The 115,343-nt window shown below is 51.4% G+C and carries 115 protein-coding genes (1 of these 115 cut by a window edge); 53 read left to right on the top strand and 62 right to left on the bottom strand.

The annotated features are described in order from the left end of the window. On the top strand, positions 1–408 hold the 3' end of the coding sequence (locus QW772_08105; protein MEM0038872.1) for an NDP-sugar synthase. Its footprint begins 699 nt before the window's first position; only the last 408 of its 1,107 coding nucleotides appear in the window; its start codon lies beyond the left edge, outside the window; it ends in the stop codon at positions 406–408. Between the two features lie 49 nt (positions 409–457). Here the strand turns inward: QW772_08105 and QW772_08100 are convergent, their stop codons facing one another. Together QW772_08100 and QW772_08095 are read right to left on the bottom strand one after the other, a co-directional pair. After that, on the bottom strand, positions 458–1,498 hold the full coding sequence (locus tag QW772_08100; protein ID MEM0038871.1) for a radical SAM protein: 1,041 nt from the start codon (positions 1,496–1,498) through the stop codon (positions 458–460). 24 nt (positions 1,499–1,522) lie between these two features. Next, the gene (locus tag QW772_08095) at positions 1,523–3,967 is read right to left on the bottom strand and encodes a valine--tRNA ligase (protein ID MEM0038870.1); all 2,445 of its coding nucleotides are present in this window, start codon (positions 3,965–3,967) and stop codon (positions 1,523–1,525) included. A gap of 129 nt (positions 3,968–4,096) precedes the next feature. Between QW772_08095 and QW772_08090 the strand changes: the two genes are divergently transcribed. Together QW772_08090 and QW772_08085 are read left to right on the top strand one after the other, a co-directional pair. Next, positions 4,097–5,239: a myo-inositol-1-phosphate synthase gene (locus QW772_08090; protein ID MEM0038869.1), complete on the top strand. Its 1,143-nt coding sequence runs from the start codon at positions 4,097–4,099 to the stop codon at positions 5,237–5,239. A 51-nt stretch (positions 5,240–5,290) separates the two neighbouring features. Then, positions 5,291–6,226 (top strand): isoaspartyl peptidase/L-asparaginase, encoded by a 936-nt coding sequence (locus QW772_08085; protein MEM0038868.1) that lies wholly within the window; start codon positions 5,291–5,293, stop codon positions 6,224–6,226. Here the strand turns inward: QW772_08085 and folE are convergent. The 3 genes from folE to QW772_08070 form a co-directional block, all read right to left on the bottom strand. Further along, positions 6,212–6,838, bottom strand: coding sequence for a GTP cyclohydrolase I (folE, locus tag QW772_08080; protein ID MEM0038867.1), 627 nt, complete (start codon positions 6,836–6,838; stop codon positions 6,212–6,214). The genes QW772_08085 and folE overlap by 15 nt on opposite strands. A gap of 3 nt (positions 6,839–6,841) precedes the next feature. Next, positions 6,842–7,675 (bottom strand): cation transporter, encoded by an 834-nt coding sequence (locus QW772_08075; protein MEM0038866.1) that lies wholly within the window; start codon positions 7,673–7,675, stop codon positions 6,842–6,844. Between the two features lie 116 nt (positions 7,676–7,791). Next, a complete protein-coding gene (locus tag QW772_08070; GenBank protein ID MEM0038865.1) occupies positions 7,792–10,449 on the bottom strand; it encodes a cation-translocating P-type ATPase in 2,658 nt (885 codons plus the stop codon). 90 nt (positions 10,450–10,539) lie between these two features. On the opposite strand from QW772_08070, the gene QW772_08065 reads away from it, so the two are divergent. Continuing rightward, positions 10,540–11,364, top strand: a complete 825-nt coding sequence (locus tag QW772_08065; GenBank protein ID MEM0038864.1) for an inositol monophosphatase family protein — start codon at positions 10,540–10,542, stop codon at positions 11,362–11,364. Between the two features lie 71 nt (positions 11,365–11,435). Here the strand turns inward: QW772_08065 and QW772_08060 are convergent, their stop codons facing one another. The 18 genes from QW772_08060 to QW772_07975 form a co-directional block, all read right to left on the bottom strand. Continuing rightward, positions 11,436–11,927: a 4Fe-4S dicluster domain-containing protein gene (locus tag QW772_08060; protein ID MEM0038863.1), complete on the bottom strand. Its 492-nt coding sequence runs from the start codon at positions 11,925–11,927 to the stop codon at positions 11,436–11,438. A gap of 1 nt (position 11,928) precedes the next feature. After that, positions 11,929–12,987 carry an FAD-dependent oxidoreductase gene (locus tag QW772_08055; protein MEM0038862.1) on the bottom strand — a complete coding sequence of 353 codons (1,059 nt, stop codon included), beginning with the start codon at positions 12,985–12,987 and terminating at the stop codon, positions 11,929–11,931. Continuing rightward, positions 12,984–13,265: a hypothetical protein gene (locus QW772_08050; GenBank protein MEM0038861.1), complete on the bottom strand. Its 282-nt coding sequence runs from the start codon at positions 13,263–13,265 to the stop codon at positions 12,984–12,986. Before QW772_08050 ends, QW772_08055 begins: the two co-directional genes overlap by 4 nt. Next, positions 13,255–13,788, bottom strand: coding sequence for an NADH:ubiquinone oxidoreductase (locus tag QW772_08045; protein MEM0038860.1), 534 nt, complete (start codon positions 13,786–13,788; stop codon positions 13,255–13,257). The genes QW772_08050 and QW772_08045 overlap by 11 nt, the downstream gene beginning before the upstream one ends. Continuing rightward, a complete protein-coding gene (locus tag QW772_08040) occupies positions 13,772–14,290 on the bottom strand; it encodes a 4Fe-4S dicluster domain-containing protein (protein ID MEM0038859.1) in 519 nt (172 codons plus the stop codon). The genes QW772_08045 and QW772_08040 overlap by 17 nt, the downstream gene beginning before the upstream one ends. After that, a complete protein-coding gene (locus QW772_08035; GenBank protein ID MEM0038858.1) occupies positions 14,283–15,995 on the bottom strand; it encodes an NADH-quinone oxidoreductase subunit C in 1,713 nt (570 codons plus the stop codon). Before QW772_08035 ends, QW772_08040 begins: the two co-directional genes overlap by 8 nt. 33 nt (positions 15,996–16,028) lie before the next feature. Further along, positions 16,029–16,937 (bottom strand): NADH-quinone oxidoreductase subunit H, encoded by a 909-nt coding sequence (locus QW772_08030; GenBank protein ID MEM0038857.1) that lies wholly within the window; start codon positions 16,935–16,937, stop codon positions 16,029–16,031. Continuing rightward, complete coding sequence (locus QW772_08025; GenBank protein ID MEM0038856.1) at positions 16,913–17,275, bottom strand: hypothetical protein; 363 nt, start codon at positions 17,273–17,275, stop codon at positions 16,913–16,915. The genes QW772_08030 and QW772_08025 overlap by 25 nt, the downstream gene beginning before the upstream one ends. Continuing rightward, a complete protein-coding gene (locus QW772_08020; GenBank protein MEM0038855.1) occupies positions 17,272–18,804 on the bottom strand; it encodes a complex I subunit 5 family protein in 1,533 nt (510 codons plus the stop codon). Before QW772_08020 ends, QW772_08025 begins: the two co-directional genes overlap by 4 nt. A 99-nt stretch (positions 18,805–18,903) precedes the next feature. After that, entirely contained in the window at positions 18,904–20,565 is a 1,662-nt protein-coding gene (locus tag QW772_08015; GenBank protein ID MEM0038854.1) for a proton-conducting transporter membrane subunit, read from the bottom strand. 10 nt (positions 20,566–20,575) lie between these two features. Further along, positions 20,576–21,082, bottom strand: a complete 507-nt coding sequence (locus QW772_08010; protein MEM0038853.1) for a Na+/H+ antiporter subunit E — start codon at positions 21,080–21,082, stop codon at positions 20,576–20,578. Further along, positions 21,066–21,506 carry a sodium:proton antiporter gene (locus QW772_08005; GenBank protein MEM0038852.1) on the bottom strand — a complete coding sequence of 147 codons (441 nt, stop codon included), beginning with the start codon at positions 21,504–21,506 and terminating at the stop codon, positions 21,066–21,068. Before QW772_08005 ends, QW772_08010 begins: the two co-directional genes overlap by 17 nt. Further along, positions 21,487–22,299, bottom strand: a complete 813-nt coding sequence (locus QW772_08000) for a Na(+)/H(+) antiporter subunit B (GenBank protein ID MEM0038851.1) — start codon at positions 22,297–22,299, stop codon at positions 21,487–21,489. Before QW772_08000 ends, QW772_08005 begins: the two co-directional genes overlap by 20 nt. Continuing rightward, a complete protein-coding gene (locus tag QW772_07995) occupies positions 22,300–22,563 on the bottom strand; it encodes a DUF4040 domain-containing protein (protein ID MEM0038850.1) in 264 nt (87 codons plus the stop codon). Beyond that, positions 22,563–22,955: a monovalent cation/H(+) antiporter subunit G gene (gene mnhG / locus QW772_07990; protein MEM0038849.1), complete on the bottom strand. Its 393-nt coding sequence runs from the start codon at positions 22,953–22,955 to the stop codon at positions 22,563–22,565. The genes QW772_07995 and mnhG (QW772_07990) overlap by 1 nt, the downstream gene beginning before the upstream one ends. After that, on the bottom strand, positions 22,948–23,250 hold the full coding sequence (locus QW772_07985; GenBank protein MEM0038848.1) for a monovalent cation/H+ antiporter complex subunit F: 303 nt from the start codon (positions 23,248–23,250) through the stop codon (positions 22,948–22,950). The genes mnhG (QW772_07990) and QW772_07985 overlap by 8 nt, the downstream gene beginning before the upstream one ends. Before the next feature lie 178 nt (positions 23,251–23,428). Then, positions 23,429–24,136, bottom strand: coding sequence for a nucleotidyltransferase domain-containing protein (locus QW772_07980; protein MEM0038847.1), 708 nt, complete (start codon positions 24,134–24,136; stop codon positions 23,429–23,431). Between the two features lie 3 nt (positions 24,137–24,139). Beyond that, on the bottom strand, positions 24,140–25,522 hold the full coding sequence (locus QW772_07975; protein MEM0038846.1) for an RsmB/NOP family class I SAM-dependent RNA methyltransferase: 1,383 nt from the start codon (positions 25,520–25,522) through the stop codon (positions 24,140–24,142). 56 nt (positions 25,523–25,578) lie between these two features. Here QW772_07975 and QW772_07970 point away from each other — a divergent pair, with 56 nt between their 5' ends. Then, entirely contained in the window at positions 25,579–25,722 is a 144-nt protein-coding gene (locus QW772_07970) for a hypothetical protein (GenBank protein MEM0038845.1), read from the top strand. A 5-nt stretch (positions 25,723–25,727) separates the two neighbouring features. On the opposite strand, the gene QW772_07965 is transcribed toward QW772_07970, so the two are convergent. Both QW772_07965 and QW772_07960 read right to left on the bottom strand, forming a co-directional pair. Beyond that, positions 25,728–26,762 (bottom strand): ATP-binding protein, encoded by a 1,035-nt coding sequence (locus QW772_07965; protein MEM0038844.1) that lies wholly within the window; start codon positions 26,760–26,762, stop codon positions 25,728–25,730. 262 nt (positions 26,763–27,024) lie between these two features. Beyond that, positions 27,025–28,068: a substrate-binding domain-containing protein gene (locus tag QW772_07960; GenBank protein MEM0038843.1), complete on the bottom strand. Its 1,044-nt coding sequence runs from the start codon at positions 28,066–28,068 to the stop codon at positions 27,025–27,027. Positions 28,069–28,175: 107 nt separating this feature from the next. Here QW772_07960 and QW772_07955 point away from each other — a divergent pair, with 107 nt between their 5' ends. The 3 genes from QW772_07955 to QW772_07945 are packed head-to-tail and all read left to right on the top strand — an operon-like array spanning position 28,176 to position 30,395. Further along, positions 28,176–29,081 (top strand): substrate-binding domain-containing protein, encoded by a 906-nt coding sequence (locus QW772_07955; protein MEM0038842.1) that lies wholly within the window; start codon positions 28,176–28,178, stop codon positions 29,079–29,081. A gap of 4 nt (positions 29,082–29,085) precedes the next feature. Beyond that, positions 29,086–29,730, top strand: a complete 645-nt coding sequence (locus tag QW772_07950; GenBank protein MEM0038841.1) for an ABC transporter permease — start codon at positions 29,086–29,088, stop codon at positions 29,728–29,730. Next, the gene (locus QW772_07945) at positions 29,724–30,395 is read left to right on the top strand and encodes an ABC transporter ATP-binding protein (protein MEM0038840.1); all 672 of its coding nucleotides are present in this window, start codon (positions 29,724–29,726) and stop codon (positions 30,393–30,395) included. The genes QW772_07950 and QW772_07945 overlap by 7 nt, the downstream gene beginning before the upstream one ends. A 100-nt stretch (positions 30,396–30,495) precedes the next feature. Here the strand turns inward: QW772_07945 and QW772_07940 are convergent, their stop codons facing one another. The 4 genes from QW772_07940 to QW772_07925 all read right to left on the bottom strand — a co-directional run bounded on the left by QW772_07940 (position 30,496) and on the right by QW772_07925 (position 34,065). Then, positions 30,496–30,702, bottom strand: a complete 207-nt coding sequence (locus QW772_07940; GenBank protein ID MEM0038839.1) for a hypothetical protein — start codon at positions 30,700–30,702, stop codon at positions 30,496–30,498. Then, positions 30,699–32,192, bottom strand: a complete 1,494-nt coding sequence (locus tag QW772_07935) for a carboxypeptidase M32 (GenBank protein MEM0038838.1) — start codon at positions 32,190–32,192, stop codon at positions 30,699–30,701. Before QW772_07935 ends, QW772_07940 begins: the two co-directional genes overlap by 4 nt. A 175-nt stretch (positions 32,193–32,367) precedes the next feature. Further along, entirely contained in the window at positions 32,368–33,651 is a 1,284-nt protein-coding gene (locus tag QW772_07930) for an MATE family efflux transporter (GenBank protein ID MEM0038837.1), read from the bottom strand. Between the two features lie 96 nt (positions 33,652–33,747). Further along, the gene (locus tag QW772_07925) at positions 33,748–34,065 is read right to left on the bottom strand and encodes a hypothetical protein (protein ID MEM0038836.1); all 318 of its coding nucleotides are present in this window, start codon (positions 34,063–34,065) and stop codon (positions 33,748–33,750) included. 144 nt (positions 34,066–34,209) lie between these two features. On the opposite strand from QW772_07925, the gene QW772_07920 reads away from it, so the two are divergent. Together QW772_07920 and QW772_07915 are read left to right on the top strand one after the other, a co-directional pair. Further along, positions 34,210–36,093, top strand: coding sequence for a subtype B tannase (locus QW772_07920; GenBank protein MEM0038835.1), 1,884 nt, complete (start codon positions 34,210–34,212; stop codon positions 36,091–36,093). A gap of 257 nt (positions 36,094–36,350) precedes the next feature. After that, on the top strand, positions 36,351–37,466 hold the full coding sequence (locus QW772_07915) for a M42 family metallopeptidase (GenBank protein MEM0038834.1): 1,116 nt from the start codon (positions 36,351–36,353) through the stop codon (positions 37,464–37,466). Positions 37,467–37,503: 37 nt separating this feature from the next. On the opposite strand, the gene QW772_07910 is transcribed toward QW772_07915, so the two are convergent. Continuing rightward, positions 37,504–38,286, bottom strand: a complete 783-nt coding sequence (locus QW772_07910; protein ID MEM0038833.1) for an aldolase/citrate lyase family protein — start codon at positions 38,284–38,286, stop codon at positions 37,504–37,506. A gap of 154 nt (positions 38,287–38,440) precedes the next feature. Between QW772_07910 and QW772_07905 the strand changes: the two genes are divergently transcribed. From QW772_07905 to QW772_07890, 4 genes are all read left to right on the top strand, one after another. Then, positions 38,441–39,013, top strand: coding sequence for a THUMP domain-containing protein (locus tag QW772_07905; protein MEM0038832.1), 573 nt, complete (start codon positions 38,441–38,443; stop codon positions 39,011–39,013). Continuing rightward, positions 38,988–40,412 (top strand): phosphopentomutase/phosphoglucosamine mutase, encoded by a 1,425-nt coding sequence (locus QW772_07900; protein ID MEM0038831.1) that lies wholly within the window; start codon positions 38,988–38,990, stop codon positions 40,410–40,412. The genes QW772_07905 and QW772_07900 overlap by 26 nt, the downstream gene beginning before the upstream one ends. Before the next feature lie 71 nt (positions 40,413–40,483). Continuing rightward, entirely contained in the window at positions 40,484–41,542 is a 1,059-nt protein-coding gene (gene hypE, locus QW772_07895) for a hydrogenase expression/formation protein HypE (GenBank protein MEM0038830.1), read from the top strand. Between the two features lie 10 nt (positions 41,543–41,552). Further along, a complete protein-coding gene (locus QW772_07890) occupies positions 41,553–41,786 on the top strand; it encodes a HypC/HybG/HupF family hydrogenase formation chaperone (protein MEM0038829.1) in 234 nt (77 codons plus the stop codon). A gap of 10 nt (positions 41,787–41,796) precedes the next feature. Here the strand turns inward: QW772_07890 and QW772_07885 are convergent, their stop codons facing one another. After that, a complete protein-coding gene (locus QW772_07885) occupies positions 41,797–42,588 on the bottom strand; it encodes an SDR family oxidoreductase (GenBank protein MEM0038828.1) in 792 nt (263 codons plus the stop codon). Positions 42,589–42,675: 87 nt separating this feature from the next. Between QW772_07885 and QW772_07880 the strand changes: the two genes are divergently transcribed. Further along, on the top strand, positions 42,676–44,025 hold the full coding sequence (locus QW772_07880) for a rhomboid family intramembrane serine protease (GenBank protein MEM0038827.1): 1,350 nt from the start codon (positions 42,676–42,678) through the stop codon (positions 44,023–44,025). Positions 44,026–44,087: 62 nt separating this feature from the next. Here QW772_07880 and QW772_07875 read toward each other — a convergent pair whose 3' ends face one another. The 4 genes from QW772_07875 to QW772_07860 form a co-directional block, all read right to left on the bottom strand. Continuing rightward, positions 44,088–45,008, bottom strand: coding sequence for a DMT family transporter (locus tag QW772_07875; protein MEM0038826.1), 921 nt, complete (start codon positions 45,006–45,008; stop codon positions 44,088–44,090). Positions 45,009–45,327: 319 nt separating this feature from the next. Further along, a complete protein-coding gene (locus QW772_07870; protein MEM0038825.1) occupies positions 45,328–46,488 on the bottom strand; it encodes a DUF763 domain-containing protein in 1,161 nt (386 codons plus the stop codon). A 43-nt stretch (positions 46,489–46,531) separates the two neighbouring features. Then, positions 46,532–47,905 carry an NfeD family protein gene (locus tag QW772_07865; GenBank protein ID MEM0038824.1) on the bottom strand — a complete coding sequence of 458 codons (1,374 nt, stop codon included), beginning with the start codon at positions 47,903–47,905 and terminating at the stop codon, positions 46,532–46,534. 7 nt (positions 47,906–47,912) lie between these two features. Beyond that, positions 47,913–48,695 (bottom strand): slipin family protein, encoded by a 783-nt coding sequence (locus QW772_07860; GenBank protein ID MEM0038823.1) that lies wholly within the window; start codon positions 48,693–48,695, stop codon positions 47,913–47,915. 74 nt (positions 48,696–48,769) lie between these two features. Between QW772_07860 and hjc the strand changes: the two genes are divergently transcribed. From hjc to QW772_07775, 17 genes are all read left to right on the top strand, one after another. Next, positions 48,770–49,246, top strand: coding sequence for a Holliday junction resolvase Hjc (hjc, locus tag QW772_07855; protein MEM0038822.1), 477 nt, complete (start codon positions 48,770–48,772; stop codon positions 49,244–49,246). Between the two features lie 48 nt (positions 49,247–49,294). Then, on the top strand, positions 49,295–49,792 hold the full coding sequence (locus tag QW772_07850; protein MEM0038821.1) for a small multi-drug export protein: 498 nt from the start codon (positions 49,295–49,297) through the stop codon (positions 49,790–49,792). A 92-nt stretch (positions 49,793–49,884) separates the two neighbouring features. Next, positions 49,885–51,471 carry a radical SAM protein gene (locus tag QW772_07845; protein ID MEM0038820.1) on the top strand — a complete coding sequence of 529 codons (1,587 nt, stop codon included), beginning with the start codon at positions 49,885–49,887 and terminating at the stop codon, positions 51,469–51,471. Positions 51,472–51,607: 136 nt separating this feature from the next. Further along, positions 51,608–53,944, top strand: coding sequence for a carbamoyltransferase HypF (gene hypF, locus QW772_07840; GenBank protein MEM0038819.1), 2,337 nt, complete (start codon positions 51,608–51,610; stop codon positions 53,942–53,944). 79 nt (positions 53,945–54,023) lie between these two features. Next, entirely contained in the window at positions 54,024–54,467 is a 444-nt protein-coding gene (locus QW772_07835) for an NADH-quinone oxidoreductase subunit B family protein (protein MEM0038818.1), read from the top strand. Next, on the top strand, positions 54,448–54,894 hold the full coding sequence (locus QW772_07830; GenBank protein ID MEM0038817.1) for an NADH-quinone oxidoreductase subunit C: 447 nt from the start codon (positions 54,448–54,450) through the stop codon (positions 54,892–54,894). The genes QW772_07835 and QW772_07830 overlap by 20 nt, the downstream gene beginning before the upstream one ends. Before the next feature lies 1 nt (position 54,895). Further along, entirely contained in the window at positions 54,896–56,089 is a 1,194-nt protein-coding gene (locus QW772_07825; GenBank protein MEM0038816.1) for a nickel-dependent hydrogenase large subunit, read from the top strand. Next, positions 56,086–56,484, top strand: coding sequence for a 4Fe-4S binding protein (locus QW772_07820; protein MEM0038815.1), 399 nt, complete (start codon positions 56,086–56,088; stop codon positions 56,482–56,484). Before QW772_07825 ends, QW772_07820 begins: the two co-directional genes overlap by 4 nt. Continuing rightward, the gene (locus QW772_07815; GenBank protein MEM0038814.1) at positions 56,484–56,765 is read left to right on the top strand and encodes a monovalent cation/H+ antiporter complex subunit F; all 282 of its coding nucleotides are present in this window, start codon (positions 56,484–56,486) and stop codon (positions 56,763–56,765) included. Before QW772_07820 ends, QW772_07815 begins: the two co-directional genes overlap by 1 nt. Positions 56,766–56,767: 2 nt before the next feature. Further along, complete coding sequence (mnhG, locus tag QW772_07810) at positions 56,768–57,157, top strand: monovalent cation/H(+) antiporter subunit G (GenBank protein MEM0038813.1); 390 nt, start codon at positions 56,768–56,770, stop codon at positions 57,155–57,157. Continuing rightward, positions 57,154–57,423, top strand: coding sequence for a hydrogenase subunit MbhD domain-containing protein (locus tag QW772_07805; protein ID MEM0038812.1), 270 nt, complete (start codon positions 57,154–57,156; stop codon positions 57,421–57,423). The genes mnhG (QW772_07810) and QW772_07805 overlap by 4 nt, the downstream gene beginning before the upstream one ends. Beyond that, complete coding sequence (locus QW772_07800) at positions 57,420–58,259, top strand: Na(+)/H(+) antiporter subunit B (protein ID MEM0038811.1); 840 nt, start codon at positions 57,420–57,422, stop codon at positions 58,257–58,259. Before QW772_07805 ends, QW772_07800 begins: the two co-directional genes overlap by 4 nt. Beyond that, entirely contained in the window at positions 58,252–58,659 is a 408-nt protein-coding gene (locus tag QW772_07795) for a sodium:proton antiporter (GenBank protein ID MEM0038810.1), read from the top strand. Before QW772_07800 ends, QW772_07795 begins: the two co-directional genes overlap by 8 nt. A 5-nt stretch (positions 58,660–58,664) precedes the next feature. Then, complete coding sequence (locus QW772_07790; GenBank protein MEM0038809.1) at positions 58,665–59,171, top strand: Na+/H+ antiporter subunit E; 507 nt, start codon at positions 58,665–58,667, stop codon at positions 59,169–59,171. Positions 59,172–59,182: 11 nt separating this feature from the next. Then, positions 59,183–60,778, top strand: coding sequence for a proton-conducting transporter membrane subunit (locus tag QW772_07785; protein ID MEM0038808.1), 1,596 nt, complete (start codon positions 59,183–59,185; stop codon positions 60,776–60,778). 6 nt (positions 60,779–60,784) lie between these two features. After that, a complete protein-coding gene (locus tag QW772_07780) occupies positions 60,785–61,141 on the top strand; it encodes a hypothetical protein (protein MEM0038807.1) in 357 nt (118 codons plus the stop codon). A gap of 6 nt (positions 61,142–61,147) precedes the next feature. Next, positions 61,148–62,152, top strand: a complete 1,005-nt coding sequence (locus tag QW772_07775; GenBank protein ID MEM0038806.1) for a complex I subunit 1 family protein — start codon at positions 61,148–61,150, stop codon at positions 62,150–62,152. Here QW772_07775 and QW772_07770 read toward each other — a convergent pair. After that, the gene (locus QW772_07770; protein MEM0038805.1) at positions 62,144–62,686 is read right to left on the bottom strand and encodes a hydrogenase maturation protease; all 543 of its coding nucleotides are present in this window, start codon (positions 62,684–62,686) and stop codon (positions 62,144–62,146) included. The genes QW772_07775 and QW772_07770 overlap by 9 nt on opposite strands. A 251-nt stretch (positions 62,687–62,937) precedes the next feature. Between QW772_07770 and QW772_07765 the strand changes: the two genes are divergently transcribed. Continuing rightward, positions 62,938–63,660, top strand: a complete 723-nt coding sequence (locus tag QW772_07765) for an ATP-binding cassette domain-containing protein (protein MEM0038804.1) — start codon at positions 62,938–62,940, stop codon at positions 63,658–63,660. A 1-nt stretch (position 63,661) separates the two neighbouring features. Beyond that, positions 63,662–63,913 carry a hypothetical protein gene (locus QW772_07760; protein ID MEM0038803.1) on the top strand — a complete coding sequence of 84 codons (252 nt, stop codon included), beginning with the start codon at positions 63,662–63,664 and terminating at the stop codon, positions 63,911–63,913. 130 nt (positions 63,914–64,043) lie between these two features. On the opposite strand, the gene QW772_07755 is transcribed toward QW772_07760, so the two are convergent. The 4 genes from QW772_07755 to hypD all read right to left on the bottom strand — a co-directional run bounded on the left by QW772_07755 (position 64,044) and on the right by hypD (position 67,737). Next, a complete protein-coding gene (locus QW772_07755) occupies positions 64,044–64,808 on the bottom strand; it encodes an Mrp/NBP35 family ATP-binding protein (GenBank protein ID MEM0038802.1) in 765 nt (254 codons plus the stop codon). Next, the gene (hypA, locus tag QW772_07750; GenBank protein ID MEM0038801.1) at positions 64,805–65,203 is read right to left on the bottom strand and encodes a hydrogenase nickel incorporation protein HypA; all 399 of its coding nucleotides are present in this window, start codon (positions 65,201–65,203) and stop codon (positions 64,805–64,807) included. Before hypA ends, QW772_07755 begins: the two co-directional genes overlap by 4 nt. Before the next feature lie 70 nt (positions 65,204–65,273). Then, positions 65,274–66,578 (bottom strand): MATE family efflux transporter, encoded by a 1,305-nt coding sequence (locus QW772_07745; protein MEM0038800.1) that lies wholly within the window; start codon positions 66,576–66,578, stop codon positions 65,274–65,276. A 22-nt stretch (positions 66,579–66,600) separates the two neighbouring features. Continuing rightward, entirely contained in the window at positions 66,601–67,737 is a 1,137-nt protein-coding gene (gene hypD / locus QW772_07740; protein ID MEM0038799.1) for a hydrogenase formation protein HypD, read from the bottom strand. An 85-nt stretch (positions 67,738–67,822) separates the two neighbouring features. On the opposite strand from hypD, the gene QW772_07735 reads away from it, so the two are divergent. Then, positions 67,823–68,386, top strand: coding sequence for a hypothetical protein (locus QW772_07735; GenBank protein ID MEM0038798.1), 564 nt, complete (start codon positions 67,823–67,825; stop codon positions 68,384–68,386). Then, positions 68,379–69,647 (top strand): SufS family cysteine desulfurase, encoded by a 1,269-nt coding sequence (locus QW772_07730; protein ID MEM0038797.1) that lies wholly within the window; start codon positions 68,379–68,381, stop codon positions 69,645–69,647. Before QW772_07735 ends, QW772_07730 begins: the two co-directional genes overlap by 8 nt. Positions 69,648–70,083: 436 nt before the next feature. Here the strand turns inward: QW772_07730 and QW772_07725 are convergent, their stop codons facing one another. Further along, entirely contained in the window at positions 70,084–70,518 is a 435-nt protein-coding gene (locus QW772_07725) for a hypothetical protein (protein ID MEM0038796.1), read from the bottom strand. A 16-nt stretch (positions 70,519–70,534) separates the two neighbouring features. Beyond that, entirely contained in the window at positions 70,535–71,485 is a 951-nt protein-coding gene (locus QW772_07720; protein MEM0038795.1) for an ATPase domain-containing protein, read from the bottom strand. Between the two features lie 203 nt (positions 71,486–71,688). Here QW772_07720 and thiM point away from each other — a divergent pair, with 203 nt between their 5' ends. The 5 genes from thiM (at position 71,689) to lysA (ending at position 76,145) form a co-directional block, all read left to right on the top strand. Then, positions 71,689–72,507 (top strand): hydroxyethylthiazole kinase, encoded by an 819-nt coding sequence (gene thiM / locus QW772_07715; GenBank protein ID MEM0038794.1) that lies wholly within the window; start codon positions 71,689–71,691, stop codon positions 72,505–72,507. After that, positions 72,497–73,126, top strand: a complete 630-nt coding sequence (thiE, locus tag QW772_07710) for a thiamine phosphate synthase (GenBank protein ID MEM0038793.1) — start codon at positions 72,497–72,499, stop codon at positions 73,124–73,126. Before thiM ends, thiE begins: the two co-directional genes overlap by 11 nt. 36 nt (positions 73,127–73,162) lie before the next feature. Next, complete coding sequence (locus tag QW772_07705) at positions 73,163–74,134, top strand: AIR synthase related protein (protein ID MEM0038792.1); 972 nt, start codon at positions 73,163–73,165, stop codon at positions 74,132–74,134. A 73-nt stretch (positions 74,135–74,207) separates the two neighbouring features. Beyond that, positions 74,208–74,825 (top strand): type 1 glutamine amidotransferase domain-containing protein, encoded by a 618-nt coding sequence (locus tag QW772_07700; protein MEM0038791.1) that lies wholly within the window; start codon positions 74,208–74,210, stop codon positions 74,823–74,825. Between the two features lie 57 nt (positions 74,826–74,882). Further along, positions 74,883–76,145: a diaminopimelate decarboxylase gene (gene lysA / locus QW772_07695; protein ID MEM0038790.1), complete on the top strand. Its 1,263-nt coding sequence runs from the start codon at positions 74,883–74,885 to the stop codon at positions 76,143–76,145. Here lysA and QW772_07690 read toward each other — a convergent pair. The 5 genes from QW772_07690 to QW772_07670 form a co-directional block, all read right to left on the bottom strand. Next, a complete protein-coding gene (locus QW772_07690) occupies positions 76,137–77,519 on the bottom strand; it encodes an FAD-binding oxidoreductase (GenBank protein ID MEM0038789.1) in 1,383 nt (460 codons plus the stop codon). The genes lysA and QW772_07690 overlap by 9 nt on opposite strands. Before the next feature lie 11 nt (positions 77,520–77,530). Then, positions 77,531–78,523, bottom strand: a complete 993-nt coding sequence (locus tag QW772_07685; GenBank protein ID MEM0038788.1) for an electron transfer flavoprotein subunit alpha/FixB family protein — start codon at positions 78,521–78,523, stop codon at positions 77,531–77,533. Between the two features lie 2 nt (positions 78,524–78,525). After that, complete coding sequence (locus QW772_07680; GenBank protein MEM0038787.1) at positions 78,526–79,323, bottom strand: electron transfer flavoprotein subunit beta/FixA family protein; 798 nt, start codon at positions 79,321–79,323, stop codon at positions 78,526–78,528. A gap of 218 nt (positions 79,324–79,541) precedes the next feature. Continuing rightward, positions 79,542–81,008 carry an ATPase domain-containing protein gene (locus tag QW772_07675; protein ID MEM0038786.1) on the bottom strand — a complete coding sequence of 489 codons (1,467 nt, stop codon included), beginning with the start codon at positions 81,006–81,008 and terminating at the stop codon, positions 79,542–79,544. Between the two features lie 266 nt (positions 81,009–81,274). Further along, entirely contained in the window at positions 81,275–83,053 is a 1,779-nt protein-coding gene (locus QW772_07670) for an ASKHA domain-containing protein (protein MEM0038785.1), read from the bottom strand. A 182-nt stretch (positions 83,054–83,235) separates the two neighbouring features. On the opposite strand from QW772_07670, the gene QW772_07665 reads away from it, so the two are divergent. Both QW772_07665 and QW772_07660 read left to right on the top strand, forming a co-directional pair. Continuing rightward, complete coding sequence (locus tag QW772_07665; protein MEM0038784.1) at positions 83,236–83,886, top strand: cobalamin-dependent protein; 651 nt, start codon at positions 83,236–83,238, stop codon at positions 83,884–83,886. Next, positions 83,886–85,319 carry a trimethylamine methyltransferase family protein gene (locus tag QW772_07660; protein ID MEM0038783.1) on the top strand — a complete coding sequence of 478 codons (1,434 nt, stop codon included), beginning with the start codon at positions 83,886–83,888 and terminating at the stop codon, positions 85,317–85,319. Before QW772_07665 ends, QW772_07660 begins: the two co-directional genes overlap by 1 nt. Here the strand turns inward: QW772_07660 and QW772_07655 are convergent. The 7 genes from QW772_07655 to QW772_07625 all read right to left on the bottom strand — a co-directional run bounded on the left by QW772_07655 (position 85,299) and on the right by QW772_07625 (position 95,671). After that, positions 85,299–86,294 carry a methionine synthase gene (locus QW772_07655; GenBank protein ID MEM0038782.1) on the bottom strand — a complete coding sequence of 332 codons (996 nt, stop codon included), beginning with the start codon at positions 86,292–86,294 and terminating at the stop codon, positions 85,299–85,301. The genes QW772_07660 and QW772_07655 overlap by 21 nt on opposite strands. Positions 86,295–86,389: 95 nt before the next feature. Further along, positions 86,390–87,322, bottom strand: a complete 933-nt coding sequence (locus QW772_07650) for a hypothetical protein (GenBank protein ID MEM0038781.1) — start codon at positions 87,320–87,322, stop codon at positions 86,390–86,392. 149 nt (positions 87,323–87,471) lie between these two features. Next, positions 87,472–89,853, bottom strand: coding sequence for an AAA family ATPase (locus QW772_07645; protein MEM0038780.1), 2,382 nt, complete (start codon positions 89,851–89,853; stop codon positions 87,472–87,474). Then, positions 89,850–91,874: a DUF87 domain-containing protein gene (locus tag QW772_07640; GenBank protein ID MEM0038779.1), complete on the bottom strand. Its 2,025-nt coding sequence runs from the start codon at positions 91,872–91,874 to the stop codon at positions 89,850–89,852. The genes QW772_07645 and QW772_07640 overlap by 4 nt, the downstream gene beginning before the upstream one ends. After that, a complete protein-coding gene (locus QW772_07635; protein ID MEM0038778.1) occupies positions 91,862–93,169 on the bottom strand; it encodes a hypothetical protein in 1,308 nt (435 codons plus the stop codon). Before QW772_07635 ends, QW772_07640 begins: the two co-directional genes overlap by 13 nt. Continuing rightward, positions 93,166–94,422 (bottom strand): DNA repair exonuclease, encoded by a 1,257-nt coding sequence (locus QW772_07630; GenBank protein ID MEM0038777.1) that lies wholly within the window; start codon positions 94,420–94,422, stop codon positions 93,166–93,168. Before QW772_07630 ends, QW772_07635 begins: the two co-directional genes overlap by 4 nt. Before the next feature lie 304 nt (positions 94,423–94,726). Next, a complete protein-coding gene (locus tag QW772_07625) occupies positions 94,727–95,671 on the bottom strand; it encodes a dihydrodipicolinate synthase family protein (GenBank protein MEM0038776.1) in 945 nt (314 codons plus the stop codon). Positions 95,672–95,728: 57 nt separating this feature from the next. On the opposite strand from QW772_07625, the gene QW772_07620 reads away from it, so the two are divergent. Then, a complete protein-coding gene (locus tag QW772_07620; GenBank protein MEM0038775.1) occupies positions 95,729–96,688 on the top strand; it encodes a threonine/serine dehydratase in 960 nt (319 codons plus the stop codon). A gap of 148 nt (positions 96,689–96,836) precedes the next feature. Here the strand turns inward: QW772_07620 and QW772_07615 are convergent, their stop codons facing one another. Further along, entirely contained in the window at positions 96,837–97,673 is an 837-nt protein-coding gene (locus QW772_07615; GenBank protein MEM0038774.1) for a BtpA/SgcQ family protein, read from the bottom strand. A 157-nt stretch (positions 97,674–97,830) separates the two neighbouring features. After that, a complete protein-coding gene (locus QW772_07610; GenBank protein MEM0038773.1) occupies positions 97,831–98,613 on the bottom strand; it encodes a molybdopterin-guanine dinucleotide biosynthesis protein MobB in 783 nt (260 codons plus the stop codon). Positions 98,614–98,927: 314 nt separating this feature from the next. Here QW772_07610 and QW772_07605 point away from each other — a divergent pair, with 314 nt between their 5' ends. Together QW772_07605 and QW772_07600 are read left to right on the top strand one after the other, a co-directional pair. After that, complete coding sequence (locus QW772_07605) at positions 98,928–99,689, top strand: ABC transporter ATP-binding protein (protein ID MEM0038772.1); 762 nt, start codon at positions 98,928–98,930, stop codon at positions 99,687–99,689. Continuing rightward, complete coding sequence (locus tag QW772_07600; protein MEM0038771.1) at positions 99,664–101,292, top strand: hypothetical protein; 1,629 nt, start codon at positions 99,664–99,666, stop codon at positions 101,290–101,292. Before QW772_07605 ends, QW772_07600 begins: the two co-directional genes overlap by 26 nt. A gap of 71 nt (positions 101,293–101,363) precedes the next feature. Here the strand turns inward: QW772_07600 and QW772_07595 are convergent, their stop codons facing one another. Beyond that, complete coding sequence (locus tag QW772_07595) at positions 101,364–101,789, bottom strand: DUF973 family protein (GenBank protein MEM0038770.1); 426 nt, start codon at positions 101,787–101,789, stop codon at positions 101,364–101,366. A gap of 336 nt (positions 101,790–102,125) precedes the next feature. Here QW772_07595 and QW772_07590 point away from each other — a divergent pair, with 336 nt between their 5' ends. Genes QW772_07590 through QW772_07580 form a run of 3 tightly spaced genes read left to right on the top strand, consistent with a single transcriptional unit; the run spans position 102,126 to position 105,029 of the window. After that, positions 102,126–103,277: an ABC transporter substrate-binding protein gene (locus QW772_07590; GenBank protein ID MEM0038769.1), complete on the top strand. Its 1,152-nt coding sequence runs from the start codon at positions 102,126–102,128 to the stop codon at positions 103,275–103,277. Beyond that, positions 103,265–104,251, top strand: a complete 987-nt coding sequence (locus QW772_07585) for an iron ABC transporter permease (protein ID MEM0038768.1) — start codon at positions 103,265–103,267, stop codon at positions 104,249–104,251. The genes QW772_07590 and QW772_07585 overlap by 13 nt, the downstream gene beginning before the upstream one ends. After that, positions 104,244–105,029 carry an ABC transporter ATP-binding protein gene (locus QW772_07580; GenBank protein MEM0038767.1) on the top strand — a complete coding sequence of 262 codons (786 nt, stop codon included), beginning with the start codon at positions 104,244–104,246 and terminating at the stop codon, positions 105,027–105,029. The genes QW772_07585 and QW772_07580 overlap by 8 nt, the downstream gene beginning before the upstream one ends. Positions 105,030–105,169: 140 nt before the next feature. Here QW772_07580 and QW772_07575 read toward each other — a convergent pair whose 3' ends face one another. Further along, on the bottom strand, positions 105,170–105,916 hold the full coding sequence (locus QW772_07575) for an HAD-IIB family hydrolase (GenBank protein ID MEM0038766.1): 747 nt from the start codon (positions 105,914–105,916) through the stop codon (positions 105,170–105,172). 408 nt (positions 105,917–106,324) lie between these two features. On the opposite strand from QW772_07575, the gene QW772_07570 reads away from it, so the two are divergent. From QW772_07570 to QW772_07560, 3 genes are all read left to right on the top strand, one after another. After that, positions 106,325–107,884 carry a sodium-dependent transporter gene (locus QW772_07570; protein ID MEM0038765.1) on the top strand — a complete coding sequence of 520 codons (1,560 nt, stop codon included), beginning with the start codon at positions 106,325–106,327 and terminating at the stop codon, positions 107,882–107,884. Positions 107,885–108,166: 282 nt separating this feature from the next. Then, positions 108,167–108,790, top strand: a complete 624-nt coding sequence (locus QW772_07565) for an alpha-glucosidase (protein ID MEM0038764.1) — start codon at positions 108,167–108,169, stop codon at positions 108,788–108,790. 380 nt (positions 108,791–109,170) lie between these two features. Continuing rightward, positions 109,171–109,722, top strand: a complete 552-nt coding sequence (locus QW772_07560) for a hypothetical protein (GenBank protein MEM0038763.1) — start codon at positions 109,171–109,173, stop codon at positions 109,720–109,722. A 26-nt stretch (positions 109,723–109,748) separates the two neighbouring features. Here QW772_07560 and QW772_07555 read toward each other — a convergent pair whose 3' ends face one another. The 4 genes from QW772_07555 to QW772_07540 form a co-directional block, all read right to left on the bottom strand. After that, a complete protein-coding gene (locus QW772_07555) occupies positions 109,749–111,107 on the bottom strand; it encodes an amidohydrolase family protein (protein ID MEM0038762.1) in 1,359 nt (452 codons plus the stop codon). 162 nt (positions 111,108–111,269) lie between these two features. Next, positions 111,270–111,713, bottom strand: a complete 444-nt coding sequence (gene pyrI / locus QW772_07550) for an aspartate carbamoyltransferase regulatory subunit (protein MEM0038761.1) — start codon at positions 111,711–111,713, stop codon at positions 111,270–111,272. Continuing rightward, the gene (gene pyrB, locus QW772_07545; protein ID MEM0038760.1) at positions 111,710–112,642 is read right to left on the bottom strand and encodes an aspartate carbamoyltransferase; all 933 of its coding nucleotides are present in this window, start codon (positions 112,640–112,642) and stop codon (positions 111,710–111,712) included. Before pyrB ends, pyrI begins: the two co-directional genes overlap by 4 nt. A gap of 68 nt (positions 112,643–112,710) precedes the next feature. After that, positions 112,711–113,382 carry a hypothetical protein gene (locus QW772_07540; GenBank protein MEM0038759.1) on the bottom strand — a complete coding sequence of 224 codons (672 nt, stop codon included), beginning with the start codon at positions 113,380–113,382 and terminating at the stop codon, positions 112,711–112,713. A 485-nt stretch (positions 113,383–113,867) separates the two neighbouring features. Between QW772_07540 and QW772_07535 the strand changes: the two genes are divergently transcribed. Continuing rightward, positions 113,868–115,163 carry a sodium ion-translocating decarboxylase subunit beta gene (locus QW772_07535; GenBank protein MEM0038758.1) on the top strand — a complete coding sequence of 432 codons (1,296 nt, stop codon included), beginning with the start codon at positions 113,868–113,870 and terminating at the stop codon, positions 115,161–115,163. Positions 115,164–115,343: the final 180 nt, after the last annotated feature.

The following is a 115,343-nucleotide window of genomic DNA, read 5'->3' as shown; positions in this document are numbered from 1 at the left end:
GCGTTGAAATATCTCATGCCAGAGGGCTTCATATCACCTACAGCTGAGATAGACCAGGATGTCGAAGTGATTCAGCCAGTCTTCATAGATGAGTTTGTCAGACTTGAGACAGGGTCGGTGATAGGTCCTTACACGCTAATAGGGAGGAACTCCATAGTAGGTAGTAGTAGCCGCATAGCCGACTCACTGCTCCTGGATAACGTGGTCATCGGGTCGGCTTCACATATGAAGGGAGTTATAGTCGGTGCTGGATCCCACATAGGTAGGTGGGCCCGGATATCGTCGGGCGTTGTCTTAGGCGATGAGGTTAGGGTATACGATGAGGTCTTCATAACCAGGGACGTTACGATCCTACCGCATAAGGAGTTAAATGAAGACATCGAAGAAGAGGGGAAGGTGATCCTCTGAACACTTCACTAAACCTCTAAGCAAGAACTTCTCCATAGTTAAGGTTACGTTATATCTCGCACGTGTTGAGGATTCTCCTGGGTGTTGTTGGATAAGCCTCAACGACCCTGCAATTGTTAGGCAGGTTTGCACGCCAGTACTTGGTAGCTTTAACACTTGCGTAGACTGTGTTTCCTCGCCGGACCGCAAGTCCTGAGAGGATGAGCCTTCTGAGGGACTCGCTCTCGCTATAGGGTACCTCAACCCATTTGACGGTACCCTCTATGCTGAGGGTTTCGTAAGGCATCCTGACCGCCCTGAATCTTCTAATCAACCTTCTTCTGAACTGGTACATGTCTTTAAACCTCGCCGGACAATAGTGTATGTTTACTGGCACGCCTTCCTCCAATACCCAAGCCATAACACGTAATGCCGTCTCCCTTGACCCGGCCACCGTTAGGCCATCACTGTTCACCCTTAAACCTTTACTCATAATCCCTAAGTAGTTTGACTCGCTTACCTCCATCTCGTTCAAATTTATGAAGTCCACACCGAATTTAACGCCTTCACTAATCATGTTTTTGAGTCCCTCGAAATCTGGGACGGCCGGATTCTCTATTCCAACATCTAGGTTGTGGTCTAGTGCAATCCTTAAGGCCTCCCAGGAGTGTGTTCCAGTAACGTGGATTCTGAGCTCGTCGAGTCCTACGTTAACTAACGTGTTCATAACTTTTTCGTCGAGATGCTTCCCCGTAGTGTATAGATGTACATGGAACCTTCGACCTAGGTTATCCTTTAACAGTCTAATGACTTCAGCAACGTAGTCAGCCACTATGAGTGGATCGCCACCCGTTACCCCTACGCCTTTGGAGCTCGACGCCAGTATCTCCAGCAGTATGTCTCGTTCATCTCTCACCAAAGACTCGTTAATGTAATTCCTCGCGCTACCTTTTCTATGACTTGAGAGTGGACAATAAAAACATCTCTCACCACATATACCGGTGGCGAAGAAGACGCTCTTCAAACCTTTAATGCATTGAGCGCATCCCTTAGGGAGTTTACCGACCCAGCACCCTACTTCATCACAGTTGCTTGGGGTTTGTTTTTGCATGTTTCTCCTGCCGTTCGTACGTCATCACATTTGCATGAGGAAAATCCCCTCGTCCAGCTTAATCGCTTTGGAGACGTCCTTAGGAAGACCCACCACTACAGTTCTGACTTTATGTAGGTCTCTGATTTCATCGGCTATTTTCTCGCATTCCTGCGGGAGATATAGGGCGGCCTCCAGTGGTTCGGCAAACGATATGTTGTTCTCCTTCTTATACTTCCATATCGCCGAGTTAACTTTTATTAAGTTCTCTATCAGTACCTCGTCACCGCCTAATACGCTTAAGTCCTCATCTGTGATCGTGACGTTCCTCAATCCTTTAGGAGAATACATGCATCTCCATAGGTAGTCAGTCACGAAGGGCATGATTGGATGTAGGGCCTTGAGTATGAGTTTAAAGACTCTGTGAAGGGTGTACCTAGCGCCGTTCACGTACCTCTCGTCATAGTTGCCCATCCCGTAGGCCCTCATCTTAGCGATCTCCAAGTAGTTGGATGCGAAAACATCCCACGCTAATGTGTAAAGCTCGTTTATAGGTCTGAACACGTCAAGCTCTCTGTAGTGGTCGAGAACCCTCTTGACTGTGGAGACCGCATATTTAATCATAGCTCTATCCACCTCCTTCAGCACTGAATCCTCCAGCGGGGGTTCATCGAAGAATGAAATGAACCTGCCTATGTTGACTAACTTTGTTGCAAACGCTTGACCACTCCTAACTAGACCTTCTGACCATCTGTAGTCACTACCAAGCATTCCGGACGCAGCCGCCCAATACCTGAATGCGTCAGCACCATACTTCTCTATGTAGGGCATCGGTGGCACTATATTCCCTAACGACTTATGCATGGCTCTCCCCTTAGGATCTAAGCCCATCCCGGATATCCTGACCCACTTGAAGGGGGGTTTCCCCGCCAGTAGCCACACTCTTAACGTGGAGTAGTAAAGCCATGTCCTTATTATGTCGTATCCCTGCGGCCTCAGCGAGTGATCCAAGGCTTTAAGAGCGGCCTCCTTATTGTTGAGCCACCTGGTTACATAGAGCACGCTGACGGACGAGTCGAACCAAGTGTCAAAGGTTCTGGTCTCACCTAGTAGGTGTTCCTTAGAGGCCCCGCAGTTAGGACATTTATCGTGCGGCGGCGGATCGATCCAAGGTCTCACATACTCTCCATACCTTCCGAGGAGTATGTGACCGCATTTGCTACATCTCCATATAGGTATTTCAGTTCCGTAGAACCTGGTCCTTGAGATAGGCCAATCCATCTTGAGCGAGTTGACCCAGTTGTCGAACTTGATCTTATGCTCTGGAGGTTTGAAAGACATCATGTTGCCTATCTTAAGGATCTCATCCTTGAAGTCGATCTGCCTCAGGAAGAACTCTTTAACGTGGATGTACTCTACTGGTGTTTTGCATCTCCAACATACCGGGATCTCATGTTTTAGGAACTCCTCCTTCAGGAGATGGTCCTTCTTCTTGAGCTCATCCGCTATGACATCCCGAGCCTTCCTGATTGTCAACCCCTTGAGAAAGCCCGATTTTTCGTTCATAGTCCCGTCCGGGTTAATTAGTATTCTCGGCGCGATCTCTTGTTCTTTAAAGAACCATATATCTCTAGTGTCACCGTAGGAACACATCATAGCCAAGCCCGTGCCGAAGTCAGGGTTGGCGTACGTGCTCGCAATTATAGGCACTTCGTTATCATAGAGGGGCACCACCGCGTGTTTTCCTTCAAGGTGTTTATATCTGGAGTCGTCCGGATGGAATATCACAGCACCGCACCCGTTAAGCAACTCAGGTCTGGTCGTCGCTATAACTATATCCTCCCCTGTTTCAGCAACTCTGAACTTTATGTGGTAGAGCTTCCCCTCCTCCTCCCTAAACTCTATCTCCGCCTCAGCCAGGGAGGTCCTGCACCTAGGGCACCACATGACAGGCCTCTCGGCCTCATATATGAGGCCCTTACTCCACATATCCATGAACGTTGCCTGCGTCAACCTCCTGTAGTTAGGTGAATCCGTGCCTTCAGTCCAGTACTGATACGAACACCCCAATCTCCTCCAAGTCCTTACTAGGGTGGACTCGTACTCGTCCAGCACGCTGCTGACCATCTCAAGGAACTTAAGTCTGCCTTCAGATGTGTTTGCAATCTCATGTGCCGAGATCCCGTATTTCCTCTCAACAACTACCTCTGCCGGTAGTCCGTTTCGATCCGCGTAAAAAGGTAGCAAGACTTTATGGCCAAGGATTCTCAGAGCCCGAGCAACCATGTCTATTTGCGCGTAATGGGCTGCTTGACCAACACCCCACTCGCCTGAAGGATACGGTGGTGGGGTGTCTATAACCACGTAGCTATCGTCACTGATGAAGTCTATTTCAGGCTCCTTAACCTCCTCCTCAATCCATTTCCTAAGCAGCTCCTCCTCTACAGAGGGTTCCCATCTCTTAATCCTAACCTTCGGCTCCAGCGTCACTTAATCACCTATAACAGAACAAACGTAGAACTTTATTAACTTTGCTATCGAAGTCGCAGTGGATGAGCTACAGGTACATGCGGTTCCGAAAGATTTAATTTCTCTGAAACTATATTTGTGGGGATAAATATGGCAATTAGAGCAGTGTTGCTAGGTTCTGGGTATGTCGCCGCTCACCTAGCGACAGGCTTGACAAGACTGAAGAAAGGCCTTATTAAACCCTATGGCATACCTCTAGCCAAGCACAAACTGCCCTATAACGTGGAGGACATAGAGATCGTAGGAGTTTACGATGTTGACAACTCTAAAGTTGGTAAGACTTTATATGATGTGGCTAGGGAGGTTATGGGAGATGAGTACCCAGTCCCTGAAGAACTCAAGACCGTAGTTGTTAGAAGGGGGTTAAGGAGGAATTCAACAGATGGACTAGATGTTGAGGCCCAAGGACTCGACGACATCATGGGCTACGCTAACGGCGTGAGAACATTACTTGAAGAGTGGATGGGTCTGGGTCCCGATGTAATAGTAAACATAATATCGACGGAGTACGGTGAGGAGTACGATGATGAGACAACAGCGCTTAAGAGGCTTGAGGCAGGCGATGTGCCGGCCACACACTCATACGCCTACGTGACTGCACTATACGCTAAACGCAGGGGAAGGGCCGCTTTCGTGAACGTGATACCAACACCTGTAGCCAATAATCCAGGACTCCTTAAGATCCTAGAGGACTCAGGAGTTACCGTGTTCGGCGATGACGGAGCCACCGGCGCCACCCCTCTGACGGCGGATCTAATCGAGCATCTGGCGCAGAGGAACAGACTCGTTGAGTTCATAGTTCAGTTCAACATAGGCGGTAACACGGACTTCTACGCGTTAACTAGGGAGGACAGGAACCGCATGAAGGAACTAACTAAGTCCAGCATGGTTAAGGACATACTAGGATATGAAGTGCCTACATACATTAGACCCACTGGCTACCTAGAGCCTTTAGGAGATAAGAAGTATGTTGCAATGCACATAGAATACTTAAGCTTCAACGACTTCAGGGACTCCATATACGTTAATGCGAGGATAAACGACTCACCCGCATTGGCAGGAATATTATGCGACCTAATTAGACTCGGAAAGATCTCAGTGGATAGGGGCTGGAGAGGCACTGTCTATGAGGTCAACGCATTCTACATGAAGAGACCTGGACCGCGCGGCGCGCCCAACATATGTAAAACCAGGGCTTACTATGAGTTGCTCAACAAGTTTGACCTTGAATGACCCCCGCAGAGCTTATTACCACAAGGATTGTCTTTCTTTCGGGACCAACACATGAGGGGAGTGGTGGTTGTTCACGCCGGAGCCGGTACGTGGAGATATCTCGACGAGGCCCTGGTTAAGAAAGTGGTTACGGACGCTTTAACGTCTGGCGCGGAAGTGTTGGAGAGGGGCGGATCAGCCCTCGAGTCTGCCGTTGAAGCCACAGTAAAGCTGGAGGATTCAGGCGTCCTTAACGCGGGATTGGGTTCAGTCCTCGATATAAGGGGGGACATCTCGATGGATGCAGGAGTCATGGATGGATGGAGCGGAAAGGCTGGGGCGGTCGCCGCTGTTAAGTACCCTAAGAACCCGGTAGTACTTGCCCGTAAGGTTCTTGAGCTGACAGATCACATTCTACTTGCTGGAAGCGCTGCCGACGAGCTAGCCGCACGACTAGAGCTACCTCAACACCCAGGTCCCTCTGAGAGAGCTAGAAGGCGATACGAGGAGGCTCTAAGCAGGATTAAATCGGGTGATCTCATCTTCAAAAAGAGTCTTGAATTAGCTCGCGAGCTAGGCTACGTCGACACTGTAGGCGCGATTGCGCTAGATAGTGAGGGTAGGCTGGCTGCGGCAGTATCAACAGGTGGCGTGATCCTCAAGTTCCCAGGACGCGTTGGTGACTCAGCCATTCCCGGCGCCGGGTTCTTCGCTAACAGGTACGGCGCTGCAGTAGCTACGGGTATAGGGGAGACCATAATGATGAGCATGTTGTCGTATAGGGCGGTAAAGTTGATTAACGAGGGGTACCTAGCGGATACTGCAGCCGGTATGGCAATCCAATATCACACGTCACTCTACGGCAGAGACACAGCCGGCCTGATAGTGCTTGACTGTAACGGAAACCCGTATGGGGCATACAACACGCAGGCTATGCCGTGGGGTTATATTAAGGTCGAGTCAAAGGAATTGATGCTGACCGGGTTCAAACGATCAGGAAGCCTGTAACCCTTTAGGAGGCATCCTCCTAGAGTTTATTAACTCAATGGCTTCCTCACGCAGCTCTCTATCGGTGGTCAGCTCGCCCCTCGTCGAGGAAGTAATCATGCTTAATGGTTCCTCAATCCCTCTGACTAAGGCGCACGTGTGCATCGCCTCGATAATCACCAGAAGTCCTCTGGTCTTGAGCTTCCTGTTCAGGTAGTCGGCTATCTCCTCCGTGAGTCTCTCCTGAAGCTGAAGCCTTCTAGCAAACACGTTAACTATCCGCGCGAATTTACTCAAACCCACAACCTCGCTACCCGGGATGTACGCAATGTGGGCGTATCCGTAAAACGGCAGCAGGTGGTGCTCACAAACAGATCTAACCGGTATGTTCATCACGGCAATCAGTCGGCTGGCGCTCACATAATCGACAGAGTTGACGTAGAAATATTTAAGGTATTCATCTGGGTCTTGACCATATCCGGAAGCCAGTTCTTCAAGCCACATCCTAGCTACCCTCTCAGGAGTTTCCATTAGTTCCGGGCGCTCAGGATCGTCTCCGATGAGCTTAATAAAGTCTCTTATGACTCTCTTTAACGCATCACGTCTTGAGTTCAGATCTTCATTTACTCCCATAAGTCACTCACCCGACTCCCGCCCTAATGCCTCCGGCTTAATCTCAACAACTAGCTCGATACCACGACGTCCTAACAACTTCTTGACGTTGTCAACTCTGCTACTTACGAGCGATATATCATCCTCAGACTCCACCACCACAGATGCGGTACCTTGATAATGCTTGCCGTCCACACTCCTAAGGCGCAATTCACTCAGGTGGAGACCGTTCGTCACGAACTCCTTCCTCACTAGATCCATTAATTCTGCTGAAGGCGCTATGTCGCTGATGTAACCTAAAACTTCGTTAAAAACCCCCTTCAGCTCGTGGAGTATGTAGATTGTAAGCACTACCGCACCGCCGTAGTCTATCAGGTAGCTCAGGATTGCGCCCCCCAGCGAGGACAGAATCACCACTGCACCCTCTATTAACTCGCTGACAGTGAATGCTGAGTAGTGAACGAATATGCTGCCGAATCTCTTCGAAACCAGTACGGAAATAGTGTAGCAAAGAACACCCAGTAAAGCCATTAGCGGAGCACCCAGCGAGACGGAATATCTTCCAACGTCTAGCAACTTGAAAGTGGCTATGCCCGCGACGAATGAATAAACCATCAGAGTTGATATAGTGCCGCCGAAGGCTAGCTTGTAGTGCCCGAAATGATGATCCTCATCTGGAGGCTCTAAGCTACTTCTCCAGAACCTAATTGATAGTAGTAGAGCTATTAAGTTGGCTATAGAGGTTAAAGCATCGACGAAGACCGCCCTCGAGCCGTAGAGCAGACCTCCTAGGATCTTGAACAGTCCCCCTAGAGTCGAGAACGTCAAGATTAGACCTAGTACGTCGTTGCTCCTCAAAGCCCACCTACCCTAAAATATAAGGAAATTAACTATACCTTTAAGCTTGAAGTACTGACCATGTATACACTACATTTTAACCGCAATTGAGTTTACCACCAAGCAGTTAAAGCGAGTTAGATCCTCTTCCTCAACTCCTTCCTCAGCTCATCTATGATTAGTATTGGCAACGATGTTACGCTGGCGAGAACTAGTAACTCTACCGACAGACCGACTGTTTTGAAGATTGAGGAGAGTGCCGGGATGTATATCGTCGAAGCAAGCAACACTAGCGACAGAGTGATGGCCGGTATTAACCACTTGTTATGGGGCCTAAACCAGAAGTGTCTGGTCTCTGACCTGGAGACCAGTGCTCGTCCAAATTCGCTCATCCCGATCGCTAGGTAGGTCGAAGTCCTTGCCAGCGATATGTCTAGATAGGATGTAAGGACATATCGGTATATCAGCAAGTTGGTGATTCCTATTAGGGCACCTAATAGTGTGAAGTAAGCAATCTTCCTGTTGGTTAGGAACGCCTCATGCATTCTTCTAGGCGGTCTGTCCATTATATCCGGCTCTGGTGGTTCAGCGCTGAGCGCTAGTGCCGGTAACGCGTCCGTAGTCACGTTTATCCAGAGTAGTTGAGCTGGAGTTAACGGTGACGGCAGGGCAGATAATTCAGCGGCTAAAATGGTGGCTATCTCGCCCAGGTTTGCCGGCAGGAGGTAGTTTATAGGCTTCTTGAGATTCTCAAATATTATTCTTCCCTCCTTAACAGCAACAGATATAGTGACGAAGTTATCGTCCTTAATGATGAGTTTAGAGACCTCCTTAGCGACGTCGGTTCCTTTAATCCCCATAGCTATACCCAGGTTCGCCTCCTTCAACGCCAGCGCGTCATTAACGCCGTCACCGGTCATGGCGACCACATGCCCCCTCGCTTGAAGCGCCTTGACGACCCTCCTCTTATGCTCAGGAGTTACTCTGGCCAGAATCACCACATCATCAATGATTCTCTCCAACTCTTCATCACTCATAGAATCGAGTTCCTTACCCTCAAGCATGAGGCCTTTATCAAGCCCTATTAACCGACCTACCGCCTCCGCTGTAAGTTTATGATCTCCAGTAATCATGATGGTCTTTATGCCAGCCCGACGCAACTCCTCAACGGCTTCCCTCACCCCCTCCCTAGGAGGGTCTATAATCCCCATAACGGCAAAGAAAACAAGGTCGTTCTCAATGACCTCCGCCCCTGCGTCGAGCGTCCTGGAGTCTATAACTCTATAAGCGATGCCATAGGTCCTGAAACCCTGGGAAGCTATAGTCTCTATATACCTGCTTACCTCACCCCTGAGCTGGGCGTCGAGTTCGGCGACGTTACCCTCAACCCTCAGATATCTTGACAAACTTAGGAGGACCTCCGGAGCACCCGAAGATATGGCAAGGAACTCTCCTCCATCAAGTCTGTGAATAGTCGTTTTCCTCTTTCGGAACCTGTCGAAGGGCATTGTCTTAACTGTTTCTAAGTTTTTCCCGAGCTCGTCACTCGCCTTATGTCCAAGCACTTTATAAGCGAAGACTAGTGCTGCACCCTCGGTTGGTGAGCCCTTAATCTTCCAAGTATCCCCTTCGCGGAATACACTCGCATCCTCGCCAACGTGCGCGACGACGTAATTAGCCAATATCTCGACTTCTTTAGTTAATGAGCGATTGAACTCTCTAGGCAGCAATACCTCACCTTCAGGTTTGAAGCCCTGACCACTCACGCCGAGTTCCGTTCTGCTCAGCCACACCTTCTTAACAGTCATCTCACCCGTGGTTATCGTCCCCGTTTTATCTGAAGCTACGACATCACACGCACCTAAGGTTTCTATGGCCCCTAACTCCCTCACTATGATTTTTTGTTCAGACATTCTGTAGGCACCTAGTGCAAGGACGGATGTCGCTATAGCCGGCAGACCCTCCGGTATGGCGGCCACAGCTAATGCGACCGCTAGGAGCATTGATTCAATCACAGGTTCCTTGACAATTAGGTAAGATATAACGAATACCAAAACACTTATGCAGAGAATCACAGCGCCGAGTCTTCTTCCAAGCCTGTCCAACTCCACCTCAAGTAAGGTTCTCTTCTCCTTGATCTCGCCCAGCTTAACAGCTATCTTGCCTAACTCCGTTTTAGAGCCTGTGGCGACAACGACCCCTCTACATTTACCTGAATATATGTACGTGCCCATGAAGAGCATGTTAGTCCTTGAGGGTAGTTCCGTATTCGGAGGGAGCGGCGTCGTGTGTTCCTTCGGAACCGGCTCAGACTCACCTGTCAGAGGTGACTCATCCACTCTTAACTCAATTGACTCTATGAGCCTGACGTCGGCGGGCACCTTATCGCCTTCGCCGAGGAGGATCACGTCGCCGGGCACCAACTCCGTTGATGGAATGACCTTGATTTCACCGTCTCTGACGACCTTGACTTCAGACACTACCAACTTCTTCAACGCTTCGATAGCCTTCTCCGCTCTGAACTCCTGTATAAAGCCTGAGAAACCCATCACAAGCACTATAGTCAGGATTGCCAGAGCATCTATGACCTCCCCTAAAAAGATTGAGACTAGCGTGGCTGCTAAGAGAACCAATATTAGGAAGTTGGTGAACTGTTTCAGGAATATAGAGATGGAGGATCTAGGTTTGCTAATGAGCTCGTTACGTCCGTGAATTGAGAGTCTTCTAGCAGCCTCCGTCGATGTGAGGCCCTCATAGCCGCTACCTAACTCCTTCAGAACCTCCGCAACCTCCATCGCATGCCAGCTCAACCGTAACGCCCTAATCTACTGCGGAGCTAACGCTTAAAAGAGTCTTGAAGGGTATAGTTAATTGAGTGTAAGGAGTTGCTGGAGATATTAAAAGCTGCTGCCAGAAGGGTTGGGGACTACCTGACTGAGATCCGCCGATCATCAATCACTGTTGGCGTGAATGCTTCCGGTGATACTTCGAAGGAATTCGATGTAGTGTCTGAGAGATTAATATTTGAGGAACTGAGGAAGGGCGTTGAGGACTGTTTCATATTTGTCAGTGAAGAATCCGGCGTTCAAAGGTTCTGCGAGGAACCTAAATGGGTCATTGTAGTGGATCCTGTGGATGGTTCCATCAACTATGAGGCATCCATACCATGGGTCTCGGTTTCGATTGCTGCAGCTCCGTTAGCGGAGGACGTGAGTGTAGGCGACATAGAATATGCCGTGGTGTACGATATCTACCGCAAGATCAACTACAGCTTCGGGTTTGACGAGGGAGTGCTGGTGAGCGGAGCCCCCGCGTCCCGAAGACCTAAACCGCCGGAGGTGGTTCTAGGATACTTCGAAGTCCCTAGAGCCTACAGGATAATCCCTGAATACTGGGTTAAGAGAGGTTCGCGCGCTAGTCTAAGGTCGTTGGGCAGCGCTGCATTAGATATAATTCATGTTGGCTTAGGCAACGCGGAAGCATTCATCGACACCAGGGCTAAGTTAAGAAACGTGGACGTAGCTGCCGCACTGAGGATAGCCTTAGCCCTTGGTGCTAAGGCCAGAGTCTGTGAAGGTTCCGACGCTCTCTCAATACACTTAAATAGCGTTAGGAAGGTGGAGTGCATACTGGTGGGGTTTAACGAGCATTACTTAGAGAGACTAAGTGAAGCATACGTCGAGAGCGAGAGGGTTGAGGGGAAGTCTTAGAGATCAATAATCCTTGACGAAATTTCGTCTATCGAGATTGTGCGATGGTTTAAAGACGGTCGCGGTTCACTTCAAAGTGGTTTATATACGAGCTTCTTGAGGGCTCTTACCCTCAACTCCTCTGCAACTTTAGTAGTGCCGCCCCAGAGTATTGCTTTAGTAGGACACATCGCCACGCACCCGGGGGTCAGTCCCTCCTTTCTCAGAGGAAGGCATAGATCGCATTTAGTTGCGAATCCCGGCGGCACTATCTCGGGGATGCCGAAGGGGCAAGCAGCAACGCAGGCTGAGCATCCTATACACTTAGATATGTCAACTAGGACAGCACCGTCCTTATCTCTATGCATAGCCTTAGTCGGGCATGCAATGACGCAAGGTGCTTTCACACAGTGAAAGCATGATATCGGCTTGTTGAGTCCTCCCCCTATGTCATAAAGTATGATGTAGCCTGTGCCCTCGTGCACGAACTTACACACTTCCTCACATGTGAAGCAACCTATACATACGTCGTAATTTATCACTCTCACCATACCGCCATATTTGCTTACTACCTCTTGATTCAATTCACACCACCTTCCTGGATCTTAAGAAAGCATCTATTTGTGCTGCGACCCTCAGTCCGCTGCCCACAGCCTTACCGACCATGGAGGGACCTGTTACCACATCACCTGCGGCAAAGACCTTCTCCACTCCTGTTTGCATCTTGCTGTTCACTACGACCGTCCTCTTTCTAGGGTCTACTTTGATACCGTCACATTCGGTGTTTAGCGGGGGTGTGGGGATTTCACCTACGGCTGCTAAAACCGTGTCAGCTTCAATGATGTGTTCCGACCCAGGTATTGGGATCGGCCTAGGTCTGCCCGTCTCATCCGGCTCTCCTAACTTCATCTTAATGAACTCCACACCAACGACTTTGCCGTTGTCCACGATCACCCTCGTAGGCTGGGCTAGCTCAACCCAGTTAACGCCTTCAGAAGCCACTCTACTCACTTCATATTCCCCCGCTGGAGCTTCTTTGATCGTCCTCCTGTAGGTCAGGTAGACCTCTTTAGCCCCCTTTCTGAGGGCCGTCTCCGCAGCGTCGATGGCGCTGTAGCCTCCGCCCACCACAACCACCTTACTCCCTATTGAGGGTTTATGACTGGTAAGGCCGAGCTCGTAGACCCATAAGCTGAACAGGTACTCGAGCGCAGTGTAGACGTTCTTAGCGTCGTCACCTGGCACCCCTAGCTTCCTGGAGGACCAGATACCAGTGGTTATTAACACTGCATCATAGTCCGCCATCAGCTTACTCAATTCCACAGTTCTCTCAACGAACTCATCCCCCTCGTCATGCCTCACGTTATCGCCGCAGAAGACTTTGGTCTTGTAGTTGAACTTAACTCCGAAGTTGCCTTCAAGGTCGTCCACGCCCTCCGTTATATTCTCCCTGGGAATTCTAGTAGGCGGTATTGCGAACATCATCATACCTCCTGCTAAAGGCAACTTATCGAATAGATCGACTTCATACCCTTGACATACTAAGTAGCCTGCGGCGGTTAAGCCGGCGGGACCGCCCCCTACAACCGCTACCCTCCCTCTGCCTCCTCCCCTGCCGCCCTTACACATGAAGGCGAACTTCATCCCTTAACATCACCTCCTAGATGTTCTGAAACAATAATTAATTTAACGTACGAGTTCTCCACTTTCCTTCCAGAGAGACCCTCAACCAGGTCCGGATCACTAATCATGAGTTCCCCTCGCCTGACAAGCGTCTCTATGGTCTTGCCCGGCAGGGAACTCCTCAACTCCTGTAACTCAACCTCACTAATATCTTCGCATATTGAGTATGAGGGTACGTGATGTCTCGGGATTATAGCGCCTGAACCATGTTCAATGCAGTGATATATCCTAACCTTCAACAGCCACCATCCTCCTGTGCGTTACTTTGGGTTGAAGGAGTCCCAGCAGGACAGCAGCGCCATAAATTATGGCTTCAGGTCTCACCGGGCATCCCGGAACGTAGACGACTTTATCAACCTCTACCCCGACCTTTTTAAGCACTTCCTCCAGTTTTGGATATCCGCCGAGCGTTGAGTACGTGTTAAACCATATCCCGCCACCGACTGCGCAAGAACCTAACGCTAGGATTAGTCTCGGTCTAGGCATCGCCTTAATTGCTTTAATCACTTTGCTGAGGGTCTTGATAGTTACAGGGCCTGTGAGTAGTATCAGGTCGGCATGTCTGGGAGACCCCACCAACTTAATGCCGAATCTCTCCACATCGAAGTACGGGGTAAGTACGTCAAGAACCTCTATATCACAGCCATTACAACTGCCTGTATTCAAGTGGAAAACCCACACGCTTCTCTTAAGCCTCTTAAATGCTTCCTCCAGCGGGCCGTTGGTTAGACCATCTAAACCATCGCTACTCAACGCTGACACCCGTTACACCACTCCCTACCCTACGAGCAGTGAGTTTTCTCCTACACTCAGGGCATGTGTTAAATAGCGGGCTCATGTCGCCGCCGTCAATTCTTTTCTCAACCTCCTTGACTAACTTAACGGTTGTGAACGGCTTCCCGCAGACGTTGCATTTAACTGCGGTGTGAACCACCTCGTCATAGAGATCGTTTAACTCAGGAGTCGCTAATTCAAATTCCTTGGTAATCGTTATTGCGTCCTGGGGACACACGTAGGCACACATGCCGCAGAAGATACACCGGCCTATGAAGTACTTAAGAACTACCTCATCGCTCTCGTAATTTAATGTGAGGGCGCTTGGGGGGCATATCCTCACACAGGCTCCGCAACCCACGCATTTGGCTGGATCTATATCTACTCTACCTCTGAATTCTGGAGTCACTAATGACGACTCAAACGGATATTTCCTTGTGGCAGTTCCTTCACGAGCCGATATAGCGAGCATCCTCAAGAACTTAACCACGACCTGAACCCCTCCTGGAAATAATCTCGATGGGCACGGTCTTAACGCTTCCCGATCTCAGGTTGATTATTGTAGCTCTATCAGTGCATGAGAAGCACGGGTCTATGCTCGCTATGGTCAGTGGTGCGTCAGCTAAGTCAACGCCCTTTAGCATGATCGGCACTGCCTGGAGGTTCTGATAGGTAGGAGCTCTGACCCTCCACCTGTAGGGACTGTAATGCCCGGTCACGACGACGTGAATGACCTCACCTCTCGGAGCCTCTACAGAGCCTATACCGAGTTTCATTGGTTGTGTTTCCCAACTCTCAACCATTATAGGTCCGCTAGGTAGCATATCTATCAGCTGTTCTAAAATACTTATGCTCTCGAACACCTCGTCAACCCTAACCAGCGTCCTAGCTAGGTTATCGCCCTCTGTGTAGACGGGAACATTGAAGCTTACGTAGTGATACGCCGCGTACGTGTAATCTTTCCTCACATCTCTAGCCAGACCCGAGCCGCGGACTGTGGGACCCACTAGTGAGTAGGCCCTCGCCTCACCCCTGGGCAGTATCCCGGTCCCAGTTAGCCTAGCTCTAACTTGCGGCACGCTGGTCGCGACGTCTACGAACTCCCTATACTCCCTCTTTAACCGGTCTAAAGTCTCCTTAACTTTAGATACAGTATCTTGAGCGATGTCTTTTTTAACCCCGCCTACGAGAGCTATGCCATACGTCTTCCTACTGCCTGTGAGCAGTTCGGCAAGCACCATAATCTTCTCTCTAATCCTCCATGCATGCATGAAGCCCGTGTCGTATCCGAGGAGGTGGAGGGCCACCCCAAGCCACAGAAGATGACTGTGAAGCCGCTCAACCTCAAGCACTATGGACCTTATGAATTCCGCCCTTTCAGGAACCTCTATGTTTAGAGCGTCTTCCACCGCCTGCACGTAGCTCGTCGAGTGTACAAAGCCGCATATGCCGCAGATGCGTTCAGCTAGAAAAGGTACCTGATCATACTTCATGCTCTCGGCCAACTTCTCAATACCCCTATGAACCATGAAGCCAATATATCTAGCGTCAACCACCTTCTCTCCCCTAACGTACAACTCAAAATACTCAGGCTCGTGGAGGGCTGGGTGGTAGGGTCCTATAGGGATCCTAACCACCTCCTCCACACCTAGTTCAGTAACCACCCTAGAGATCATCTGCGGTTGATAGAGCTCTCTAAGCTCCTCAACACTAACGTCCTTCCTCAGTGGATGGAGATCTTCAGGCCAGTCCTCAGGCAAGACCAGCCTCCTCAGAGTCCTGCCGTTGAACCTAATCCCAAAAAGATCGTGGGCTTCCAATTCATACCAGTCGGAGGCTCTGAAGAGGTCGCTGGCCGTGTAAATCTCCACGGCCTCTGGGACAGGTACCTCAATAACTAAATTCGTTCCCTCACTATCTATACCTAGAACGTAGTAGAGCTTGTAAACACCCTCCTCACGTCTCTCATCAGATGCAGTCAGAGTTCTGAAATACAGGTCATGCTCACTGTAAATAGTCTCAAGGGCCTTACGAAGGCATCCGGCCTTGAGGGTAATCCTAATCGTGATGCCGTCTCGGGTCACATCCAGTATTGAGTCTCCGCAAACGTCCGCTAACTTATTCAGTATTGCAAGACTTCGAGGCCCGCGGGCTATACTGTCCATAGGTCTGAGGCGCTCAAGATCACTGAACATCATCCTCACCCATTATTACATTGTTATTTACGATTAAATACGTATCCAAGTAAAAATCACCAAAGCAATTAAAACAACTGCGTAGTACGTAAGCAGTGACTTAATACCTATGTCAACACGGGTTCTTCCAAGGAGCGCTGCAGTCACGCCGTACAGCACGTAGAGCAACAGTGAGGTCACAACCGTCGCGGAAAGAAGTATGAGTATGCTACTCGATGACGTGAAAGGAGTTATAAGTGCTACCGATACGAGCAACGATAGAACATACCTTGTTAGTAGATGCACGTATATATACAGTGCAAGCAACTTACCACTGAACTCTATGAGAACCCCGGATGCCAGCTCCGGTTCCGCTTCATGTATGTCAAAGGGTAACCTGCCCCCGCCGACGTATGATGCCACCAGAAGGATGGAGAGACTCAAAAGATATACAACAAGATTGGATAGCGTGTAGTTGGTGGCAAGTCCAAATCCTGTGTAGATAGCTAAAATGCTGCCTGAAATAATGCCGAATTCGTTGAGCAGTGCCAGAAACACGCCCCTGTAACTACCTATTACCGCGAACGGATTCGACGTAGTTGCTGATGCCATGAGCGTTAAGCTATGCGATGCTGTTATCAAGATTAGAAGAGATGCGAGAGTGATTGGACTCAATGACGAAGGCAGCAAGATGGCTGAGTACATCACAAGATATAACGCTGTAATGGATGCTATGAGAGAGAGCGAAGTCAGCAGGATTGAGGGCTCGCCGCTTGCCGGGATCTTCAACTCCTTGACGCATAGTTTTATCAGGTCGTACCACGTCTGAAGGAGCGTGGGCGGACCAATTCTGCTCTGAATCTTAGCTCTCACCTTCCTCTCCACACTGTCAAGGAGAGGTGGAAGGAAGAGCAGTACGCCTGTCGTCAGTAGCGAGGTTACGGAAGCTGCTGAGGTCTCCATGCCCAGAACACCATAAGTAACATTGCGAAAACGACTAGAAGGTTCATGTATAGTGAGGTAAACGATAGTGCATCCTCCACTGCGGACGTAACGTTTATGAGGTCCTTGACGAAAGTAGTGTAGTGCTTGTAGAGGGATCTCTCACTCACGCTGAACATCTTGTACAAACGGCTGGCAGCGTCAAGCACGTAATACGCGAGAGTTCTTTCACCGCCTTCGAAGTTCTGACCTATATCGTAGTAGAAGCTCATTTTAACCGAGCTAGGGATGAGCTTCCTTAAGTACTTACGTATTAAGTCTTCCAACCTAGCCATAATAGAGGCCGATTCAGAACTCAAGGCAGGGCGCCCCCTAACCAGGATTCCTCCCTGGCACTCCTCCTAATATAGGAGTAGATGTAGTATATAAGTGATAGCATCATTATTGTGGCCAGGCTCATAGGCACTATGTACAGGAGATCCAATACTAGAAAGCCTGATAAGACTAGAACTGCATAGAGTGGGAGCGTCGTCAAGAGATTAAGAAGAGAGAGACTTAATTCAGGTAGTTCGGTGCCTGGGTTAGGTCTTGATTTCACCAGCTCTTTAGGTAATGCGGATCCCCAGTAAACCGTTATGTATCTTAAGCCGTAGGCAACCGCTAGTGCAGCCCCTAAAGCAGCCACAACCACCAGCACCACGGCTGCGGTCATTGACACCTGATATATTGAGACCAATCCAGCGAGAAGTAATATCTTGCCCAGAAAACCCAGCATAGGTGGGGCGCCAATGAGGGAGAGGACGGAGAGCAACGTTGTAAGGGCTGGTCTGCTTGACACCCTGGCCAGATAGCCCAGCTTACTTATGTCTCTTGTATGGGTTATTATCTCAACAGTGCCTGAGTTCATGAACAAGGACGCTTTGAATAAGCCGTGGGCTAGTGAATACACGACTGCCGCGGTGAGGAGTAGATTCACGTTGAAGCACTTGTAGGACACTGCCGCCAAGGTTATTAATCCAGTATTTTCGATAGTGCTGTAGGCCAGAATCCTCTTTATATCTGCTTGAATTAGGGCTTGAAGCCCTCCATAAACAACGGTCAGAGACGCGAGAGTCAGTAGGGTGTAATGCACGTAAGGAGAATCCACTGCTGGAATTATCAGCAACAGGCCGTAGACACCCATCTTGACCATGGCTCCAGACAAGATAGCTGAACCAGGTGCAGGTGCCAGTGAGTGCGCGTCAGGCAACCAGAAGTGTAGAGGTGCTACAGCAGCTTTCGCAAGAAATCCGAGAGCTATTATCAAGTGTAACGCCGGATTTAAACCCTGCAAAGGAGTAGCTATGTCGTTAATCGGCATTTGAAGTGCTTGAGCGAACCCGTACTTGATCGCCGATACTCCAAGTATGCTCAACAAAGCCACGTCTGCTGGAACCATAGACACTATTAAGTATCTAAGACCCGCTATCAAAGTCCTCCTCTCAACCTCGAAGACTATAGTGAAAAAGCCCACGATCTCGGCGAAGAGCCAGAACATTATGAACGTCAGCAAAGTCTCGGAGACGAAGACCATGTAGATACTTAAAACAAACATGTCTACTATGATGGAGAGATTCCTTCCAGGATACTTGTGCCGTTCGTAACCGTTTGTGTACGGTATTACAAAGACAGCTATCAATGCGGTGAGGAGGGCAAGCGTGCCTCGAATCAGACCAAGAGGGCTACTCGCTATAAACAGGGAGTAGAGCGTCAGTAATGTGGCTGAGGACTCCCTTAAAATGAGGGAGATCAGAGATGCTTTACTTCTGAGCACATTGCCCAGTATGCATAAGGAAAACGATGTAAACGCCATCACATACAAAATCATCCAGTCCTCAATCAACTCCAACAGATCATTACCTCCCGCTTAACTCATGTTTACTAAGTTTAAAAGTATTTAAATATGTTTCCTCATATATAAGGTATGGATCGATAAACTTAAACATATTTAAGCGCCCCTCAAAAACCAGCTTAACTTGCTTACTTCGTTGACGTACTTAATTACGCTCTCAACACTTGTTAGGCTTGCTATTTGATTCATGAATGTAGTGATCAGTACCCCCTGAGCAAGGAAGATGCCTAAAACTACTAACGCTACCGCTAGGACCGCAGTCACTGCGGTCGGGACGTAGAGTCGTGCCTCCTTAACAGCGTTCTCCCTCCTCTTACCTATTATCAAGGCGTAGATGACTTTGAAGTAGCCGAGGGCTGAAATGCCTGAAATAAGCACTATTGAGATGGCATGCACGGTAAGACCCGCCTCCATTAAGGCTGTGAACATTATGTACTTACTGAAGAACCCTGCGAGGGGCATCACCCCAAGCAAGCTTAAGAATCCTACGATTATGGAGGCTGTGAGCGCGGGGTGCCGGGCCCCTATACCGTACATTCTACTAAGGTTGGTTGATCCAGTCATTATGGATAGAGTGCCAAGACCTATGAAGAGTAGAAACTCTCCAAGCGCGTGCGTGATCATGTGGAGTATCACCCCAGCAAGCGCCTCCGCCGACGTGGTGGGACTTACGTGTGAGAGGAAGGCACCGAATGCGGTGAATATTATTCCTATGTGGCTTATCGTTGAGTATGTTAGTAATCTCTTAACGTTCATCTGAGGAAACATTAGCAGAGCGCCCAGGTACCCAGTTATTAAGCCCAGAGTACTGAGAGCCACTAGTATGAGGTCCCTGAACACGAAGCCTCCTACAGAGAACATCAGTGTGGAGCCATACCCTGTAAACACTGTTAGGAAGAGTCTTAAGACGCCGTAGGTGCCTACCTTGTCCACTATGCCCGCGAAGAGGGCTGAAGCGGGGGTCGGCGACTCAGTGTAGGCGCTGGGCATCCAATAATTGTTCGGGAATATGCCTGCCTCGAAGTTCAGGGCCCAGAGCATGAAAGCAACGGCCAGTGCTGAACTTATGAACACGTTCCCATAGCACCAGCTCCCAGCGCACGTGCCGGACCAAGTCTCTAAGGAGTTCGTGTCTAAGCCCGACAGTCCATGCGCCTTGATAATTAGGTCAGCTATGTTGACGGTGCCGAATGATGCGTATATAAATATCACACCGAAGAAGAACAGCATGGTCGCTAAGGCCCCTATGAAGCTGTAAGCCATTGCCGCCTCGACAGCCCATCTCCTCCTCCTGAAGAAAGTCACTAGAGCATAGGAGGATATGCTGAGAACCTCAAGCATCACGAAGAAATTGAAAAGGTCACCAGTGTATAGACATCCCATCACGCCAGTCAGTAGTATGAGGGTCAGTGTTGAGAGCCACTCATGCCCAGATTCTAATACATTGAAATACCAGAACATGTAGATGGAGGCAAGCAGGAATAAAGTTGCTGCTAGAAAGCCCAGCGTTCCGTTGAGGAAATCCACTACGTAAACAATCCCCAATGGGGGTGGCCATCCACCGAACGCGTATGTAAGCACCTCACCTCTCACTGTGCTCATTAGGCAGAGGAGCGTTAAGAGCCACACGGATGATGTGGTCATAACGGTTAAGGTGGCGTAGAGAGCGCGTGACCTGAACTTAAGCGTTAAGAGAGGCGTAATGAAAGCAACTACCGTCGGTAGCATAGTGGTTAGACCGACTGCCAGATCGTTCATACCTCATCACCTACCCGAAAATCCTCAGTGCGTACTTGTCAAATACCTCACTGACTTCCCGGTATGACTCCTCAGGCTCAGTGGTCGTGGCGTATATCCAGTGAACGTATATGTTTCCCTTCTCCTTGCTTAGATCGACCACAACGGTTCCTGGGGTGTTGGTTATGGAGAGGGAGACCAGGGTTATACCGTAGTCGTTTCTGGACTTTATAGGCATCCTAATTATGGCGGGTCTCAGGTCGAGCTTAGGCCTCAGCCCTAATTTTATGACAAGCAGGTGCGCTTTGACCTCATCCACCAACAAGTATCTCACTGCAAACCTGAGCAGGTGTATAAACCTCCTCACGTCTAACGCCTTCTTCCAGTCCTCTACTAGAAGACCTGAAGTGAGGGATCCAACTATCACTGCAACCAACAATCCCGTGACTATGTCATACAGCCTGAGAGACCCGGTATATACTATGTATATGGTAAACGAAAGCAGGATGGGAACTACGGCTTTACACAGCCTCTTCATGTATGTACCCCCTCTTCAACCTTCCTATTTCATCTACGTTTACAGTTTTGAAGTGGCGGCTTACATGAAGCACTATAGTGGTTAGGAAGAGCGTCACCGCGAGACCTATAACTACAGCCGTTAAAACGAATGCTTGAGGAAGCGGATCCACAGATCTCGTAACGAACTCCTTAATGACCTCCGGCGTGGGGTTTAGGTCTATCACTACTGGCGGCTGAAGAGTTAACCCTGGTCGCAATAGCCTATAACCAACTAATACTGTGAATATGTTGATGGTGTCCTGAAGGATTGTCAGCGCTATGAGCTTCTTCACTAAATTTACCTTCGCTACAACACCGTAGAGTGAGATCGCAAAGTTGAAATAGAGCGACATCACTGTAAGCATGAACATAAATATAACTAGCTCAATATCCATGATCCTCACCTTCAAATTCCTTGCTCAATATCTCCTCACTACTTAGAAGTATTGTGAACACCAATGTGAAGCCGCTAGTCACTGCAAGGAACTCAAATAGGTTAAGGAAGAATATAGTGCCTCCAAGTGGTACGTCAAGTATGTGCGAAGGATAGGAGAGTGGGGACGTTGCTTTAGCCTGATTCTGGAATATGTACCCTGACGCGTTGATGAGCAGGCCGTAGAGCAAAATAGTCAGGGTGGAGATGCCGAGCAGAGATAAGGATATGTTCCTAAGTGTGAGTAGCTTGCCGTAAGTTATTCTATTATCGGTGAAGAACCTCCTGCCGAAGACCACTAGAAGTAATAAAGGGGCTATTGATGCTATAGCACCACCCTGGAAGCCTCCGCCGGGCGTCAGGTGGCCGTGGAGAGCCGTGGACGTTGCGACTGTTAATATCGCCAATGTGACGAGGGCTGTACTTCTCTTCACAACTAGGCTTAGTCCTGCACTGCCTGCAGTATCAGGCAGTTTCGCCACACCTCTAAAGACGGTTAAAGCAGCAAGTATTGCCCCGTAAAACACTGCCGTCTCAAAGAGCGTGTCAAGTCCTCTATAGTCCCAGACGATAGCGCTTACCGCTTCCGGCGAGGCAGTCCATAACCAGTAGGCATCGCGATTGTAGGTCAGGTTTAGATAGTTCTTGGCTATCAACCTAATGTCTTGCGGCGGCAGGTCGCCAAGGCCTCCTGAGTATGTTAGGTAGGTAAGAGCTATGATGACTATGATTAGCAACGTGGTGAATACCGCGTCTCTCAACATTTAGCCCGTCACCTCTAATCTGCCGACCTTCTTTATGAGGAGTATGAGGATAAGCGGGTATATCCCTACAGAGACGGCTATGTATACTAAGACTATGTCAGGAGCCATTAACAAGAAATAAATCAGGGCGTATGCTATGCTTTGGACGGACGAGAATATAACGGCGTTCATTAAGTCCCTGGTCCTAATGGCCAGGAATGTAAATGCGACGGAAAGAAGTGCCACAGAACCCATCAGCACGAAGGCCAGGTCCACGTAGTCCATCATACCTCACCTCTGCTTCTGTCCTCCTCTAGCTGATCCACGATAACCGGCATTACGGGTGCTGCCTTGGCTCTGTGGGTTGCCCTGGCAAGAGCATGACTGCCTGCTCCGGCAAGCAGTAGTTCAACAAAGGCGATTACTAAGGAGGCGCCGCATAAAAACCACCTATAAACACCCAGGAACTCAGAGCCTGCAGCAACTAAGGCAACCCCAATTATAGGCACGAAAGCACCTCCTATACTCCCCACTGTGGCGGCATGCAGTCTGGTGTAGAAGTTAGGAAATCTTATCATGGATATTGAGGCAACGAGATCGCAGAAAACACCTACAGTTATCAGGACTTGACCCGCTATAACTAACAACCAGTCAACGGGCGAGGCCAAGTCAACCACCCAATTCCTTTGCCTCAAGATATTTAGCGACGTATATGTCAAGTGAGAAGATCCACAGAATCAGAACAACGCTACACACTATGATTATAGGGGACTTCAGAAGGATCGTGAGAACCGTCATGAAGGCGGCCAAGTCATAACCTAGGGCATCGACCGCCAACACCCTGTCCGATAGTGTAGGACCCTTAAGTATCCTAACCATATAAAGGAGGAAAGCTACAAAGTAGGGGATCATTAGCAGAGTAAGGCATGATTCCACCCACCACTCTAAATCAATCATTAACATCCGACCCATACTTTCTAGAACAGGCGGCTTTATAAGGTTTTAACTAGGGATGACATCACATTCTTGAAAGAAGCGGGAACCCCTTAAAAAGTCTAGTGAATCTATGATTCAACGTATTTCGTTGCCTACAGTCCCTTACCTGTACATAGTGAAAAGTGTAATCCCTCTAAGGGGGGCCGGAACAGTGTTAGAGGGTTAGCTTACCTTCCTTCTTTAACTTCGTGAGCGCCTCTTCAAAACTTTCGTTCGTTTTAAGAACGTATGTGAGGTAGGTCCCCGTCCTTCCAAGCCTATCCCTTCTGGTCAGTAGCCTGACCCTCTCGTGAACCACGTTAATAGATACCCCGAGTATGGATGCTACGTATGCTTCGTAGTCTATGACCGGTGCTTCGATGTGCCCCCTATCCGTGGGAATTATGAGAACCAGGTTCTTATTGACGCCTGGAACTCTTACGCCGCTTCTTAACTCATGTAGGGCGACTGTACCGCCAAATCTATAGAATTCCCACTCTGTGTTAGTAGTTTCTTGAAGCGGGAACGAAACCACTTCCTTGCCGTCCGCATCGAGCTCCATATATGCCTTAGGCGTAGCGGCCGGCGTAGCCTTGACCACATATTGCTTGTAGATGGTGAATCCTGAATCCTCAAGGCAGAGGACAGCTCTGTAGGGTTGTATCAAGTATGTGATTACCACATCCACATCGCTTGATGGAGTGACATCCCCTCTGGCAAGGGATCCATGCACTATCGCGTTGAAACCACAGCCATTTAGCGCCTCGACTATCTTTATCGCCTTAACCCTCAATCTCCTCAACAGCTCCCATGTAGCGGGGCCGTAAATCACTTCCCTGAATTCAGGCGCTCTCTGCACTTTGTGCCGCGGTACTGGACTCAAGAGTTATCCCTCCTTAATAAGGAGAGCGTAGAAGAAGCCTGTTGTGCCGTGTTTCTGAGGCCATGCCCTCATAGTGCCCTCAATAAAGCCCTCGTCATAGGGTCCCTTAAGAGGAATTAACCTTACGTCCCTCCTCTTCTTAAGGGCACGAAGCACCACATCTTCATTCTCCTCCCTTAATAAGGAGCAAGTTGAGTAGAGTAGACGCCCACCTCGCTTAAGTAACCTGAGCCCAGCTAGCAACAACTCATACTGGAGCTGTGCGAGCTTAGGCACCTCATCCTCGACAAGCCTCCACCTCAGGTCATGATTTTTCATAAGAGTCCCGTCCGAACTGCATGGAGGGTCCACGAGAACCTTATCTGCAATGTCCTCCCCGAGTAAGTTGGGAGCATCTCTACCGTCCCTCCTATATATCCTCACTATAGTGACGCCCGTTCCTTTGAGTAATCTTCTCATCTTACTGATACGTGGTTGATCCACGTCGAAGGCGTAGATAATTCCTTCATCCCTCATTAGCTCACCAATGAATTGAGTCTTGCCACCGGGGGCGGCCGCTATGTCGACCACCACCTCACCCGGCTTAGGATCTAGAAGGATTGCCGCTAGGGCGGCAGCCTCATCCTGAACCACTATCTTTCCCTCTCTAACCAGGTTTGACCTATCAAAGTTGAAGGGCCCTTTAAACTTGATTACAGTAGGTACAATACGAGACACTTCAAGTTCCTTAACGCCACATTCCTGGAAGGCCTTAAATACTTCCTCGACGGAGGACTTCAATGTATTAACTCTGATGGCTATCTTAGGAACCCTGAGGAATGCCTTGAAAAGCTCCTCTGCATGCTCCTCACCTATCAGGTTCTGGATTTTCCTAACATACCAGGTGGGAAGCAAGTACTTAGCCACTAACTCATCCTCAGGCGTCCGCGGTTTATACTCGTATTTCATCAAGGTCTCAACGACATCCCAGAACCACATGCCTGAGTACGGGTGGCTGTTCTCTGACAGGTATTGCGAGACCCTGTTCTTGATCATGTTGAAGTCTTGAAACTTGACCCTATCCCGGCAGAAGACCCCTAAACCTATGAAGACTCTCAAAACCGCTCTTAAGGTCGCGTCCAGGAGCAGAGGGTTCACGACCCCCGTGATGTCCCTAACAATGCAGTCAATTAACCCCAGCCTCAACATTATGCTGTGGAAGATTGCAGTGAGTGGTGGGTCACGTCTGGTGCCTAAAATGTTGAATCTCCTAAAGGCATCCCTCTTCGCTTGTTGTGCAGGCTTGACCCTCTCAGCTAGCTTGACCGCCTCAATTAACGCGATCACGTCAACGTGCTCGAACTCATAAGGCCCTTTAACACCCATTATGTTCGAAGACCTCGCCATTTATGGTTGGGATGAGGCTTTTAAATTTAATTTCAAGATAGCCCTACAAGAAGATCATGAGGATACTCCACCACAAAGAGAGCTTAACTAGCGAGGACTTCTACGTGGACCTCTTCATCAGACATATGGAGATCTCCAGCGGATCTTATGTCCACCATATCACCGATCACGTGTGTCTTGATTATCGATTAGGGCTCTGATGCCCTCAAATTCTAAGAGCTGCTTCCCTATATATGGGGTCTAAGAACCTGTAATTATGGACTATGCTCATGTCTTCTAAGTTTTTCACTACGTTGTACAGTATGCTCGACGATATCGTGGTCCCCTCCTTTTCTTCAACGTATCTTCTCAAGCCGTTCCAGGTACCACGCCCTTCCGCTATTCCTCTAAGAACTAATGCGTACCTCCTACCTCTCTCTTTAACGATGTTTTGGAGTTCCCCAATAGCTATATCTATAGCTAGCTCCTTTATCCTAGATATGTTCTTATTACCTCTTGAGTACTCGTTACCAAAGAGTGTCAACCAACCAGGTATACCATCGAACTCCTCTACAGCCATTTCCAGAACTTCGCTTTCCACATACATACCTAATTCCTTGAATCCTGCTCTCAGGAATTCGAGTGAAGCGCTCTCATCGAATCTCTCAAGCCCGAGGTTAAGACAGTACCTTCCGTATAATGATGAGTCCGACCTATCAATTCCTAGAAACCCGTAGAGTAGACCGACCTCCGAACCAGTCAGTATGAACGTTACATTCCTATCGTAGTCATACGCGTGCGCAAGCGCGTTAAGGAATTCCTGAGAACGGGGACCTCTGAGCTTCTGAGCCTCGTCGAAAGCTACTATCACCCTCTTCCTGTTAAGAGCATCAAAGAGCGAGGAAAGCGTGAGCGAACCTCTACCCTTCCACCTAATCTCTACCTCAATACCATTAATCCTTACACCTGATATGGACCTAAGAACATCATAGAGCTTCTCGAACCTTGATGAAAAGGCCCTAGAGAGCAGACTGTATAGATCCCGCAGACCGTAGTTAGTACGCAGACCTCTTAGATCAACCATAATGCTCGGAATACTCACCTCATTAAGAAATACACTTAAAAGAGAGGTTTTCCCAACCCTCCTAACACCAGTAATGATCGTAATGGGCACATCAACGTTGGCGTGAAGTGATTCAAGCTCGCGATCCCTTCCGAAAAGCTCACCCCTATTAGTCTTAGGCCTCGGGTCGAACAGCAATTGTTCTCCCCCAGAACTATAGTTCTACGGGAGAACTTATAAGCCTTAGGTATGAGGACAACTTTCCGGCCGTAGATTGTATCCATAGTGCAATTACTACGGCGTTTTGAAGTTGGTTAGCATACCACCGTGACTCCTCAGTAGGATAATTATGACGCTTTACGTGTTTTAAGCATGTAGCACGGGATCCAGTAGTTCTACAGGATATCTCTCGATCTCCTCGTCCCTTAGGCTGTGCCTATCAGTTACCGAAGGTAGGGTCTTAGGATATTGAGGTCTTGTATCCGGGTAAGGTACTCAATAAGTTCTTAAGTGACTCGGAGTTCATAACATCCCTCATCTTCGCTATACCAGGGCTGGAAACCCTGTCCTTCAAGGCGTAACACTCATATGGTTCCCACGTTACATGGATCCACTCTAGGTCGTGGTTCTCGGCTGTGTAGCGTAGCGTTAGTCCTACGTCGGCCTTACCGGTCGCTATTGAGTTGGCTACTTCCTCATGCGTTTGGAGTTCTGTTCCAATACCTTGAACCATGCTTAAGTCGCGTTTGAACTCATCAGCTTTCTTCTTCAGAATGTGCTCTAGGTATTCCTTAGTGCCTGAGCCCCTGTTCCTAAACGCTACCCTCACTTCGCCGTTGAGGATCCTCAGTAGCGCGTCATCGAGGTCCTCAAATTCTAGCTCCCTCCTATAAGCCAGGACTAGCTCTCTAGCATAGCTACCTATTAAAACAGTATTGTCCCCTAGCCAAAACCTCTCCATGAATGGCTTATTGTAAAGCCCCGTATGTGGGTCGTAGAGGTGAATACAGGCAACGTCAGCACTTCCTAATGAGAGCATAGCTAGTGAGAGTCCGGACCCAACGCAGAAGCTATTCACGTTAACACCGTTCCTAGAGAGCATCGATATAATAGAAGCCAATACCGGGTCATGACTGTGGGCCACAGTCAAGTCGGGCTTGGAAGGGGTACTGTGCGACGGTCCAATGAGACCAAGACCCTCCAGTCTGGACTTAGCAATGTCGTAGAGGGTCAGGAGTTCCTCGCCAAACCTCGTTAGCCTGACACCTCCTCCGCCCTTACCACCTCGCCTCCCTTCAACGATCCTCCTGCCTGCAGCGCGTTCAATCTTGTTCATTGTCTCCCAGACCCTTGAGTATGGTATTCCCAAAATCCTTGAGGTCGCTAGAATAGATCCTGTCTCCCTCAAAGTCCTGAGGATCTTAGCCGCGCCATCGTCGATAACGCGCTCGCCACGTGACTCTATGACCACACTGTAACGAATTATTAAATCCTTCACGCTCATTAACGTTGACCGATAGAATACATGATCTGAACTAATATAAGCGTTATTGGTATCTCAATAACGAAATATTTTAGAAATATCTTAATCACGTTAATTGGTGTGACCTGATGCCTAGAAATGCAGTCAGGATTGCCTTAGTGCTTACAGTCATCGCGTTCACGCTTCTCATAACATACTATGTTGCTCACCAACAACGAGTTTTGAGGATCAGAATATCAACGACCACCTCACTCCACGCTACTGGGCTGCTTGACTACATAGCTGAGGAATTCACGGGGGCGAACCCCGGTGTCAGGGTTGAATTCATCGCTGTAGGGACGGGCGCGGCCCTAAGAATGGCTGAGCGTGGTGATGTCTGCGCAGTACTTACTCATGACCCGGGTTTGGAGAAGCAGTACCTGGAGAACGGCGTTATAGGTGAGGGAAGGATTTTCGCTTATAGCTACTTCATCCTGGTGGGTCCGGCCGATGATCCGGCCAACGCCTCCAGAGTTACCAGCATAATTATGGCGTTCAAGATGATATTTAAATCCGGCGAGGCAGGTCGTGCATCCTTCGTGAGTAGGGGCGACGGCTCTGGGACTCATGCCAGAGAGCTGAGGCTCTGGAGTGAAACCGGTCTGAATCTAGAAGGCGCGACGTGGTATAAGGACTGTGGTTGCGGTATGAGTGAGGCGTTGATTATAGCTGATGAGCTGGGCTCCTACACGTTGAGTGACCTAGGAACATATCTAACACTCACTAAAGCTGGGAGGCTACAGAAGCTTAAGATTCTCTACTTAAATGAGAGTGACCCAATGCTCATCAACATATACAGCGTGTACGTGGCTAATAGGTGCCATGATAATGAGAGAAAGTACGCTGAGTACTTCGTGGATTTCCTATCCTCTAATCAGGAGGAACTGCTTCGAACATTTAATACGAAGAAGTACGGCACTACTGTGTTCCTTCCGGCTAGCGAGAAAGAGAAGGAGCTTAAGGAGTTATGGACGTCGCTGGCTTCCCAGGGGTGAGGGCTTGCTGAGTAGTGAGACCGCGGACATAGTCTTGAGATCACTCTACATCTCTGGTGTGGCAACCCTGATTTCACTAAGCTGGAGCGTCCCGGCCTCGTACGCCTTAGCGCTCAAGCGGAGTGCGGGGTTTATTGAGGCGTTAATGGAGACCCTAGTAGGCATGCCAACAGTTCTACTTGGGCTCCTACTCTACTTCCTCTTCAGTTCTTCCGGCCCCCTCGCGTCGCTACGGCTACTCTACACTCCTCAAGCCATGATAATCGGGGAAGCGATACTCGTGACCCCTTTGATAGTATCGACCAGCTACAGGATGTTGAGGAACTCGGTCACATCATATTTCGAACTGGCTCTCAGCCTAGGGGCCAGCAGGCCTCAGATGATGGGTCTCGTTCTGAGGGAAACCGCACCGGGAATCCTGGCGTCAGCCATAATGGGTTTCTCAAGAGCGGTGGGTGAATTAGGTGTTGCTATGATGGTAGGCGGCAACATAAGTGGGTACACACGCGTAGCCACGACTACCATAGCCCTTGGCGTCTCGAGAGGGGAATTCGAAGAAGCAGTAGTGTTAGGTATCATCCTACTGACCATCATGATAGTCGTAGCAATGATATTGAAGTACTTGAGTAAGGTGTATGAGGGATGGTAGACGTAGAGCTCAGGGACGTGTGGTTCCAGTATCCCAATTCAAGCGAATGGGTTCTTAAAGGAGTCTCACTGCAAGTTGAAAGCGGGAGGTTCGTTGTAATCACTGGGCATAACGGGAGTGGTAAGACCACGTTGCTCAAGATAGTGGCAACGATGTACAGACCGACCAAGGGAGACATCGTCGTAGACGGGGTCAGCGTCTGGAGGCTAAGTGATGAAGAGAGAACCCTCCTACGAAGGAGAGTAACTTACGTCCATGAAAGACCGATAATGCTGAGAGGCTCAGTACTGTATAACGTCATGTACGGATTGTCATTAAGGGGGATAGCCAGCGACGAGGCGTTCAAGGCTGCGAGGGAAGTTCTTGAGGAGTTAGGGATCTGGGAACATCGGTCAGTGAACGCACGTAAACTCTCGGCCGGTCAAGCACAACTAGTGGCTCTGGCTCGTGCCCTTGCCTTGAACCCAGAGGCCCTAGTACTCGATGAACCTCTAGCGCACTTGGACAGCGTGAAGAGGGAAACACTTATGAACTCGTTAGTTAGAAGGCTTAAATCTAACACAACCGTAATCATGTCATCGCATCAAGTTAACTATCTAAGGAGATTCAACACAGCAAGGGTAATCACGTTGGAGGGCGGGACCTTCACCGCGACAGACTATTGAAACTCCGTCCACAGGCGAAGAACGCTGTAGTCCCCCTCAGTTCCTTGCTTAACTCACTTGGTTAGTGGATCTTAGTTAGACGCGTTGCCCATGGCCTCTCCTAAGTACATGTCGGCAGTCCGACTGAACCAACGCATCCTTCCAGCGGCTCATTAGCTGACACCAACCTGGAGATCGCTTTGACCCCTATTACGTGGATGTTGCCTCTGATCCTTAGGGGGTGCCTTAAGCCATCCAGGACTATGTTGACAACGTGGCTACGCAGATCGACAGCCTTGGGAGCAATTCCTCTCCAGGATCTGATCACTTCAGGTACTTGTTTTCTAAGTACTCGACAAAGTAGGTAGGGTCGTGGGTCGTGCTGAAGGCTTTCTGGAGTAGCTCTTTCGGTGGATACGTTGCCCCCCACCTGTGTATTTTCTGCCTTAGGTACTCCTTAATGCGCTGGAACTCCTTATTAAGTATTAACACCTGTAGATCCCCGAGATCCCTGCTCATGTAGTGAGATATCTGGGCCGAGAGTATCGTGCCTAGGGAATAGGTGGGGAAGTAGCCTATAGAACCCATGCTCCAGTGGATATCCTGCAGGACCCCCTCGGAATAGTTCTTAGGTCTCACGCCGAGGAGCTTCTCCATTTCATAGTCCCACAGCTCCGGGAGCTCAGACACCTTCACCTCGCCCGTGATCAATAACTTCTCCAGCTTAAACCTCAATGCTATGTGAAGGTTGTAGGTGACCTCATCCGCGTCCACGCGAATCAGCGATGGTTTCACTGTGTTGAAGTACCTGTATATGTCCTCAGCGTCCCGGCCCTTAGCAGGACCTACAGATGCGATCCCATCTATGAACGACTCGACGAAGGCTCTGGACCTACCTACTATGTTTTCCCAGAACCTGCTCTGGGACTCATGAATACCGAGTGACACACCGCTACCGATCGGCGTGTATCTAAGTTCCTCATCCACCTGCAATTCGTAGAGAGCGTGACCGAACTCATGAATAACGCTGAAGAGGGTTCTCTTGAAGTCAACGCCTTCATATCTAGTGGTTATCCTAACGTCCCTCACACCCATGTTGATTGTGAACGGGTGTGCTGACACATCCAGTCTGGCTCTGCTCCCAAGCGGGAACCCGAACGCCTCAAGAACCATAAAGTTAAGCCTCTCCGCCTCCTCCCTTAAGTACCTCTCCTTCTCTAGCGGATGTTCGGCTGGATACCTACCCTCACTCATAACTCTCTCCAAGACCTTCTTGACGTTAGGCTCTAAGTACGTGAACATCGCTTCAACATCCCTGACAGTCATGCCCTCCTCGTAAAGATCGAGCAAAGCGTCGTACGGGTGCTCCTTAAACCCCAGGTAGTTGGCTTTCTCTCTAGTTAACTCGACGATCTTCTCCAGGTACGGTTTGAACGTGGTGAAGTCGTTCTTTTCCCTAGCGGCCTTCCATGCCATCCTACCCTCCTGAGTCACCCTGGCCAACTCCTCAACAAGTTTCGGAGGCAATGCCTTGGCGATCCTGACCTCCCTCCCGAGAACCCTCACTACTCCCCTTTCATAATCGTTTAAGGACTCCTGCTTTGAAGCCCTTTCAAGAGCTTCAAGGAACTCCCTGCGAAGTAGAGACTCTTGAACCATGAGGCTTAACTCGGCATGGGCGACGCTCCTCTCTTCAATGCCCTCGGCAGGCATGTACGTCTCTAAGTCCCATCCCATAACGGACATTGCATGCGATAAGGCCCACACCCTCCTGTAAAGCTTCAGGAGTTCCTTAACAGCCTCGTTTACGAAATACATTGAAATCACCCAGTAGAAATCGGGGTACGTGATTATAAACGCGTTTAGGTGAGACCACACGCAAGCAGTACATTATGGCATCGAAACCCCGTTACCGCTCATGTCTTTATCACAGGTTTCAGCCAGCTACCCCTCAACACCCACACCAGCGCTAGCATGCCCGTTATTACGTTGCTCACGGACATGCCAATCCACAGGCCCTTGACGCCGATCCCAAACGGACCCGGGCCGAAGAGGTAGCCAACACGTTCCTCAGGACCCATAGTCTGAAGAGGCTTAAGAACATCACAGGCTTTGTGTGACCTGAACCGCTGGCTACGGCGAACGCGACCCTTAAAATTACGAAGAAAACTATGGAGGGCCCCATATACAGTAGGAAGTCGGCGGCGTACCGAATCACCTCCGGGTCTGAGGGAGTGAAGAACGACACGATGTCGTATCTCACTAGTATGAAGGCACTGATGCCCGCGGCGACCATCGCCACACTGTAGAGGACAGATTTAAGAGCAGTCTCTTTAGCCCTGTCGTACATCCCGGCCCCTAAGCTCTGGCCGACTATAGTAGTGGTTGCACCCAGAAGGCTAGCCACAAATATGTCGAGGAGTCCCACAGGCCTGTCCCCAACACCCCATGACGCCAGCGCGGCACTACCCATCATACTTATTATGGCCGTTAGCAGTGCAAACCCTCCCGCCTCACCCATTGAAGAGATGGAGAGCGGGAGTCCTATCTTAACTAGCTTGCTCAGCAAGCCTGGGCGCGGTCTTAAATGAAGGGGTCTAAGCCTCTCCCCCCTGACCCCCTTAACCAGGACATGGAGTGCCAGCAGTGCCGCAACTAGGTCGCTTGCTAAGGTGGCTATAGCAGCCCCAGCAATCCCGAGCGGTGGTATCAACCCTACACCGAAAATCAGCACGGGATCCAGGATCACGTTAAGAAGCACCCCGAAGAGCCTGATCTTCATCGGCGCTAAAGTGTCGCCTGCAGCGCTGAATATCGATACCGTGGCGTCCATTAAGCCGAACACCGTGAGACCCAGTGTGAAGATCCTCCCATACGTCACAGCCCCAGGAATCACGTCCTGAGGAACCCCCATCAGCTGCAGGAGCGGAGGCAACGCGGCGTAAGCCGCCAGACTGACCGGCGGCCCCGCTAGCAAAACCAGCAGGAGCACCTGCCCTGCCGCCCTCATGGAGGATTCATAGTCCTTGGCCCCCCAGTATTGGGACACTAGGGAAATGCCAGCCTGGAGCACGCCAGCGAGCCCGGCCACAACCAAGAAGACCACGGGCCAGGTGGCGTTGATCGCTGCTAACGCCTCCCTCCCAAGCCTCCCCAACCAAAACATATCCGTCAGATTGTAGATGACGTTTAGAGCCTGCATGACGCCTATAGGAAGCCCCAGCTTGATCATCACCTTGACTATCGAGCTCTTCAGCACCCAGTCCTTATCGTCCACCCGCAACACCTAAAGCATTATACGATTGCTCACTAAGATAAGCAGTGTAATAGCTAGGTGGTCAATCCGTGCACAACTCCGACACGGAATCCCCTCCTAAATGACCTGCGCGTTAGTAACCTCATCAACAACGGAGACTTCCTCGAATAAACCTCTTCCCAGGAGAGAGTCCCGAATCTCCCTAGCTATGGTGGTCCACAGGGCGTGACTTATGAACATGCAGAACGGACACTTAGGATCGCTCCGTTTGAAATCCAAGTAAACCACCAGCCTCCTCCCATCCTTAGATATTCTCAACCTAGTCACAACCCCCGACGTAATAACGTCCACATCAAATCCAGGGACAACTACTCTCTTCAGAACCTGCTCGGCATCTCTAAGTCTCTCAGCAATTACAACTTCCTCCACATACATCGCCTAAAGGTGTGTTACTTTCTCGTTAATAACTTCACCCTCAAGGTACGTATTCCGTTCACAGTAGAAATCTTTATATGCTTTGAAAAATATAAAACCACGGTGTAATCTGCGAAACAGACTACTACCTTATATATCTACAGCATGGTATTTGCACTAATCTTATCGGCATTCACCACGATGACGTCAGCAAGTGTAATCAGTGCATCAACGAACGAGTCTAGCAACGTCGATCCTCTACGGTTCCCCGTTAATGATTACACCCTACACACTATAAAGGTAATCACTCCCTTCTCTGAGACCACTGTAGTGTTTAAGCGCTACCACCACATACCCTACGTCGCTAAGCCAGTGAATCCCAATTACCAGAGTATGGACGTCGTAGTTCCGATAAAAGTTAACAACACCTATATTGACGTTTCGAACGCCCCTATAATACTTGTAATCAATGTTGGGGGTTACTTCTCTGTATCGAACATACTAGGCGGTGAAAACGGGATACCATTAAATGATGTAGTAATACGGGTTGACAACGTCACAGGTTTCGCGACCAGGGTCACAGGAGCTGAACGTGTAGCACTTGCACTAGCAGCGGGTTACGTAGTCGCCGTACCAGGAGTGCGCGGGTGGGACTGCAGATTCTCAAACGGCACGTGGTACGGCAAAGCACCTGCGGCCATCGTGGATCTGAAGGCAGTAATCAGGTACATGCGCTATAACAGCGACACATTCCCAGGTAATGAGGAGTGGATTATCCCAATCGGTACTAGTGCTGGTGGCGCCCTCTCTGCACTTTTAGCGGCTTCGGGCGACAGCCCGCTTTACGAACCGTATTTACAACAGCTCGGGGCTGCAGAAGCTAGCGATCGTGTTTTTGCTGCTGCTCCCTACTGCCCAATAACCGATTTAGAGCATGCCGACATGATGTACGAGTGGGAATTCGGACTTAAACCATTACCAACAGGCAGTCTGGTTAACCAGACCATATCTCAGATGCTGAGGTCGCTCTGGCCGGAATATCTCAGAGAGTTAAACCTACTGGACAGAAACGGTGAACTGCTTGCAACTCCAGAGGCTTATGAGAAATACATAGTGAAGAACTATCTAATCCCTGCAGCAATCAAATACATAAAAGCTTTGCCAGAGCCGCACCGTGCGCAGTACCTACAGCGGAATAGCTGGATCATGTGGGATCCAGTCACCCAAACAGCTTCATTCACGTGGAACGAATACCTTGAGTACGGCATATCCAGGATGAAGGGCTGTCCAGCGTTCGATGTACTTCACATACCTGAGAATCTGACTCTACCGGAGAAACTAACCTTCGGAGATGTCTTCGCCCTCGGGCTTACGCCAGAGGTTCTCCTCTTCGGAAACGAAACAGTTCCAGCACGACACTTCACGGACTTCTGCGTTAAATGGGATACCGGCGACCCGAGCGCCTGCATCGACCCCGAGCTAAGACAGATCATAAATATGATGAACCCAATGTACTTTATAAAGCAGGACTGGCCTCACATATCGCAGTATTGGTGGATCCGCACAGGTTCTAAAGACAATCATGCCGCGATAACTATGTGGACCAACCTAGCCATAGCTCTAGAGAATGCTGGCAAGAGCGTCAACTTCGAAATTTACTGGGAGGGCGAGCACGGAGCCGATTACGAACCGTGGACCTTCATAGAATGGGTTGCCCAGATCACGGGCTATAAACCAAAGATCGTTGGGACTGAGCCCACGCCAACCCTCACGACTACAATAATTCAACCAGTTACGCTTACGGTGACACAGTCGGTAACACAGCCGGTAACGCGCACTACGACCTCCGTCCACACACAAATACAGTCACTCACTACCACAGTAACACAGCCAGTTACCCATACAACCACTACAATCCTTACACGGACTCAGCAAATCACCGCAACCATTACAGTAACGCAACCCAGCATGACTGACACGCTAATACCCGTAGTAGTTGTGTTGGCAGTAGTAGCGATACTTGCACTCTTCTTTATAAGGAGGAAGTAAATAGTGCATCTTATTACATTGTATTTTTAAAGATCGGTAAGGTTTGGCTTTCACGACTTCAACACCACATTATACTTCTTCACGGGTTATCCCAGCTTCAAACGACGTCCATCCCAACTATCTTACAAGTCTACGACATGTTGTAGTGGCTGTTACGTGGGTTCAAAGGGATTAACCGCTGAGAGCTCTGTATACCTGCTTGCTATAATGCAGGATTTATATTTGAACATGCATGACTTAATATTATGGTGTTCCACATGAACGTATGGCCTGGCCCTTCTAAGGATGAAGTTTTTGAGTTACTTAAATCCCTCTCGGAAGTGATAGGACCTTCAGGCAACGAAGCCAGTATTAGAAATCTAGTTGTTGACCGGTTGAAGAGTGTGGCGGATAAGCTGTGGATTGACACGCTAGGCAACGTGATTGCCGTTAAGAAGGGTTCAAGGGGGAATGGCAGGTTTATGATGGCCGCGCACATGGACGAAATAGGGCTGTTCGTCTCACACGTAGATGATAAGGGGTTCCTCAGAGCACTCCCGATAGGCGGGCTCACTGAGAGATCCCTAGTATATCAAAGAGTGGTCGTTAGGACTAGAGACGGAAGAACCTACAGAGGCGTCATCGGCATGAAACCACCTCATGTGATTAAGCCTGAGGAGGCTAGGCAGATCCCGGAGTTAAAGGAGTTATTCCTTGATATAGGAGCATCCTCAAGAGATGAGGTCCTTAAACTTGGTGTGAAGGTTGGCGACATTGTCGTTTTCGATAGGGAGCTAAGCATCCTGTCAGGCGACAGAGTCACAGGAAAGGCAATAGACGACAGGGTTGGTTTAGCCGCTATGATTAAAGCGTTCGAATATATTGAAGCGCCTGAGCTTGACGTGTATGCCGTGGCGACGGTTCAGGAGGAGGTAGGGCTTAAGGGGGCTGAGGTTGCTGCGTATTCGATAACCCCTGACTTGGCCCTAGCGCTGGACGTGACTGTAGCCAGTGACTTTCCCGGTGTGTCTGAGCACGAGTGGTGTACACAGCTGGGGAGGGGGCCTGCTATTAAGATAGCTGACGGCCGGTCTGCATCAGGACTCATAGCCCATCCGGAGGTCGTAGACGTCCTGCTGAAAACCGCTGAAGAGTTGGGCATACCGTATCAAGTTGAGGTACTTGCAGGAGGCACTACCGACGCCTCGGTGATTGCCCTCAATAAAGAGGGCGTTCCTGCGGGGGTGGTCTCAATACCGTCGCGTTACATACATTCGCCGGTGGAGGTGGTGGATCTCAAGGACGTCGTCAACACCGTCAGGCTTACCAGAGCCTTCGCCCAACGAGTGAGCTATGAGTGGGTAAGCTCGTTGAAGGAACGCAGGCTGAAATAACCTGAGTTACTGGCTCTTGCGAAGAATGGGATCCCGGCTAATGCTGTTGAACTGCTTTCAGATACAGCTCAGCCCCCCTGATCAGGTACCTCGTATCATGGGATAACGATATGAAGTTGTAGCCCATATCAACAACTCTCTTAGCGAAGTCCGGCGTCGTCGCCATTATACCCACGATCTTTCCAGCATGCCTTCTAGCCCGCTCAACTATGTCCTCAAGCACCCTCGTAAACTCCTGAGAGTCCACCCTGCCGAAGTACCCTAGCGAGGCTGAGAGGTCAGAGGGCCCTACGAAAACCCCTGACACCCCCTCAGTCGATAATATCTCATCAAGGTTCTCATACGCTATCTTGGTCTCTATCTGAACTATGAGCGTGGCTAGCTCATTCCATCTCTGGAAGTACTCCGTCACGTTCTGGATGCCGTAGCTAACGCACCTCCGCGGTCCCACACCCCTGATGCCGGCAGGAGGGTAGCGGACAGCCCTCACAGCACGTTCTGCCTCCTCCTTGCTGTTCACCCATGGAACGAGAACCCCGGCAACTCCTAGATCTAAAGCAAGCTTAATGAGGACTGGATCGTTCCACGCAACCCTCACAAACGGTATTATGTCCGTTCCCTTAAGAGGCATCAACAACGTCTCAACATCCCTCACCGTGAGGGGGGCATGCTCCATGTCAAACATGAACCAGTCGAAGGGCATGTTCGAGAGTATGTCAACGATCTCAGGATGTGAGATAGTTATCCAGGCACCCAGGAGAGGTCTCCCGGAACTCAGCTTGCTCATTATTTTCTCACGCCACATAACGTACTGACGCATAGGAATGACCTAAATTGACATTGGAGGGAGCGTTAATAAGCGTTGTTTATTAATGATGCCATCTCATAATAGTATGGTTGATCTGCTTTGAGTATAGTGACGGTAGTGGGCCAGGAGGCTTTCGACCGATCGCGGGTCGTTAGGGGTGGTATAAGTGTTTAACCTGATAGTCATTCATGAGCCAGGCACTGACAACTGGAGGTGGGCCAGGAATCAACTGAGGGAAGTGTTAGGCACGTCAGGGAGGATCATCACTTCCTACCAATCGGTTATGCTGTATCATGTGGAGGGCGACCCGCATCAAGTTGCCGAGGGCTTGAGGGCAGCCCTTAAGGGTAGCGGCACACCAATCATAAGAATCATTCCAGTAGATCATGTGGTGGAGCCCTACGTCGACGAAGTAGCTGACGTAGTTAAGGAAATAGCGACCCAAATACCTGAAGGAAGCAGTTTCAGGATAACGCTTCAAGGACATCTAATTAGCGTCTGTCCTGACGGCAGGAGGAGGTTCATGCACTCCATAGACTCGATTAGAGAGATAGCTAAGTACGTCGAAAGACCTGTAAACCTCGAGAACCCTGATTGGGTTATCCTCATCAAGGTTGTTAAAGTCTCAAGAGGGAGGAGGGCGGCGGCAGTCGCTCTATTAAAGCCCGCTGAATTGGTTAATCTGAGGGACTATCCTCAAGCGGGGTCGGTGGGTGAGGAGTTGGGTGAGCAGATGTAGGAAGATCTTCGGAACCGCCGGCGTTAGAGGTAGGTACTTAGCCGACGTAAATCCGGAGATGTTTCTCGGTCTGGGGGCATCCCTAGCGACGTACCTCAAAGCACGCAGGAGCGTCGTCGGCGGCGACGGGAGGTTGACAACCCCTGTTCTGAAGGGCTCAGTGGTTGTGGGTCTTCTAGCGGCCGGCTGTGACGTGGTAGACGTCGGTCTGGTCCCACTGCCCGTTCTCGCATGGAGTGCTAGACATCTCGCAAGCGATCTAGGAGTCTACGTGACGGCCTCGCACAACCCACCGCACGATAATGGGCTTAAGGCGTTTTACGGCAATGGAATGGAGTTGCTGGAGGAAGACGAGATAAGAGTTGAGGAGCTATTCCTTAATAGAGGATGGAGGCATGCCGATTGGTGTGACGTGGGTACGCTTACATCGACTGGTCGTGTGATAGATGATTACATAGCTGAGTTGCTAGGTAGGATGGAGCCCCTCCGTGAAGGGAGCAGACCTAAGGTGCTCGTCGATACTGCGAACGGCGGTGCCTCCCTAGCGACTCCGAGGATTCTAGTGAGCATGGGTGCCCGTGTATTCACCCTAAACTCGAACATAGACGGGAGATTCCCCGGCAGGCATCCAGAGCCCAGGCCGGATGTTCTAGAGCCTCTGATGCCTGTGGCCAGATCGCTCAACGTCGACATCTTTCTGGCTCACGATGGGGACGGCGATAGACTGGCGGTATTGAGCCCTAGATCAGGTTTTGTGAAGCAGGACAGGATCATCGCCCTCCTCGCTAAGCACATCCTCAGCATGAAGAAGGGGACCGTAGTCGTCTCTATAGATGTTGGTAACTCGGTAAGAGATGTTGTGGAGTCCGCCGGCGGCAAACTTGATATTACTAAGTTGGGGGCAACACACACAGGACTGCTCAGACACTCAGATGTTGTGATGACTGCCGAGCCTTGGAAGTTCATAGATCCTGAATGGGGTCCCTGGGTTGACGGTATATATCAGGCAGCCCTCCTAGTTAAGCTCATGATAGATGAGGGTAAGAACATAGATGAGCTCCTGAGTGAGGTACCGGATTATCCACAAGCCAGGGTATCCATCGAGGTTCCAAAGGGACTTAGAGACGAAGTTTACGAGAGGTTGTCCGCTAAGCTCATGGAGTGGAGAACCCCGGAGGCCGAGGTGTTTACCCTTGACGGGGTCAGAGTTAATTACGAGGACAAATCCTGGATCTTAGTAAGGAAGTCCGGCACCGAGCCTAAGGTAAGGATTTACGGCGAGTCGCTGGAGTACAGGGCTCTTAAAGACAGGGTTGACGCGCTACTCAAGGAGGTCAGTACAACGCTAAAGAAACACGGAATCAATGAACTAAGGGTTGACGGGAAAATCATCCCATGAACAGTCAGTAAAGGCTCTTCAAGAGTTGTTGACTTCCTCCTGTAACAGTAATAAGCATTGTTAGTGTTCTTATGTTGGTGTTGAGGGTGACTTCAGGAACGATTACACTGGCCCACGGAGCCGGTGCTCTAGAGACTTGGAGGTTGGTGAGGGAATTAATAGTGAATAAGATCCCAGACAGGCTACGCAGGGCTATGGACGGTTACGGATTGGACGTTCTCGACGATGCTGCAGCACTGAAGATTGGTGAGAACCTATACTTAGTTGTCACAGTCGATACGTATACCGTCAGCCCTTACAGATTCCCCGGCGGTGATATAGGCTCCTTGACAGCCAATGGGGTGATTAACGATTTAGTGGTATCAGGTGCTAAACCCCTCGCATTCATGGACACTGTGGTCGTTGAGGAAGGATTCCCCGAAAGCGAGTTGAGGGGCATTATAGACTCTCTGATAGGATCGCTGATGAGTGAGGGCGTTGCCCTGATAGGCGGCGACTTCAAGGTGATGCCTAAGGGATCTCTCGACAAGGTCCTGATAACAGGGGTTGGTTTAGGACTTACTGAGAGGCCTATTCCCGACAACGAGTTGAGAGTAGGCGATAAGATAATAGTCACCGGTGACGTCGCAGAACATGGAGCGACCATACTTGCTGCTCAGCTGGGGCTCCTGAGCAAAGCGTCAGGTCTCAGAAGCGATACGAGACCGTTGAGTAGAACACTCCTTAAGGTGGTGAGGGAGTTCAGGAATCACATACACGCCGCGAGGGACCCCACCAGGGGAGGGCTTGCAGCAGTCCTCAGTGAATGGGCATCAGCTAATAACCTTGCAATAATGTTGCACAGGGGCAAAGTCCCCATCAGGGAGGAGGTCAGAGCGTTTCTTGAGGCGATGGGGGTTGATCACCTCTCCATGGCCTCCGAGGGAATTGCAGTCCTGGCTGTAGAAGGTAGCGTCGTCGAGGAGGTACTGGCCATGCTCAGGGATGTGGGCGAGCGTAGAGCGGAGGTGGTGGGTGAAGTGATTGAACCACCAACCAAGTTCTTGACCGGCAGGGTGATTGGAGTGACTGAAGTCGGTGGCAAAGTCTTAATAGAGCCTAAATCCCTCAACTTACCAAGGATATGCTAGGGTGGTAAGTTTGTGTCTAGGGGTTCCCGCGAAGGTCTTAAGCAAACGGTTTACAGGCGGTCTAACGTATGCCGATGTCGACTTAGGAGGGGTTGTGCAGGAAGTGATAGTAGCGATAGACGAAGATGTCAAGGAGGGTGACTACGTCATAGTCCATGCTGGCATAGTCATCTCAAAGATAAATGAAGACGAGCTTGAGGAAACCCTTAGGCTTTACAGGGAGATAGGACTTTGGACCTTTTAATCTGCTACGGTCAGAAGTGAGAGCGCAGACGTCCCCCATCTACAGGTATTGAAGCGCCATGAATGTATGAGGCGTATCTGCTCAGCAAGAATGCAGCGAGCCACCCTACCTCCTCAGGCCTCCCTACCCTCCTGAGAGGAATGTTCTGTGCGTACTCCCTATACACTTCCTCATAGGTCTTGCCCTCCCTTAGGGCCCTATTCTTGAACACGCTCCTAAGCCGGTCGGTCTCAATGAAGCCTGGTATTATTGCATTGACCCTGATGCTCTCCGGGCCCAGCTCCCTGACTAGGGTCTTCATCAATCCGTGGACGCTTATCCTCAGGACGTTTGAGAGTACTAAATCAGGTTCTGGTTCCCTCACCGTCGTACTAGTTAGGAAAAGGATGGATGGATTAGTAGACCTTCTGAGGTGTGTCAGAGCCTTATTGACTAGCCAAACGGCGTTCAGTATTAGAAGCTTAACTCCGTTCTCCCAATCATCGTCAGTAAGATCCTTAAACATTCCTGGCCTGGGAGGTCCAGTTACATAAACTAGTGAATCAAGCCCGCCCATCAGAGCAACCGCTTCGTCGACCAGCCTCTCCACATCAGCCTTAACAGTTAGGTCGGCAACGACCCCGTGAATTCTCCCATCGAACCTGCCCCTCAACTTGCTGAGGACCTCATTAACTGCGGACTCTTCCCTTCCGTTGATGACTACGTGAGCCCCCTGCTCCAGGAGAACCTCCGCAATGCCGCGTCCAATACCCTTAGTTGAGGCCGTTACTAGGACCTTAAGTCCCTCAACAAGGTTGTTCATGAAACACCACCTAATCTATAACCAGCCCAACAATTTATATTTGAGTGCCTCGGTAATAGAACATGAGCAGTATGGCGTGGTGTGTGAATGAGATACAGCATCGGGTTTCCATTAGGCGACACGTACTACAGGAGGAGGCCTAAGGTCACCTTAGGATTGATCATAGCTAACGTTATCATCTATTTAATCACTTCATATAGTAATTTCTTCATAGAGATTGACGACTATTGGGTTAACGCGGGAGCATTCGTTCCAGCACTTCTCGAGGATCCGACGCAGTGGTATAGGATATTTACTTCGATGTTCATGCACGGTGACATATTTCATATATTCTTCAACATGTATTTTCTTTACATATTCGGGAGGGCTGCTGAAGATGTGTTAGGCGGCCCTAGATATTTGACACTCTACCTGACCTCAGGGGTGGCTGCATCACTGTTCCACGTAGCATTCAGTTTCCTAGGCGGTCTGACGTCCTACGTCATCCCTGCTATAGGGGCTTCAGGAGCTATCAGTGGCGTTTTAGGTGCTTACTTAATCTTTTACCCAGGCACGTCTCTCACAGCCTGCTGGATATTCTTCATATTCCCTGCCTGCTTTTCCCTGAGGGCGTCACTTTACCTAATATTCTGGTTCGTGACGCAGGTCCTTTACGGCTTCGCCAGGATATCAGGAGGTGTCGCCGTATTTGCTCACGCTGGGGGTTTCCTGGCCGGGATGGCTCTGCTTCCACTGCTTGTGGACCGGGAGAGGCTTAGAGAGCTGAAGTTTGTGGAGTACGTAAGGTCTCTACCCTACCTTATCTTGACTTACCCTAAGGTTAGGGGCTTGAGCAGACTTTCCAAAACCTTCCTCTCCATAGTCATCATCTCCGTAATCGTTGGAGGGGCATACGTGCTGACCGCGCTACCACGTATGGGCGTCGTGAAGGTGATGAACGTTCAGTACACGTACATGGAGACACCCTACCGTGACTACGCGGCAATCCAATTACCTGACGTTCAGAGCTTCATCGCCGACATACCGTTGAGCTCTACAAGGATACTCTTAAGTAGGCTCAATGCCGCTGGCCTGCTCTACGACCCAGGCAAGGCAGGCACTAGCCTCAGCCTGAGTGACAGAAGTTTCCCGATACGCGTGTTGGCCGGTAATAGATGGCGTGATCTGAGCATGACGGTTGAGTATTTCGGAGGTTCCTACGATGAGGAGGGCTTCCTGAAGCACGGTGAGGGTAGTATGGTGACACAGGTCGTAGTTATTCAGGGTAACCTAGTCTCTGTAATCGACGGGGTCAAGTACACGTTCACCATAGACACACAGACCGTCAGTCCCAACGATGTGTCGCAATACGCCGGCATGGCATCCCTAGCGTTCGCAGTAGGGGCTCTAATGGTTGTTGTCAGCAGGGACAAAGAGTTGGCTCTGGTGGGTGAATAGACTTCATTAATCAATAAGCTACACAGCCTTACAACTAACGGAAGAACACTATGATAGGTTGGTTAGGATTCTAAGGCTCGGGTCTCTCTAATCGAGGTATGTAGCACTACCGTGATCCCCGTCAGAACCAAAACCATCCCGACAATCGTTTCCATCGTAACTGACTGTCCAAGCAGGATTGCCGCCAGCAATGTCGCCCCAGGAGGCTCACCCAAAGATATCGAAGTCACCACATACGATTTCATCTTCTTCAATAGGTAATTCATTACAGTGTGACCCCCTAGCATAGGAATTAGAGCCAACAAGATCACGTACGTCCAGGAGGTGGCCGAAGACGGGGAGACGGAAGACCCTGTGATCATTGCGTAGAGCCCTAGGGTGAGGGAGGATGACGCGTAGACTATGACTGTGTAGGAGGTGAGGGATACGCCGGACATCCTGGAGAGCCTTCCCAAGTGGAAGTAGCCAGCAGCGCTTAAGGCACCGATAAACGCTAGAACCAGTCCAGCGGTTGAGGAGTTCGTAGTTATCTGCGGCTTCATAGCCGTGAAAACCCCTAGAAACGCTAGGATTAACCCGAACGCCTCACCAACATGCAACCTCCTGCGCATCAACCCCTCAGCCAACGCGTTTATAAGTGGGTAAGTGACGACAACAGTAGTTGAGAGCGCTACGGGCACTAGGAATAAGGACTCCATCCATGAGAGGAAATGCATCCCCAGCAGAACACCGGCTGCGAATGCTTTAAGGAAGCTTGAGCGGCTGACACTCTTAAGACCTTCCTTACCAACGGCCCGCTCAAGTACAGTGTACGAGTATATAAGTAATGTAGTTATGAAAACCCTCCAGAAGGCACATGTAAGTGCGTTACTCTCTGAGAGAAGCACTAGAACAGACGCCGACGAAGTACTAACCCACGCTATAATCATTAAAAATACGTCACGAATCTTCCAAATCTCTGACCTCCTCCACCGCCCAGTCACCGACCCCGCCTCTAGGTCATCACTTCATCGATCCTGAGACTAATTGTTGTGGAAACATCTTACTGAGGATCCCCCAAGAGCTTTTCAGACTCAGCATGGCTGGTGACCCGGTGTTTCCGGTGTTTAGTGTTAAACTCATTCATGATGACCTCGACCATAAGTGAAAGGCCGAGAAACCTTAATAAGGTTGTTCTTTGTTTCTGTGTCATCTCAGTATTTTAGATGTTTGTCGGCAGCCCCAGCCCCCCGAGGTTGCGGCGACCCGCGGGGGTTGGCTTAGGAAGCCACGACAAAAACAACCCAGAACAGAGAACGGCGACTAGACCCCGCTGACATCCTCTGGAGCAAGTTTCCTGAGAGCTCTGAGCGCCGCCAATCTCTCCTTACCTTCGAGCTTAGCCTCTTCCACCAGCCTGCTTAACTCCTTGACGACCGTCATCACCAACTCCTTCTTTACGGGATAAGGCACTCCATCCTTACCTCCCACGGCGTAGGCATACTTAAACGGAGAGAAGCTGTGAGTTACAACATCCTTCAGGGGTGGCGGCTCTCTGTATATCAACTCAGAGATGAGGGCCAACGCCCTGACTACCTCAGCCCCTAAGCCCCTGATAAGCAGTAGCTCCTCAATATTTCTGGGTCTTAGCTCATAGGCCTCACGCAACTCCTTAAGCATCCTGCCGCTGAGCTCCACAGGTCTGTAGTACGGCAACCCTCTTATCAGGGGTCTCGGAGGCTCCAAGCCTGTCAGGGTTCTAACCCCTTTGAGGTATGCGTTGACCATCCTCAACTCCCTCAGGGTTGATTCCGGTTGGTCGCCGGCTAGATCCAATAGAACTCTTCTAACTCCTACCGACTCCCTAGTTGTTAGATTGAGGGGCTGACCCACGTTGTCGGACGCTACCCCAGCATGAGGCTCTAGGGTAGGGTCGCCCGACACGAACCAGGCTAGGTGGTACCTCCTCGCAAGCCTCAGTTCGGTGTTCATCCCCTGCTGAATCACCACCCAATTACCACTTCTATCGAAGGCTAGGACATGATGATAGAGGGTGAAGCCGTCCTGCAGGAGGACTGAATCCACCTTAGCCTCCAGCCTGGAAACCCTAATAAGCTGGTCGACCGTAGTGCTACTTAACCCCATTTCATCGCCGTAATCCACTATCTCCTTCGGGGTCTTTCTTGAGGTCAGGCCCTTCCCTCCAGCGACCCTTACGTCACCCCTTAACTCCTCCAATGCATTCTTAATCATGGCAGTCGTGACTGTGGTGGATCCGCTACTGTCCCAGTCCATCCCTATCACGTTGTTGAATGCCTGGAACCAGAGCGGGTTCGAGAATCTCTTAAGTATCTCCTCGTCACTGAGTTCGAGCAGCATTACCTCCAGGATGTTTTTGGAGAGCTTGAGCATGAGCTTGGCTAGCCAGTGAGGTACGTGCCCCTCATGTAAAGGTAGGTCGGCGACGCCTGAGATCCTGGGCATAACCCTCACTAGATATGGAGTTTGAAGGCTTAAATATGGGAGCTCACTGCCTCTTCTTGACCTTGAGCGTCGAGCCCTCGAGGCCTACTACTATGACCTCACTGCCCTTAGGAATCTCATCGTCTGAGGTCGCCCTCCAGTACTCCCCCTCCACCACCACGAAGCCTGTCCCCCCTGGCCTGAGGTCGTCGAGAGCCCTCCCTACCTTACCGACTGGGAGGAACTCGTAAGGCCTTTTCCTCCTCACTCTGATCACCTTAAACAAGACTATGCCAAAGAAACTGCCGAGAACGAGTGATGTGCTGACTATGAAGAGCCTTAACGCGTTGATATACTCCTCCGAGGGCATGAAGCCGCTTGGGAGGTATGTGGGCAGTAGTGCGAACCCGAAGGCGAGAAGGATTATCCCGCTCACGCCGACTATCCCGAAGCCGGGAAGCACGAAGAGCTCTATAGCCAACAAGGTAGCTCCTAACACCACGAAGAAGAGGGACACTAGATTGGGGCTCAAGCCGCTCCCAACCAGCCCTAAGAAGAGGAAGAGAAGCGTCAGCGGAAGCACTGTTAGCTTGCCGCTGAGCAACGCAAATATAGTGCCTAGAAGACCTATGGTGAGCAGGACGTTAAGAACTGACGAGTTCTCGAGCAGTGAGATGAGCCTTGACCTCACACTACATGCGTAGAACTCGACGCCGGAGTCCTCGATCTCAACCCTCATAACCCTCCCGGAGACGTTGAGTTCCACTCCACGTAGGGAGTTAAGTACTGAGGCGAGGTCAGCTCCAATCAAGTCGGCCACTCTGTAGGCTAATGCCTTCTCAGCACTCACCGTGCTGGCCTTCACTACGAAGTCTCTGATGAGGGACTCGTTCCTCCCTCTCAGCCTAGCGTAGGCAAGCGCCTTCTCAACGACCGGGTTGATGACCTTTGACTCGTTGATGAATTGAATTTCCCCCGTAACTGGGTTGATCATGACCGGCTGCATAGCGCCTATGATCGATGATGGATGAAGAGCAACCACGTTAGCAGGGATGATTATCAGGGTTCCGGCGCTCAACGCCTTGCCCCCGCTCACGTAGGCTATGGTCAGGGTCTTGGAATTACTTACAGCGTCTCCTATGGTGTAGGCGGCGTCCAGGTAGCCGCCGTAACTGTTGACTAAGTATATGAAGGCCTTCCCCTCGCTCTCAGCTCTGCTCAACGCCCCGACAAAACACTCCTTAACACCGTCATCCACGACATCCCACGGCGGCTCTATGCTGACCGCAATAGCTCTCCTAACAACGTCCACACCCTGAAAGGCGAGTTGGTTCTCGACTTCGAGACCCCTCAACTCGGTCGGGACGATGGTCATGAGTAGAATCAGGATTGCCAAACACACATTAAAGTAAAAAACAATGCTTCTGTACGTACACACCCCCTACCTACTGAGTCTCTCGCTCCTTAAATGCTTTATACATGGCGGCAGTTCTGCCTAAGTCCGTTGCCCCCGTCTCCGTCACGACCACCAACGCCTTCTCCCTAGCTATCTCCATCAAAGTCTGGAGCTCCCTGAGCCTGAGGGCTGTCGGGTGACCTTCATACATAGCCGCCGCCTCAGCCAGGACTGCGGACGCCTGCTTCTCCCCCTCAGCCTCGATGACTCTGGCTCTCCTCCACCTCTCAGCCTCGGCCTGCTTGGCCATCGCCCTCATCAACTCCTCAGGCAACTCAACTGACTTCAGGGTCACTGCGGTGACCTTAATTCCCCAGGACATGGCGGTCTCATCAATTATGTCCTGGATCCTCTTGTTTAGCTCATCCCTCTTCTGAAGTAGGTCGTCGAGATCGACCTGGCCTATCACGTCCCTCAAGACTGTCTGGCCAAGCATCATTATCGAGTAGTGGTAGTTGCTTACCCTAGTTATAGCAGCCACGGGATCCACCGCCCTGTAATAAATGACTGCATCGACCTTCACACTAACATTATCCCTCGTTATGATCTCCTGCTTAGGCACATCCACCGTAACCACCCTCAAGTCTACCTTCATCAGATTGTCGACAAACGGTATAATCACTATGAGTCCTGGACCCTTAGCCCCGACCAGCCTCCCGAGTCTGAAGACCACTGCCCTCTCATACTCCCGAATTATCTTTATGCTTGCATTTAGCAGGGCAACTATTATCACAAGCACTACTAGAAGAACTATTATAGTTCCTACATCAATCACTACACCAACACCTCAATTACTTAAGCGCTACGAGATATTTAAGCAGGTTCTGAAGTGATTAACACAGGGTGATGGGGGTAGTCGGGGGTAGGTCAAGAGGGTATAGGGCGGAGAGGGAGTTGGTGCACACGCTGTGGAGGCTCGGCTTCGCCGTCATGAGGGCCCCCGCAAGCGGCGCCAGGATAAGGAAGGCAGAATACCCAGACATCGTCGCAATAATGAATGGCAAGGTTGCCGTGTTTGAGGTCAAGTCCAGAGCCAAACCCGCCGGCATCTACGTGGACGGAGAGCAGGTAAGGAAGTTGCTGGACTTCGCCGCGAGGGCCGGCGGAGTTCCCTACATAGCTGTCAGGATTCCCCATAGGGAGTGGAAGTTCATCAGAGTGGACGTTAGGAGTGAGGATATCGGGAGCACCTACAAAGTAGGTAGGGAAGATCTGGAGAACGCTCCAGGGATTGCCGGAGTTCTCGCAGACTTAGGACTGATGAAGACCCTTAAGGACTACACTACCATCATGCAGGACGACCGGTCTGAGGAGTCGTCCTGAAACGAATTCATCACGCTTATAAGTTAATTGATGTATTGACTGTTCAGGGTGTTGGCGTTGCTGAATACGGTGCTTCTAGTTATCCTCACAGCCCTCGCTCCAGTATCTGAGGTGAGAGGGGCTATACCCCTAGCGTACATCCTCGCGCCCGATGACCATAGTAAGTGGGTGATGGTCGCTCTGGCGGTCGGGTGTAATGCTCTGTTGCCATTCGTGCTTCTTAACCTCCTACAGTTTGTTGAAGATATTCTCCTTAAGTCGAGTGACGGCCTTCTCGAGGGTCTGGCGCGGGTCTACATGCGGCTGGTTAGCAGGGCTAGGATGCAGGGTGCTAAGTACTTGAGGAGGTGGGGATATCTGGGGCTCGCGGTTTTCGTCGCGATCCCACTCCCGGCCACCGGGGCCTGGACAGCCTCCCTCGTAGCTCACGTCTTTGGACTCAATAAGCTGAAGTCCTCACTTGCTATAGTGGTCGGGGTCCTTGTGGCATCAGCTATAGTGATCCTAGCGTTGGAGGGAATAATTACTGCGGTAAACACGTTCTGACCCTCTTCCGCGTCCGAAGGATTGTGTTCCTCCGTCCTCATTGGTTCGTGATTTATATTGAGTGTAGAAGAGGGCTAGTCAGGGGTGTCGTTGTGAGAGTTGCTCTCGTCCTAGCGGGCGAGGGCAGTGTATATGGAAGTAGCTTCGGCTTTACAGTGCCTCCCTTAGCCGCGGCCTACCTGGCGGCGGTGACTGTGGAGAGGGGGGTCGGCGTGAGATTCTTCGACTCTGTTGCTCGTCAACAGGACCTGAGGACCCTGGCTCTGGAAGTTACCTCATATGACCCAGACATGGTGGGTTTCCTCATGAACACCTCGGCAAGCCATAAAGCCAGCGTCGGGTTGGGCAGAGTTCTTAAGAGGGTGTGCGGTTCCTTAATAATTGCGGGTGGCCATCACGCCACATTTACATACCCTATACTGCTGAGGGAAGGTTTCGATGTGGTCGTGGTTGGGGAGGGTGAGGAGACATTCAGCGAGCTCCTTAAGGTCTATGCGGAGGGGACCTCCTTCAGGGAGGTGAGAGGACTAACCTACATGGACGGCGGTGAGGTGAGGGTCACCAAGCCTAGGAGTCCTGTGGAGGATTTGAACAGGCTACCCCTCCCGCGGTATGATGTCTTTGACCGTGCCCTCTACAGGGCCGGGCTCCTTGATCCCCACGCCAGCGTAGCCCCACTAGAGACCTCAAGGGGTTGCCCATACAACTGCGAGTACTGCTCGGCTACAAGGATGTGGGGCAGGTCCTGGAGGTTCAAGACAGCTGAGCGAGTGGTAGAGGAGCTCAAAACTATCTACAGATTAAGGTACAGATGGGTCTTCATAGTCGATGACAACTTCATAATTCCTGTCAAGAAGGTTCTTGAGGAGAAGCTCAGACTCCTGGACATGATCGCCGGCAGTTACTTGAGCAGGCTACGCTACATAATTCAGGTTAGAGCAGACTTGATCGCTAGGAATAAGTGGATTGTGAGACGCCTCCGCGACGCCGGCGTTAGGGTTGTATTCCTTGGGTTGGAGTCCGGGGACCCAGGAACCCTCAAGAAGATGAGGAAGGGCAGTAGTACGGACGTCGGTGTGGAGGCTGTTAAGTCCTTGGTGAGTGAGGGCATGATAGTCCACGCAGGCTTCATACTGGGGGCGCCTTACGAGGGCAGGAAGGGGATGCGTAAGACCCTCACCTACGCGTATGGGTTGGCTGAGTACCTGGATTCAGCGCAGTTCTCAATATATACGCCGCTCCCTGGCACGGATTCGTTCGTCAAGGCGTTGCGTGAGGGAAGTCTCTTAACACTTGACTGGAGCCTCTACGACGTCCATACGCCTGTGATGAAGACATACATGGATCCGGTGGAACTCTTCATCAGGGACAGACTGGCGTACTACACGTTCTTCCTCATTAAGAGCGTTAAACACTTCAAAAATGCCTTGAGAAGAGGGATTCGAAGGACACGGCACAGGGAGAAGGACACCTACATAGGGAATGCAGTCAGGTATGTTGTGAGGCATTTGCCGCTATATCTAAACTGGCTCGTGAAACTCCCTGAAGAAGCATTCAGAGTGAAGAAAGCACTGAAGAAGGGAGTCGACCAAGCGACGCTGGAGCTTCTCAGGAGGCTCTACGTAGCTAATCATATCGCGGCTCTTAAAAACTTACCTAGCGGTCAGTCCTCAGTTTAGGGATCTACGTTGGCTGCCAGCCTCTCACTCTCATAACGTATGCCCTTCACATGAGACCCAAAACGGTTTCACTAGACGTAGTACTAATTAACGCGGTTGAGAGAGTTACATCAATGGGGTGAGGGGTTGACGCAGGATGCCGGTGCTGAGGTTAGTGATTGAAGGGATTGTGCAGGGCGTCGGCTTCAGACCGTTCCTCCACAGACTGGGCATCAGACTTGGCGTGAGGGGCTACCTGAGGAACGTAGGGGGGTCGGAGGTAGAGGTGGTTATTGAGGGCGACTGGAGCGTCCTCTCCAAGTTTATCGAGGGTTTAATGAGAGAGAGGCCGCCAGTAGCGCGCGTTGAGGGCATGGAGGTAGAGCTGATTGAAGGCCCTGGTGGTTTTCAAGACTTCACCATAGTGGAGAGCGATGTGAGAGCGTTAAGGAGATCTATGATACCTCCAGACTTCGCCATATGCGATGATTGCCTGAAGGAGGTTCTGAACTCAAGCGACAGGAGGTATAGGTATGCCTTCAACTCGTGTGCGTGGTGCGGCCCCCGGTTCACAATGATATACAGAATCCCCTACGACAGGGAGAACACGTCGATGAGTAAGTACAGACTATGCAATAAATGCCTCAGTGAGTACCGGGACGTCGAGAATCTGAGGAGATACCACGCGCAGGGGATAAGTTGCCCTGAAGACGGCCCTAAACTATGGCTCACCGACAGCCTCGGCAGTAAGGTAGTGGTGGAGGACCCGGTTAAGGAGGCCGCCAAGCTGATTGATGAGGGCTACATAGTGGCGGTTAAAGGGGTCGGTGGGTACCACGTGGCGGCACTGGCCAGCGACGACGAGGTAGTGCTTGAGCTGAGGAGGAGGAAGGAGAGGCCAACCAAACCTTTCGCAGTTATGGGTTTGGACGTTCAAGTCCTCAGCAGGCTGGTCGTGATCGGCGAGGAGGCGAGAGAATTCCTGGAGTCCCCTGAAAGACCAATCCTGTTACTCCCGAAGAGGGAGGATACGCCAGTCTCCAAGCACGTGTCGCCTGGGATGGACGTGGAGGGAGTGTTCACACCCTACACAGCCCTCCATTACCTGCTTCTGCTAGAGACCAGGGACAAGTTCCTCATAATGACCAGCGGCAACCCTAAGGGGCAACCGATGTGTGTCAGCGAAGAGTGTGTGTATGGGAAGCTCGGCAAGGTTGTGGACTACGTCCTGACTCACGACAGGGAGATCGTGAACAGGGCGGACGACTCGGTCGTCCGGTTCACGGACGGTGTTCCAGTCCTCCTCAGAAGGGGGAGGGGTTACGCGCCAACCTGGATCAAACTCGGGGCCAGGCTTCCGAAGAACGTCGTGGCGTTCGGGGCCGAGCTTCAGTCCGCAGGGGCAGTAGGTTTTGAGGACAAGGTTGTCTTGACTCAATATATAGGGGATGCTGACGACCTCGATACTCTTGAGGACCTCTCGAAATACCTGAAGTACCTAATCACTAACTACAGGGTTGAGGTCAACAGGTCAGTTGTGGTCATTGATAAGCATCCTCAATACAATTCCAGCAGGTTGGGCAGGTTCTTCGCCGCGGAGCACGGGCTGAAGGTCCTCGAGGTCCAGCATCACTATGCTCACGCACTAGCCACTATGGCTGACAGGAACATCCTCGGCAGGTCGGCTTTAGCTATAGTGGTTGACGGGGTTGGGTATGGTGACGACGGTGGTGTTTGGGGTGGGGAGGTCTTCATCATAAACGAGGATTTGAGTTACACGAGGTCGGGTCACTTAAGCTACCTCCCCCTAATAGGGGATGAGGCTACTTACAGACCTGCCAGGTACTTGACGTCGAGCATGTTGACCTTCATGGATCCTGAGGAGGTGAAGGAGCTGGCGTCCAGGCTGGGCTTTCTGAGAGGGCTGAGGAACTTTGATGAGATTGACCTGCTTCACACGTTAATTAGACGTGGTGAATATGTTAAATCCTCATCAACCGGGAGGTTCCTCGACGCGGTCTCAGCTCTTACAGGCGTCTGCTACCTGAGGACGTACGAGGGCGAGCCAGCGATAGCTCTTGAAGCATCATGCAGGAGCGGGACAGTTGATGAGGAACTACTCAGTGGGTTCAAGATCCTACGGAGTGACGGCATGTACGTGGTGGATGTAAAACAGTTCATTGAACAAGCTGTCAGCAGACTACTGGATTCCGGCGGGAACTCAAGAGTTAAGGCCTGCGTCGGTCTGACGTCGCAGTACGGCCTCGGGTTGGCGTTAGGGAGGATCGCGTCTAAACTCATCGACGAGGGCTCAGCAAACCCCGACGTGGTGGTGTTGGGCGGCGGGGCCTCCGTCAACGACTACATTGTGAAGGGAGTTAAGGAAGTGCTCAGGGAGTTCGGCATAACTGCACTACTGCCTTCCAGGACACCGCCGAATGACGGTGGACTGCCGCTGGGTCAGGTTGCGGCAACACTGGTGCTGAGGCAGTGATGAGATGTCTGCAGATCTAGTGCGCAATCGCTTTTAAACTCGGCCATGTTTATAATGGGGGAAGGGAGGTTTAAGCATCATGGAGCGGGTAAAAATAGTTAAGTACTCGCCTTGGCTAGTGCACTTCAATACCGGTGCATGTAACGGATGCGATATCGAGGTCCTTGCATCAATAACCCCGCACTACGACCCTGAGAGGTTCGGCGTCAAGCTAGCGCCGTCCGTGAGGCACGGCGACGTGTTGGTTGTAACGGGTGCCGTGACTAAGAAAGCTGCTGAGAGGTTGAAGAGGCTCTACGAACAGATGCCTGAGCCTAAGTTCGTTGTGGCTGTGGGGGCATGCGCCTCCTCCGGTGGGGTTTTCTCCGGCTCATACCCCGTCGTTGGCGGGGCTGACAAAGTCGTTAAGGTCGACATGTACGTGCCTGGATGCCCGCCCAGGCCGGAGGCGATACTTGACGGCGTCCTCAAGCTTCTGAGGAAGCTGAATGATGGTGATGGCAGTGAGTCTGAATCTAAGTGAGTTGTTGAAGGACCTCATCACGTCGTCTTACGTGATGAGGCCCAATAGGGTGGTGCTGGAGGTCGACTCGGGCAGTGTTAGGGATTTACTCACCAGACTTGTTAGTACGGTGGGTGAGGACTCGCTGTATATTGCGACTATTGAGGGGACTGACCTCCCTGAGAAGGGCCTGATAAGACTAGACTACTTCATAAATGTGTTCAAACACGACCTCTACGTAGTAGTCAGGACTTACCTGCCTAGGGAGAGGCCGGTGATCCAGACCCTCATCGACTTGATGCCGGGAGCGCTGGCCGGCGAGCTGGAGGCCCACGATCTCCTGGGAGTGCTCTTTGAGGGTAATGCATACATGAGGAGGTCTTTCTTCATCCCCGAGGACGTCTCGTCTAAGGGGATCTACCCGCTAAGGAAGGACTCGGGTGTCTAGGATGGGTGAGGTAACTCACGTGGTGGAGATACCGCTGACTGTTGAGATACCTGTGGGACCTCAGCATCCCGCACTTCACGAGCCGTTGCTCCTCAAGCTCCACGCTGACGGAGAGAGGGTAGTTAAGGTTGATGTGATAACAGGCTATAACCACCGTGGAATTGAGAAGCTTGCCGAGAAGAACTCATTCTACAGGGATATATTCATAGTTGGCCGTGTGTGCGGCATATGTAACACGGTTCACGCCAACTGCTACGTCAGGGCCCTGGAGCAGATCCTCGACGTGGATCCGCCGCCCAGAGCAAAGTACCTAAGGGTCCTGGCGATGGAGCTTGAGAGGATACACAGTCACATGCTCATACTAGCGATCGCAGCCGAGCTGGCGGGGTACGAGACGCTCTTCATGTACGTGATGAAGGACAGGGAGCCTGTCATGAAGGCTAAGGAGATGCTTACTGGGCAGAGGGTTCTGGCGGATTACATGATGGTTGGCGGGGTTAGAAGAGATGTCGATGAAGTGAAGATCTCAAGGATAATGGACGTGGTGTCGAGGGTGGAGGAGAGGGTCAAGTACTATCACAGAGTCTTCCAGGAGGACGCGACCATTAACAAGAGGTTGAGGGATGTGGGGAGGATAAAGCCGCGGGACATAGTCGCGCACTCGCTAGTAGGCCCGATAGCCAGAGGCTCTGGGGTGAGGACCGACATCAGGGCGCAGGACAGGTACGACGCTTACGGGGAAATACCGTTCAACGTCATAACCGAGGACTACGGGGATAGTTATGCAAGGGCGATGGTCAGGTTTGGAGAGCTCTATGAGTCGATAAACATGGTCAAGTACATCCTGACTCACCTACCTCAAGGCAATCCCGTCCCAGACGAGAAGAAGCTTCCCAGAAGATTCCCAGCTGGGGAGACCTACACGGCTGTGGAGGCCCCCCGAGGTGAGCTGACCTACTACGTGAGTAGCTCAGGTGGTGACAAGCCCTACAGAGTGAAGATAAGGACCCCTTCACTCAACAACTTGGTTAACTCGGCCTTCGCCTACATTGATCAAATGATCGCCGACGTCCCTATAATTCTAGGGAGCTTTGATCCATGCATATCTTGCATGGAGAGGGCAGTAGTTACGAATCTTAGAAGCGGGGTGAGGTATTCAATACCCCTTAAGAAGCTTGGAGGTGCGAGTGAGTGAGGCCTGCCCTACTTAAAGAGATAGTTAGAGGCATCTTCAGCAGGCCTGTGACCATTCAATACCCAAAGGAGCAGACGATCATAGAGCCTGACTTTAGAGGGAGGCAGTACGCTGACCTGAGGAAGTGTGTGGGTTGCTCCCTCTGTGCTGTGGAGTGCCCCTCCAACGCGATAACCATGACGAAAATACCTGATGGATATGAGGTCCCGAAGACGAACGCGAGGAAGATCTATCCTGTGATCAACTACTTTAAATGCGTTTTTTGCTACAGGTGTGTGACCGTGTGTCCCACAAATGCTTACACAGTTAGCAATGATTACAGGCTAGCGTCGCCAGCCCCGACGGATTCAAGTAATCTCTCACTAAGCACAACGCCTAAAGCGGGTGGCGTGTAATGGACGTCGAGATCCTGGTTAGTGCGATCCTCTACTCGATACCGGTCTACCTGACGGCATTCACCCTCTATGCTGTGAGGGCCGTCAAGGGACCCACCATACCTGATGCCGTGTTGGCTATAGACTCTATGAGCTATGAGTTAGCGGCCTTCATAGCTGTGCTGAGTGTGCTATTCAAATCTTCTGTGTTGATTGCGGTGGCTATAGTTCTCGCGCTGTGGGTGTTCGCTCTGGACATTTACGTAGCTAAATATCTGGAGTCGAGGGAGATGGGTGAGTAGGCATGGTCGAGGACATCCTTAATCAGGTCCTCATGATGTTTGGGACCGTGATGATCGTAGTGGGAGCTGTTGCTGACTTAATAGCCTCCGTAGGATTGCTTAGATTTCCTAACTTCTTCGTCAGACTCCACGCGGCGACCGTCGGGACTATATGGGGGGCTTTCGTCCCTCTCGTCGGCGTCGCTCTCTTCGCTGCCGGCTATACTGACTTAGGTCAGTATAGGTGGTTTGTGGCTGGGGGTTCTGCCGTAACGGCATCCCTCATACTGCTCTTAGGTCCTGTAGGGTCCCACGCCCTCGCCAGAGCAGCCTATAAGTCGAGGGCTGCTGTACCCCAACCAATAATTCACGACGCCTTGGGCGAGAAACTCAAGGAGGATGAGGAGAAGTGATAGAGCTGAGCACCCTGACCTACCTCTTTATGGCTGTAACGGGCGTAATCTCCATGATCGCGACCTATCTGGCTGTCTTGGAGAAAGACCTGGTTAAGGCGGTTGTCTATTCAGCGTTGCAAAGCACGGCATATACTCTACTCTTCTACCTACTCATGGCACCAGACATATCGCTTGTCTACATCCCGGTTGCGGTTGGGCTGTACCCGGCTGTCATTCTTTTCCTAATAAAGAAGACGGAGAGGATGGAGGGTGATGAGAAATGAGGATTAGGAAGATACTCCCACTACTCAGTCTCTCGATTCTGATCCTCACGCTCTCGCTTGCATTTACCTCAGGCGCTCTTGGGTACTACTTCCCACTTCCCGGCGTCAGGATGCTGGCGTCCTGGTACCTCTACACGACGCTCAACCCACAGTTCCCGGAGTTTAGTGCTATGAGCCCTGAGGCAGTCACTGCAATAGTCTGGGACTATAGAGGGCTTGACACGTTGTTCGAAACAGCGGTGTTCTTCCTTGCAATAGTGGGCGCCCTCGCCCTGATGAGGGGGATCTCCCTCAAGAGCGTCGTTGAGAATAACACAGCTACCGTTGAGGTAGAGGGCAACGGGCTGAGCCCGATAGTCAAGACGGCGTCCAGACCGCTGACCCCGCTCATAATAGCGGTCAGTGCTTCTATAGCGCTCCACGGCCACCTGACGCCCGGCGGAGGCTTCCAGGGAGGTTCTGCAGCGGCTGTGGCGCCCCTGCTACTCTTAGTGATCTTCTCCGTCTACTTCCTCGTGAAGAGAGGCATATCGGAGAAGCCCATGCTGGTTTTGAGGACTGTTGGGTTGCTGGGAATATACGTCACAGCGTTTCTGGCTGTGATCGCTGGCCTAGTTCTCGGCGTCAACGCTTACGTCTTTCAGAATCAACCGAAGTTTGACGCACCAGTCGGGGTGCCTGCCTACGTCTTCAACACACTTTTAAGTGGAACTCTCTTCCTATTTAACCTCTTCGAGTATCTGGCGGTGGCCGGGGGCTTTACCCTGGTCTTCATACTACTCTCAATACCTGAAGAGATTGCTAGGAGTGTATTGGGTGGTGAGGAGTATGAGTGACTTGAATACATTCCTCTTCAACGTATTTCTCTTCAGCATAATAATAAACACAGGACTATCGCTCTACGGGGTCTTCGTCAGACCTAGCCTGATCAAGAAGGTGATAGCCCTGACCATATTCTCCGACAGCGCGAACGTGCTAGCGATAGCTGTAGGCTACAGAGGATGGCCGTCGCCGGATAAGCCGCCCGTACCCCCCGTCGTCACTGTGAGTGAGCCCACGCCGAGCGAGCTCCTGAGGTTTCTGGACGTGGCTGTAGACCCTCTCCCTCAAGCTCTGGTGTTGACGGCTATAGTCATAGGCCTTGCGGTCACGTTATTCCTAGTATTCCTAACCCTACAGATCTACAGACTCTACGGAACCACCGACATGAGGAAGGTGGCGAGGCTTAAGGGGTGAGTTCGATGGATTACGTAGGTAAGGTGGTTGGGGTCTTCTTCCCGGTCTTCGTGGTCTACGTGATCTTCTCGGGTTCCACGTCGCTGTATGACGTAACTACTGGGGTGGTAGTAGCTCTAGTTACGTCTGTGATAACCGCCAACTTGACTGTGAAGGATCCCCGCAAACTGCTTCAGCCACAGAGGCTTGCATGGCTTATTACGTACGCATTCAGGTACTTCTTCGTGGATGAGGTGAAGGCTCACGTGGATGTGATGAAGCGAATACTCCACCCGAGGATGCCCATAAACCCCGGCATCGTCAAGATCCCCTACGATGTAGCTAGCGACTATTCCATGCTCACCATAGCTAACTCGATAACAAACACCCCTGGCACTGTCGTTGTGGAGGTTGACCGGAGTAAGAAGGTGTTCTATGTACACTGGATAGACACCACTACGACAGAACCGGGCGAAGCAAGGAGACAGGTCTCGGAGGTTTTTGAGAGGTTCGCTCGGGTGATATTCGACTGAGGTGATGGTGGGTGAACGTCCTGAGCGTGGGTATGCTGGTTCCGTCCCTCATAGGGCTTGCATTCGTACTTCCACTCCTAGGAATGTTAGTTAAGAACGTCAGATTCTTCCACATCTACGCGTCGCTTGCGTCGCTTTACGCGTTGATCACTGCTACATACAATTTCCACCTAGTCCTTGAGGGAGGTGTTAAGGCGTATCCGTTCGGCGGCTGGTGGCCTCCGATGGGGATAAGCTATGAGGTCGATTACGTGAACGCACTCCTGGCACTTCTCACCACCTCGGTGATGTTCTTGATAACTGTCTACAGTGCCTGGTACGTCAGAGACCTTAAGGCCGCACCCTACTATTACACATTACTCCTAGGTCTGGAGGTGGGGATGCTGGGGTGCATATACACTGGCGACGCGTTCAACCTGTTCGTAATGCTCGAGGTCATGTCTATAAGTGCGTACGCGTTAGTAGGGTTCTACAGGAGCAAGCCCGAGGCCGTTGAGGCGGCCATCAAGTACGGACTCTTCGGTGCTGTAGCAACCACCCTCTACTTTATAGGACTTGTATTCATCTACGCGTCTTTCGGAACACTCAACATGGCGGATCTCATTAATAAAGTGACGTTCGGCTACAACACAGCTTCAGGACCATATTATGGCCAGGTCTATGCCGCCACCGCAGTGGCTCTAGCACTCTCACTCTGGACCTTCACATTTAAGTCAGCGATATTCCCCAACCACTTCTGGTTGCCTGATGCGCACCCGGAAGCTCCCACACCAGTCTCGGCAGCTCTCTCAGGACTTGTGGTTAACGTGGGGGTCTATGCGGTCTTCAGATTCATGTACACTATATTTAACCCTTACTCGGCGGTAGTGGGCTTGAGGGACATGATGTTACTGACCACCCTAGTCTTGGGGATCGCATCGGGGTTTGTAGGGGCATTTATGATGGCGGTCCAAGACGATATAAAGAGACTGCTAGCCTACTCAACCGTCAGCCACCTAGGGTTAGTGCTCGCAGGACTCTCAATAGGGATGACCACTGTAGCCGCTCCCGGCACACCGGCCTACATTGACGGGCTTTCAGGTGCCCTCTATCACCTCATAAATCACAGTTTAGGTAAGTCCCTCCTCTTCCTCGCCTCCGGCGTTGTCATATTCATGGCTGGGGGCAGCAGGAGGCTTGATGAACTCGGAGGTCTTGTGAGGAGGAATCCGTTGCTGGCATTCGTCCTGATGGTAGGGGTATTGCAGTTACTTGGGGTTCCACCCTTCGGCGGCTTCTTCAGTAAGTATCTCCTCTACTCATCTTTCATGGAGGCTGGGATGCCCTACATAGCGGTCCTCATCAACGCTATCTCGGCAGTCTCGCTACTAGGTTACGTAAGGCTACTTTACGCTGTACTCTTCAAGACGTCTAAAGTTCAGGACCTTCCCAAGGTTGGCCTAATACCGATTGCTGTCCTCCTGACACTTGCAGCCGCGTGCATAGCCACTGGACTCCTCTCAGGAGTTCTGATTGACTGGCTTCAGACGGTAGTCAACGGGGCTACTTCCCTGCAGGGCATCTACAACTACTGGATTCAGGGATACTATTTATTCTGGGGTGGGTGAGTAGGAATGGAAGTTCTCATACTGGATCCCGCGTCAGCCACGCTCCTACTAAGCAGTGCTTTGGTGTTGACCGCGGCCACGATGTACCTGGCCTACGCAACTTTATCCAGGAGGGACAGGCCGAGCAGTGAGGAGTACGGCGAGGCCTACATAGGAGGTGAGCCGAAGACCGTGGTCAGATCTCTCGACGTACCGGTTCGTAACCTCTTCTGGGGGCTCGTGTGGGGCGCTGGACGCAGACTCTACAATTATCTGAGAGACAGGATGCATAGTGGAGTGATGAATGAGTGGAGTGTCTACATGATTACGTATATCGGTGCGCTCTCACTGATGGCACTCATATACTTCATTAGCATGAGGTGATGAGCGGTGGATGTGACAACTATTTTAGTGCTTCTGGTGGAGGTCCTGCTGTTCCCCGGTCTCCTGGGGCTGTGGGTTATGTCCATGTTTAGTGAGTGGTGGGTCAGAAAACTGTTCGCCAGATCTCAGAGGAGGATGGGGCCCTCCTATGTGGGCCCTATCGGAGTCCTGCAGCCCTTCGCGGACTTCATTAAACTCCTACTAGTTAAGACAGAGCCTAACTATAAGTATGGTAGCATCTCAGTAGCCCGTGCCTTCGGTTGCCTGGGGTTGGGAGCGGTGGTGGCCTCACTCCTCCTACTACCTATAGCCCCGCTCAGCATAGCAGCTAAATTCGACGTGATACTCCTGGTCTACCTTTTGGGCGTGTGGGTTGCGATCTCAGAACTCGTGATGGCTACGTCGTTGCTGAATCCCTTCGCAGTCAAGGGGGTCTCAAGACTCACAACCATACTTGCAGTTGCTGAACCCGCCTTCTTCACCGCTGTCCTGACGCCTGCCTATCTCTCTCACCGGGTGGCAGAGCCCGCCTTCTCGGTCAAGGCTGCGGTGGATGCAGCATGGGGGTTATGGACTAACCCGCTGACAGCGGTCCCGATGTTCCTGGCTACGGTGGCTGCCCTAATAGCTCTCCAGTCAAAGCTCATGCTACCGCCGTTCAACATACCTGAGGCCGAGCAGGAGCTGATAGCAGGCGTTGCAACAGAGTTCAGCGGCCCGCTCCTCGCAATATTCAACTTCCTCCACGACGCCGACCTTTACGCATTATCTCTAGTGGTTACGTACCTCCTCCTTGGAGGACCACACCCCTTCATCGGGAATCCAGTCGCAGGAATCGTTGCGGTCGTGATCAAGTACCTCGCAGTCCTCACCATCATAACGCTGATCAAGTCATCCTTCGGGAGGTTCAGAGTGGAGCAGGGAGTGAAGACTCTAGTCAGGTATGCGTTGCTCCCAGCAGTGCTAGCCATAGTCATTTCGACAGTCTTGAATCAGTTAATGTTAGCGTGACCCGCTCTCGGCATCACGGCCTGCCTCAGAACATTCCCTCCACAGATCAAGAACCATCCTAGCGAGGCCCTCCACCACCTCCTGAACCCTCTCACTCAGCCCCTCACCCAGACTAAGATCCCTCGCTACAATGCCCAGGACAAGAACATCCCTCAGTAATCCTTCACTCCTCAGCACCTCTACTACGAACTTAACGGGGATAGAGTGCGTTGTGACTAGGAACATTCTCTCATCGTCGACTGACTTCAAGTCCGTAAGTATGTAGTCAACGTTCTCGTCCTCCCCCTTGAGAGATATCATGGCATCGACTAAGACCGCCTTCCTGACCAGCGCCTCCTCAACAACTGACGCGCAATTCTCAAGACCGAACTCACACTTTACGAGCCTTTCCTTAGGGAACCCGCCTGACTCAAGAATGTCGCAGAAACGTAGACCGGCAGCATCATCCCTCCTCAACTCAGTCCCTATGCAGAGAAAGAAGTAATCACTGCATACCAGGCCCTTAAGAGGAGCTCCAGAAGCGCTGTGCAACACACCACCCAAGTTTAAGTATTGCTCCATAACCTCATAAACCTTACACCACATTAACTACGCGATAGTAAATGATCGGGGAGTGACAACAAAGGTACTTACCCAGTGAACTTGTTTGATAACTACATTCATAGTTTGAATAGGCATTAACAATATGTTTAATATTTCAATTATTACTATATAGAACCTGGTTTTCTTTTATGCTTATTAACTTTATAAGCTAGAAATTCATAAGATTGCGAACGTGTTTCGTAATGAGTGTGACGATAAAAACAGAAAACGTCAGGGCATTAGATGGGGTCACATTTGAGGTCTTTAAGAAGGAGGTCTTCGGGATCCTAGGACCGGATGGTGCCGGTAAGACCACACTCGTGAAAATCCTTATAGGACGCATAAGACCTACGAGCGGGCGGGCTGTAGTGCTTGGGTATGACGCGAGCGTTGATGCTCCCAGAATTAAGGGACTGATAGGAGTATGTCCGCAGGAGACCGCAGTCTATAATTACCTGAGAGGCTGGGAAAACATTGAACTCTTCGGCAATCTTTACATACTCAATAAGGAGGTCGTTAGGGCTAGAGGCGGAGGGCTTGTCAATGAAATGGGTCTCGAGCACGACATCGGGAGGAAGGTCGCTAAGTATAGCGGTGGTATGAGAAGGAGGTTGAGCCTGATCCTCGCTTTAATGCATGATCCGGAGGTGGTGTTTTTGGACGAACCCACAGTTGGTATGAATCCCCAGTCCCGCCGCGCAGTGTGGAACCTAGTGATGGAGTTAAGGAATGCCGGGAAGACAGTGCTTCTAACGACTCACTACATGGAGGAGGCTGAAGAACTTTGTGATCGCGTGGGGGTGATTGATTACGGGAAGATTATTGCATTGAACACTCCGGGAGAACTCATAAGCGAACATGGCGTGAGGAATCTTGAGGAGGTCTTCATAGCGTTGACGGGAAGGAGGATAAGGGAGGAGATTTAAGGTGAGGCTTCAGCGAGTTAAGGCCCTGGCTGGGAAGGAGGTCAAGAAGATGTTCAGGGAGCCGGCAGTGGTTTTCATGATAATAATGTTTCCGATAGTGTTCGTTACGGCTTTCGGCATATCCTTCGGTGGGGCCGGAGCGACGCAACCCCCAACAAGCCCTACAGTGTTGCTAGACCTCCTTGCGGTTGGAGCGTCAAGCGTAATCATATTACTTGCTGGAATACTCCTCCATAGAAGGTATTACAGCTGAAGATCTTAACTCTTTTAGAGGTGGGGGGTGAAGTTATGGATGAAAGATAATCTAGAAGGACGACGAGGGTAACGCCCGAAACTTACTGTAAGTTGTCTGGTTGAGAGTCTTGTACCGCTGGGTTTAGGAATTATGCATAATGTGGTAGTCTTTGTGTACGGAGTAGCTCCTTAACTCTCCCATACGCCTGCGTTTCCCTGATCTTGTATACATCTCCTAAGCTTACGTTCAGGAGAGGGTCGAGGGGGATGTTCCCCAGGTATCTTACACCGTGTTCCCTGCATAGACTGACAACGTGCTCGGAGGATCGATCGCTCATGTTCTCAACCACTCCTAGGATGGGGGTTCCCACCTCTCCTAGGATCTTTAACAGAGACTTGACGGGGTTCAGTGAAAGAACGCTAGGCGTGGTGACTACGAGGGGTTCAGCCCCCCTGACGTTGTTGAGAACCTCCATGAAGACGTCGCTCATGCCAGGCGGTGTGTCCACTATAAGGTAGTCAAGCACCCCCCAAACTGTGATTGCCAGCACCTCCCTCACGACGTCCACGAGCTCAGCCCCCCTTAACGGGAGAGGGTTTCCACTGGAGTAGTAGGCGACAGTCATCACCTTGACCCCCTTCACGTCAGGGGGGATTACCCCCCTCTCCTCCGAAGGCCTGAGTTGTGTGTCAACACCTAAAGCAAGATGGATGGAGGGATTAGTTACGTCGAGGTCAAGCACTCCAACCTTCAGACCCTCGTCAACCAGAGCCAGTGCTATGAGCACTGATACTACGGTCTTCCCCACCCCTCCCTTAGGGCTCATGACCGGCACAACCCTCTCTACCCCCTTGAGCCTGTCCTCGATGACTAATCTACGGGGGTCATGAAACAACGCTCTCCATCGAGTCACTCCAGCGACACCTCTAGGATCTCGACACCCCTGCCCTCAACCACTTCAAAGTCTCTGGAGTTACATTTCGGACATGAGGTGTAGGCACGGATCACCTCAGGGATGAAGTGAACCGCCTCTCTCTCCTCCTCAGACAGGCCTGCTTCCCCGAGACTCCATAAGTGCCCGCACCTCCTGCACTGCATGACCGCGTGCTTCACCACAAGCTCAATCAGACCCTCTCCAATCTCGAAACCCTGCGCCTTAAGAAGCTCTGTCAACGCGAATTTAAGCACCTCCTCATCCACAGACTGAAGCTCCCCTAAAGCGATCTTGACCTTCTTTAACCTCCTTCCTCCCGCCACGTTGGTAACGTACCTGCAAACGCCCTCAGCCAGAGCCCACTCGTGAACCATCCTAACCCCTAAGAGTATGTAAAGAGACCCCCTAATTAAGGTGTGGGAGCCCCTTTAACGTCATCAGACTTTACACGACCTTGATAACCAGTCTAGTCCTCAGCCTCGAGTACGTAATATAGGATATCGCGAGTCTGCCGTACATGTCAGTTATCTGGGTGAACCACACACCGTATATGCCGTGAAGGGGCTGGAGTGCTTGAGCTAGAAACGCCCTGAGTATGAGTACTGTAAAGGAACTTATCATGAGAGGAACCCAGGTGCTTCCGAGCCCTCTGAACACCCCGTAGAGAGCCTGTGAAGCCCCTAGGCCGACCTCAGAGATCGCTGCTAGGACCAGGTAGACTGTGACGAGTCTGGAGACCTCCGGCTCGCTCGTGAAGAAGCTTCCTACAAACGGTGAGAGTATCACGAGGACTGCAGTCGCTATGGACATCCAGGATATACCTATTCTGAGGGACTCTCTAGTCAGATAGTCCAGGTCCTTGATGCTGTTAGACCCAACTCTATGACCGACCTTAGCGGACGCAGCAACTCCGACCGCAAACACTGGATTGATTACAAGGTTTTCCACACTCAATCCTATGTTGTGGGCAGCGAGGGCCTCCACCCCAGACCTCGCCACCGCGTTGATGTATATGTTCTGACCTACACTGCCCACGACCCTCTCAACGGACGCTGGGATCCCAATGGCCAACACCTTGAGGAGGGTTCTCGAAGGGATGTAAGGCCTTATTCTCACCGGTAACCTGAAGAAGAGGTAGACCCCCAGCCCCACGTACTGTGAGGTCGCTGACGCTAAACCCATCCCGGAGACTCCCAGAGCCGGCAACCCAGCAAGCCCCAGCGTCAACGATGGTATCAGCAGAGATCCAGCCACTCCAACACTGAGGGAGGAGTAGGTTGAGGGCCATGGCTTCTCCACAGCTCTGTAGGCAGTGGCGATGACTGTGTTCAGCATTAGAGCGGGTAGGGACAACATTCTGAGGTTTAAGTAAGTTAGAGCTACTCCACCAACCTCAGCCTGACCGCCTGAGAGGACCTCCACGTAGGGGGTAAGCCAGACTGATGATGAAAGCATGACAGCAAGAGCGAGCGTGAGGGAGGCGGTGATGGACTCCCCTAAAGCCCTCTCAACGAGCTTCATGTTACCGCCTCCGTAGGCCTGGGAAGCGACGACCAACAGCCCGACCATAAATATCGAAGCCACGGCGTTCATTATGAAGAAGAGGTAGGAAGCGAGACCTGTGCCCGCCACGGCCTCAGTACCAACTCTGGATGCGGTGGTCATGCTCACGAGACTTATTATCGAGTCAGGGATCATCGCCAGCAGGATTGGTAGGGCTATCCTACTGACCTCCCCTCTCGCCCTCATTCGCCGACCACCATGAAGGACTTTACAGACCCTCAAGCACTGCAGGGAGGTTCTCAGCCCATATCCTGCAAGTGCCCTCAGAGCTCACCATGCACGGTCCATATGGGTTTTCTGGGGTGCAGGTCTTCATGAAAAGGGGGCATTCAGTGGGCCTAACCTTACCGAGGGTCACCTCACCACACCTGCAACCAAGCAAGACATCGCTGAAATCTGGTGATTCCCTAATGCCGTACCTAGCTGAAGCATCTCTACACTCGAAGTACCTTCTCAAGACAGCGCCGCTTAACTCAATCACACCGATCCCTCTCCAGTATGAGTCGACAATGTCGAATACCTCACTGATCAGTCTCTTTGCCCTCAAATTCCCGTCAGGCTTGACGACTCTCCCGTATTCATTGATGAGGGCCGGTCTGTTGTCCACCCTACTCTTAAGTACGGTCAGTACGGCTAGGAGTACATCAACGGGTTCGAATCCCGCCACCACCGTGGGTATACCGTGCTCAGTAACCAAGAACTCCCAGGCCTTCGACCCTATAACGGCCGACACGTGACCCGGAGCTATAATCCCGTCAATCTTCACCTCCTTAACGCTCTTCAGTAAATACCTCATTACCGGTGGCGTTAGTCTGTAAGCACTCAGTACTGTCATGTTCGGCGGCACAGCATTGCCGTGCAGGAGCTCTGCCACAGACGGCATAGTAGTCTCAAAACCTACAGCGAAGAAAACGTGTTCCTCGCTTGGTTTCCTCAAGGCCTCCTTAACTGCGTCTAGGAAGCTATAAACCACCGTCACCTTGCCTCCCGCCACCTTCGCCTCTGCTAGGCTTCTGAGTGCTCTCCCCCGGAGTGAAGGTAGTTTGAATGCATCACCGTAGGTGAGAATGTTAACTCCCTCCATAGATAGCTTGATCAGACCCTCAACGTAGTGGCCCGGCGTCACGCAGACTGGGCAACCAGGACCGGCGATGAGTTCCACGTTCTCGGGCATGATGGTTCTCAACCCGTAGCTCGTTACTGTCCACTCGTGAGTTCCGCAGAAACTCATTATCCTAACGGTCTCCCCTTCAAGGAGTCCGGCCAAATGCTTGATACTCTCAACTATCTTGGAGGTGTTGGGGTTGGTTACGTATATCTCTCTTATCCTAGACCTTAAGTCCATCTAGCCACCACTTAACTATGATGAAGGGAGTTATAACTCATCGCTCTCGAAATTTTATTTTAACTCTCCCCCTGCTCTTATTATCTTGGTGGTTGACGTGGGTCTAGGGGTCAGGGAGTTGGGTGCCGAGAGCCGACATGGTATCTACAGGTACGCGCCGGATAGCGATGAGTGGGAATATCTGGATGTTCAGGGGCTGGACCCCTTCATTCCTCACGACAAATATTCAGTCATTTACTTCGGCAACACTAAATGCTCCGCCTGCAGGAGGTACGACATTTACTGGTATCCATTTGTTAGAGGGATGTGTAGGGAGGGCAGCAGTGACTTCGCCTTCTATGTAATTTTGTGTGGTTGGTTCGCAAAAGACTGTAACTCGGTCCCGGCCTCCGTAACCTACATGCACTTTGACGTTCACTCATCCCCCACAACAATATTGACGAGTTGGGTTGATGGGAGGCTGGCATATAAGGAGAAGTATGAGGGTGTTCTAAGCGACGTTGACCTCAAGACTGTTGTCCCGACCTTCCCAGAGAGGGTCGAGAAGTTTCTGAAGGGGAAGCCTGTGAAGCCCCCTATAAGTAAGGAGGACACCTTACTGAGCCTCATAAACAAGTTGCTGAAGAGTGAGGGCGATAAAGATGTTTGACGTCCAGAGGGTTAGGGAGGACTTCCCGATATTGAAGCGTAGGGTGCATGGGAAGCCCCTCATATACTTCGATAACGCGGCGACTACTCAGAAGCCGAGGCAGGTTGTCGCCGCTATAGCTAGGTTTTACCTTCATTACAACGCGAACGTTCACAGAGGATTCCACACCCTCTCGCAGGAGGCCAGCAGGGCTTACGAGGAGGCGCACGAGGTGGTGGCTAAATTCATCAACGCTTACTCTTGGGAGGAGGTTGTTGATGTGGCAAATACTACTGACGGTCTTAACCTAGTGGCGTGGGGCTGGGGCCTTGAAAACCTGAGGACGGGAGACGAGATACTGGTTACGACTATGGAGCATCACAGCAACATGCTCCCTTGGAGGGCTGTTGCGGAGAGGGTTGGAGCTAGGGTGAGGTATGTCAGCGTCACTGAAGACGGACTTCTGAACTACAGGGAGTTCGAGAGCCTGATTAGCGAGAGGACTAGGGTGGTGGCGTTCCCCATGGCGAGCAACGTTGTTGGGACCATAAATGACGTGAGGAGGATAGCGAGGCTGGCGCACTCCGTGGGGGCTATAGTTGTCGGGGATGGGGCTCAATACGTACCGCACGTCCCAACGAATGTGAGGGAGCTTGAACTGGACTTCATGGCGTTCAGTGGGCACAAGATGCTCGGACCGACGGGGATAGGTGTGCTGTGGGGCAGGAAGGATCTCCTTGAGTCCATGAAGCCTTTCAGGGTTGGCGGGGACACGATAAAGGACGTCACGCTCGACTCAGTGGTATGGCACGACCTCCCTTGGAGACATATTGCAGGGACACCGAACATCGCCGGCATGATAGGACTGGCTGAGGCAGTAAGGTACCTCACGAAGCTCGGAATGGAGAACGTAAGGCAACATGACGTGTTGCTTGTGGAGAAGACGTTAAAGGGCTTCAGCGAGGTAGGGGAGGATGTGATAGTTCTAGGACCGAGAGACCCTAGGGCACGAACAGGCTTAATAGCGTTCAACGTGAAGGACCTTCACCACCACACGGTAGGGAAGGCGTTAGATCTTTTCGGAATAGCCGTTAGGACTGGAGGGCATTGCGCTCACCCACTGCACTACAGCCTAGGGTTCAGAGGATCCGTGAGAGCGAGCTACTACGTCTACAACACACCGGAGGAAGTGGAGACGTTCATCGAGGCGTTGAGGTTGATAATATCGCTGAGGGAGAGACTTGCTAAAGAACCCGTGGAGGAAGTATGTACTGGAACTTAATCTAAAGTCCTCCTCAGTTAAGTTCCTATCTTGACCGCCGTTTTTAAGTCCATGAAGAGCTTTTACATTCCGTGACCCTCGACCACGCTTGACACGTATCTGACCCCCCTCCTCGCCTTGAAGGAGTGAGGTTCCTGCGAGGTGGTTTAGGGGTCGCCCTCGCCTCCTAGTGCAGGGTTCAGCCCCGCGTCCAGTCCCACACACATTTACTCCCACTCCGTACTATGCAGAGCTCAAGGGCAACGGTATTTAAGGCTAGAGCTAAGGGCTCATTCCTCAAGTGCTCTGAGGTAATTCCATGACGTCCTGCAATGGCTTCGGTAGAGGTGAGGGACCAACGCTAAGCCAGACAAAAGCCCGACCTTGCCTGAGGTAGGCAAGAGTCGAGGATAGACAGACAGCATCAAGCGCAACGAAACCAATCGCTGGCTCGCGGTTACTTAACGCTTTTTACAATTCTGCTGTTAAGATACTCAAGTACCTGCTTCAAGCATGTCTCCAGCTGATGCGGCTTCAGCACCATCGGTTCCCCAAACCTCCTCCATACGTATGCTTGATGATCTACGCACAACTCCCCACACCTTACTTTAATGACTATATCAGCCACTGCAGTGCTTATTCTGCTGTATTCCTCGTTGACGAAACTTGAGAATCTCGTCATACTAACGCCAAGTCTCTTCATAAGCAGGGACTGGTTGTATAGGAGGGTAAAGTATTTATCAACGTTGGGCTCTGAATTCATCAACACTTCAACGCCGTGAAAGACCACCATACTTGGCTTAACCTGATCTACGAGGGAATTTTCAAGGGCATTCAGCTCAACTAAGCTGTACATAAATGGGTTAATGGATTTGAAGGCGGGCTTCTCCATCACCCACCGAACTACCTCATCCTGTGCCCCGGCTTCTGCAAGGCGCGTGCTGAGCAGTTTTGAGTAACACGTCCTCCGGATACCTGTAGCTGATGAGCAGCACTTTCAGTTCGTTGGCAATCCATATTAGAGGGATCAAGAGCGCTGGTGTGAGTGCACGGTACTCAGCCGGGTATTCATAGTAAATGTGATCAGTTATCCAGAGATCTCTTAACACCTGCCTCAACCCATCGCATGGTATGGTTAAGTTGTTGAGGGTCTCCTTCACCTCCCCTAGTCTGTAAGGCGGGATAAAGACTAAACCCTTCTTAGGCTGGATCGAGTACGGTATCTCGGCGACCGTCAGCGGCGCACCGCGGACTTTCCTTACCTCCATGCTTCTAGTGAGCAACCCTTTCTCCACTCTCTGCTTCATCACCAGTATAGCGTCCGCGACGAACTCCACACCACCAGCACCTACCCTCTCATCCCCTATCGGTATCTCAGCCACGAGGATGACAACCCCCTTAAACACCCTAGCGACCTCGTAGAAAAAGTTCTGAAGGTACGCTCTTGCCCTCACGTCGCTCCCAACGGCGTCTAGTACAGGCGTTACTGAATCCATTACGAGGATGTTTGGCTTGAATTCAGCTATGCATCTTGATATGGTTTCAATGAAATCGGGAACCACCTCCTCCTCTGAGAAGACCGGGATCCTAATATGTTTCAGCAATCCTTTCTTCTCAACCTCGTTGAAGTCTATGCCGACGTTTGAGAGATGCAAGTACAGCTTCTCCTTATCCTCTTGTAGACTCACGTAGAGGCACCTATGTCCGTTGCGGGCCTTCTCATAGCATACGGTGGAGGCTAAAAGCGTCTTGCCAGTGCCTGGATGTCCGGCGACCATCACCATACCTTCTTTCTCAAAGAGATCGCTTAAGAACTCCTTCAGAATGTAGACACCCGAGCTTAAGTCGGTATAGGTCATTCATATCACCCAGACATGCTGATAGGGGCTCACGTAGTGAAGCACTATTCACCACTAAAGCTATCCTTACCTTAGAGCAATATTTAAAACCGTTTTGTCTTTCCGCGGTCAGGGTTTCGTATTGTGACGCGCTTCAATTTCTGTAAGTTTGGACGGCTCGTTATTATTTTACGATACATTCAGGATATTTGTGGTGAGTATGCGTGGATATCTCCTGGGTGCAATTATCCCTTGATGAGGTTAGGGGCAAGAGACCCCTTGTCCATAACATAACGAACTTCGTCGTCATGAACACGACTGCCAACGCTCTTCTGGCTCTAGGCGCCTCGCCGATCATGGCGCATGCTGTGGAGGAGCTTGAGGACCTAGTACGGGCGGCGGACTCCTTAGTTGTGAACATAGGTACCCTTGACGAGGGTTGGGCATACTCGATGCTGAGGGCTGTTCAGCTGGCTAGGGAGTTGGGTAAGCCTGTTGTCCTGGATCCTGTTGGGGCTGGAGCCACTAGATTCAGGACTAGGGTAGCGCTTACGCTCCTAGAGAACGGTAAGGTGAGCGTTGTTAAGGGGAACTTCGGAGAGGTTTCGGCGCTCCTCGGCGAGGTCGGGAAGACCAAGGGAGTTGATACGACGGTCTACGACGAGAGTGTTGCTAAGTACTTAGTTATTGAGGTTGCTAGGAAGTTCGGCACGGTCGCTACTGTAACGGGTCCGGCGGACTTCGTGAGCGATGGACGGAAGACATACGCCATCAGAGCAAGATCCACGAACGTCTCTAGAGTCATCGGCAGGGTTACGGGACTCGGTTGCGTGGTCGCAGCATTGATAGGGGCTTACCTAGCGGTTGAGAATCCTTTAAGAGCGACGATGGCGGGCCTCACAACATTCAAGGCCGCGGCCTCCAAGGCCTCTGAGGAGGCTCCATATCCTGGCAGCTTCCACGTTAAACTGTATGACTGGCTCTACAAAATAACGGGCGATGACATAGTCAAGGAGGTCGAGGTGATCGAGGTTGGGCCTTAGGGAGTCGTTAAGGTTAATCGTTATAACAGACAAGAAATTGAAGCCGAACATCCCTCAAGCTGTTAGAGAGGCCCTCGAGGGCGGCGCTACTTCCATACAGCTCAGGTTGAAGGATTCCTCAACACGTGAGATGATCGAAGTCGGCAGGGCTGTCAGGAGGTTAGCGACCGACTACGGCGTGCTGTACTTTGTTGACGACAGGCTCGACGTCGCCCTGGCCACAGAAGCGGATGGGGTGCAGCTCGGCCCCGAGGACATGCCGGTGGGCCTAGCTAGAGAGTTGGCCCCAAATCTAATAATAGGGGCTTCAGTCTACAGTGTTGGTGAGGCTAAGGCGGCTGAGAGTGAGGGTGCACACTTCCTTGGCGCGGGCTCCGTCTTCCCAACTCCCTCCAAGACCGGTGTGAGAATCTTAGGTATAGAGGGGTTGGCTAGAGTGGTTAAGGCCGTCAAGATACCTGTAGTTGCCATAGGTGGCATCGATAGGAATAACGTAGGACTCGTTCTAAAGACGGGCGTTGTAGGTGTTGCAGTCATCTCTGCAGTCATGGGGGCTGACGATGTCATGAAGGCCGCCTGTGAATTGAGGAAAGCGGTGGACGAGGGGTTGCAGAGTTAAGATCTCTGTCTACAAAGATAGCTTGTGGTCTGAGTTATGAGCAGACTAGATGAGATCGTCAAGAACTTAGCCAGGGGAGTGAGGAGGCATCCCAAGACCCTCCTGACGTGGTTCGATGACGCCGGCGCCGTGAGGTTTGACAGGGGCTACATCCTGGTCAAGGTCGACGGCTTCGCTGTCTCGAGGGCTCTGTATCCATGGTGTGGTTTGGGGGACTTCGGCTTTAGAGGGGTTACTGCGGCTGTGAGTGATGTCGTCGCTAAGGGTTGCAGTCCTTACTTATACGCAGTCTCCATAGGAGTCACTCCGGATCAGGTGGACAGAGTTGAGGAGATTGTGAGAGGGGTTGAGAGTGCGGTGCGCCTCTATGGCGGGTATGTTGAGAACATGGATACGAACGTGGGTTCAGATGGTTGGGTGGATGTATTTGTTCTCGCTGAGTGCAGGAACACGCCACTCTCAAGAACTGTGAGGCCGGCTGACATCCTTCTACTACCCAGGAGAGTTGGATTATCGGCTATAGCTTTCATAGACTTTGTACGGGGTAGGACCCCCCTTACTGATGAGGTCAGAGCCTTCTCCTGCAGACCTGAGGCAGACCTAAGACTTGCAAGGTTTCTGGTGGAGGATAGATCGTGCGTCGCTGGTTCCATAGACGTGAGTGACACGTTGCTTGAGTCCCTGCAACAGATAAGTGAGGTGAGTGGAACGGGTGTCTACATGACCGGGGCCCCGAGTGACCTCCTGCATCAGCAGGCGCTGGCTTACGCGCACAGCGAGGGGGTGGATCCACTCCACATGCTACTGGGCTCTAACGAGGAGTACGTACCCATAATGGCTATAAGGCCATGGTGTGTTGATGAGGTATGTGAGCGTCTTGAGGCGCTGCACCTAGAGCCAAGGGTCTTAGGCACCGTGACTGGGGTGGGTGGGGTGACGTGGAGAGGTGTCAAGGTGCCGAGCATTGTCTGGGACTATGTGGCGGGCCGCGTAACCATTACTCAGTAAGCTCTATCCCTCCCCGACCGGGGTTCGTAGTGAAATATATACTCCGTGCACCATTTATTATTTGGTTGATAGCATGAGTTCACTCGTCAGGAGGGCGGGTCCTGGGTCTAGGCTAAAGGGTAAGAAGGTCGTGTTTATAGTTGCTAATGAATTCGAGGATATTGAGTTACTTTACCCCTTCGTCCGCTTGAGTGAGGAGGGAGCTGAAGTCGTCGTGGTTCCTGTGAGGGCGGGCCACCACCCAAGGCCTTCAGATCCAAGCAAGCCCGTCACCGGCAGGTTTGGCATACCGGTGCCCTTCCTGGTGTTTAGAGAGGGTGAGAGACACGTGATAAGAGAGCTCAAGGAAGTCAGCGTTGACGAGTTCGACGCTATCATAATCCCGGGCGGGTTCTCGCCAGACTACCTGAGAAGGCTGCCTGAAGTGCTGAGCTTAGTGAGGGAGGCACATCAGAAGGGTAAGGTAGTGGCAGCCATATGCCACGGCCCCTGGGTGCTGATATCTGCAGGCATAGCGAAGGGCAGGAGGATGACAGGGGTGTCGGCCGTTAAGGATGACATAATTAACGCTGGAGCCACCTACGAGGACGTGCCGGTCGTCAGAGACGGGAACCTGATAACGTCAAGAGTTCCTGACGACCTTCCGGAGTTCTGCCAAGCGATAATAGAAGCTCTGAGTGTTCAAGCCTAACGAAGTGTAATCATGCCATTCCCTCATCGGATGCCTGTTCCATAGAGGTGGTTAGGCCTGATTAGAGTTGACGGCCCCTATCTATACGTAGGGTGCTTTAAAGCGGAGGAGTTGGCTCACCGCTTCGGAACACCGCTCTACGTGTACGACGTGGAAACGTTGGTTGGGAACTACAGGAGGTTGATTGATTCAATTCCGTACCGAGATGTTGAGATCCTCTACTCCTGCAAGGCGAACAATAACTTAGGGATCCTCAAGACTTTGAAGGACCTGGGGTGCGGTCTCGATGCGGTCTCACCCTGGGAGGCCTTGCTCGGCGTGAGGTTGGGCTTTCCAATCAGGAAAATACTCTTCACGGGCAACAACGTCACGGACGATGATATGATGCTTGTCAGAGGCGAGCTAGGGGTGCTAGTGAACATAGACTCCATACCGCAGCTGAAGAGGTATGGGAGGCTCTTCCCAGGCACTGAAGTCTCCCTCAGAGTCAATCCAGGAATGGGTGCTGGGCATCACGAGTACGTCGTCACTGGAGGGATCACTAAGTTCGGCATATATCCAAACCAGGTTGAGAAGGCTAAAGAGCTAGCCAAGGGATACGGCCTGAAGATTGTGGGGCTGCACATGCATATAGGCTCCGGACTTCTCGATCCGACGCCGTATCTACGGGCACTTAGAACGTTGCTTGAGATAGGGAAGGGGTTTAAAGAGCTGGAGTTCATAGATGTGGGGGGAGGTTTTGGACTGCCCTACAGACCCCGGGAGGAGCCTTTGAACCTTACGGAGCTCGGCTCCGGTATAGCAAACCTTCTGGAGGAATTCACCCGGAAGTATGGTCCGGTAAGGCTTAGGATGGAGCCTGGCAGATACATAGTGGGGAACGCTGGGGTGTTGTTTGTGAGGGTGATTGAAGTTAAGGAGGCTGAGGTAGATGGGGTGAGGAAGGTGTTCATAGGGGTTGACTCAGGGATGAACCACCTCATCAGACCAGCCCTCTACGGGGCGTACCATGAGGTCATTCCAGCATCTAAGGCTGATCATCCTAAGGAGGTGAGAGCAGATATAGTCGGCAACATATGTGAGAGTGGGGACGTACTAGCTTCAGACAGATCCCTGCCGGGGCTTGAGGAGGGCGACATACTTGCGATAATGGATGTCGGCGCCTACGGCTACTCAATGAGCACTAACTACAACACGAGGCCAAGACCTGCTGAAGTAATAGTGCACGGTGGTGAGGTTAGACTTACGCGTAGAAGAGAGACCTTCGACGACCTGTTGAGGACTTCAGTCCTAGATGATCTCATCCTCTTCTTAAGGTAGCACTTTATCGGGGTTGAGAATGTTGTTTGGGTCAAGCGTCCTCTTCAAGGCGGACATGGTCTCAACCCACGTGTCACCAAGTATCCTGCGAACGTACTTCCTCCTGACGTACCCTACACCATGTTCGCCTGTTATCGTCCCACCCAACGCAACCGCCGTCTCGTAGACCTCCTCAACGACCCTCTCCAATTCCTCCACCGTAGAGTTCGGGTAGTTGAGGACGTGGACGTGGAGGTTGCCGTCCCCCACATGTCCGAAGACTGGCAGCCAGATGCCGTGCTTGCTTTCAATGCGTGCGATGCCGTCTATAAACCTCTCCACAGCCCCTATTGGAACAGTCGTGTCTAAGATGTCGTGTGTGTCATTCTTCAGTGCCGGGAATATCTCACTCCTAATCCTGAGGAGCTGTTTCTGCTCGTCGTTCCTCTGCGCTATGAAGGATTCGAGCCCTCCCTCCTCCCTTGCGATATTATTCATGTGGTCGAGCTGGACGTACAGCATGTCCTCCAGCGCTTCAGCCAGTATAATCATCAGAAAGTACTGTCCGTCAGTCACAGGCCACGGGACCCCGAGGTGTTTTGCAGAAGCCTCGATAACCCTTCTGTCGAAGTACTCCATGGCGAGGGGGACTACACCAGCTGCCAATATCTTCCTAGCCGTTCTGAATGCTGCGGCGCTTTCGTTGAATGGTGTTATGAGGGTTGCTGTGTACCTCCACCTCGGGTAGAGCCTCAGCCATGCCTTAGTTATTACGCCGAGCACTCCCTCACACCCTATGAATAAGTGAGCAAGGTTGAGCCCCATGTTGTTCTTTAAGGTCTTGCCACCGATTTTAAGTATGGTTCCAGTGGGTAGGACTACCTCAAGTCCTAGCACGTAGTTCCTGAGGATCCCGGTTCTCACAGCCCTGGAGCCGCCGGCGTTGCAGGCCACTAGGCCCCCTACGAATGCCCCCTCATCACCAGGGTGTGGAGGGAACATTAGATCATGCTTCTCAGCCTCCTCAAGGAGCCTGCCTAAGGTTACCCCAGCTTCGGCCTCAGCCACCATATTCTCGGCGTCCACGTCTATCCTATCAAGCCTCTCAAGGGAAAGCACCATGCCGGGCTTCGTCGGCACGGCGCCTCCTACGAGGCCTGTGCCACCGCCCCTAGGATATACCGGGATCTTGTACTTGTTCGCCACTTTAAGGACCTCCGCAACCTCTTCAGTAGATCCCGGCTTAACAACCACAACCTCTTCGGAAGCCTTCGGACGGACGCTTGGGACGGTCTCATCCTGCAGGTACCTCTCTAAAATGCTCTTCTCAGTAACCAGCCACCTGCTTCCAACTACCTCCGCAAGCTCCGCCAGCAAACTCTTCGAGAACGTCATTCTACACACCACTATAGCTTATCCCTGAGCTCATTAATCCTTTTCATCAACTTCGGCGCGATTTCATAGATATCACCAATTACGAACAGATCACTATGCCTAGATATGGGGGCCGAAGGGTCTTTGTTGATCGCTATGATGTACTCGGAGTCCTTCATGCCGGTCAAGTGCTGTGGAGCGCCCGATATTCCACACGCTATGTACACTCTGGGCCTCACAACATTCCCGCTGAAACCTACCTGCCTGTCCCTCTCCATCCACCCTGCGTCAACGAGGGGTCTGCTACATGCAATCTGCGCCCCTAACACTCTGGCGAGTTCCTCGAAGAGTTTCAAGTCCTCTCTACCCCTCAGACCTTTACCGACGGAGACTATTACCTCAGCTTCTGAGAGCCTAGCAGACTTCTCCCTAGCTATCCCCAAAACCTTCACCCCTGAAACGTCGCTTCCGAAAGTGCTCAGCTCCCTGCGGAGAATCTCGCCTTCCCTACCTCGGTTGGGCTTTGGCATTGAGAATACCTTAGGCCTCACTGTTGCTATGATCGGGTTTCTCAGGGTCTTTATATGGGCTATGATATTCCCGGTGAAGGCCGGTCTGACCTGAACGATATCGCCGCCCTCGTCAACGTACACGTCGAGGCAGTCCGCGGTTATCCCTGTCTTAAGACGTGCAGCCACTCTAGGGCCTAAAGCTCTTCCCCACTGGGTCGCGCTGATGAGGACTAGCTTTGGCTTAACAGTCTCGATTGCGTCAACCACCGCGTCTCTGTGTGCAAGCTGGTTTGGGAGCAGTTCCTCCGGAACTCTGTAAGTCAGCACCTTCTCTGACCCGTAGGAGATTAACTCCTCAGCCAGCCTCTCAGCCCCTTCTGATGCCAGAACTACGGAGTGGATTAGGCCTCCTAACCTAGACCTCAACTCACTAGCCTTACCTAGCAATTCGAAAGTCGATGGTTTAATGCCCTTGCCGTAGTTCTCAGCGTAGATGAGGACTCCGCTCCACAACGTTAAATCAACCCCCTAGATTTGAGAGCCTCTATAATGCGGTCAACCCCCTCATCACCTACCACCATGACTGGGTTCCTGCCTCTCTCAAGTGCGCTAAACGCCCTCACTACCCTCGTGGCCGAGCCGGCCAATCCGAAGCCCTCTGGGTCCGCTAAGCCTATCAGGTGGTCGGCGTTCCAGACCTCAACCTTAGTCTTCCTCGCTCTGAGTACGTCGCTCAGCTTAGGGGTCCTGGGCTCTACGGCTCTGTCACTGAAGAACAAAGGTCTAGAGAGTGATATTAGAGCTGGCAGCCTGAGCTCCAGGAGGTAGTAGGCGTCACCGTAATCCGACTCAACGACTATCCTTTCATTCGATACGTCCACCACTCTAGTGACGAAGGCGGCGTGAGGCACTCCGAGGTACTCAGCGACCTCAGGACCCACGTGAGCAGTATCCCCGTCTACTGACTTCTCCCCGCACAGTATGAGGTCATACCTCCCCAGTTTCCTCACAGCCGCTGCCAGAGTGTAGGACGTGGCTAGGGTGTCAGCGCCTGCGAACCTCCTGTCCGTCAGGAGGATTGCCCTGTCAACCCCCCTGGCTATTGCCTCCCTTAAAGCTCTCTCGCCCTGAGGGGGCGCCATAGACACCGCCGTCACAAGCCCGCCTAAAGTCTCCTTAATGATCAGAGCGGTCTCCACAGCATACAGGTCGAACTGATTGATCTCAAGCTCCGCTGAGGCCCTGTCGACAACCCCACTCTCGACGTCGAACTTAACTCTATTGATGTCGGGGGTTGGCTTGATTAACACCACTACATCCAACGTTGACACACCTAACTACTACATGTCGTGTTAGGCTTTAAGCTGGGCTTCACTAAGATATGCAGGCATGTCACCCCAGCCGGGTTTAGCGTAAGTAGTACCTACGGCTCTGATGATAGCCTCGCCCGCCTGCCATTCTCAGCAACTAAAGCAGTCCTTGCTTTAAGCCTCCTGGCATTGACTCGCTACGTTCACGTCCTCTTTTACGGTTACCTTACGTCGGGCGTTGTGAAGATCTCAGCCGATATGTTAACAATATCGTTGATGCAGTCCCTCAGGCATTCTCCCGCCAACCTTACTGGGAACCCTCCCTTCCTAGAGAAGAGAAGGTTGAAAACGCCCTCGCCTTCAACATCCCGTGACTCGAAGTCTATGATTACGTCGGCGATATTGTTCAACAGGTTGCGGACGTTTTCGTGTTTGCCTCCAACAATCACTGTGGTCAGGCCCTTCCTCCTGAGGTAAAGTACATGGTTAATCATTAGATCACTGTGATTTCTAAGGAAATCGTCCTCGTCAACCACCATCCCTACAGGGGTGTCCCCTACGAAGACTACCACATCCGGATTTGTTTTCTCCACTATCTCCAGACTCAGGTGGAAGAGTTCCTCAGGGATGTGGGCTGTTGGGTTGTAGGAGACGATCACTACGTTATCCTTCAGCGCCTCCGCTACCTTCTCCCACGTCAAGTTAAGTCCAGCAAGGTTTTTAGCAACCTCCGCTACCTGATGCCACGTGTATTTAGGAGAGCTCTCGTAACTTACCACCAACGCCTTGACTTTGTTGTGTGCGGCTGAGATGAAGAGGTGGAAGAGTATGTGGGATAGAAGGTATGGTTTAGGGCTGGGTACATACACTATCTCTCCGGCATGTAGGGCCATCCCCAACTCCTCCAAACTCCTGCACGGAAGTCTGAAGGTCCTGTGTAAGTTGGGCGGCGGTATCTCCTCAAGCCTTGGCGGCGCGTAGACTCTGATCCCGTGACCCTCAATTATTGCGAACGTCATCAGGGTCACAGGCACGGAGGAGCCTCTCGACTTAACTATTCTCAACTCCCTAAGCAGTAGCCTCCCCATAATTTTGTGTGTTAACATAAGAATTACGTCGGCAACGAACTCGAGTCCTCCTAAATCCGCGTCATTCCTGCTTAAAGGCGTCTCAGCGATCAGGATGACTAGACCGTCGGTCAATCTAGCTAGGTTGGCGAAGAAATTCTGAAGGACTGCTCTAGCCTCTATGTTTGTGGACAACGCGTTGAACACGGGTGTTATCGAATCAATGACGATCACCCTTGGATCGAAGTTCCTTAGAGCATTGTTAACTATATCCGTAATTGCTTCCACTACGGTGTCCTTGCTTACTATTATCGGCATTTTTACGTGCCTGTATTGATTTTTCTTTTCCACTTCCTCTAGGTTTATTCCCAGCTTCTGCATGTTTCTGTATAGTTTTTCTTTATCCTCCTGAAGCGATATGTATAGGCATTTATGGGTCCTGAGCGCATTGTGGTAGCACATGGTTGAGGCCAGTGTGGTCTTTCCGGAGCCCGGATGACCTGCAATGACGATGAGGGAGCCACCGGCCAGAGAGCCCTTCAACACTGAATCCAAACCCTCAATGCCGAACACGAAACCGTTATCGTTAGACAATACCCCAGTCAACCCCCTACTGGCCATTTACTAGATATATCTAGCGTCACATTATATATATTGTTATTCAAAGTTTTTACGGACGAACTCTGAGTGGATGAATGCATGGTAAGTCGGTAGAGTCCGTCACCGCATTTTGTCTATGTAGGGGGCGAGCAACTCAGGCACAGAACGCATCAAGCATCCTTCACGGACTCTAGTTCATGATTGCCAAAGCTCTGAGTACGAGATGCTCTTCGACCTTGCATCCGTCCGACGTGATGAGGAGTTGGAGGTGCGTACTCTGGTGAATCCTACCTGGAATGCGAGTTAAGGTCTGTCAAGAATAAGTTCTTGACATATATCTTAGCGAATTCCTCGTCCGCCGAGGCTTCCACATATTTTGTTTTAGAGGCTATCTTCTCAGCCCTCTCCCTCGCCTCAGCCGACTTTAGAATTAACTTTGCCCCGCTGATCGCTGTGTTCCCTGTGAAGACCGTTCTGTCGACCCAAACGTGAGGAAGCAGTCCTATGACGGCGGCATTATCGGGGTTTAAGCTTGTGCCAAACGAGCCCGCCACGAACACCCTACCCACATCTTCAGGCATTAGTCCTGCCCTCTTGAGCGTGAGATGAGTTACTGCAGCTACCGCCGCTTTAGCCAGAAGGAGTGCCGCGATGTCTTTACTATATACTGCTATATCCTTACCCGTGCCTGACTCATCCTCCCACACTATCACGAACCTAGGCTCCCCATCCTTTCTAAGCCTTCTAGAACCCACGTCCCTGAACCTTCCCCTCTCGTCTATCACTCCATGTCTGCGGAGGTGCGCTAGCGTGTCAATGTAGGCTGAGCCGCAGATGCCTTGAGGTTTCCCCCCACCCAATACCTCGTAGGAGACCTCGTAATCACCTGAGGAACTGCTCTGGTATATGAAAACCTTCCCGACGGCTCCCTCAACAGCCTTCATGCCGTGCCTAGTTCCGAATCCTTCGAAAGCAGGTCCTGCAGGTGCTGAGGCAGCATAGAGCTCCCTACCGTTGTTAACTAGAACCTCAGTGTTCGTCCCCACATCCATTAAGATGCAGGGCTCCTCACACTCGTCGAGACCCACTGCCAGAGCACCCGCTACAGCATCCCCGCCGACGAACCCGGCAATCCCTGGGGCGATGTAGACGTAGCTGTTGCGGTTTGACTCGATACCAACGTCCCTAACTTTAAACTCGAGTCCTTGTGAGAATGCTGGGACGTAGGGAGCGACCCCTAGACTGTAGGGATCTACCCCTAACAGCAGGTGCGTCATCACGGTGTTTCCGACGGCCACGACCTCATAGACGTGTTGTGGGTTAACCCCGACCTCAGACGCTGCCTTAAGTAGCAACGTGTTAATTGAGGAAATGACTTCCTGACGTAGCCTCTCAAGATATTCGGCGTTGCTGACCGCGTGAGTTATCCTCGACACGATGTCGGAGCCGAAGAGCTGCTGCGGGTTCGGTGAGGAAAGCACCGCCAACGTCTCCCCAGTTCTCAAATCAAGGAGGTGCGCAACGATTCTGGATGTGCCCACGTCTACAGCCAGGCCGTACAGCCTACCCTCAGAGTCTCCGCACTCGACGTCCAACAGCTCGCTATCCCTAACTGTCACCGTGACTTCCCAACCACACTCACGAAGCACCTTAGGTAATGCCCTAAGCAGTGCTAGCGGGATCTTAAGCCCCTCCACATCGTTGCCTAGCAACCTCCTTAAGTCGGATCTCTGATCCGCCAGGCTCGGGGGAGGGACTTTAAGAAACCGCTTACGCACCAGTGGTGATAGCTTGACAGGTCTCTCGTAACCCGTGTCCGCAGACGCGTAGGAAGTCACAAGGCTCGATTCAGGAACCTCTACATATACTTCATCGCTAACCACACGGGCCTGGCAGGCGAGTCTAAACCCCTCTTCAAGCATTCGTCCGCCTAGAACTCTACACTCACTTAGACTACCCTGCGATGTCTCACCACCTGTAACCCTGACGACGCACTTACCGCACACGCCACGTCCGCCGCAGTCAGACCTGATCATGACACCACGATCCCTAAGCAGTTCAAGCAGCGTCTTACTAACGGCAGGTTTTTTCAGCCCTACCTTCAGCGGGCATCCACCGAACTATATAAGCCTTGAGGAAACTTAACCTTCACAGTCTATGGGTTAAGTGTGGATGAGGAGCCGCTTCAGGTCTCACCGTATCTGCTTTAAATTCACGCATGCGTTATAGCTCTATGTGGGTGACGTTAATGCTCGACGAGGATCTTAAGAGGGGATTGCATGAGGCGATAGTCGGGGGAGATCCTGAAGGGGCTGTGAGGTGTGCTGAGGGATTGGTTAACTCGGGGGTTAATGTACTGCAGGTAGTCTCTGAGGTGTTAGCCCCTGCCATGAGGGAGGTCGGCGCACTGTATGAGAGAGGGGAGTACTTCATAGCGGATTTAATCGCCTCGGCCGAGGCTTTTAAACAGGCTTTCGAGAAGGTTCTCAAGCCCAGACTGCCGTTAACTTCCCCAAGCAAAAAGATTGTCGCAGTTTTCGGCACAGTGAGAGGCGATATCCACGAACTCGGAAAAACCATAGCCAAGGCCCTCTTCGAGGCGGAGGGCTTTGAGGTCGTGGATCTGGGGGTTGACGTCCCTCCGGAGAGGTTCGCTGAGGCTGTTGAGTCCCATGGTGCTAGGGTTGTGGGCGTATCGGCCCTGATGACTACCACCATGGTTGAGCAGGGGAGGGTTGTTGAAGAGCTTAGGCGTAGAGGTCTCAGGGACAGGGTAGTGGTAGTTGTGGGCGGAGCTCCCGTGACTGAGGAGTGGGTGAGGGATATAGGCGCTGACGTCAGCGGTGACGACGCTTTTAAAGCGTTGAGGAGGGTTAAGGAGCTGCTGGGTGTCGCATGATGCCCAAGCCTGTCCTGGCGGTCTTGAACAGGGATGAGGCGCTGGAGATACACAGCAGAGCACTAGAGCTACTGAGTAGAGTGGGTGTTAAGTTCGAGGATCCCAGTGTTGCGGGGTTGTTGCTCGACGCTGGGTCGACGGAAAGGAACGGCAGAGTGTTAATACCCGAGGAGTTGGTTAACGAGGCTTTGAGGAATACCCCCAAAAAGTTCGACCTTTACGACAGGGACGGCAGGAGGGTGGCTACGTTAGGTGAAGGCGCTCTAATATTCAACCCGGGCTCTGCAGCCATAAAGATGCTCGACTACGACTCGAGGGAGCCAAGAACCCCCACACTGGAGGATCTTAGGGATTTCACACTAGTTGTTGAGGGTCTGGAGTACATAGACGCGCAAAGCACCGCCCTCGTTCCTGGTGACACGCCAATCGAGGTAAGGGATGCGGTTAGACTCTACCCAATACTGAAGTACTCAAGAAAACCAATAGTTACTGGAGCGTTCACCGTGGAGAACCTGCCGTACATGCTTGAAATGCTTAAGGCAGTTAGGGAGGACGCGTGGAGGAGGCCCTTCACCATATTCGATGCCTGCCCTTCGCCTCCTCTCTCATGGAGTAGGGTGACCTCAAGGAACGTGGTCGATCTGGCTAGGGCAGGGGTCCCCTCGGAGATAGTTTCGATGCCTGGTCTGGGTGCCACGGCACCCGTCACTGTGGCGGGGGCGGTGACACTCCATCATGCTGAAGTGCTGAGCGGTTTTGTCCTGGCTCAGCTCTCCTCCAGAGGGGCTCCAGTCATCTACGGCGGGTCGCCAACGCTCATGCATCCAAGGTATGGTACGCCAATCATAGTAGCGCCTGAGTCGATCCTCGTGTCTCTGGCATACAGGGATCTCGCAGGGTTGTTGGGTCTCCCCACTCACACATACATGGGTTTAAGTGATGCTAAGCTTGTTGACTATCAGGCAGGGAGTGAGGGGGCGTATTCAGCGCTGGCAGCAGCCGCTGCAAGGTTTGATGTGGTCTCGGGGCCCGGGATGCTTGAATTCGAGAGCGTTCAGTCGCTTGAAAAGCTGATCCTTGACAATGAGGTCTGTGGGGTGGTTAAGAGGCTGTCAAGAGGTTTTGGAGTGGGCGTTGATGACGTGGCTCTTGATGTCATAGAAGGTGTGGTTTTGAAGGAAGGGGGGAGCTTCCTGCCGCACCCCCACACTAGAAAGTACCTGAGGAAAGATGTTCACATGCCAAGTGTATGGGACTCAACTCCGAGGTCTAGGTGGAGTGGGAGAGACGCATATGAGGAGGCGCACGCCGTGGTCGGCAGCCTTCTTAAGGAAGGGAGACGCAACGAGTTAAGTCCCGATGCGCTGGAAAGGCTGAACGCCGTCTACACGGAATTATGGAAAAGGACTGGTTCAAGACCCAAGTATGTCTAGACCTGCCTGACAGAAGGACTTAACAGCCCTTACAACTCTCCCAAGCTTTGAGAGCGCCAACCTGTACTCCTCCTCCCGATTGGCCAGCGAGCCCCTCAGGCCAGCGAATCCACAGTCACCACAAACTAAGTCCACCCGACCCCCAGCCTTCTCATAGATTCTCTTAAGCAGGTCCAGCACCTCACTCTCGCTCTCAAGGATCGGCCTCCTTGAGCTGACGATGCCTGGCGAGATGATTTTATCATTAGTCTCGAGCAAGTGCCTATCTATGACCTCAACGTTCCCTGGGTTGTCGTGAAACTCGAAACTTAGGTACTTTATCTTCTTCACTTGAGTCAGGAGTTCGAGTATCCTCCTGTGAATTCGACCGCACACGTGCACACCCACCTCAGCCGCGCCAGCGGCCCTTGCAACCATCTCGAGAACCTCGATTAGGTCTTCGTCCCTATAATTGAATAAGTTCCTCCTAGCGCCAACCATCAGACCTAGTGTCGGCTCGTCAATGAACACGAGGTCAAAACCTATCGAACTCATGTAGCTGACGTAGCGGGACACGTACTCGGTGAAGAATCCCTTAAGTAAATCTTTGCTAGACAGCGCCGTCGATGATAAATCTGTAGTGCCTGCACGCAGGTAGATCCTAGAAGCTAGGGTGAAGACCCCTGTGACGGGGGCCCTTAAACCCTTAAACTTAAGCCCGGACTCTTTGACAGTGCGGACAGCAAGCTCAGCCTCAGGCACGCATAACGATCTAAGATCTTGGCTTGCTAGCGCATTCACATCGGTGCGCAGGAAGCCCTCCGTTAAGCTAACCACACCAACCTCCATCAGCGGGCTTACGTAGATGTCAATGAAGCCCCGCATTTGGGGATATGGGGGAACATCGATACCTAGGGTTGCGAGGTCCTTCAGTATCCTCCCGACGTTCTGGAGGCTGTGCTCCAGAGGGAAACTACCAACATGACTACTCCTCACAGCTGCACCCACCAACTAACTCAAGCCAGTCCTTAAGCGTTTTCCTAGGTGTAATCCCTCTCTTTCGTCCTACGAGAAATCAGGTGAAAATATTATTAACCTGCTGGGAACCTCACGTCTGCAGTTATCGCGTACCTTTGTGGGGCTGCTACGACATTCAGTACGAAGTCCACTGTGATTGTTTTACCTTTAAACTCCTCCCTAAAGTCATTAAGTATCTGGACCGGCGCTGTTAACTCCTTTGACTCGTTTGGCATTATGATCTCTTCAGGGACGAGCACCCACCCCACAACAGTTCCGGTGCCGGTTCGCTCTATGCCAACGCCCTGCAGGATTAACGGCACGTCTCCAGTGTTGGTGAGGGAAAGCTTTAGGTTCTCGCTCCAAGACCTCAATTCTGTGGGGGAGATGTTTGCTTTGAGGTTCATCTTGTAGACAAAGCTCTTATCAAAGAGTAGTGAGCGGTTCTCGTACGGTCCCTGCAACCAGACTACGAACCTGTACGTCCCCTCAAGACAAGGGTTCTCATACCAGTTGGTAGGTATGTAAACATCTAAGGTCATTTCCTCCCGAATGTATCTGAAGTCTCTTACTATGTTGACATAATCACCTGGCATGAAGAGCCTCGTCTGTTCTCTACCGTCCGGGAGCGTTACTTTAAAACGCCCAAACCAAAAAGCATAGACCCCGTTAATCTCAATTTTATCCCGCAGATCTACCGTGCCAAGGACCTTCACCCTCCAGTAAACCTCCCCATCCACGAGCACAAACCCCATGGGAACCACGTCTGTGATTATAGGTTTGGTTAACCCTGAAGGTTGGGTTGCCTGCGTAGTTGTGGGGGTGGGCTTTACGGGCGTAGTAGTTGTGGAGATGGTTGCAGTCGGTGTGGATGTTGGCACCGTTGTGCTGGGCAGGGGTGTTGTGATTGGCGTTGCCGGTGCGGTAGGTCCCATCAAGTGGAGGGCGGCTCCAACCACCGCGCTCATAGCAACTAGGATTATTACAACTAATAGTAAGTTCCTCAAATTTAGACACCCAATATTTCAATCCTCTGCGCTACATATAAATCACATTATCTAACGCCAGGGTTGAATTAAGCCGTATTCCACAGGCAGGCGATTTTCAATTGAGTCCACTCCATCACATGTTTCGGAGGGGGTTCTTCTGTCTGAGCCTAGCTCATTAGGATTGTCCTTACTAATGCTTGGTAGTCCTGATATGGCAGTCCCTCAATTCCTGAGTCCATGCACTCTATCTCAGAGACTTCAGCATTCGGCGCTGGGCGTTCTGGCTTGGTTTTTAGCCTTATTCTACAGTCCCCTGCGTTGAGGAGTTCCTCCGCGTGCGTCACGACTATCACCTGGACACCACCGTTTCTTAATCCTTTCAGACCTTCCAGGAGTTCAGCTAGATATGTAACGTGTTCGCTGTCGAACCCTAGTGTAGGTTCGTCGAGGATTAGCGGCGCATCCTCAAGTTTTTTGTTGACGGATCGCACAACATTATTCAGCGCGAGTCTGTAGGCGAGGGCCAGTGCAGTGATTTGAGCTCCGCTAGGCTGTGTTAGCTCCCGCCCCTCAGCGTCCTTGAGAGCGGGCCTGAAATCACTGTCCACGTCAACCTCAAACCCCTGGACCCCGAAGATCACGTCGTAGTATTCCCTTAATTTCGTCTTGAACGCATCGAGGAGGTGATTCTTTATCGTACTCTCGAACGTCCTGACAATATCCCCCAACCTGCTACCGACGAAGCTGTACAGCTTCGTCAGGGTTTCAAGCCTGCTCTCCTCAGTATCAAGCTTTACGGAGATCTCCTCAGCCTCTTTGATATCGTCCTCGCACCGCTTCCTCTCAGCTTCCTTCTCTGCCTTCTCCCTAACTAATTTCTCCTTCTCAACCTCCAGGGACTCGAGCTCTGCATTAAGCTCCCCAATCTCATCTTTCAGGATTTCCTCCCTCCTTTGGATTTCCTCCCTCCTTTTAGCTACGTCCGGCAATCCCCTGAGCTGCTCCTCAACTTTAACCACCTCATTATGGAGATACTTAAGCCTGGAACTGAACTCGCTTAAGTTGTTCAGCTTTTCATTCAATAGGCTCTTTTCATCTTCCAAGGAATCCAGTTCCTTTTGAAGAGTCGCAATCTCCTCTTCAGTCTGCTTCAGGAGCTCTTCCGTTCTGCTGAGTTTGCCTCTCACTTCCTCGAGCTCCTGGGTCAGGCTCTCTATGTCATTGTTAAGGTTCTTAATACTCTCCTCAACCTCCTTCACTAACCTCACGCCATGTTCATGCATTATCTTCTGTCTACACTTGGGGCAGACGCCACGGGACACCAGCTCCCTCACCCCCTCATACTCCTCCTCCTTCGTCCTCAGAGACTCTCTTAGGGAGTTGATGTGTCCCGTCAGCTCACCCTCCTCACGTGCTAGCTGGCTTTTCTCGCTCTCCCGCTTGCTTTTCTCGTCCCTCAGCAGGTTGAGCTTCTTTCTGAGTGAGGTGATTCCGTCCTCTATCTCGCTTAACCGTTTCTTCATCTCGCTTCTTGCATCCTCCACCGCCTTCAGCAAATCTGAAACTGTAATGCAGGGCCCCTCCAGCTCTAAGATCCTCATCACATTACTGCAGAATTCATTCAGTTCCTTCTCATACGATTTCTTATTCTTGAGGAGCTCATCATGGAGTTTCTCAACACTCTCAAGGTTGTTCAGCTCATATTTAATTCCTACGCTTTCCTCATTCAGCTTCTTTATTTTTTCGTTCAGCCCCTGCATCTCTGCTTCAACGGCCTTCAGCCTCTTCTCGATCTCAGGTATCTCCTCATCCAACTCTTTAACTCTCTGCATCTTGGACTTCGAGTCGAGCTTGTCGTAGCGTCTCCTAAGTTCCTCGACTTTCTGCTTCTGTACATATATCTCGCTACCTATTACTGAGTCTCTCCGCGGCTTGCTCACGTCCCCAGAGCCTGCGAGCCTCTCCATGTTCTTGTAGACCCTCGTGTACTCGCCTAAGCTGAAGGCGGCATTCAGCAATTCTCTCCTTTCCTCGTTGCTGAGGGTAAGTATCTCGTGAATGTTGAACTGCGGCACGTATACAGTACTCGTGAAGAGGTCTCTCGGGCCCTTAATGTCTGCCAGGCCCAGCACACTCAGGATTCTCTGGTTAAGTGCCTCAGTGTTTAGCGGTATCCTTTGGGCAGGACACTTGACGACTTCCTCCGTGAAGCTGCACTCAACTAAGTAGCCGCCGAACTGACCTGTCGATGAGAGCGTCCTCTCAAGCAGGTATACCTTACCAGCCTGCTCAAACAGAACCCTCACATACCCCCTCGCAGTGCCGGTCCTCAGTAGGTCGTTAACTGTAGGGTCGCTGAAGCCCCGGAACACACTCCTCCCGCCGTACTTCCTTGCTGATCCGAAGAACGCATATTGAAGTGCCATGAATATTGATGTCTTGCCGGACCCGTTTTCTCCGTGGATGATCGTCACCCCACTATAAGGGATGACTATAGTGCTGTCCCTGTAAGTCCTCACGTTAACGAGTCTGATTCCAAGCACTCTCATTTCACACCACCAAAGCGTTCGGCCAGCTTCGAGGCGGCCCTACGGACTCCGGTCTCCGCATTCATTCTTTCTTCAAGGAGCCTGCTCAAGCGCTCCTTGACCTCCGGGTCATAGTACGACGGTATGTAGACTGGTATAGGTTCCCTGACCCTCAAATCAGGTGTGTAGAGAAATCCCTCACGGTCCCCCAACGATATGAGCGCCTCTCCCGGCACGCCTATCGACGTCAGGTAGCTGATGTCCTGGAGATTCTTAGTTCTCAACGCCACTATCGTATTGAAGTTAGCGAGTATCTGGCGGTCAATCATTGAAGCCAGCTGGGCAACTGCCACCAGCCCTATGCCGAACTTCCTCCCCTCCCTAGCAATCCTCGCGAATATGTTGTAGGGTGACTTAACCCTGTCAGGCGATAGGTAGAGGGGGGCCTCCTCAGACACGACGGAAACCACCGATTTACCCACGCAGGCCTCTACACCCTCCATGAGCCTGGCAGTGAAGAGATTCCGTAAGATACTCATGGCGATTATGTCGGCCACGTGCGGTGGCACCTTAGACACGTCCAACACCATCAGACCTCCCTTATCAAGATCCAGTAATATGCTGGACGCGTCGATCCCCTCCTCAGCGGTGGTATACTCCGCATGACCTCCAGCAACCCTCCACCTATAGGAGGTCGTGGAGCCCGCTGCCTTGACCAGGGCGCCTAAGAACGCCGCGACCTTCGATGCCTCCTTCATGAATGCGGGTAGCTTAATCACGCTATGGGAGTCGTCGAGAACACGCACAACCGTGTTCCCCGACCAGCCCTCAATCTTCTCGATCCGCGTCGTTAGTCCTAACGCGTAGAGTACCTTCCTCCTGTAAGCCCTCAGTTTGTTCACGTATATCCCGGCTTCCTTGAAGACGTCATAGAACGTCTTACCGCTGATCCTCCCCTCACTCTTTTCCTTGTGGTCGTACCTGATCACGTTATCGACCACCAACGCGAGGAGTGCTAGTGTATTGACGTTCGGTTCATCCGGGCCGTGGAAGAATAGATTGACGACGTTCTTCGGTAAACACTGCTCCCTACCGCCGGTGCTGAATTCCTCCTCCGGGCACTCTGAGAGTCTCAGAAACTCTTGAAGTATGGTAAGGGACTCGCTGAGTTCTGAGTGCTCCGTTTCCCATAATTCCATGGAGTACAGGACGTCGTTAGCGTTCACTGAGGAGGCCTTCAGTCCACCCACGTACGTGTTGGGATCTCCCGGCCGCGTGGCGTTCGGCTCCAGCCTGAGGATACTTAGGTTAGCGGAGTTACGGAGCCTACCCGAGTTCAATCGGGCAGCCGTCCTAACCGCGTCCATGAACTCGGCCCTGCTGTACTCGCCATGCCTATCTATGACCAGCCACGCGAGCCCTCCCTCCCCCTCCAGGAACCAGGTGAGGACCATGCCCATGACGCTCGTGGTCTTACCGCTCCCGGTCGCACCAACCAGCAGTACGTGCTTAGGTATGGTCTTAGCTAGATCCAGCCTCAGGCATGCCTCAGGGAAGTACCTCACCTTCCTCAACTCTTCATATTGAGCGCTACCGGACCTGAGCCATGCTATGCCAACACCGGAGTCGGACGGTGTTATGCCCTCATTTAGATCCCTCATTATACGGTCACTCACACCGTCGCCACGCGTTATCAGACGGACTGCGGAGTCCAGCGGAGGCGGGCTCTGGGGTCTCGTCACGATAGCCCTCCCGCTCCCCCGCCTGACCTCAAAGACAGGTGAAGTGATAACCGACATTACCTTCGAGGTGCTACGGAGTATGTCGCTCTCCACTAGAGTGCTCACAGCCAGCGATGCCGGATGAGTCGGCACGCCTCCCCTATGACTCACTACCTCCAGAACCACTACCCTGTCTGCAAGTTCAACGTACAGTAGATCTCCAAGTTTCACGTTAACTTCCTCGCTTGTGAACGAAACCTCAACACCCTCTCTACCCCAGGACGTGACACGACCTACCTCCACGTTAGTCACACCCCCCATCTGTAACCATACCTCCGTAAGACAGAGCTACTTATCAGAGCGAATGCCCACGCGACGTCCGTTCCCCCTGACTCGCTGATCGCCTTGATAAAGGCTACGTCGATCGCTCTTGCCTCATCGCCACCCACCCTCACCGCCTGATCAACCTCCATGAAGCCGTACGGCGGTACCCCTACGAGCCTAGATCTGAAAGCGAACACTGAGGGTATTGCCTCAGCCAGCCTCTCGTTAACATTGTTTAATGCATCTTTATCCACGATAAGCGAGTCACTGTTGAAGTCTATGACGGGCTTCATGCTATGCACGTCCACCATGTAGACATTGAGGCCCACCGTCACAACGGGGGCTCTAACGGCCCAAACCCCTCTAACATGATATACCATCCTGTTGTAGATCCTCACATGCTCCTTCAGAGTTCCCTCAACCCCTTCGTCTACATCGCGGTCACCCATTAGATCGACCGCCTCCCTAAGTCCATTCCAGTCAAATATCCCGTAGACCTCACTCAGCTCGTCATACCCCTTCTCCCTGACGAGCTTCCTGACGCGCAGGAGATTCGTTGTCTTACTTGACTTGCTCAGTCCCACGACGTTCGTAAGGTACTTGAGAACCGTAGTCTCGTCCAGCCCTGTTAGAGCGGTCAGCACATCCACTCCATCGACTGTGCCGCCCCGCCGCCTGACGGCAAACCACCTCATGAGGGTTCCGTCGATGACTATGAGGGGGTTCAGCGATCGCTCCTGCCTCAACACGTCATAAAGCTTCAGAGCGTAGGAAAGTTCGATCAACGCTGTCAGGTACCTGGAGAACCGTCTGTAAGCACGGTAGTCCTTAGAAATCCTTGGACGAATCTTCCTGATCAGCCTGGTGAGTTCCTGCCCGGCCACGAATTCTTCATCAGGTCTGCCGAGGAGCACTCTGGAGTCTATGCCCTTCACTCTGGCCCTCACATCGTACCCATCGCCTGACCTGACTCTTGAGACGCTTAAGATTAGGGCGTCCCTTCCTCTCACCATCGGCTTGAGGTTCCCTTCCACATCCCTGTAGAGACCCCCCAGCTGTATGTAAGTCACGTTACACACATCGGTCTCGTAAGTTCTGAAGCCCGAGTCAATGAATAGAATGTCCTTCCTAGTAGTGTCGGTCTTGTTGAGTTCGATCAACCTGTAGGCTCTCCTGTAGATCTCCCACTCCAGTTGTGATGTTGAATCATGTGAGCTCTCCCTATAGTCCATTTCAACATCCTTCAGGACCTCCCTGAAGGCGTTGATGAGCGGGTTTGCGGTTACGTTCACCTCACCATCTCCTCCAGGATAGGCTTTATTTTCTCATAGATTTTCTCCGGCTCATCGTCCTCGCCGAGGGTCTCCAAGAGCTCCAGCAGCTTTTCAACGCTTGTGTTGAGTCTATATTTCTTGATTATGTCCAGCGCTATCTCCTTCTTAAGTTCCTGAATATCCTTTGAGAGCCTAGTGACTACACTTGAGATTATCGGAGATTTCAGCATCACCTCCACCTCCCTAATGTCTGTGTAAATGAGCGTCCCTAGAGTTAGCTCCAGTACTCTAAGCTCGTGGAGTACCCTGCCTCTGATCACGGGATTGACTCCACGTAGCTCGACAAGCAACGCCTTGAAGATCCCTCTCATGGCTGAGACTCTTGACTTAATAGCTTCTCCCAGTTCCTGCAACCCCTTGTAGTCCAGGTCGATCTCGTCGATCTCCACACCAAAGTCGTCCCAAATACTCCTACATCTCGGAGGGTCATCTGAGAGATCGACTAGCACTGCTCTGCGGTTGAAGCCATTCCTTCTAAGTTGGAGGGTCTCCCTCAGGTCTGCCTTGTCCCTGCCTACCGGCGCCCCAGCGTAGACCATCCTATGATGGCCCTCATGAAATACTGGTACGGGGAAATGCACGTGGCCCAGAGCGATGTAATTGACTTTATCGCGGAGTCTTCTGAACCAGTCGTCAGGGAGTAGGGTTAGTTCCCCGTATCTGTTGCTGTAGTCTGCTGGATTGTAGCCTTCGAACCTCACGTTGGTATGCGCTATCAGCACAACAGGTCCTTTCACTTCCTCTAGCCTCTCAAGCCTGACTCTGCCGCTACGGACATACTCTACCTCCCTATTGTTGTTTAATCCTGGGAGCGCGTAGAAAGTCACGCCGCCCACCTCAAGAGGTTTAAGTACGAGATACTCTCCGGTCTCCTCGTGCTCTGGAATATGTAGGAGTCCAGCCTCTCTTAGAACCTCCAACGTGCTGACGGATCTGTAGCTCCGGTCGTGACTGCCCGGGCCAACAACTACCTTAACACTCCCCCTCTCTTTAAGCTCGCGTAAAATCTTCAGCACTCCAAGCAGTGTGGGGAAGTCCCTGAACTCCGGCTTTTCGAAGAAATCGCCTGCAACAACCAAGTACTCCGTCTTTTCATGAAGTGCGAACTCAGCTATCTTTCCGAAGGCATTTAACGGTGCTTTGAAGAGTGACGTGTTGCTGAAAGCCCCTATATGCAAGTCACTCACATGTGTCAACAACAACTCAACCACTCCCCCACTCCCTAACACACTAGTCTCAGTTAAAGATATTATGTTTAAAATAATCCCCCGCCTACTGTGGTTCTTGGTTTTCATGAGTGATTCGCCATTGGGTTTGGGGCTCCATTGCATGCAATGTTGGTTACCACCACCCTAAGCAGGATGGTCATGAACCGCAGCCCCACACCTCCGACTTACCTTCAACTGGCTCTCCTTGGACTGTACCACATGCCTGCATACAAAGCCAGCCTCACCAATAAATAAAACACGAACAGCACCTAAACCTGCATGAAATAGTTTCATAGGGCTTCAGAATCTATCTTTCCTCGTCGGGGTTCATTGGATTGAAAGACAAACCCAGTTCCTTCACCACCTGTTTGATCCTTTCCTCGACCTCCGGAGGCTCCGGGGTTAGTGGGCGTCTTACGTATGGTTTGATGGGCGCACCGATTGTTTTTAGGAGAGTCTTCACGGCGGTGGGGTAAGTTGATGAATAGTCGTAGACTCTGACGAGTTGCAATATCTTCCTCCACTCTTCATATGCCCTACGTAGATCTCCAGCCTCCCACGCGTCGTAAGCCGCGCGGTGGATCTGCGGGGTTGCGTTCGCTAGCGCCATGATACCTCCGTCCCCGCCCATCATTAGGGTTGGGAGTAGCATGTCATCCAGCCCTGTTAGGATCGTGAAGTCCTTCCTGATGCTCTTGACTTCCTGTATAAGATTCCTGAGATATGTAAAGTTGTCAAAAGTGATCTTGGCCCCGACCACATTACTGTACTCTCTTGCAAGCTCCACATACAGCTGGACAGGTATGTTGATCCCTGTGGTAGCGGGGATGTTGTAGATTATGATGGGAAGCTCGAGTTTCTCAGCTATGGTGGTGAAGTGAAGTCTCAGTCTATCTCCCGAGACTTTAAAGAAGAAGGGGGGCGTGACTATAACTCCTGAAGCCCCCATGTCGGCGAACCTCTTACCTAAGGAGATGCTGTCGTCAGTCGCGTTGGCGCTGATCCCAGGTAGCACCCACACCCTATCACCTGCCTCCTCTAAGACAACTTCAGTCAACGTCACTGCTTCCTCACGAGTAAGGTGTACGAACTCCCCAGTGGTGCTATTCGGAAATATTCCGTGAACTCCACGCTCGACTTGGTATCTGACTAGCCAGCGAGCTCCCTCTAGGTCAAGCGCGAAGTCCTCTCTGAACGGTGTGATGAAAGGGGTTATCACCCCGTAGAATCTAGGACGCATTTGAGATCCCACATATAGGGCGAAACTCAGTAAATAAGTCTTTTACCTCACACTCACTATAGATTACCGGTGGCTCGTATAGATCTGTTTAAGGAGATTCTAGAGGCTGAGGGGAGGATAAGGGGCTATGTTAGGGAGACGCCTCTGGAGTACTCGCCTTTCTTAAGCAGGTTAGGTGGTGCTCAGATCTACCTTAAGCTGGAGAACCTTCAAGTGAGCGGTTCCTTCAAATCTCGAGGCGTCTTCAATAAGCTACTATCCTGCAACAACTGTGGCGAGTTCTTCGTGACCGCGTCCAGCGGGAATCACGGTGTAGCTTTCGCCTATGCTACCAAATTGCTGGGTCTGAAGGGGCTTGTCTTCCTTCCAGAGAACGCGTCTCCGGCCAAGATTCAGGACATAATGCTGTATGAGGTCGACATTAGGTTCTACGGCAGAGACTCCGTGGAGACTGAGACTTACGCAAGGAGGTATGCTGAATCATGCGGAGCTACCTACGTCCCACCCTACAATGACGTTAAAGTGGTTGCAGGCCAGGGCACTGTCGGAGTTGAGCTAGTCAGGCAGCTCAAGGTCTTTGATGTAGTGCTCGTGCCTGTAGGGGGTGGGGGGCTGGTTTCGGGTATTGCAACCTACCTGAAGAACGTGATCCCCGATGTTAGGGTTGTCGGTGTACAGCCCGAGAATTCCGCAGTGATGTATCACTCGCTGAGGGCTGACAGGATATTGAGCGTGGAGTCGAAGCCCACACTAGCTGACGGGGTTGCGGGAGGGGTTGAAGAGAACTCCATAACGTTTGATCTCTGCAAGAGGTACGTGGATGACTTCGTCCTCACATCTGAGGCGGAGATAGCTGGCACAATAAAACTAATGCTTGAGAAACACCATATGCTGATTGAAGGTTCAGCAGCGCTCCCTATAGCGGCATATTTAAGGGATCCCACTGCCTACAGAGGTAAGAGGGTGGTTCTGGTGGTGACGGGGTGCAGGATAGATCTGAAGACCCTTAAGAAAATCCTTGAGACTTAATCAATCCCACCGGCATTATAGGCAGTACATAGTGTGTGGTGGGAGCCTGTGAGGTAGGCATGATGGTCTGTTGCCACCGCTGACATGCTACTTGAGAACTGTAGTGCTCATATCTGTGTACATAGTGGGTTTAGAGACTCTGCGGAGGTCACTCGAGGGATCTGACCGCTTTAACCAGTTCACGTACCCTCTCAATACTTAGTGGGTTTCCAGCCCTGCCATCCACTCTGACATATGAGCCCACTATAGCTCCATCTGCGTGCCTCAGAAGTTTCTCAGCGTTTCGAGGGTTTAAGCCACTACCTACCAGAACTGGTATCTTGGAGTATTCCCTGACCTCCTTCAAAGTGCGTTCATCAGGTTCAGCTCCCGTTCTGAGCCCAGTTACTACCACTGCGTCAGCACCTCCCCTCTCCGCGAGATCCAGGATCAGGGACTCTAGCACCCTTTCATGCGAATCCGTTGCCGTGGTGTGTTTGATTTGAGCGTGTCTCTGAGTGTATGTAAGGCTTGCCGCGTGCTTGCTCACCACGTCAGCGAATACCTTGACTCCAGGGTAGTTTAGCCTCACACCCCTCATCCTGGGGGCTTCAGGTTCTATAATGCCGGAGTCGGTGATCAGCGTCTCAACGAGTGCGTTGACTCTTATGAACTTAGCTCCTGAGGCAACAGCTATTGAATATGCCTCAAGCCCTGAATTCCTCAGAAGGTTAATTCCAACAGGGGCGTTGACACTTCTTACCACCTCCCTGACGACCACGGTCATGAACGCTATGGTGAGCGGATCCTCAACCCTCTTAAGGTACGGACTGTCGCCGAAGTTCTCAACCAGCACCGCGTCAAAACCCTCCCCAATAAGGGTTGTTGCTTCCCTAACGGCGGTTTCGAGCATCGAACTTACGTCAGTCTCACATCTGATTGAAGTGCTTGGCAACCTCGGAAGGTGGATCATGCCGATTAGTAACTTTCTACCTGAACTGAACACTTAGGTCCAGCCCCTCCTCCGTAAACCTAGATACATCAGCATTATTAAAACTGGTCGTCGCTCGAAGATGGACTGTTAGTCATGGACTCAACAGGGTTGGCCAAGAACCTATAGTTGAGAAGCCACGTCGTTTGCGTAGTGGGCGAGGTCGTAACCTCTAGACGCGGTTGATTTCAATCGTAATCCTCCTCGCGTTAGGGCTGACCCCCTTCAGGGAACCTACGAGACCCTCCACTGTTGACCTGATGATGTTCTTGACGAAGGGCTTCATACTCACAGGCCTGTTGTCTATCAGGAGGCTTACGTCAGATCTCACGGGACACCATGCCGTCTTACCTGCGGCGTAGGCTTTAGCGAACGCCCTACAGGATTCGTAACCGCAGTGCTTGCAGTTGATTCTAGGTGTTTGAGACTCTATGTAATCGAGCGCCTTTTCTTCAATTAGGTCCGCCAGGCGTTCCACATCATTCATCCTAAACACTTTGATGGGTCTATTGATAGAACTTTCCACCCCTTCACCATTCAATACTACAGCAATGAGGTTGCCATGCACAGTCTTGCTTAGCGCTTCAAACTCCTTATCATCGCTTAACACCGCTATTGCGTCACCCGTACTTGATTCCTTGAAGCCCTCTGTAATCACTATAGGTGTGCTCAAGAACTTTAGAACGCTTTCGAGATCGTCGACCCACTTGCTGTAAAGTACAGCGCCCAGAAGACTTGATGAGATCACAACCACGTCTGCTCCAGCTCTCAAATATCTGTTGCTGTCCTTACTGGCTAAGTCCACGTTGCGGTGAGAATGCTTCACAACCCCTACGACGTAACCCCTGTTAACGAGGCATGAAATGACGCGGGAAGCAACCAAAGTTTTCCCTCGCTTTCTAGCGGTCGAAACAAAGCGAACAACGTAGCAGATCGTAATGCACACCCAAAACATCTAAATCAACAACTGCTTTAAACACCCTCGGAGGTAGCTTCCCATGAGGGCTGTCTAGGATAGTACTGCGGTGGGGGTCTTGAAGAGGCCTTTAATGATAGGGGCAGTAGCCCTGCATGCAGAGCCTGCGCGTCAATTACAATCAGGAACCCTTACTCTGCTCTTTGGGCCGGGGAGGAGGTCAACCTCGGGAAGTCTCCTCAGCCACCTGACATCGTCAGTCTTTGTGATGTGTTTAGATTTATTAAACTGATTGTAAAGGAGAATACTTAGTGTGTTTGAGAGCTTGCTACGGATTTGGTTGAGTGGTAGGCATGTCTTCTAAGGTGGTAGTTGCCGAGGGTTTGGTGAAGAGGTTCGGGGATCTTGTAGCTGTCAATCACCTTTCATTCAGCCTTGACGCCGGCGACATCTACTGCCTGGTCGGGCCGAACGGTGCTGGGAAGACCACTACACTCAGGATGGTTGTGGGTCTCCTCAAGCCCGACTCGGGGAGGGTCCTCATCGAAGGGTTCGACATCCAGGCGGACAGAGTCGAGGCCTTGAGGAGGGTTGGCTATGTTCCAGACTACCCGAACCTCCCTAGCTTCCTAACCCCCCTTGAGTTCATGTACTATGTTGCAGCCCTCCGCGGCTTCAGGAGGGCAGAGGTTGAGGATTATGTTAAGTATTATGTAGATGTCTTTAACATGGTGGACGAGATTAAGAAGCCCATAAGAACCCTGTCGCGCGGCGGCCTCCAGAAGACCGCGATAGTGTCGTCTCTGATTGCCAGACCGCGGGTTGTAGTCATGGACGAGCCGTTAACAAACATAGAGATAGATACTCAGGTGATGTTCAAGAGGGTAGTAAGGAAGCTGGCCACTGAGGAGGAAGTCTCTTTCCTGATCTCCAGTCACATGCTTTCGCTCATCGAGGGCGTTTGCTCGGAGGTGGGGATAATAGATAAGGGTAGGCTAATCGCCGAGGGTAGCATGGAGTCAATACTCAGGCTGGTTGGTGAGAGGGCCAGGTTCGAGGAAGTCTACATGAAGGTCTTGGGGAGGGATGTTGAGGGGGGTTCTGGGAGTAACTAGGATTGTGTTTGTTAATCAATTCAAGTCCCTCTGGAGGCAGTTCAGGCCGGGAAGGCTTTACAAGAAGCCGGGATTCGTTGTTGCAATGATTTTTTACGTCCTTATGTTCCTCAACATACTCTACCTGGCTTACAGAGACTATGTGAACTCCACTGGTCCAGCCTGGTTTGACCCCCGTCCTCCCGACAATTGGTTGTTAAGCTTAGCTGGAGACATCTTATCAGCCCTCTTCCTCGTCTACTCCTTCGTTCAGTACTTCATTCGTAAGAACGTGATGAGCATACCGCCTGACTTGGAGTTCCTGCTCTACCAACCACTCCATGCTTGGGAGATATATGTCGGCATGCTTATCGGATCCACTGCATTCATCGTAATCTCACTCACAGCCCTGTGGGCGGTTTTTTCATTCCTAATCCCGTGGTTTGCCTTTCTTGTGATCTACGGATTCACGTATGTGTTACTGGTGATTGATCCGCTGTTCTTCACGGTTTCGAGAATTCTGCGTAGGTCAGGCCACGCGGGTAAGGTGATAGTAGTTGCTCAGACCTACCTGCTCGTCGGGTTCACTCACACGCTGTTCATCTCCTACTCAAACGGTCGGCCAACGGTCTCGCCCTTTCTGAGCTATCCGGTCAAGGGTCCCTACATCCTCACTCTAAGCCTTTACGAGTCATTCAGCTACTTAAGTTTCTTGATCTACCTCGCTTCAGCACTTCTGGTCACTCTACTCACTGCCTCTACGCTCGGCAGGCGACTTGACGTGAGTGACTTCATGAGCTTCAGGGACGCTTACGAGGCCAGGCTGTCGAGTGAGCTTAGGAAGTTATTGAGAAGGGATGCCCTCACCAGCTGGTCATCCCCGACCGATGCTTTAAGGCGTGTCGTGCTGGAGTTCACCGTCTATAACCCCCGCTTGCTTGTGAGGAGGTACGTGCCGATTTTCATAGGGCTTCTCGCAGGAGGTTTTCTAGCTAGGAGTGTCCTCATGAACCAGGGTGTGGATCCTATTACAGGTCAGCCCTACCTTACGATGTTTTTGTTTATGGTCGCGTTGCTGATCCACAGCAACTTCCTCAGGGAGTTGCTGGTCAACGATCTTAAGTGTCTGTGGATAGTCAGAGTCTACATGCCTGACTTAAGGTACTTCAGCAGGCTCCTGATGTTAAAGTATACCGTAGCTTATCTAGCGGGCATGACGGCTGTGGCCGGCTTCGTAGCCTCGCTTAGCCTCAATCCTACAGTGTTGGCAACGCCTCTGGTTATGTTGCCTGTCCTCACCCTGTCCGTCTTCACCACCCTTTTCATGGCGGCGTTGCTTGTCAGGAGGGCTAGGCACCACGAGCCCGTGACTGAGATATATCAGCGTGGCGGCCTGCCGATAGCGGACCCCATCTCGCAGGTGCTCCTGTTGCCGATGTTTCTATTAATTTCAATTACCTGCTTAAGCGTCTTCGCTACGTTCTTCCTCATCATTACTGGGGTCTTGACCCACACTCACGTGATGTTAATCTCCATCGCTTCCGTGTTCATTTCCTACCTCCTCTACCGACTCCTCTCCAGAGGATTGGCCGAGACGTTGTTCTGGATTGACATTCACTTCTAAGCGTTGCTACACGCTGACCTCCTTCCTATCCTTGAGGGGCTCTCCTTTGGTGTCCTTACGGAGGCACCTGGTCAGAGCGGTGGTTGCTGTTGCGGAAGTGACGTACGCACTTTGTTGATTGTATCGCCCATCGCTGCGTAGAGCAGTATCCAGGATATCGCGCCGAGCACGGGTATGAATATGGCTATGATGAAAAGTATGCCAGCGACTATGTAGAGTGTGTTACTGTATGCATCGTTCAGCTTAAAACACATTATTATCACGCCGACGTAGCCCAGCACCATAAGAACCACTCCAGCCAGTATTAGGAACACACCTACTAGGATTATTGTGAGCACCACGCCAACCATGATTAGAATCAACCCCCATATGTACTCTACTTTAATGAGTGTAGAGGATGTAGCGAATTCAGGGTTTGCGCGGGCCAGATCGCCGGCGCCCGGAACAAACTTGCTGTAGAAGCCTACGAGAGCCAGCACAGCGCCGGTGAGTGACAACACGCCACCGATAATGAGTCCCCCCTAGAGCAAGTGTTGCGAACATCCCCATGAATATAGACATTATGCCAGCACCTAGCAGGATCCAGGCGATGAATATCAGCAGTAATCCATCCCTCATCCTCGTTAAGGCATCAGCCACCGTTGCCCCCGAGTGAGTTAACACTGTAACACCCTACGTAGTATATGGGGCTCAAGTCATATATACGTCACGTGATGATGTCGGCTGAGGCCGGCCTAGGAGCCGTGGTTTAGTGAGCAAACGTTGTTCAGTGGCTGGCGCTTTTAAGTGTTATCGCATGGTTTAATATGCAGGCAACGAGGTGTGGAGTGCCTATGAACCGCGCTGTACTAATGTCAATGTTTGTACTTGTCCTGATGGCTGGGTTAACTGCCTACATGATCGTCAGCCAACCGAGCATTCAATACACATCCCCTAGTGCCAGCACCTCCGAGCGGACGTCGCCCCAGACCGGAGGGCCGTCCACCTCGTTAGAGCCCGTAATCATTGTTGACGCGTTGAACAGGACTGTGGTGCTTAGCAAGCCTCCTGAGAAGGTGGCTATAGTTGGGAAGGGCTCCAGATACTTGATTGAGGCGGCTTACATGTTCGCTACTGCGCCCCGCAAGACCGTGGCTCTTGACAGTAGTTCTACTGAAAATCCAGTATTGAGGTTAAGGGATCCTGACTTAAGCACAAAAACGCTGTTCAGCGGCTTCCCCAGTGCGGAGGAGCTCCTCAAACTTAGGCCGGATTTAATCGTACTGAAATCCTCATTCATGAGTCAAGGACGGGTGTATGAAGAGGCAGGACTAAGAGTGATCTACGTTGACGTTGAGACCCCTGATCAGTTCTACATGGCGGTATCCACGCTTGGTAAGGTCTTCGGGGAAGAGGTTCGAGCAACGGAACTCACCAATTTCTTTAGGAACATGACTAGGCTGGTCGAGGGTAAGCTGGAGGGCTTGACGGTTAAGCCGACCACTCTCTTCATATATTACGACGCTGTTAGGGATAAGGTCGTGAAGGCGCCTCCTGCAGGATACCTTCAGAGTGTGCTGGTCGAGATGGCTGGGGGTAAGTCCGTAAATAAGGAGTTGCCGGGTAGCAGTGCCCAGCCGGTGAGTCTGGAGCAGATTATTACCTGGAACCCGAATGTACTGTTCATCGCTACCTACAGCAACGACCCCTCGCCAGTCGACTACGTGAGGCAGGTACTCAGTAGCAGTGAGTGGCGTAACGTGGCGGCGGTCAGGGATGGCAGGGTGTACCCCATACCTGGAGGCCCATATTCTTGGGACATGCCAGGGCCTAAGTGGACGTTATGCCTCATCTACATGGCTAAGGCAATCCATCCAGATAGGTTTGCAGATGTCAGTGTGAGAAATATTACAGTAGACTTCTACGCGAAGGTGTACGAACTCAACCCAGCCGATGCTGAGGAGATGGCGTCCCGCGATCTGGAGGGAATCAAGTGGCTGGGCTGAGGGCACTTGGATTCAGGTCTGTTGTGATCTGCCTGCTAATCGCTGACTCCCTTCTTATCTTAACGTCAATTCTTTTTATCGGAAGGCTTCAGATCCCGCTTCAGGATTTAATTAGGTGGGACGGCCTAGCCAGTGTAGTTATTCCTCTAAGAGCCTCTCGAGTGTTCTTCGCCACCGTAGCCGGGTTCAGCCTGGGAGTCGCCGGCGCTGTAATGCAAGCAATCTTTAGAAATCCCTTAGCGTCCCCCGACATTCTGGGGGTCTCTCAAGGCGCTGCTTTCGGAGCCGCGCTCGGGATCCTGCTCTCTCAACCAATCCTCAGCGTCCAGATGCTCTCCTTCACCTTCGCTACAGCCTCCCTAGCCTTCACACTAGCTACCAGCAGGCTGATGAGATATGGGGATGAGGTGCTGAGGCTAGTTCTTGCTGGGATAGCGGTCTCAGCGCTCTTCAGCGCTGGGGTGGGTTACCTGAAGTACATGGCTGACCCCTACAATAAACTACCGCAGATAGTCTTCTGGACTATGGGCTCCTTCGCTTCTGTAACGTCTCACGAGCTGACCTGGACATCCCCTCTGATACTGACGTCGATCACAGTTCTTCTCATGCTTTCCTGGAGGATCAACGTCCTCTCACTCGGAGATGAACTGTCGAAGAGTCTTGGGATAGATCCCCTTACCGTCAGGACCCTCTCTATATCTCTGGTTGTGTTGAGCGTCTCTGCAGTCACCTCGGTCTCCGGGATAGTTAGTTGGGTTGGCCTCATATCGCCACACATAGCTAGAGGTTTAGTCGGTGCGGACAGCAGGAAGGCTATGCCAGTATCATGCTTGATAGGGAGTATCTTGTTGCTGATTAGTGACGACATGGCTAGAACTGTAAGCCCTTCAGAGATTCCGCTGAACATAGTTACATCGCTTGCGAGCGTTCCGATACTCATCGTGATCTTAAGCAGGGGGCTGAGGCATGGGTGATGAAGTGATTGTGTCTGTCAGAAGACTGAGTTTTAGATATGGCCCGCGATCCCCATACGTCCTGCGTGACGTGAGCCTAAGGATGTGTAAGGGAGAGGTAGTGGCGGTCTTAGGTCCTAACGGTAGCGGTAAATCAACACTACTGAAGATATTGTCGAGGATTGTTGGTGGGTACGAGGGGGAGATTGAAGTTGGTGGGAAGGGTCTGCTTAGTTACGGTCTGAGAGACTACGCTAGGATCACCGCCTACGTACCGCAGGAAGAGCACTTACCATTACCTTTCACGCTTTTCGAGTATGTGTCACTGGGGAGAACCCCTCATATGGGTTTGCTGGTGATGAGTCAGGATGACGTGAGGAGAGTTCATGAGGCAATCACTCGGGTCGGACTCCAAAACATCTACAGGAGGAGGGTGAGTGAATTATCGGGGGGTGAGAGACAGTTGGCCAGGGTGGCTAGAGCGTTAGCTCAAGAACCAACGATCCTACTTCTTGACGAACCTACCTCCCACCTGGACCTCGGTAATAGGGTCAGGGTGCTGAAGTTGATACGGGGATTTGCTAGAAGCGGGGGAGCGGCACTACTCACTACCCACGACCCCAACGAGGCGTTGCTCATCGCTGATAGAACCTACATCATAAGTTCAGGAACCATCGTAGCTGAGGGAAGGCCGGAGGACGTAATACGTGAGGATATAATGAGGAAGACCTACGGAACGGAGGTTCTCGAGGTGGATGCTGAGGGACGTAAGATCATAATACCTACATTACCTGAGTGATCCCACCCCTCATTGAAGGAAAGGCATTCCACGTTAGTAGGGTTTCATGTGCATCACTGAGCGGGGGGTGTGGAGGGTCTGTGGTAGGAGCTCTTAAGGAGGACTCTTGGCCTGGCGGGGTTTGATATTTTTGAGTAGGTCTAAACCCTATGTTCCAGGTGAGGAACTTGCTGTAAGAGCCACTCGGCCAGCTCAGCCGCGTTAACTATGTGATCTGCTTCCACCCTTAAACCGCTGTTGTACTCGTGTCTCACTAAGATCCTCACATCGGCCTCCCTGAATGCTGGTATGTCGTTAGAGCTGTCTCCGAAGTAGATTACCTTACTGATGTCAAGCAGGGTCTTGAGTACCCTGATTGCTTCGTCCTTACTTCTTCTGCTCACATGGATATCCGTGAACTCAGCGTAGTCACCCCACCTCATTACAGGATAGACGACAAGCCCGCTAGCCCTAGCCTCCTCAAGTATTGCGTTGAGTTCTTTAGGCATCCCGTCGCTTAGGGACCAGTAGACGCTTATTCCGAGCGGTATTCCTTGAAGGGTTTTACCGACGATCACACCCACCCTACCATTAAGTAGGGTAACGAATTTTGACTCCAGATCCTCGAGCGTCTTAGACTTCACACCCAAGTACACATTCTTGTCGACCACAGCGTAGTTGCCCGCCAGGATCTCCATACCATAAACACATGCGTAACCGTGGAGGTCAGGTACTCTCTTAAGCAGGAACCAGCAGTCCCTCCCACTAACCACTGCTACTTTATACTTGTTCATTAACTTTCTGAGGATCTCCATCAATCTTAAATCAGGGTCCCCGCCATCTGGGGTGGACACTATCGGGGCCAGAACACCGTCATAATCAAAGAACAGCCCGACTCTGTCCACCATTCTTACTTAACACCTCCGCTCCCTGACATTTCCACATTGCTTAACGGTATTCGTTAAGCGGGTTAAATATTTTTGAGGCTGTCTAAAACATTATCTTAGCGCACGTTCTCCTAGATGTCAGGATGTGTTAGCAGCTCGACATCCTTACACACTCAGCATTCCCGTATGCAGGAGGATTCTAGAACACTTAAAGGTCAGTAAGTCCTCATACATCCACACCTTCAAGCCATAATTGCACTGCTTCAGCGTAGGATTGGAGAATTTTCAACGAGGACGTGAACAATGTGATATGGACGTACCCTCAATTACTAGACAGACCAAAGGATGATATAAGAAAAAATTTATAAAAGTAAAGTAAAAAATTGATTTAGTGTAACACTCTGCTAAAACGTTGGAGGCGATGTGTGAATGGGTGAAAGGGAGGCGTGGGCCACTCGAGTGGGACTAATACTATCCATGGCCGGCAACGCGATAGGTTTGGGTAATTTCTGGAGATTCCCCAGGGTTCTTGCCGCCAACGGTGGGGGCGCGTTCATGGTACCGTACTTCATATCGCTCCTCCTGCTGGGTATACCACTCATGTGGGTTGAGTGGACTACCGGTAGATACGGTGGTAAGTACGGGCATGGAACGCTCGGACCCATGTTTTACCTGATGTCCAGAGAGACGCTGAAGCCGAGGTCAGCCCTAATCTTCGGAGTCATCGGCGGGATGCTGGCCTTCGCAGTGACCACCTTACTGAACTCATACTACATACACGTGATCGGGTGGACGGCCGCGTATGCCATCTACAGCGCGACAGGAGCCTATTACGGCGCTGACACCGTGAAGTTCTTCCTAAATCACATAGCCAACACGCCAATGGTTTTAGCTACGTGGCTCATACCGGTTGTCATACTGTTCATAGCGGCATATAGAGGCGTTTCAAAAGGTATTGAGACTTTCAACAAGGTAATGATGCCGCTTCTCTATATCTTCGCGGTAATACTGATGGTGAGGTCCATAACAACGGGTTCACCCATAAGACCTGAGTGGAACTCCGTAGCTGGTCTTGAGTACATCTGGAAGCCGGATTTCAACACGTTAAGCAGTAACTTCTGGCGAATATCGCTAGCTGCTGCAGGCCAAATATTCTTCACTTTAAGCCTTGGAATGGGCATCATTCAGAACTACGCATCCTACGTCAGGAAGGGGGACGATATAGCGCTCTCCGCCTTGACGACCACATCGCTGAACGAGGTTGCCGAAGTAGTGCTGGGGGGAACTATCGCGATACCTATAGCCTTCGCCTATCTAGGGACTGGGTTCATGGAGGGGATAAGGACTGGCGAGATAGGCTCGGCTGGCTTGGCCTTCATGGCGTTGCCGAACGTCTTCACAACGTTGGGGGATGTTGGAAAGGTTTTCGGCACCATGTGGTTCCTCCTCCTCTTCTTCGCTGGATGGACGTCCGCTATAGCTATGTACAACTACCTCACCGCAATGTTTGAGGAGGATCTCGGCGTGAAGAGGAAGCTGGGCGCGCTCCTAGTGTTTGTTATATACTTCCTGCTCGGTCTGCCAGTAGCGCTCGACCCGACGCTGACCTACTTCGACGAGCTTGACACGTGGGTAGGTAGCTACGTGCTGGTAGTGCTAGGATTCTTCGACGTCCTAGTGGCGGTTTACCTCTTTAAGCCGAGCAACCTCTGGAAGGAGCTCCACGAAGGCGCGTTAATGAAGGTGCCCACCATATTTAAGTACGTCCTAATGACCCTAACACCGATCTATATACTCATCCTCTTGGTTGGGACTACCTATGACTACTACGTCGGCGGGGTCTTCGCTAAGACAGACCCGCTTGTTGTTGCTGCTAGAGTGGCCATAGTGCTGGCGCTGGTGATAGGGGCGTTGGAGACCTATCACGGCATAAAGAAGAAGTATGCCAGGGAACTGGCTGAGAACAGGAAGTTAGTTATTGTAGAGTAGGTGATGTGTGATGCCTTTTGATCCTGCGGCGTTGTTCTTCCTGTTGGTGTCGTGGTTCTTCATCTTAGGGCTCATGACATACTGTTTTGTGAAGCTGTTCGGAGCTAGAGAGAAAAAGTCAGGGTAGCTCAAGAGGTCTGAAACCCAGTTGTTATTTTTTATTTTTAATAAGATATTATCCATATTCTCTCACGAGGTCTGGTGATCTTGGAGAGCGCTACTTTGTTACGTGAAGCACGTGATCTCCTAGTGAAGCTTGAAAATATGACATCTGCAAAGTTGATGAGGAAGCATATTGGGAGGGCTAGGGCTTCCCTAGACTATGTGGTAGAGAACATCAAGCATGACAACGTCGAGCTCGCTAAGCTCATAAACGGTAAGGTGAGGGAGGTCTACAGTAAGGCGTCATCGCTGAGGGGTCGAGAGTTATCGAGGGAGTTCGTGGAGGATGTGGAGAAGGTGGTCAGATGGTGCGGCCTTGCAGTATACGAGTTCACTGACAGGATAGCGGAGGTCAGGAGGGCTTACAGAAGCTATGTATTGGGTATGGTGGTTTTCTTCGTCTTGGGCGGGACGTACTCATTGCCCTTTGCAGTCTCAGCGCTCGTGCTGGCCCTTCCCTGCATAATGGCTATGTCTTTCCTGAAAAAGAGGAGGGCTATGGGCTATATGATGGCCCTCTCAACTATGCCCCTACCGATGGTGATTCTGGCGAATATATCGTATTACTGTATCTACGCATTGACTAACGCCTCTGAACGATCTGGTGTAGCATCGCAGTACGGGATGGGTGAATCCTACGCCACATTGTTCTTAGTGCTTCTCTTAGTGGGCAGTCTGACGGGTTTAGGACTACTAGCTCATTCCGCATACAACCTCTACAAGACTAGGGACGCATACATCTAACGTCTTCATTACGCAAGATCCATGAGTACTTCATAGCTCCTTTCATAGGGGCTTAGGACTTGCTTCGCGGGGGAAGCTCTATCACTTATTCTCGAGTCTGTATTGATTCACCTCTAATCCTCATCCCTCCATGCTCTGAGGATAAGCTTTTGAAGGGCAAGCCCAGAAGTATGTGTGGAGGATAGGAGGCAGGGAATCACAATAATCAGCACAGGTTCAATGACCCCGGAGAGTGTAATCCAACATCCCCGCATGAAAGGTGTCGATTAATGCTTCATGCAATAATTTAATTTCAGGCTGTTAATACTTACAGTTTTTTAAGCGTTTTTGTGTTTAGGATTATTTGAGGGAAAGCTTTTATGGTTAGCACAGAGCCTTTCATGCTGTATGTGAGCAAGAGGTTCTTAGATAAAGCTTCCAAAGCGTTTGGCCTTGGCTTGATAGTCAGGAAACCATTAGCGGATATTCTGAGGAAGATGGGCGTCGCTTTTGCCGAGCTTGAGAGGGATGAGGCTCAGAAGGCTCTTGACAGGGTTGCCGAGTCTAAGGGTGTGAACGTCTCCACCGCTCAGCTCATAAAGGGATTGGCGCTCGCCTTCCTGCTCCCCACAGGAGTGTTCATGGCTATGCTGAAGAAAGTCCTGTACAGAGCCGGGATCGAGACCGATGATTACATCATACTCGAGTTCCTTGCCGAGATCCCGAGGGCCTTCAGGCCGACGGTATTCTACGACATATGGATAGTCATACCTAAATCTGAGGAGGGAGCAGTTAGGATAGTTAACTTGCTCAGGGAGACGGTGGGGAGAGTAGGTGTTCCGCCATTAAGTGAGGAAGAATGGAGGGATGCGGAGCCCATCAGAGAGAAGCTTGCTGGGAAGGTTAATGTAAGAGGTCTAACTGAAAACCTGTGGGTTTCGATTCTAAGCTAGTGATTCAAACGCTACTAGTTGGAGGACTAGATTTTAAGACACCTAACCAGCTCGCTGAGTTTCTCTTTAACTTCCTCCTCCCTGTTCAGCAGTTCCTCCAATATCTTCTCCTCATCGATTGCACGCACTCTTCCGTCCTCGAGCACGAGCTTCCCGCCAACCATGACGTCTGTGACATCATCCCCCTCCAGGTAATTCACTACCGCGTCCACAGGATTATTCAACGGCAGAGTTTTGAGGGTCCTTGCGTCAAGTATTGTTAGGTCTGCGGCAAAGCCTTTCTCTACCCTTCCTACTCTGTCCCCGATCATCAAACCTTTCGAGCCTGTCATCATACTTAAAAGGGTGGTGGAGTCCAGGCCCGCCTTAAAGTAGGTGACTGCGTTGGCGACTGCCTTGCCCAATGCTTTGGCAACCTTTGCTTCATGAAGCAGGTCCAGCCTGTTCCAAGCCCCACCGTCGCTACCTAATCCTACCTTTAGATCCTCAACCCCCGTGAGACCAACCCAATGAGGACCCATCAACCAGGAGTCGACTGTCGGACACCAGCATACTCCAATCCCGTGCGTCCTAAGGATGTCAACTTCCTTTGGCGATAGGAAGACGCCGTGAGCTATGACCGCAGGCTTAATGTCCTTAAGCCCCCTCCTAACCATGTATTCGAGGGGTCTCATCCCGTACCTAGCGAGCGTGTAGTCAACCTCTCCCTGGTACTCACCTAGGTGAATCGTAAGGCCTAAGCCGTACTCCCTGCTAAACTCTATTACCTCTTCCATCAGCTCCTCTGAAACCATCATAACCTGCCTTATGCTCATCCACACACGAAGATTGGCACCTCTCCCAACATACGTCCTGTAAAGTTCTCTAACCCTCCTCATCACGCTCTGTGCCTCATCAACCCTCTCCTCAGATATGTCGTAAGTCGCGTAGGTAACCACCCCCCTAATACCTGACCTTAAAACCTCCTCAGCGAGTGTTTCTGCGTAGGGGGCCCCCGCCTCTATGAAGTACGTCACCCCGTTCTTCAACATGTTCACTATGCTCGCCTGAGTTGAGAGTCTCGCGAGACTCTCCCCCATTATCCTCTCGAACGGGACCAACACTTTAGTCCAGACTGGAGGTAACTGAAGCATCGCATCACTTATCGCTGATCTGAGGAGGTACTGCTGTGTGTGAGTGTGGCAGTCAATCAGGCCTGGAATGATGATGTGGTGCCTCCTCTCAACGACTTCGTCAGCTACGTACTTACTACGCATGTCGTTCTCCTCCCCTACGTCGACGATGAGGCCGTCTCTGATGGCCACAGCCCCCCTAGGAATGACTCGGTCAGCGTGGTCAAGTGTCAGAATATACCTACCGTACACCATGATATCAACCTTCTCCATCTGGAAACACCTAAACATAGTAGTTGGCAGACCACTATATATGGCTTCCTCATGTTAGGTTTAAGATTCCACGTGACGGTGTTCGGCAGGGGTTTTGCTGGAGTCCATGTCGTGAGGATCCTGTGACTCTATGCGTAGCTAGTGATGATTTAGAGTTACTTGTCATCGGAAGATAGTTCCACAGTACATGCACTGTAGTTCAAGCGGGTCATCCCTGAGTCTTCTGAGTCTTGACCTAACAGGCTCTCCAGCCTTATTCGATATGCAGGTTGGGTTGGGGCATTTCAGTAGATCCTCCACTATGTCAGGCACTGCTACTTTGAACTTCCTCTTGACTTCGTAGTCCTCAACTATGTTTATGGTTGCTGACGGCGCTACTAAGGCGATGAGGTTGAGTTCCTTAGGGTCTAGGAACTCATCCTCGATCTTCACTATGTCCTTCCTACCAAGTCTCCTGCTCTCCACGTTCATCAACACAGCAGTTCTAAAACCTTCTCTACCCGTTATGCCGAGCATCCTCAGGACTTCCAACGCTCTCCCGGCGGGTATGTGGTCTATTATGGTGCCGCGCCTTATCTTAGAGACCGTCAGCGTAGGGGAACTCATAACTCAACACCCACTATAAGTGATAGGAGTGCCATTCTAACTGGCACTCCGAGCGATGCCTGATGGAAGTACGCCGCGTATGGGGTAAGGTCTACCTCTGGTGCAATCTCGTCGACGCGCGGCAGTGGATGCAGAATTTTCAGCGTCGGCCTTGCTTTAGATATGGTCTTGAGGTTCAGCACGTATGAACCCCTCACCCTCTCATACTCCATCGGGTCAGGGAACCTTTCCTTCTGAATCCTGCTTGCGTACACCACGTCCACATCTCCTACGACATCCTCGAGATTCTCAGCGAACCTGTAATTCAGACCAAGTTCGCTAACGGTCCTCAGAACTTCCTCCCTAGGTCTCAGCAACGGTGGTGATATGAGGTACACTACCGTCGGCTTGAATCTGGTGAGTGCGTAGAGGAATGAAGTGACGGCCCTACCGTACTTGAGGTCTCCTACCACGGCGTACTTTAGACCATCCACACAGCCGAATAGATCCCTCACTGTGTAGAGGTCTATCATCGCCTGGGTTGGATGATGTTGTTTCCCGTCACCGCCGTTCACAACCGGATGGGTAGCCACTTCAGCGGCGAAGAGCGCTGCACCATCATATTTATGCCTGATGATTATTAGGTCGCTGTAGCTGTCCAACATCCTGATGGTGTCGGCAAGGCTCTCACCCTTCGCGGTGCTTATCGCCTCCTCCCCGCTCACCGATATCGTGTCGGCACCCAGCCTCTTCGCGGCCGCCTCAAAGCTGAATCTAGTTCTCGTAGAGGGTTCGAAGAATGCTAAAGCAACTATCTTACCCTCAAGCAGTCGGAGCTTGCCGCTGATAAACCCCCTGGCTCTATCCGCGTACTCAAACAAGACTTCCAGATCCTCCCGCCTGAAATCCAACACAGACACTACATCACGGCCTAGGAACGGATTACCCACGAGGGACCACGAAATACTTTGAAGCCGAGCTTATAAGCGTCTACTATAGTTCCCCAGCCAACAGGCGCTTACGATTCTCCACACTCACTATGGTACCTCACGTATCGATGAAGAGGGATCATTGGGTCTGTGCAGAAATCCTCGCTGATGGCTATTCTCCTAAGATCTTCGAGATCCACCTTAAGGTCGTCTGGCGGACTGATAACGTCTTTCTCCACCTCCATGTATTCCCTTGAATCCTCCTTAAGGCCTGCCAGCACCACAGGCCTCCTGAGAACCCAAGCGAACACAGTTGCTTGAGCCATAGCATACTCGTTTATAGGATAGAGCTTGAATTCGTAATAGGTGCCTGTAGATTCGTCGTAGAGATCCGGTTGAGCCCCTATTAATAGGGAGCCGCTGAACATCCTGAAGTGAGTTGGGGGTTTCACACCAACGATGTCAGCCTTAAGCAGGGTAGCGTAAGCCCTGTAAGCCTTAACCACTAGCTCCCTACTGTAAATTCCTTCAAGTCTCAGCCTGGCCGCGACCTTCCTGGCGAACCATCTGGGAACCTGAGTGTACCCAGTCCTCATGTATATATGATTAGCTAGAGTGTACTCCTCCTCGAAGATCTTGCCGAACTTCATCGAGACCTCATCACCTGCTGGAGGCTGGCTCAATAGTTTAGCAACATCGGACGCTCTGGCAACTAAAAGAGTGATCACCTCGCCACAGCACTTCCTGAAACGCTCATTCAAAGCGCTTAACCCTCTAACCATTTACTGAGTTGGAAGGAAATATCATTGCATGAGGCTTCCTGATAAATGGGTGATGTAGCCTGAGCAGCATCCGAGTCGGTGTTGAAAGTAAACCGTTACATGGATTTTTGAAGCATCATTATATGGAGGATTTGACTGGCGGTGAGGGTGGGAATGCCGCCAGGTCTCCGCGTTTGCTTGGGGGCTAACCCCCAAGTGGGTGGACGTGGGGACACGTTAAGGGGAATGATGACGGGGGACCTATGTCAGCCGCCTACTGCGAGCACCAGCCGTAAGTCTGCGAAGGTTTCTCACGCAAAATCATGGCGGAGGGTTCCGACCTCGAGGTCGGCAATGTTGGTAGGGGGGACAGTCTCGAATCCATAATAAACCACAGTAAGCCAGTCTGAGGGAGCCTGGAAGAAAGGGCCTGCTAGGAAGCCATTTTTAAACCTTAAACTGATAGCTATTTGGAGTGATGATGCATGGACCTCTCATTCGTGCTACCTGGCCTAATGCTAGGAGATCCTGTCGAGCTCACCATCAGACTAATTTTCATGGTATGGGGGTTCGCTCTGCTCTACCTAGGCCTCAGGAAGGTTGAGCCCCTCCTGATGTTACCTCTGGGGGTTGGTATGATCCTAGCTAACGCCCCCGCGTTGCACTTAGCTCAGTACGTGTGTGAGACCTTCTCAGCGACGGAGTTCAGCGCCAGCAACCTGGGTGGGTTGGCGGGCCTCGCCAATGTGGTGACTTTAGGGGATGTAGTCAAAGTATGTACACCGGAGTCCACCGCACTTCTCGCGTGGCTCTACCACTTGGTGGTTAGGACTGAGATAGGCCCCATAATGATATTCGTTGGTATAGGCGCTATCTCAGACTTCAGACCGCTCCTCTCATACCCTGTAGGGGCGTTGGTGGGTTCGGCGGCACAATTAGGTATTACTGTAGTTACTTTAGTAGCGCTCTCCACAGGTTTATTCAACTTACCTGAGGCCATGGCTATAGGAGTGGTCGGCGGTGCTGATGGGCCGACAACGATATATACTGCGACTAACATAGCACCCAACCTAATAGGTCCTCTCACAATCGCGGTCTACAGTTACATAGCATTAGTGCCGGTCATACAGCCGCCGATAGTCAGACTTATGGTGCCACGTAGCGTGAGGGGGATGAAGATGCCTAAACCCAGGGAGGTCTCCTCAAAGGAGATAGTGATCTTCTGGATTGTGGTGATCGCTGTTATAGCGTTCTTAGTTCCGGCAGCACTGCCTTTAGTGATAGCCCTCGCGCTGGGTAACATAGTCAGGGAGTCGGGGATAAGTGAGGTGGTCGCGAGGTATGGTAAGACTATATCGGATCCCTTACTTGACATCGCGACTATACTGACAATGATAGGTGTTGGGTCAACCCTCTCCTACGACTTCCTAACACAGTTCGTCACTGTTCAGACTCATGAAGCGTACTTGGCTTTCATAGGTAAGGCTTTCCTCATATTGGGTATGGGGCTGATAGCATTCGCCGTCTCGACTGTGGGAGGTATAGCCTTCGCCTGGCTACTCAACGTCGCGACCAAAGGTAAGGTGAACCCGGTCATCGGATGCGCCGGGGTGTCTGCAGTACCGATATCGGCTAGGGTGGCGCAACGTGAGGCTCAGTCCGTAGACCCCACTACATACGTGCTCTTCCACGCTCTAGCGCCGAACGTTGCCGGCGTGATAGGGACCGCTATAGTTGCTGGATACTACATATCCTTCGTTAAAAACTTCTACATCCCCTGAAACATGAGAGACTCAATTAATAGTCTGCGTGCAGATTCACATACTTAGGTGAGTACAGCGTACAGGTATCTAATAACAGTGGCCGGCGAGTTACCCATCAAGTCATGGCGGAGCAGACCCAAATTCTATAAGGTGTTACTGAGGAACATAGGGGAGTTGCTTAGGAGGAAGGGGGCTCTT

The sequence above is a fragment of the Zestosphaera sp. genome (assembly GCA_038727705.1).
In the GTDB taxonomy this organism is placed as follows: Archaea; Thermoproteota; Thermoprotei_A; order Sulfolobales; family NBVN01; genus Zestomicrobium.
This window is presented reverse-complemented; position numbering and strand designations above follow the sequence as displayed.

Bases quoted from the DNA above. Each gene is read 5' to 3' on its own strand.
- QW772_07720 (MEM0038795.1), bottom strand. From the start codon at position 71,485: ATGACCTATACCGACTTAAGCTCGGGTGTCTACATTCTGAAGGAGTTC.
- QW772_07765 (MEM0038804.1), top strand. From the start codon at position 62,938: ATGAGTGTGACGATAAAAACAGAAAACGTCAGGGCATTAGATGGGGTC.
- QW772_07960 (MEM0038843.1), bottom strand. From the start codon at position 28,068: ATGAGCGTGAAGGATTTAATAATTCGTTACAGTGTGGTCATAGAGTCA.
- QW772_07610 (MEM0038773.1), bottom strand. From the start codon at position 98,613: ATGTTTTGGGTGTGCATTACGATCTGCTACGTTGTTCGCTTTGTTTCG.
- QW772_07795 (MEM0038810.1), top strand. From the start codon at position 58,252: ATGAGTGACTTGAATACATTCCTCTTCAACGTATTTCTCTTCAGCATA.
- QW772_07675 (MEM0038786.1), bottom strand. From the start codon at position 81,008: ATGGCCAGTAGGGGGTTGACTGGGGTATTGTCTAACGATAACGGTTTC.
- QW772_07565 (MEM0038764.1), top strand. From the start codon at position 108,167: ATGAGGAAGCATATTGGGAGGGCTAGGGCTTCCCTAGACTATGTGGTA.
- QW772_07910 (MEM0038833.1), bottom strand. From the start codon at position 38,286: ATGCGTCAGTACGTTATGTGGCGTGAGAAAATAATGAGCAAGCTGAGT.
- QW772_07800 (MEM0038811.1), top strand. From the start codon at position 57,420: ATGAGGATTAGGAAGATACTCCCACTACTCAGTCTCTCGATTCTGATC.
- QW772_07665 (MEM0038784.1), top strand. From the start codon at position 83,236: ATGCTCGACGAGGATCTTAAGAGGGGATTGCATGAGGCGATAGTCGGG.
- QW772_07605 (MEM0038772.1), top strand. From the start codon at position 98,928: ATGTCTTCTAAGGTGGTAGTTGCCGAGGGTTTGGTGAAGAGGTTCGGG.
- QW772_07580 (MEM0038767.1), top strand. From the start codon at position 104,244: ATGGGTGATGAAGTGATTGTGTCTGTCAGAAGACTGAGTTTTAGATAT.
- QW772_07790 (MEM0038809.1), top strand. From the start codon at position 58,665: ATGGATTACGTAGGTAAGGTGGTTGGGGTCTTCTTCCCGGTCTTCGTG.
- folE (MEM0038867.1), bottom strand. From the start codon at position 6,838: ATGGGAGTAAATGAAGATCTGAACTCAAGACGTGATGCGTTAAAGAGA.
- QW772_08070 (MEM0038865.1), bottom strand. From the start codon at position 10,449: ATGGAGGTTGCGGAGGTTCTGAAGGAGTTAGGTAGCGGCTATGAGGGC.
- QW772_07725 (MEM0038796.1), bottom strand. From the start codon at position 70,518: ATGGAGAAGCCCGCCTTCAAATCCATTAACCCATTTATGTACAGCTTA.
- QW772_07645 (MEM0038780.1), bottom strand. From the start codon at position 89,853: ATGAGAGTGCTTGGAATCAGACTCGTTAACGTGAGGACTTACAGGGAC.
- QW772_07970 (MEM0038845.1), top strand. From the start codon at position 25,579: ATGAGGATACTCCACCACAAAGAGAGCTTAACTAGCGAGGACTTCTAC.
- QW772_07575 (MEM0038766.1), bottom strand. From the start codon at position 105,916: ATGGTGGACAGAGTCGGGCTGTTCTTTGATTATGACGGTGTTCTGGCC.
- QW772_07570 (MEM0038765.1), top strand. From the start codon at position 106,325: ATGGGTGAAAGGGAGGCGTGGGCCACTCGAGTGGGACTAATACTATCC.
- QW772_07945 (MEM0038840.1), top strand. From the start codon at position 29,724: ATGGTAGACGTAGAGCTCAGGGACGTGTGGTTCCAGTATCCCAATTCA.
- hypD (MEM0038799.1), bottom strand. From the start codon at position 67,737: ATGGACTTAAGGTCTAGGATAAGAGAGATATACGTAACCAACCCCAAC.
- QW772_07730 (MEM0038797.1), top strand. From the start codon at position 68,379: ATGTTTGACGTCCAGAGGGTTAGGGAGGACTTCCCGATATTGAAGCGT.
- pyrI (MEM0038761.1), bottom strand. From the start codon at position 111,713: ATGAGTTCCCCTACGCTGACGGTCTCTAAGATAAGGCGCGGCACCATA.
- QW772_07690 (MEM0038789.1), bottom strand. From the start codon at position 77,519: ATGACGTTCTCGAAGAGTTTGCTGGCGGAGCTTGCGGAGGTAGTTGGA.
- QW772_07985 (MEM0038848.1), bottom strand. From the start codon at position 23,250: ATGGGTCGGATGTTAATGATTGATTTAGAGTGGTGGGTGGAATCATGC.
- hypA (MEM0038801.1), bottom strand. From the start codon at position 65,203: ATGGTTCACGAGTGGGCTCTGGCTGAGGGCGTTTGCAGGTACGTTACC.
- QW772_08090 (MEM0038869.1), top strand. From the start codon at position 4,097: ATGGCAATTAGAGCAGTGTTGCTAGGTTCTGGGTATGTCGCCGCTCAC.
- QW772_07955 (MEM0038842.1), top strand. From the start codon at position 28,176: ATGCCTAGAAATGCAGTCAGGATTGCCTTAGTGCTTACAGTCATCGCG.
- QW772_08100 (MEM0038871.1), bottom strand. From the start codon at position 1,498: ATGCAAAAACAAACCCCAAGCAACTGTGATGAAGTAGGGTGCTGGGTC.
- QW772_07925 (MEM0038836.1), bottom strand. From the start codon at position 34,065: ATGTATGTGGAGGAAGTTGTAATTGCTGAGAGACTTAGAGATGCCGAG.
- QW772_07815 (MEM0038814.1), top strand. From the start codon at position 56,484: ATGGACGTCGAGATCCTGGTTAGTGCGATCCTCTACTCGATACCGGTC.
- QW772_07870 (MEM0038825.1), bottom strand. From the start codon at position 46,488: ATGCCCAGGATCTCAGGCGTCGCCGACCTACCTTTACATGAGGGGCAC.
- QW772_07920 (MEM0038835.1), top strand. From the start codon at position 34,210: ATGGTATTTGCACTAATCTTATCGGCATTCACCACGATGACGTCAGCA.
- QW772_07535 (MEM0038758.1), top strand. From the start codon at position 113,868: ATGGACCTCTCATTCGTGCTACCTGGCCTAATGCTAGGAGATCCTGTC.
- hjc (MEM0038822.1), top strand. From the start codon at position 48,770: ATGGGGGTAGTCGGGGGTAGGTCAAGAGGGTATAGGGCGGAGAGGGAG.
- QW772_07700 (MEM0038791.1), top strand. From the start codon at position 74,208: ATGAGTTCACTCGTCAGGAGGGCGGGTCCTGGGTCTAGGCTAAAGGGT.
- QW772_07915 (MEM0038834.1), top strand. From the start codon at position 36,351: ATGAACGTATGGCCTGGCCCTTCTAAGGATGAAGTTTTTGAGTTACTT.
- mnhG (MEM0038813.1), top strand. From the start codon at position 56,768: ATGGTCGAGGACATCCTTAATCAGGTCCTCATGATGTTTGGGACCGTG.
- QW772_07975 (MEM0038846.1), bottom strand. From the start codon at position 25,522: ATGGCGAGGTCTTCGAACATAATGGGTGTTAAAGGGCCTTATGAGTTC.
- QW772_08055 (MEM0038862.1), bottom strand. From the start codon at position 12,987: ATGAAGTTCGCCTTCATGTGTAAGGGCGGCAGGGGAGGAGGCAGAGGG.
- QW772_07560 (MEM0038763.1), top strand. From the start codon at position 109,171: ATGCTGTATGTGAGCAAGAGGTTCTTAGATAAAGCTTCCAAAGCGTTT.
- QW772_07780 (MEM0038807.1), top strand. From the start codon at position 60,785: ATGGAAGTTCTCATACTGGATCCCGCGTCAGCCACGCTCCTACTAAGC.
- QW772_07590 (MEM0038769.1), top strand. From the start codon at position 102,126: ATGAACCGCGCTGTACTAATGTCAATGTTTGTACTTGTCCTGATGGCT.
- QW772_07825 (MEM0038816.1), top strand. From the start codon at position 54,896: ATGGGTGAGGTAACTCACGTGGTGGAGATACCGCTGACTGTTGAGATA.
- hypF (MEM0038819.1), top strand. From the start codon at position 51,608: ATGCCGGTGCTGAGGTTAGTGATTGAAGGGATTGTGCAGGGCGTCGGC.
- QW772_07885 (MEM0038828.1), bottom strand. From the start codon at position 42,588: ATGAACAACCTTGTTGAGGGACTTAAGGTCCTAGTAACGGCCTCAACT.
- QW772_07995 (MEM0038850.1), bottom strand. From the start codon at position 22,563: ATGGACTACGTGGACCTGGCCTTCGTGCTGATGGGTTCTGTGGCACTT.
- QW772_07745 (MEM0038800.1), bottom strand. From the start codon at position 66,578: ATGAGGGCGAGAGGGGAGGTCAGTAGGATAGCCCTACCAATCCTGCTG.
- QW772_08010 (MEM0038853.1), bottom strand. From the start codon at position 21,082: ATGAAGAGGCTGTGTAAAGCCGTAGTTCCCATCCTGCTTTCGTTTACC.
- QW772_07935 (MEM0038838.1), bottom strand. From the start codon at position 32,192: ATGTATTTCGTAAACGAGGCTGTTAAGGAACTCCTGAAGCTTTACAGG.
- hypE (MEM0038830.1), top strand. From the start codon at position 40,484: ATGTTGGTGTTGAGGGTGACTTCAGGAACGATTACACTGGCCCACGGA.
- QW772_07880 (MEM0038827.1), top strand. From the start codon at position 42,676: ATGAGATACAGCATCGGGTTTCCATTAGGCGACACGTACTACAGGAGG.
- QW772_08085 (MEM0038868.1), top strand. From the start codon at position 5,291: ATGAGGGGAGTGGTGGTTGTTCACGCCGGAGCCGGTACGTGGAGATAT.
- QW772_07555 (MEM0038762.1), bottom strand. From the start codon at position 111,107: ATGGAGAAGGTTGATATCATGGTGTACGGTAGGTATATTCTGACACTT.
- QW772_07705 (MEM0038792.1), top strand. From the start codon at position 73,163: ATGAGCAGACTAGATGAGATCGTCAAGAACTTAGCCAGGGGAGTGAGG.
- QW772_08000 (MEM0038851.1), bottom strand. From the start codon at position 22,299: ATGTTGAGAGACGCGGTATTCACCACGTTGCTAATCATAGTCATCATA.
- QW772_08030 (MEM0038857.1), bottom strand. From the start codon at position 16,937: ATGGAGACCTCAGCAGCTTCCGTAACCTCGCTACTGACGACAGGCGTA.
- QW772_08015 (MEM0038854.1), bottom strand. From the start codon at position 20,565: ATGAACGATCTGGCAGTCGGTCTAACCACTATGCTACCGACGGTAGTT.
- QW772_08035 (MEM0038858.1), bottom strand. From the start codon at position 15,995: ATGTTCAGTGATCTTGAGCGCCTCAGACCTATGGACAGTATAGCCCGC.
- QW772_07660 (MEM0038783.1), top strand. From the start codon at position 83,886: ATGCCCAAGCCTGTCCTGGCGGTCTTGAACAGGGATGAGGCGCTGGAG.
- QW772_07640 (MEM0038779.1), bottom strand. From the start codon at position 91,874: ATGGGGGGTGTGACTAACGTGGAGGTAGGTCGTGTCACGTCCTGGGGT.
- QW772_07835 (MEM0038818.1), top strand. From the start codon at position 54,024: ATGGAGCGGGTAAAAATAGTTAAGTACTCGCCTTGGCTAGTGCACTTC.